This window comes from Rhodopirellula bahusiensis, from assembly GCF_002727185.1.
Taxonomy (GTDB): domain Bacteria; phylum Planctomycetota; class Planctomycetia; order Pirellulales; family Pirellulaceae; genus Rhodopirellula; species Rhodopirellula bahusiensis.
Genome location: NZ_NIZW01000016.1, coordinates 1 through 115,343, shown reverse-complemented (window position 1 = coordinate 115,343; position 115,343 = coordinate 1). Strand labels below are relative to the sequence as shown.

Annotated in this window: 85 protein-coding genes (1 of these 85 running past the window's edge); 32 read left to right on the top strand and 53 right to left on the bottom strand. The window is 57.0% G+C overall.

The annotated features are described in order from the left end of the window. A protein-coding gene (locus tag CEE69_RS20100; protein ID WP_233215448.1) for an alpha/beta hydrolase crosses the window boundary here: on the top strand, positions 1 to 182 show its final stretch. It extends 949 nt beyond the left edge of the window; 182 of the gene's 1,131 nt are visible here — the last part of the coding sequence; its start codon lies beyond the left edge, outside the window; its stop codon occupies positions 180 to 182. Between the two features lie 11 nt (positions 183 to 193). Here the strand turns inward: CEE69_RS20100 and CEE69_RS20095 are convergent, their stop codons facing one another. From CEE69_RS20095 to CEE69_RS20040, 13 genes are all read right to left on the bottom strand, one after another. After that, complete coding sequence (locus tag CEE69_RS20095; RefSeq protein ID WP_099262401.1) at positions 194 to 1,387, bottom strand: DUF2786 domain-containing protein; 1,194 nt, start codon at positions 1,385 to 1,387, stop codon at positions 194 to 196. A gap of 85 nt (positions 1,388 to 1,472) precedes the next feature. After that, positions 1,473 to 2,339: an ABC transporter permease gene (locus tag CEE69_RS20090; RefSeq protein WP_099262458.1), complete on the bottom strand. Its 867-nt coding sequence runs from the start codon at positions 2,337 to 2,339 to the stop codon at positions 1,473 to 1,475. Between the two features lie 11 nt (positions 2,340 to 2,350). Then, positions 2,351 to 3,325 carry an ABC transporter ATP-binding protein gene (locus CEE69_RS20085; protein ID WP_099262400.1) on the bottom strand — a complete coding sequence of 325 codons (975 nt, stop codon included), beginning with the start codon at positions 3,323 to 3,325 and terminating at the stop codon, positions 2,351 to 2,353. A gap of 10 nt (positions 3,326 to 3,335) precedes the next feature. Beyond that, on the bottom strand, positions 3,336 to 4,544 hold the full coding sequence (locus CEE69_RS20080) for a protoheme IX farnesyltransferase (RefSeq protein ID WP_099262399.1): 1,209 nt from the start codon (positions 4,542 to 4,544) through the stop codon (positions 3,336 to 3,338). Between the two features lie 13 nt (positions 4,545 to 4,557). Further along, complete coding sequence (locus CEE69_RS20075; protein ID WP_099262398.1) at positions 4,558 to 5,565, bottom strand: COX15/CtaA family protein; 1,008 nt, start codon at positions 5,563 to 5,565, stop codon at positions 4,558 to 4,560. Beyond that, complete coding sequence (locus CEE69_RS32890) at positions 5,562 to 5,738, bottom strand: hypothetical protein (RefSeq protein WP_199169912.1); 177 nt, start codon at positions 5,736 to 5,738, stop codon at positions 5,562 to 5,564. Before CEE69_RS32890 ends, CEE69_RS20075 begins: the two co-directional genes overlap by 4 nt. After that, complete coding sequence (locus CEE69_RS20070; RefSeq protein WP_233215445.1) at positions 5,735 to 7,129, bottom strand: c-type cytochrome; 1,395 nt, start codon at positions 7,127 to 7,129, stop codon at positions 5,735 to 5,737. The genes CEE69_RS32890 and CEE69_RS20070 overlap by 4 nt, the downstream gene beginning before the upstream one ends. Positions 7,130 to 7,276: 147 nt before the next feature. Continuing rightward, positions 7,277 to 7,663, bottom strand: coding sequence for a type II toxin-antitoxin system VapC family toxin (locus tag CEE69_RS20065; RefSeq protein WP_099262397.1), 387 nt, complete (start codon positions 7,661 to 7,663; stop codon positions 7,277 to 7,279). Continuing rightward, entirely contained in the window at positions 7,660 to 7,890 is a 231-nt protein-coding gene (locus CEE69_RS20060; protein WP_099262396.1) for a type II toxin-antitoxin system Phd/YefM family antitoxin, read from the bottom strand. The genes CEE69_RS20065 and CEE69_RS20060 overlap by 4 nt, the downstream gene beginning before the upstream one ends. Before the next feature lie 111 nt (positions 7,891 to 8,001). Then, complete coding sequence (locus tag CEE69_RS20055) at positions 8,002 to 9,219, bottom strand: glycosyltransferase family 2 protein (protein ID WP_099262395.1); 1,218 nt, start codon at positions 9,217 to 9,219, stop codon at positions 8,002 to 8,004. Further along, positions 9,216 to 10,067, bottom strand: coding sequence for a lysophospholipid acyltransferase family protein (locus tag CEE69_RS20050; RefSeq protein ID WP_099262394.1), 852 nt, complete (start codon positions 10,065 to 10,067; stop codon positions 9,216 to 9,218). The genes CEE69_RS20055 and CEE69_RS20050 overlap by 4 nt, the downstream gene beginning before the upstream one ends. Continuing rightward, positions 10,064 to 11,668: a phytoene desaturase family protein gene (locus tag CEE69_RS20045; protein WP_099262393.1), complete on the bottom strand. Its 1,605-nt coding sequence runs from the start codon at positions 11,666 to 11,668 to the stop codon at positions 10,064 to 10,066. Before CEE69_RS20045 ends, CEE69_RS20050 begins: the two co-directional genes overlap by 4 nt. A gap of 56 nt (positions 11,669 to 11,724) precedes the next feature. After that, a complete protein-coding gene (locus CEE69_RS20040; protein WP_099262392.1) occupies positions 11,725 to 13,263 on the bottom strand; it encodes an aldehyde dehydrogenase family protein in 1,539 nt (512 codons plus the stop codon). Here CEE69_RS20040 and CEE69_RS20035 point away from each other — a divergent pair. Then, positions 13,253 to 13,858, top strand: coding sequence for a nitroreductase family protein (locus CEE69_RS20035; protein ID WP_099262391.1), 606 nt, complete (start codon positions 13,253 to 13,255; stop codon positions 13,856 to 13,858). The two genes, CEE69_RS20040 and CEE69_RS20035, sit on opposite strands and share 11 nt — an antisense overlap. A 55-nt stretch (positions 13,859 to 13,913) precedes the next feature. Beyond that, positions 13,914 to 15,011: a sigma-54 interaction domain-containing protein gene (locus CEE69_RS20030; RefSeq protein ID WP_233215464.1), complete on the top strand. Its 1,098-nt coding sequence runs from the start codon at positions 13,914 to 13,916 to the stop codon at positions 15,009 to 15,011. Between the two features lie 118 nt (positions 15,012 to 15,129). Here the strand turns inward: CEE69_RS20030 and CEE69_RS20025 are convergent, their stop codons facing one another. The 3 genes from CEE69_RS20025 to CEE69_RS20015 all read right to left on the bottom strand — a co-directional run bounded on the left by CEE69_RS20025 (position 15,130) and on the right by CEE69_RS20015 (position 21,083). Continuing rightward, entirely contained in the window at positions 15,130 to 17,277 is a 2,148-nt protein-coding gene (locus tag CEE69_RS20025; RefSeq protein ID WP_099262390.1) for an FAD-dependent oxidoreductase, read from the bottom strand. Between the two features lie 143 nt (positions 17,278 to 17,420). After that, positions 17,421 to 17,816, bottom strand: a complete 396-nt coding sequence (locus CEE69_RS20020) for a hypothetical protein (protein ID WP_099262389.1) — start codon at positions 17,814 to 17,816, stop codon at positions 17,421 to 17,423. Positions 17,817 to 17,891: 75 nt separating this feature from the next. Beyond that, positions 17,892 to 21,083 (bottom strand): serine/threonine-protein kinase, encoded by a 3,192-nt coding sequence (locus CEE69_RS20015; RefSeq protein WP_233215442.1) that lies wholly within the window; start codon positions 21,081 to 21,083, stop codon positions 17,892 to 17,894. A 13-nt stretch (positions 21,084 to 21,096) separates the two neighbouring features. Between CEE69_RS20015 and CEE69_RS33270 the strand changes: the two genes are divergently transcribed. Beyond that, on the top strand, positions 21,097 to 21,525 hold the full coding sequence (locus CEE69_RS33270; RefSeq protein WP_233215441.1) for a hypothetical protein: 429 nt from the start codon (positions 21,097 to 21,099) through the stop codon (positions 21,523 to 21,525). Between the two features lie 35 nt (positions 21,526 to 21,560). On the opposite strand, the gene CEE69_RS20010 is transcribed toward CEE69_RS33270, so the two are convergent. After that, positions 21,561 to 22,469, bottom strand: a complete 909-nt coding sequence (locus CEE69_RS20010; RefSeq protein WP_099262388.1) for a 1,4-dihydroxy-6-naphthoate synthase — start codon at positions 22,467 to 22,469, stop codon at positions 21,561 to 21,563. A 62-nt stretch (positions 22,470 to 22,531) separates the two neighbouring features. Beyond that, positions 22,532 to 23,374 (bottom strand): 4-hydroxy-tetrahydrodipicolinate reductase, encoded by an 843-nt coding sequence (gene dapB, locus CEE69_RS20005; protein ID WP_099262387.1) that lies wholly within the window; start codon positions 23,372 to 23,374, stop codon positions 22,532 to 22,534. A gap of 226 nt (positions 23,375 to 23,600) precedes the next feature. Here dapB and CEE69_RS20000 point away from each other — a divergent pair, with 226 nt between their 5' ends. The 4 genes from CEE69_RS20000 (at position 23,601) to CEE69_RS19985 (ending at position 26,019) form a co-directional block, all read left to right on the top strand. Continuing rightward, the gene (locus tag CEE69_RS20000) at positions 23,601 to 24,083 is read left to right on the top strand and encodes a ComEA family DNA-binding protein (protein ID WP_233215439.1); all 483 of its coding nucleotides are present in this window, start codon (positions 23,601 to 23,603) and stop codon (positions 24,081 to 24,083) included. A gap of 61 nt (positions 24,084 to 24,144) precedes the next feature. Beyond that, on the top strand, positions 24,145 to 24,465 hold the full coding sequence (locus CEE69_RS19995; RefSeq protein WP_099262454.1) for a metal-sulfur cluster assembly factor: 321 nt from the start codon (positions 24,145 to 24,147) through the stop codon (positions 24,463 to 24,465). Positions 24,466 to 24,470: 5 nt separating this feature from the next. After that, positions 24,471 to 24,863: an acyl-CoA thioesterase gene (locus tag CEE69_RS19990; protein WP_099262385.1), complete on the top strand. Its 393-nt coding sequence runs from the start codon at positions 24,471 to 24,473 to the stop codon at positions 24,861 to 24,863. A 13-nt stretch (positions 24,864 to 24,876) separates the two neighbouring features. Further along, positions 24,877 to 26,019 carry an ATP-grasp domain-containing protein gene (locus tag CEE69_RS19985; protein ID WP_099262384.1) on the top strand — a complete coding sequence of 381 codons (1,143 nt, stop codon included), beginning with the start codon at positions 24,877 to 24,879 and terminating at the stop codon, positions 26,017 to 26,019. A gap of 4 nt (positions 26,020 to 26,023) precedes the next feature. Here the strand turns inward: CEE69_RS19985 and CEE69_RS19980 are convergent, their stop codons facing one another. Further along, positions 26,024 to 26,845, bottom strand: coding sequence for a hypothetical protein (locus tag CEE69_RS19980; RefSeq protein WP_099262383.1), 822 nt, complete (start codon positions 26,843 to 26,845; stop codon positions 26,024 to 26,026). Positions 26,846 to 27,102: 257 nt separating this feature from the next. Between CEE69_RS19980 and CEE69_RS19975 the strand changes: the two genes are divergently transcribed. Beyond that, the gene (locus CEE69_RS19975) at positions 27,103 to 34,527 is read left to right on the top strand and encodes a type I polyketide synthase (protein ID WP_099262382.1); all 7,425 of its coding nucleotides are present in this window, start codon (positions 27,103 to 27,105) and stop codon (positions 34,525 to 34,527) included. A 30-nt stretch (positions 34,528 to 34,557) separates the two neighbouring features. Here the strand turns inward: CEE69_RS19975 and CEE69_RS19970 are convergent, their stop codons facing one another. Next, the gene (locus CEE69_RS19970; protein ID WP_233215438.1) at positions 34,558 to 35,238 is read right to left on the bottom strand and encodes a response regulator transcription factor; all 681 of its coding nucleotides are present in this window, start codon (positions 35,236 to 35,238) and stop codon (positions 34,558 to 34,560) included. A 199-nt stretch (positions 35,239 to 35,437) separates the two neighbouring features. Between CEE69_RS19970 and CEE69_RS19965 the strand changes: the two genes are divergently transcribed. After that, positions 35,438 to 35,821, top strand: coding sequence for an ATP-binding protein (locus tag CEE69_RS19965; RefSeq protein ID WP_099262381.1), 384 nt, complete (start codon positions 35,438 to 35,440; stop codon positions 35,819 to 35,821). A gap of 77 nt (positions 35,822 to 35,898) precedes the next feature. On the opposite strand, the gene CEE69_RS19960 is transcribed toward CEE69_RS19965, so the two are convergent. After that, on the bottom strand, positions 35,899 to 38,550 hold the full coding sequence (locus CEE69_RS19960; RefSeq protein WP_233215437.1) for an alpha/beta hydrolase-fold protein: 2,652 nt from the start codon (positions 38,548 to 38,550) through the stop codon (positions 35,899 to 35,901). A 361-nt stretch (positions 38,551 to 38,911) separates the two neighbouring features. Between CEE69_RS19960 and CEE69_RS19955 the strand changes: the two genes are divergently transcribed. Continuing rightward, entirely contained in the window at positions 38,912 to 39,685 is a 774-nt protein-coding gene (locus tag CEE69_RS19955; RefSeq protein ID WP_233215436.1) for a cobalamin-binding protein, read from the top strand. 52 nt (positions 39,686 to 39,737) lie between these two features. On the opposite strand, the gene hisI is transcribed toward CEE69_RS19955, so the two are convergent. From hisI to CEE69_RS19925, 6 genes are all read right to left on the bottom strand, one after another. Continuing rightward, positions 39,738 to 40,118 carry a phosphoribosyl-AMP cyclohydrolase gene (hisI, locus tag CEE69_RS19950; RefSeq protein ID WP_099262380.1) on the bottom strand — a complete coding sequence of 127 codons (381 nt, stop codon included), beginning with the start codon at positions 40,116 to 40,118 and terminating at the stop codon, positions 39,738 to 39,740. Positions 40,119 to 40,126: 8 nt separating this feature from the next. Beyond that, on the bottom strand, positions 40,127 to 41,125 hold the full coding sequence (locus CEE69_RS19945) for an NADPH:quinone reductase (protein WP_099262379.1): 999 nt from the start codon (positions 41,123 to 41,125) through the stop codon (positions 40,127 to 40,129). Between the two features lie 85 nt (positions 41,126 to 41,210). After that, on the bottom strand, positions 41,211 to 44,651 hold the full coding sequence (locus CEE69_RS19940) for a hybrid sensor histidine kinase/response regulator (protein ID WP_099262378.1): 3,441 nt from the start codon (positions 44,649 to 44,651) through the stop codon (positions 41,211 to 41,213). Positions 44,652 to 44,655: 4 nt separating this feature from the next. Beyond that, positions 44,656 to 47,310 (bottom strand): serine/threonine-protein kinase, encoded by a 2,655-nt coding sequence (locus CEE69_RS19935; protein WP_099262377.1) that lies wholly within the window; start codon positions 47,308 to 47,310, stop codon positions 44,656 to 44,658. Continuing rightward, positions 47,307 to 47,924 (bottom strand): ECF-type sigma factor, encoded by a 618-nt coding sequence (locus CEE69_RS19930; RefSeq protein ID WP_099262376.1) that lies wholly within the window; start codon positions 47,922 to 47,924, stop codon positions 47,307 to 47,309. The genes CEE69_RS19935 and CEE69_RS19930 overlap by 4 nt, the downstream gene beginning before the upstream one ends. A 9-nt stretch (positions 47,925 to 47,933) precedes the next feature. Further along, positions 47,934 to 48,791 (bottom strand): histone deacetylase family protein, encoded by an 858-nt coding sequence (locus CEE69_RS19925; protein WP_233215434.1) that lies wholly within the window; start codon positions 48,789 to 48,791, stop codon positions 47,934 to 47,936. A gap of 148 nt (positions 48,792 to 48,939) precedes the next feature. On the opposite strand from CEE69_RS19925, the gene CEE69_RS19920 reads away from it, so the two are divergent. Both CEE69_RS19920 and CEE69_RS19915 read left to right on the top strand, forming a co-directional pair. Next, entirely contained in the window at positions 48,940 to 49,533 is a 594-nt protein-coding gene (locus CEE69_RS19920; RefSeq protein ID WP_099262374.1) for a hypothetical protein, read from the top strand. Between the two features lie 71 nt (positions 49,534 to 49,604). Next, positions 49,605 to 51,821 carry an acetylxylan esterase gene (locus CEE69_RS19915; RefSeq protein ID WP_233215433.1) on the top strand — a complete coding sequence of 739 codons (2,217 nt, stop codon included), beginning with the start codon at positions 49,605 to 49,607 and terminating at the stop codon, positions 51,819 to 51,821. A 91-nt stretch (positions 51,822 to 51,912) separates the two neighbouring features. Here CEE69_RS19915 and CEE69_RS19910 read toward each other — a convergent pair whose 3' ends face one another. The 3 genes from CEE69_RS19910 to CEE69_RS19900 all read right to left on the bottom strand — a co-directional run bounded on the left by CEE69_RS19910 (position 51,913) and on the right by CEE69_RS19900 (position 54,471). Further along, positions 51,913 to 53,151, bottom strand: coding sequence for a formylglycine-generating enzyme family protein (locus CEE69_RS19910; protein WP_099262373.1), 1,239 nt, complete (start codon positions 53,149 to 53,151; stop codon positions 51,913 to 51,915). Between the two features lie 111 nt (positions 53,152 to 53,262). Next, positions 53,263 to 54,069, bottom strand: a complete 807-nt coding sequence (locus tag CEE69_RS19905) for a 2-phosphosulfolactate phosphatase (protein ID WP_099262372.1) — start codon at positions 54,067 to 54,069, stop codon at positions 53,263 to 53,265. Positions 54,070 to 54,120: 51 nt separating this feature from the next. Then, a complete protein-coding gene (locus tag CEE69_RS19900) occupies positions 54,121 to 54,471 on the bottom strand; it encodes a CPXCG motif-containing cysteine-rich protein (RefSeq protein ID WP_099262450.1) in 351 nt (116 codons plus the stop codon). Positions 54,472 to 54,521: 50 nt separating this feature from the next. Between CEE69_RS19900 and CEE69_RS19895 the strand changes: the two genes are divergently transcribed. Further along, a complete protein-coding gene (locus CEE69_RS19895; RefSeq protein ID WP_099262371.1) occupies positions 54,522 to 55,547 on the top strand; it encodes a leucine-rich repeat domain-containing protein in 1,026 nt (341 codons plus the stop codon). Here the strand turns inward: CEE69_RS19895 and CEE69_RS19890 are convergent. Together CEE69_RS19890 and CEE69_RS19885 are read right to left on the bottom strand one after the other, a co-directional pair. Next, positions 55,435 to 56,292 (bottom strand): deoxyribodipyrimidine photo-lyase, encoded by an 858-nt coding sequence (locus CEE69_RS19890; RefSeq protein WP_099262449.1) that lies wholly within the window; start codon positions 56,290 to 56,292, stop codon positions 55,435 to 55,437. The genes CEE69_RS19895 and CEE69_RS19890 overlap by 113 nt on opposite strands. Before the next feature lie 17 nt (positions 56,293 to 56,309). Then, entirely contained in the window at positions 56,310 to 57,845 is a 1,536-nt protein-coding gene (locus CEE69_RS19885) for an ABC transporter substrate-binding protein (protein WP_099262370.1), read from the bottom strand. Positions 57,846 to 57,987: 142 nt separating this feature from the next. Between CEE69_RS19885 and xylB the strand changes: the two genes are divergently transcribed. Continuing rightward, positions 57,988 to 59,517 (top strand): xylulokinase, encoded by a 1,530-nt coding sequence (gene xylB / locus CEE69_RS19880; RefSeq protein WP_099262448.1) that lies wholly within the window; start codon positions 57,988 to 57,990, stop codon positions 59,515 to 59,517. After that, positions 59,514 to 60,683, top strand: a complete 1,170-nt coding sequence (gene proB, locus CEE69_RS19875) for a glutamate 5-kinase (RefSeq protein ID WP_099262369.1) — start codon at positions 59,514 to 59,516, stop codon at positions 60,681 to 60,683. The genes xylB and proB overlap by 4 nt, the downstream gene beginning before the upstream one ends. Before the next feature lie 96 nt (positions 60,684 to 60,779). Here the strand turns inward: proB and CEE69_RS19870 are convergent, their stop codons facing one another. After that, the gene (locus CEE69_RS19870; protein WP_099262368.1) at positions 60,780 to 61,730 is read right to left on the bottom strand and encodes a glycosyltransferase family A protein; all 951 of its coding nucleotides are present in this window, start codon (positions 61,728 to 61,730) and stop codon (positions 60,780 to 60,782) included. A 226-nt stretch (positions 61,731 to 61,956) separates the two neighbouring features. Between CEE69_RS19870 and CEE69_RS19860 the strand changes: the two genes are divergently transcribed. Then, positions 61,957 to 62,955 (top strand): aldo/keto reductase, encoded by a 999-nt coding sequence (locus CEE69_RS19860; RefSeq protein WP_099262366.1) that lies wholly within the window; start codon positions 61,957 to 61,959, stop codon positions 62,953 to 62,955. A gap of 1 nt (position 62,956) precedes the next feature. Here the strand turns inward: CEE69_RS19860 and CEE69_RS19855 are convergent, their stop codons facing one another. Then, positions 62,957 to 64,279 (bottom strand): DUF1552 domain-containing protein, encoded by a 1,323-nt coding sequence (locus tag CEE69_RS19855; RefSeq protein ID WP_099262365.1) that lies wholly within the window; start codon positions 64,277 to 64,279, stop codon positions 62,957 to 62,959. Then, entirely contained in the window at positions 64,276 to 67,374 is a 3,099-nt protein-coding gene (locus CEE69_RS19850; protein WP_099262447.1) for a DUF1592 domain-containing protein, read from the bottom strand. The genes CEE69_RS19855 and CEE69_RS19850 overlap by 4 nt, the downstream gene beginning before the upstream one ends. Before the next feature lie 240 nt (positions 67,375 to 67,614). Between CEE69_RS19850 and CEE69_RS19845 the strand changes: the two genes are divergently transcribed. The 13 genes from CEE69_RS19845 (at position 67,615) to CEE69_RS19785 (ending at position 84,977) form a co-directional block, all read left to right on the top strand. Next, on the top strand, positions 67,615 to 68,319 hold the full coding sequence (locus CEE69_RS19845; RefSeq protein WP_099262364.1) for a tetratricopeptide repeat protein: 705 nt from the start codon (positions 67,615 to 67,617) through the stop codon (positions 68,317 to 68,319). Further along, positions 68,316 to 68,585 (top strand): WXG100 family type VII secretion target, encoded by a 270-nt coding sequence (locus tag CEE69_RS19840; RefSeq protein WP_099262363.1) that lies wholly within the window; start codon positions 68,316 to 68,318, stop codon positions 68,583 to 68,585. The genes CEE69_RS19845 and CEE69_RS19840 overlap by 4 nt, the downstream gene beginning before the upstream one ends. Before the next feature lie 365 nt (positions 68,586 to 68,950). Continuing rightward, positions 68,951 to 70,006, top strand: coding sequence for a sugar phosphate isomerase/epimerase family protein (locus tag CEE69_RS19835; RefSeq protein WP_099262362.1), 1,056 nt, complete (start codon positions 68,951 to 68,953; stop codon positions 70,004 to 70,006). A gap of 182 nt (positions 70,007 to 70,188) precedes the next feature. Further along, positions 70,189 to 71,322 carry a Gfo/Idh/MocA family protein gene (locus CEE69_RS19830; protein WP_099262361.1) on the top strand — a complete coding sequence of 378 codons (1,134 nt, stop codon included), beginning with the start codon at positions 70,189 to 70,191 and terminating at the stop codon, positions 71,320 to 71,322. Continuing rightward, a complete protein-coding gene (locus tag CEE69_RS19825) occupies positions 71,319 to 72,764 on the top strand; it encodes an FAD-binding oxidoreductase (protein WP_099262360.1) in 1,446 nt (481 codons plus the stop codon). Before CEE69_RS19830 ends, CEE69_RS19825 begins: the two co-directional genes overlap by 4 nt. Further along, positions 72,757 to 73,977, top strand: a complete 1,221-nt coding sequence (locus tag CEE69_RS19820; RefSeq protein ID WP_099262359.1) for an FAD-binding oxidoreductase — start codon at positions 72,757 to 72,759, stop codon at positions 73,975 to 73,977. Before CEE69_RS19825 ends, CEE69_RS19820 begins: the two co-directional genes overlap by 8 nt. A gap of 5 nt (positions 73,978 to 73,982) precedes the next feature. Next, a complete protein-coding gene (locus CEE69_RS19815; protein ID WP_233215430.1) occupies positions 73,983 to 75,323 on the top strand; it encodes a heterodisulfide reductase-related iron-sulfur binding cluster in 1,341 nt (446 codons plus the stop codon). Next, on the top strand, positions 75,320 to 75,721 hold the full coding sequence (locus tag CEE69_RS19810; protein WP_099262358.1) for a hypothetical protein: 402 nt from the start codon (positions 75,320 to 75,322) through the stop codon (positions 75,719 to 75,721). Before CEE69_RS19815 ends, CEE69_RS19810 begins: the two co-directional genes overlap by 4 nt. Positions 75,722 to 76,351: 630 nt before the next feature. Continuing rightward, positions 76,352 to 77,572 (top strand): DUF1559 domain-containing protein, encoded by a 1,221-nt coding sequence (locus CEE69_RS19805; RefSeq protein ID WP_099262445.1) that lies wholly within the window; start codon positions 76,352 to 76,354, stop codon positions 77,570 to 77,572. Positions 77,573 to 77,735: 163 nt separating this feature from the next. Next, positions 77,736 to 77,867: a hypothetical protein gene (locus tag CEE69_RS33530; protein ID WP_261341358.1), complete on the top strand. Its 132-nt coding sequence runs from the start codon at positions 77,736 to 77,738 to the stop codon at positions 77,865 to 77,867. Between the two features lie 120 nt (positions 77,868 to 77,987). Then, complete coding sequence (locus CEE69_RS19800) at positions 77,988 to 81,209, top strand: FG-GAP-like repeat-containing protein (RefSeq protein ID WP_099262357.1); 3,222 nt, start codon at positions 77,988 to 77,990, stop codon at positions 81,207 to 81,209. 5 nt (positions 81,210 to 81,214) lie between these two features. Continuing rightward, positions 81,215 to 83,122 (top strand): multiheme c-type cytochrome, encoded by a 1,908-nt coding sequence (locus CEE69_RS19795; protein ID WP_099262356.1) that lies wholly within the window; start codon positions 81,215 to 81,217, stop codon positions 83,120 to 83,122. Between the two features lie 382 nt (positions 83,123 to 83,504). After that, positions 83,505 to 84,977, top strand: coding sequence for a DEAD/DEAH box helicase (locus tag CEE69_RS19785; protein WP_099262354.1), 1,473 nt, complete (start codon positions 83,505 to 83,507; stop codon positions 84,975 to 84,977). 3 nt (positions 84,978 to 84,980) lie between these two features. Here the strand turns inward: CEE69_RS19785 and CEE69_RS19780 are convergent, their stop codons facing one another. The 8 genes from CEE69_RS19780 to CEE69_RS19740 form a co-directional block, all read right to left on the bottom strand. Further along, positions 84,981 to 87,668 carry a prenyltransferase/squalene oxidase repeat-containing protein gene (locus tag CEE69_RS19780; protein ID WP_233215463.1) on the bottom strand — a complete coding sequence of 896 codons (2,688 nt, stop codon included), beginning with the start codon at positions 87,666 to 87,668 and terminating at the stop codon, positions 84,981 to 84,983. A gap of 58 nt (positions 87,669 to 87,726) precedes the next feature. Next, on the bottom strand, positions 87,727 to 88,149 hold the full coding sequence (locus CEE69_RS19775; protein WP_099262352.1) for an ExbD/TolR family protein: 423 nt from the start codon (positions 88,147 to 88,149) through the stop codon (positions 87,727 to 87,729). Positions 88,150 to 88,155: 6 nt separating this feature from the next. Next, on the bottom strand, positions 88,156 to 89,073 hold the full coding sequence (locus tag CEE69_RS19770) for a MotA/TolQ/ExbB proton channel family protein (RefSeq protein ID WP_099262444.1): 918 nt from the start codon (positions 89,071 to 89,073) through the stop codon (positions 88,156 to 88,158). A 38-nt stretch (positions 89,074 to 89,111) separates the two neighbouring features. Further along, positions 89,112 to 92,453, bottom strand: a complete 3,342-nt coding sequence (locus CEE69_RS19765; RefSeq protein ID WP_099262351.1) for a tetratricopeptide repeat protein — start codon at positions 92,451 to 92,453, stop codon at positions 89,112 to 89,114. Between the two features lie 51 nt (positions 92,454 to 92,504). Next, complete coding sequence (locus CEE69_RS19760; RefSeq protein ID WP_099262350.1) at positions 92,505 to 92,936, bottom strand: DUF1844 domain-containing protein; 432 nt, start codon at positions 92,934 to 92,936, stop codon at positions 92,505 to 92,507. 37 nt (positions 92,937 to 92,973) lie between these two features. Then, the gene (locus CEE69_RS19755; RefSeq protein WP_099262349.1) at positions 92,974 to 94,629 is read right to left on the bottom strand and encodes a CTP synthase; all 1,656 of its coding nucleotides are present in this window, start codon (positions 94,627 to 94,629) and stop codon (positions 92,974 to 92,976) included. Between the two features lie 207 nt (positions 94,630 to 94,836). Further along, complete coding sequence (locus CEE69_RS19750) at positions 94,837 to 95,442, bottom strand: hypothetical protein (RefSeq protein WP_099262348.1); 606 nt, start codon at positions 95,440 to 95,442, stop codon at positions 94,837 to 94,839. A 671-nt stretch (positions 95,443 to 96,113) separates the two neighbouring features. Continuing rightward, positions 96,114 to 97,520, bottom strand: a complete 1,407-nt coding sequence (locus CEE69_RS19740) for an outer membrane protein assembly factor BamB family protein (protein WP_099262443.1) — start codon at positions 97,518 to 97,520, stop codon at positions 96,114 to 96,116. A 245-nt stretch (positions 97,521 to 97,765) separates the two neighbouring features. On the opposite strand from CEE69_RS19740, the gene CEE69_RS19735 reads away from it, so the two are divergent. Further along, positions 97,766 to 98,347, top strand: a complete 582-nt coding sequence (locus CEE69_RS19735; RefSeq protein WP_099262346.1) for a hypothetical protein — start codon at positions 97,766 to 97,768, stop codon at positions 98,345 to 98,347. Between the two features lie 451 nt (positions 98,348 to 98,798). Here CEE69_RS19735 and CEE69_RS19725 read toward each other — a convergent pair whose 3' ends face one another. The 10 genes from CEE69_RS19725 to CEE69_RS19680 form a co-directional block, all read right to left on the bottom strand. Then, positions 98,799 to 99,716 (bottom strand): hydroxypyruvate isomerase family protein, encoded by a 918-nt coding sequence (locus tag CEE69_RS19725; RefSeq protein ID WP_390179985.1) that lies wholly within the window; start codon positions 99,714 to 99,716, stop codon positions 98,799 to 98,801. Between the two features lie 116 nt (positions 99,717 to 99,832). Beyond that, positions 99,833 to 101,248 carry a DUF1501 domain-containing protein gene (locus tag CEE69_RS19720; protein ID WP_099262345.1) on the bottom strand — a complete coding sequence of 472 codons (1,416 nt, stop codon included), beginning with the start codon at positions 101,246 to 101,248 and terminating at the stop codon, positions 99,833 to 99,835. 37 nt (positions 101,249 to 101,285) lie between these two features. Next, entirely contained in the window at positions 101,286 to 103,835 is a 2,550-nt protein-coding gene (locus tag CEE69_RS19715; RefSeq protein ID WP_099262344.1) for a PSD1 and planctomycete cytochrome C domain-containing protein, read from the bottom strand. 78 nt (positions 103,836 to 103,913) lie between these two features. Next, positions 103,914 to 104,561 carry a response regulator transcription factor gene (locus CEE69_RS19710; protein ID WP_099262343.1) on the bottom strand — a complete coding sequence of 216 codons (648 nt, stop codon included), beginning with the start codon at positions 104,559 to 104,561 and terminating at the stop codon, positions 103,914 to 103,916. Between the two features lie 89 nt (positions 104,562 to 104,650). Then, the gene (locus CEE69_RS19705; RefSeq protein ID WP_099262342.1) at positions 104,651 to 106,660 is read right to left on the bottom strand and encodes a discoidin domain-containing protein; all 2,010 of its coding nucleotides are present in this window, start codon (positions 106,658 to 106,660) and stop codon (positions 104,651 to 104,653) included. A gap of 200 nt (positions 106,661 to 106,860) precedes the next feature. Beyond that, positions 106,861 to 108,162 carry a TIGR03000 domain-containing protein gene (locus CEE69_RS19700; protein ID WP_099262341.1) on the bottom strand — a complete coding sequence of 434 codons (1,302 nt, stop codon included), beginning with the start codon at positions 108,160 to 108,162 and terminating at the stop codon, positions 106,861 to 106,863. A 278-nt stretch (positions 108,163 to 108,440) separates the two neighbouring features. Continuing rightward, positions 108,441 to 109,859, bottom strand: coding sequence for a protein-L-isoaspartate(D-aspartate) O-methyltransferase (locus CEE69_RS19695; RefSeq protein WP_099262340.1), 1,419 nt, complete (start codon positions 109,857 to 109,859; stop codon positions 108,441 to 108,443). Further along, positions 109,859 to 111,505, bottom strand: coding sequence for a Ppx/GppA phosphatase family protein (locus CEE69_RS19690; protein WP_099262339.1), 1,647 nt, complete (start codon positions 111,503 to 111,505; stop codon positions 109,859 to 109,861). Before CEE69_RS19690 ends, CEE69_RS19695 begins: the two co-directional genes overlap by 1 nt. Positions 111,506 to 111,523: 18 nt before the next feature. After that, a complete protein-coding gene (locus CEE69_RS19685; RefSeq protein ID WP_099262338.1) occupies positions 111,524 to 112,222 on the bottom strand; it encodes an HAD family hydrolase in 699 nt (232 codons plus the stop codon). After that, positions 112,222 to 113,172 (bottom strand): 3-keto-disaccharide hydrolase, encoded by a 951-nt coding sequence (locus CEE69_RS19680; RefSeq protein WP_099262337.1) that lies wholly within the window; start codon positions 113,170 to 113,172, stop codon positions 112,222 to 112,224. The genes CEE69_RS19685 and CEE69_RS19680 overlap by 1 nt, the downstream gene beginning before the upstream one ends. A gap of 65 nt (positions 113,173 to 113,237) precedes the next feature. Here CEE69_RS19680 and ilvD point away from each other — a divergent pair, with 65 nt between their 5' ends. Next, positions 113,238 to 114,941 (top strand): dihydroxy-acid dehydratase, encoded by a 1,704-nt coding sequence (ilvD, locus tag CEE69_RS19675; protein ID WP_099262336.1) that lies wholly within the window; start codon positions 113,238 to 113,240, stop codon positions 114,939 to 114,941. The last annotated feature ends 402 nt before the right edge of the window (positions 114,942 to 115,343 follow it).

Sequence of the window (115,343 nt, the reverse complement as noted above, 5' to 3'; positions counted from 1 at the left end):
ATGGCGACCTCGACGCTCGAGTTCCAATGATGCAAAGCATCTATCTGAATTCGATGCTGAAAGCTCACGGCGTTGAAAGCCGATTGGTCGAAGTCGAAGGCGCCCGCCACGGCGACGAGAAGTTTGACGACGCGACTTACAACAACGACGCCATCGAGTTCATTCGATCGCTCATCCACTGAGATTTGATGGGCTAGTTCGAGTGGCCGATTCGTTTGCGTCCATTGACGGTGGACAGGTCGTGCTTGGAGCCGTGACGCTTTCCGCGATTGGCGGCGTCGGGATCGTGTTGGTCTCGGCCGTTGCCCCGCGACATCACCAGCGAAACGCCGCACTCGAGTTTCAACCAATCCACCGCGGCTTGTTGGACGGCTAGCGTTCGAGCGTGAATCAATGCGGATTGGCTGAAGGCTTGGTTCTCGGGCGTGTTGTCCGGAGTTTGCGTGGCCTGTTTGGGCATTCCGCGAACATAGCCCTCGGCGTACGATGCTCCGCTGCCGCGCGAATGTCCGCCGTATTGCAGGTGGGCCGCTGTCGCGATGGTCAGCAACAATTCACGAAAAAGCAGGATGCAGTTTCGCACGTCGTCGACAGGTCCGTAGAACCAAAACAACGTTCGGTTTTGTTTGCGACCGTAGTACCACTGCACCATCGGAAAGATCTCTTCCGTGACATAAGCGGCAAGCGATTTTTCCCATGCGCAGGCTCGGCGTCCGTTCACCGGACAAGCCATCCGGGTGTAGGAAACGCTTTCGATGTTGTCGTCTTCGGTGATGTCTTCGCGAGACAAATTGTGACGCAACATCAGGCTCTGCATCATTCGCAACGCGTTGCGCTTCTCGCCTTCCGTGCTGGCATGGTTGCTCGCCGTCGTGTCGAGAGCCCGCAGGCGACGAAGGATCTTCTCGAACGCGTTCTGCGTGAGGACTTGCTCGTTGTTCTGTGGGCGTTGTGGACCAACTGCGGGCAATGTTGAATCCGATTGTGCACCCGCGTGCGTCCAGTAGTTCACGACGACGTAGTCGCCATCGTCCATCGGGTTCCATGTGTCATGGATTTCGTGATCGATCAAGCAACTGAAGTGACCACCTCGTCCCGAATTGCGTTTCTCGAGGTGCGTGATCACGACGCCGCGAGGCAGATGCTCTGCGCAGAAGACTTGTTCGTCGCCCGAGTGTCGCTGCCACTGGTTCTTGTGAAGGTAGTCGTCGGCGACCGAGCTGCTGACTCCGTTGCGAACCGTCTTGTTGGCCGACTTGCCCAATGATTGATAAACGTCGCGATAGCTAGTTCCCGTTGCGATTGCGATGGAACGCGTGACGCAGTCTCCAGCAAGGCCAACGAATCCTGCTGAAGATCGTCCGCCGTCGTTCCAGATGAATTCCATGGCTTAGTCGAGGTGGCTTGAAAGGAGTGGCTGGCAAGCGGGAACAAACGACGAATGAGAGTCGTCGTTTAACGACGCCGATCGTTCAAACCATTGTATCGGCCTTGCGGCTTCCTCGCATCAACCGCCATGCGATGACGACGACCACGATTGTTGCGACCACGGTCACTGTCCAACAAGTCATCGATGAAGGAGCAAAGCCAGCCGAGGAAAGGTCGAGCGTGGGATTCAGTAGTCGACGTAGTTCCAACATCGAATAGCTGAGTGGATTGAGCTGCATGATTCCCGCGAGCAACCAGCCTCCCCAATCACCCATCGTTGCTGCACCGGTTTCGACCACCGGTCCCGAGACACTCCAGGCAGGGATTGGAAAGAACGTTCCGGCCAACAGCCACATCGGCATCAAACCCAGCATCATGATCGCGTGGAAACCTTGTGTGCTTTCCATCGGCCAAGCCACGATCATTCCGAGAGCACACATGGCGATCGCGATGATCGCCAGCAGCAACAGCAGCCAGGGGAAAGTCCAGGCGATCGAAGCTGCGCCGACCAAGTAAACCAGCAACAGGAAAATCAAAGCCTGTGCCCACGCGATCGCCGCACCGCCAAGCACTTTGCCCACCAAGACAGGAAAACGTCCCGCGGGCGAGACCAGCACCGATTGCATGAAGCCTTCGCGACGGTCTTCGATCACCGAAATCGTTGCGAAGATGGCCGTGAACAGAACGATCAGGCCGATGGTGCCAGGCAGAAAGAATTGCGAAAAGCTCTCGCCGCCGGCGGACTCAAACGAGCCTCGTAGGCCGGTTCCAAACAGCAGCCAGAACAACAGCGGTTGCACGATTGCAGCCGTCACGCGGTTGCGTTGGCGAAAGAACCGTGTCCATTCGCGGCGAGCCAGCATCCACGCGGCGCCCATGCGAGCGGAAGTGGTCATGCCAGTGTCGGTCATCACAGGAGAACTCATTGGAATTGTTTCCCCGTTCGAGCGACAAAAACATCTTCTAAGTTGGGGCGTCCGATGCTGATGGATTGCACAGCATCACCCAGCACGGTGGAAACCTTGGCGACGATCTCCGGTGTATCGCATGGCATGCGAAGGGTCTCGCCCACGATTTGTGTCTCCAGATTCAGCTCCTGCTTCAAGATCGCTTGAGCGGATGCCAGGTCGTCTGGCACGATCGTTAGCACGCCGCCGCCCAAGTCCGCTCGCAAGCGTGATGGGGCGTCATCGGCGATCTTTTTTCCTTGATCCAGCAAGACAACTCGGTTGGCCTTGGCGGCCTCTTCCATCAAGTGAGTCGTCAGCAGCACGGCCACGCCGTCGTTGGCCAATTGCTGCAGTGCATCCCAAAGCGACAGCCGAGCTCCCGGGTCGAGGCCCGTGCTAGGTTCGTCCAACAGCATGACTCGCGGTCGATGCAGCAAGCCTTTGGCCAGTTCAACACGACGCTTCAGACCGCCGGAAAGTGTTTGACACAGATCGCGACGCCGGTCCGTCAGCGAGAACTGTTCCAATAAAGCGTCGCAGCGATTGCTGAGTTCGCGTCCTGATAGTCCGTACAACGCACCTTGGCAGCGAAGGTTTTCGTCGACCGTCAGTTTGATGTCCAAACTGGGCGACTGAAAAATGATTCCGATCCGGCTGCGAACCGCATCGACTTGTTCGGCAATGTTCAGCCCATCAACCGTCACGCTGCCACGTTGGATTGGCAGCAGGGTGCTGAGGACTCGAAACAAAGTCGTCTTGCCGCTGCCGTTTTTTCCCAGCACCGCAACGATCTCGCCGGCACGGACTGAGAGATCGATTCCGTCGACGGCAACGTTCTCGCCGTAACGATGATGTAGGTCACAAACGTCGCAGAGGACGTCACCCAGCGATGACGCGGACTGATCGAGTGCGTCGGTGGGGCTGGAGTCAGCCGAGGTCGTAGTCATGAATGATTTTCTACAGTGAAGCTCGAAGAGTCATCACCAGAAGCACGGCGGGCAGAACAACCAGCGACCAACGCAGCATCTTGCGAGCAGTGGTGTCGTTGGGGTTCGCACGGAAGTTTAGAGAGGCTCGCAGTAAAGGCCACGACGCAGCCAGGATCAGGACCGTGGCCAGAACGCTTGCGGCCGATGCGACCCATTGGCCATCGGGGAACCAAGCCAGAACCACGCCGCAGGTCGCCAACGCGAGGCTGCCGAGAATGCTTTGCCAAGCCGCGTGTCGTCCCGTCGGTTCAACCGTTGTTGTCATGCAGAAACCGGCCTTTGCGTACTGGGTTCGGTACAACCAAGCGATGGCCATGAAGTGCGGGTACTGCCAACACGCCAGCACACCAAACAGCATCCAACCGGGAAGTTCCGTCAGCGTTCCTCCCGCAGCGGTGTAACCGATGAACACGGGAAGAGCACCCGCGATTGCACCAACCGTGGTGTTCCAAGCGGTTCGGGTTTTCATCGGCGTGTAGATCAAAACGTAAATCAGCCAAGTCGCGATACCGACGCACGCGGGGATCATTCCATTGCCCAGCCACAGGATGGCTCCCCCCGCGATTCCGCTGGCTGCGGTCAACGCGGCTGCAACGGCGTAGCTCATTCGGCCACCGGGGACCGGACGATTCGCCGTCCGCGGCATGTTCCGATCGATCTTGCATTCCCAAACTTGGTTGGCTGCGCCCGCACTGCCTGCGATCAAAGCGGTTCCGATCATCAGCCACAACCAATCGACCAATGTCAGCGTCGCACTGCCGGCGATCAATGCGGAGGCAACGGTGGTGACCAGGATCATCGTGACGATGCGAGGTTTGGTCAGCTCGATGACGTCGGCGAAGACACCGCGATCGGAGTTCGAGGCCGCATCCGATTTTGCTTCGGCGGTTGCATCCGAAGTTTGCGAATTCGCATTGATTTCGGACGTGGTGGATTCTGGCACGGGAATTTCGTCATTCAACGTGCTGACTCGATCGGTCGAGGGACGCGGGCGGGAAGCGGTTTTCATCCGCGGCGATGGTTCCAGCACGGCGGTCGACCCGCTCGCAGGCGAACCGGAGCCTAAGAGCGAACCCGAGCTTTGGACGGGCCCAGTGTGATTGAGGGACCCAGCACCATCGAGGGACAAGCCATTCCCGGTGACAATCTCGAGCGTTTCGCGGCAATCAGATGCCATGATCGTTCCGGATTCAGGATGAGACAGAAAAGGATAAAACGCGGCGTCGGCGTAACAACCGGACCAGCAGCATTGACGAAACGGCCAATATCAGCGATCCCGTCGCAACGTGACCGGTGACGATCCACGCGTCCAAGACGTTCTTGCTGTGCAGGAGGTACGAGTCAGAAGCTGAAAGCGACGCCAGCATCTGTGGGTAGCCGTAGTTGACGATCCAAGTCGCGAACCCCAAGCCGATTTGAATGGCCACAAAGCATATCAAGGCTCCCGCCGGTCGCGACAGCGTCAAATCGCCGCACCGACGCATTCGCCAGTACGCCAGTGCCGTGGTCAGCCACAAAACGAACGCGATCGTGATGTGCGTCTTGACGATATGAGCGAATCCAACCGGGCTGAAACCTGGCAAAGCGTGCCGCATCATTGCTCCTAGGACCAACTGCATGTAGGCCATCACCAGCAACGCGATCGGCCAAAACGCCGTCGGTGTCCGCTCGGAAGTTCCTTCGGCAGATTGTCGCACCGACGCGGCCAGCCACTTTCGACCGGTCACGCAGGCAGCGATCACACACAACACAAAGAATGCGGGTCCGACGCAGCCGTGAATCATCGCCAGCGTCCGAGCACTCAGCGTCACTCGCAGGCCACCGAGAACGCCCTGCCCGATCACAGCGGCTAGGACCAGCACCGACAACCCGATCGCCCAGCGACGCGTTTCGGTCTTGAACGAGGCAATGACCAGCCCGATGGCGATGAAGCCAACCAGAGCGGCCAGCAATCGGTGCCCGTGTTCAATGAAGAGGTCGAACGGCCCGAGCAACCAAGTCGAAATTGGATAGAGAAGCAGGTTGTACCCGTACGTTCCCGGCCAATCCGGGACCGACATTCCCGCGTCGTAAGTCGTGACCAGCCCGCCGACCCAGATCAGCGGCCAAGTCAAACAAACCATCACGCGGGCCAAGCGGCCCGGCCATGGAGCAGCAATTTGCAAATCGGCTCGATCGGCGTCAGCAACGTCGCTCATCGCGGCCCTCGTCGATCGAAAATCTGTTCTCCTGCAATTCCGCCGATCACGCATCCGCCAGCACCAAACGCGGCCCCGGGGACGACACCGGACATGCCAAACAGGAACATGGCACCGATTCCCAGCCCTAAACCCACGATCGCACCGATGGTTCGATAGTTATCGCGACTCATGAGGAAACACCTGTTTCTGCGGCGGCGGAGAGATTTTCGTCGTCCACCACGCTCACGGACGGTTTGGGGGTGGGGTGGACCAAAGACTGAACGTAATGAACCAAGTCCCAAACGTCTCCAGGGGTTAGTCCCGTTCCGCCCGCTGCTGATTCGCTCAGTTCGATCCCAGGCATTGGAGTTCCCGCGATTCCATGCTGAATTCGGCGGAAAATCGTCTCGGGATCGTCGCCGCCTCTCAGCACCCCGCCCGCCAATCGGCGGGGCTGAATCGTCCGCGGAGGCAATGCCCCGGCTTTCCGAAACGGTTTGACCGCGTCCACATCCGTCGGCGTGATACCAATCCGAGTCGTGAATTCTTTGGTCCAATCATCCAGGTCGTTCAGAGGCATGCCGCCCTGCCCTGCCGGCCCATGGCACCCCGCACAATTCGCGATTTGGCCGCCGAACAGCTTGGACCCACGAGCGATCGATGCGTGAAGCTCATCGGCTTCTCCGCGAAAAAGGTCGGTTGGGACCGGGGAGGTTTGGGGCCGCATCCACTCGCCGACAACTTCTTGCAGGATCTCGGCAACCGCGAGTTCGCCTTCGGTCGGAACGGATGGCTGATCCTCGACCGGTGACTCATCCGCCGGTTCATCACGGCTGGACTGAGTCAGATCAGTGAAAATGAGCTCCCCATCTTCGTTTCTCCCCGGATCCTGTTCCTCGCTCACCGTCACACGTAGACGCAAGTCATCCGCAGGAGCAGTCTCCTCGTATCCGAGATCGTCGATTGCAAGGGCCAGCAGTTGACGTTCGACCTCGCCGCGAATCGAGAGGTAAATCAGGTAGTCGATCAATGTCTCGCGGTCGCTCGGTGACACGGTCGCAAACGATGGCATCGGGGAACCCGGGACGCCATTTTCCAGCAATCGCCGCAAATCATCGCGAGTCGGTTTGTCTGCCCGCTGCGTCGATTTCCACTTGAAGACGCCAGCCCGGAAATCGCGTGGGTAAGGCCATTGATACATCGATGCAGGACCGGTGCCACTGCCGGAGACACCGTGGCAGATCACGCAGTGTTCGGTGTACAGCCCGCGGTGCACGTTCGCTGCATCGCTCTCGACCGACCCGGAGGCTTGTTGCAGACGCTGCAGCGAAACCAATTCGGCTTGTTCGCCGGTGAGTCGATCCGCCGGCCACGCGGGTTCTTCGGGCGTTCCGAAAAGCTCTGCGAGGACCAATTCGACATCAGCGAGCGCCGTCTCGGTGGGCACGTCGCGAGATCGTTCCAGAGCCATCGCATGAACGCGATTGGATTCAAACTCCATTTCGCCGTCTTGGCAGCCGATCCCCACGGGAAGGCAGCACGCAACAGCCAGCAACCAAAGACGTGAATGAGGCCCAGTCAACGAAAAACCCTTGCACTTGAAAACGAGTCGAACACCCAAATCGGAGCACATTTGCCCCAACGAGCCAACCGGATAAAAAGACGCAGGGAAACGGGGTGCGTCAATCCGCCAGCTCGCCAAGGATCTGAAAAGACTCGATCCAATGGCTCACCAAATCCGCTCGATGCCATATGCATCAAAAGCGGCGTCACAACTGACCATCTCGAACGACTCAAGCATCACTTGTGAAATCAAAAGTCGATCGAACGGATCGCGATGATGATTCGGCATTCCGGAAACGAACGTCGCGTGCGCGAGCTGAATGGGTAGCAGAGAGAAGTGATTGGCGGAGATCTCGCGAGGCAGGAACTCCTCCACCGGATCACTCAAGGTCAATTTCCCCAGTCCGGTTTTGATCGAGATCTCCCAGCAGCTCGCGACACTCACCCACTTCTGATTCTTTGGTGATTCGATCGCAGTGCGAGCATCGAAACTCAAGCGAGCATCGTCGGCGACAAACCAAAGAAACGCATGCGTGTCCAAAAGCAAGTTCACTGCATGTACTCGGCAAAATCGTCGAGTGGCGAATCGAAGTCGTCAGCCATGTTGAGGATTTTGCCTTTCGCTGATCCGGCTTTGCAAGAGAAATCCTGAGTCGGCTCTTTGCGAAGCACTGCCACCCGCTTCCCCTCTTCAACCAGGACGACCTCTTCACCGGGTTTTAAGCCAGCAAGCAATCCGGCAAGTGAAGCGTTGCTCGAGTCGATTTGCAATTCATTCATACGAAAACCTATCGATTGGATCAATGCACACGGGTGGCGAACGCTTCCACGATTATAGCCGAAAGTGCACCTTTTGCCCCGGGAACTTGATCTCAAATGAAGTGAACCGTGTCAATTCGTGCGGCCACGCCAGGTGACTTGTCGGCCTCGGAGATGGTTTGCGAATGCCCACCACTGAATCAGTAGGAAGGCGAGGATGGCGAGCGGGTGCAGGACTGCTCCCGTGATGCTGTGACGCAAGCGGATCGCGGCGGTCAATCGAGGCACGTAGCTGACTAGGATCGCGATCGAGCTAGTTAGGATTCCAATCGCGACTGAGGTTGAGACTGGCAGACCTTCCGCGATCAAACTTGACCGCTTCGAAAAAGCAATCGCCAGCGTGATCCACGGCAACACATTGGCTCCGCCCAACAGAACCGTGAACGGAATCAACAACCGAGAATTCGCGATGCCTTCGTCTGCATTCTTGAGCAGCCCCTGCACCACCTCACCAGCCGACGTGTACATCCGGCACGCCGCCCACCGCGACCCGTCCACGCAATCGGTCAGCATCCCGTTTTCGCGAAAGGCCTTGGGCAGCTTCAGCCCATCGTGGCGACTCGATCGAATCGCAGCATGAGTCCCAGCGGCTTGGTAAGAAGCTTGCGTGGTGAAAAACAGTTGCCCACATCCTGACGCGTAGGCCGGGTGCGCGCTGCCTCGCATGCGAGAGAAAGGCAGGTACGAAAGCAAGATGAAGTGCATCATCGGGATCAACAATTTTTCGGCCAACGTGCCCGTTTCTTGTCGAGGGAAGGCACTGAGCAAACCTATTTTGCCACCATCCTGCTCCGCTGAAAAACGATGCCAAAGATCGATGATTGCAATCGGATTCAAACGCACGTCGGCATCCAGGAACAACAGGTGCTCGTGCTTGGAATGCTGAGCCAACCGGTAACATGCGTGCTGCTTGCCATTCCAACCGTCTGGAAGCTCGATGCCTTCGATCAACCTCACGCGTGAATCACGCTGAGCGATCTCGCGAACGATTGCACTTGTTTGATCCGTCGATCCATCGTCCAGCACGATAGCCTCCAGGTCGACCTGCACGGATTGCAAAACCGATTCCAAGCAAGCTGCGATCGAGCTCTCTTCGTTTCTCGCTGGGATCAACACCGACACTCGAGGAGAATCGGCGTTGTTCGATTCAGATGCGTCACAGCGACTGGCTGATTCGCCGTCCATGAACAGCGGCAAATTGGAAACGAACATGCCCGCCGCCAACGCGGCCAGAGCCAGCGAGACAAACGGAAGCACAGCGATGATGAACCATTCCATCCAAGCGATCATTGAAATTGATCTCCATGGCTGGCCTGAAACGATTGGCCGGTCATCCACGATTTCAAACGCCGAGCCGCGTCATACATTCCCGAGGCTCCGCGTTTGCCCCGCAGCAGATTTTCGAACGGTTCGCTGGATCGCTGGATACACAGTTCCGCCAATCTCAATTGGCTGGTTCGAAGTCGCCGCGTTAGTTCGGTCGACCAATGCGATTTGTCCCAGTCGTTCACTGTCGGGATCGAGATCACATCGCCGAAGCGGAACAGGACCAACGGCAAACGCTCGTCCCAAAAAACGTATTCCATCGCCAACGGCACAACCCAGCCCCGATCCAGTTTCGAGCACACGTGAGCCAGGCCGGGCATCAGTTCCGCTTCGTGATCGCGGACGTCGGCGAAGCGTCCTTCGGGGGTTACCCACAATGCACTGTGTTCTCGTTTGAAAAGTGCCGCCGTTGTCTTCAGGAACTGAGCCGCACCTTGGTTAGAATCCGATTGAACGCCGAAGAAGCCCAGCTTTTCAAAGACCTTGTATTGCTCGAGAGCTTCCGCATCGATTGGCGCATAGAACTGACGCGGTGCCAGCAATCGTGCGTTGATCTCGTGAGCCAACAGCGGATCCCACCAAGACGCGTGATTGCTGTAGACGATGAGCGGAAGGTCACCGTCCTGCAGTGGCGAGGCTTGGGCGTGCTGCGGGTTTGCTTCGGCCAAAGATTGAAACTGCTTCTGCAGTTCTGTTTCGCGAGCGAACGCGATCGCGTGAAAATTGCGTCGCAAGTAAGAATGCAGAAATCGATGAAACCCATTTTGAAACCAGTCCGCCGGTTTCGCGATGACGTCGGAGTCTGCCGTCACGCGAATTTTCCGTTGGTGACGTCTTGGTCAAGTGAATCCGCCGCGATCCAACCGCTCATTAAAACCATCGGCATTCCAGGTCCGGGGTGAGCCGCTCCGCCGGCCAAGTACAACCCGCGAAGATCCTTGCGTCGGTTACCTGGTTTGAATGCGCCGGTGAATTTTCCGTGGCTGGCCAAACCATATATCGCGCCATTGAGGACTCGGTAGCGGTTGTGGATGCCCTCGGGCGTCAGAGAATCTTCCGTCACGATCGCGTCGCGGATGCCCTCCATCCCGGCGGTTCGCTCCAGCTTGTCCAGGATCACGTCGCGGTAATCGGGCAGCATTGATTTCCAATCGTGACCGGGACGCAGATAAGGCGTGTGCACCAAGATGTAGAGCGACTCACAGCCGTCGGGTGCCACTTCAGGTTCGCTGATCGTGGGAGCACAGACGTAGGCGGTCGGATCGGGAGCGGGTTGGCCCTTTTTGTAGATGTAGTCGAACTCTTCTTCTGGATCCTTTGAGAACACAAAGTTGTGGTGCAGCAATTGTTCGTAGCGACGGTTCAGCCCCAAGTACAGCACCACGCCGCTGCAGGCGGCTTCGTAGCGATTGGACTTTTCAAATTTGGTCGACTCCGGTGTACCGCTGAGTAATTCGCGGTAGGTGCGAACCGCGTCGCAGTTGCTGACCACGGCGTCGCAGGCAATCGTTTCGCCACCCGCTGTGGTCACTCCACTAACGGATCCGCCTGCGGTCTCGATGCGGAGGATGTCGGTTCCGGTGCGGATGTCGACGCCGAGCTCACCAGCGAGTTTTGACAGTGCTTCGGGGACCGCTCGTGTGCCGCCGATCGGATACCAAATGCCTTCTTCGGTTTGCATGTGAGCGATGCTGCACAACACCGCGGGCGACGCATACGGCGATGAGCCAACGTATTGTGTGAAGTGATCCATCATCTGCGACACGCGATGTTCGGGAACGTGTGACCGGACGATGGATGCGACGCTGCGTCCCATTTTCAGTGACAAGACGTCTTTCAAAACGGCGGCCGAGAACGCACCACCGACTTCCATTGTGTCCGCCAAGCCGCCGATCGAGCGCCAAAAGAAGAAACGATCGGAGACACCGTGCAGTTGCTTACTGCGTTCAATGAAAGATTCATAACCTTGCCCGGTTGAGTCGCCTCCGGTGAAGTCATGCAGGTGTCGTTTCATTTGTTCGACGTCAGCGACCAAATCCAACACCGTGTTTTCCGAAGTGCCCGATTGCGGTGTGCCTTCGAAGAAACAACGCCACTGCGGATCCAAAGCGACGAGATCGAGGTAGTCCTCCATCTTTCGACCAGCTTCGGTGAAGACACGACGCAGAACACTCGGCAGTGTCAGGATCGTCGGCCCCATGTCGAATCGGTAGCCGTCGGTTTGATGCACGGCCGCTTTGCCGCCGACCCAATCGTTTTTGTCGCAAAGCGTGACCTTGTGACCGCGGGCGGCCAACACACACGCGGATGACAATCCGGCTAAACCACCACCGACGACAACCACGTTTTGTGGATTGGATGTTTTCTCGGCGGGGGCGTAGGGTTCATTTGCGGCGGCTTGGGGGGCGATCATCGAGGGCTTTCGATCCGTGGGGAAACGTTCCGGGCAAATGTGATTGCAAGCTCAGGTTACTTTTTTAATGCACGCCACTGAGAGGCGGCAGTGGTGACGCGGCGGAGGGCTGCAATTCGCCGCCCCCAATTGCCGCTGTTTGACCATTGCAACACGCCTGACAGCAACTCGGCGTCAGCATCGTTTCGAGGTGACAAGTGCATTGCCACGCGGCCACGCCGAGTCGCGATGACTCGCGGCGCCGTCATTGCCAGCAATCCTTCCGGGCCGCGGGTCACTCCAAAGCCACTCTTGCCTCGGCCGCCGAACGGCAATCGTGGATCAGCGGTGGGCGCGACCATGTCGTTGACGGTCACCACCCCGGCGTCCAGTTTCTCCGCGATCGCTTGAGCGTGAGACGTTGGGCCAAACACAGAGGCCGCCAATCGATACGGGCATTCGTTGACCAACTGGATGGCTTGATCGGGATGCTCAACCGGGATGATCGAGATAACGGGTGCGAACACGTCACTTTGCAGAATCGCGTGGTCGCTCGGGACATCTCGAAGCACGACGGGGTGCAATTTCCCAGTGGTTCGAAGACTGGTTGCGTCGAATTTGCCGAGGCAATCCTTGGCACCCTTTTGCAATGAATCTTCGATCAAGTCAGCGACGTTCGAACGAGCCGCCGGATGAACCGTGACTTGGCTGGCGTTTCGCAGGCCGTTGAGCAGTTGATCTGTCAGTGCGGAGGTCGATGAATGGTTCGGGACAATCAGCCGACGTGGGCCGATGCAGGTGGCTCCGCTGTTGAACAGCAACCCAAACTTCAGGGCATCGACGACGCGGTCGAGGTCGGAGTCCGGGAGAACGATGGCGGCATCGACACCGGAGAGTTCCATGATTGATGGAGTCAGCGTTTCAGCCGATTGATGCAGGACCAGTTTGCCGGTTTGAGCGGATCCGGTCAGGACGACGAGGTCGACGCCTTTGGCTTGCGCTTCGATCGCCGCTTCGGTGGATGAATCCAGCAGCCTGATGGCTTCGTCGGGGACGCCCGCCGCGATGAAGCAGGCGACCAATTCGGCCGAGACCGCTTCGGATCCGGCGGCGGGTTTGAGCCAAACGTGATTTCCGGCGGCCAGAGCCTGTGCCATCTGCACACCCGGCAGAAGCAGCGGGTAGTTCCAAGTTCCCAGGATGAGAACTTGCCCCAATGCCACTCGTTGAACGACGCTGCGAACACCCCACATCCATACGGGGCGGCCGGCAAGTCCGACTTTCCGGGGTGCGAGCGTTTTCCTCCCGTGCTTGCCGATCCACCGCAATGCGTCGCACAAGGGGATCAATTCCGACGCCACCGTTTCTGCGTCGTCCGTGCGTTGTTCGCTCCGGCTCAAACGTGTCAACTGATCAACTCGTGAAGCGATTTCGTGCCTTGCTCGATCAATAATCTGACATCGCTGGCGAATCGACCACGTAGCCCACTTTGAGCCGCCGTGATAATCTATCCGCTCCGCACCAGGGCGGTCTGACTTCGCGTTTTCTGACGTGGCGACCTGGGGTGCGTTGTTCAAAACAATCTTGCAAAGCGTTGGATGGAAGATGGCAGTCAACGAAACGGATCTGGAAGTATTGCCCGTCATCGCTGATCGATGGAGCCCGTATCGATTTGATGGGCGTGAGGTCGAAGATGACAAATTGCGTCAGTGCTTGGAAGCCGCTCGTTGGGCCGCCAGCAGTTTCAACGATCAACCGTGGTCGTGGATTGTCGCACGTCGCCAAGACGGTGAGGCGTTCGAGGCGATGTTGCAGTGCCTATTAGAAGCCAATCGTGATTGGGCCTCGCGTGCCGGCGTGTTGATTTGCACCGTCATTCGCACCAATTTTTCGTACAACCAAAAACCAAACCGAGTCGCCCTGCATGACCTCGGCGCCGCAGCGGCCCACATGTCTTTGCAAGCGACATCGCTGGGTTTGCAGGTGCACCAAATGGCCGGTGTCAATCTGAGCCAAGTTCGCGGCCAGTACCAGCTCCCGGAAGGTCACGAGCCGGCCACCGCGATCGCACTGGGCTACGCCGACGAACGCGAACCCAACACCGATGCCGAACAAGTCTTGGAAGATCGCCAAAGCGGTGTCCGAGAGCGAACCCCATTGAAGAATCAAGTCTTCATGGATGCATTCGGGCAAACCGCACCTTGGTTGTGATTTCGTGAGTTCTCGAGGACAGCTCCTGCCAGGCGTCATCGGCCATTCGCCCGCGATGCGTGAAGTCGATCGCGTGACGCGAAAGGTCGCGGTGAGCAATGCGTCGGTGCTGATTCTCGGAGAGACCGGAACGGGCAAAGAACTGATCGCATCGGCGGTGCACCGGTTGAGTCACCGCAGTGGCGGGCCGTTCGTCAAAGTCAACTGCGGCGCGCTGAGTGAAAGTTTGCTGGAAAGCGAGTTGTTCGGGCACGTTCGTGGAGCCTTCACCGGCGCCGTTGCCAACCGTGCCGGCCGCTTCGAAGCAGCCGACGGGGGCAGCATTTTTCTCGATGAGATCAACTCCACGACGTTGACGTTGCAAGTCAAGCTTTTGCGTGTTTTGCAGGAGAAAGAATTTGAGCGAGTCGGTGACACATCAAGCCATCGCACCGACGCGAGAATCATCGCCGCCAGCAACCGCGATCTCATGCGTCAGGTGCAGTTGGAGGAGTTTCGGGAAGACCTTTATTGGCGTTTGAATGTGGTGCCGATCGATTTGCCGGCACTGCGTCACCGTCGCGAAGACATTCCGGCGCTCGTCGCGTTCTTTCTGGATCACTACAACGAAGTCAATGACCGCTATGTGTCGCACCTCGGCAGCGGTGTGATGCGGGCATTGCAGGATTATCACTGGCCCGGAAACGTTCGCGAACTTCAAAACTATGTTGAGCGTGCGGTCGTGATGAGCGACACCGATGAGTTGGTGCTCGATGCTCTGCCGCTCTGTGTTCGCGACCCTCACCACAGCGCACCGGTTCGTGAAATGGCTGGTCCAGCGGGTGGATTGAAATCGGTGCCGGCGGGCAACGGTTTTGTTGAACCGCATCAAAGCGAAGCCGCCCCGGGTGCTCCCGTGGGTTCGGCGGCGCTCGATATCAATCGCATGGATCTGAAGACGCTCGCACGGATCGTTGTTCAGCGTGGATTGGACGAAGCCGACGACGCCGAAGATTTGCATTCGGTCGTCGTCGATCAAGTCGAACGAGAGTTGATCTCGCAATTACTGTTGCGATGCGGCGGCGTCCAAACCAAGACCGCTTCGCGTTTGGGGATGAATCGAAACACGTTGTCCAAGAAGATGAAGGACTACGGTCTGAACCTGGACGACTGATTTTAAGTCCGCTGGACTGGTGCATCCGGCCGACGTAGGCCAGGTTTCAACCTGGCACCCAAGCCAATGCTTTGGAACAAATCGAGGCGTCTCCCGCTTCCAACCAACTACGCGGAGATCACTCAGCCTCGAGCGGCAACCAATTGACCAAGTCGATCACGACATAGCCGTTGGCGTCCTCGTTCGAAATCACAACTTTCGCGGGTTGTGACTTGTCGAAAGCGAACCTGCCAAGGGCCAGCAGTTTGTCCGCCTTGGACTCAGATTTGATTTGTGTTTGATCGATTCGGTGAGTCGTCACGCCCGCACTGTGATGAATGTCGACGCGAGTTCGCTTGGATCGATTGGCGTTGGTTGGGTAACTTAATCGCACCTCGTACAAGCCTGTTTGGGGCAGGTCCGTTTGGTAGATCGCCTTTTTGGCACGGTCAGCATCCTTGCCGTCGTGGTGATAGCCCGAGCCGTAGAAGTCGCCCGACGCATGGCTTTGGATCCAGCCTCCGATGCGATCGGCTTGCGTGTCATCGACACTGACGCCTTCGACTGATTTCAGGTCCAGTGATTCCGGGTGGCTGGATTTAGCGACACCCGCCGGTGTTTCCAGGATTTGTTGGTCGTCGAGCAGGCGTTTGCGGAGGTCGGCGTAGGGAACCTCTTGAACGGCTCGTTCCGTTTGGTTGGCGAGCGCGGCAATGGTCGCTGCGGATTGACCAAGAATCATAAACACTGGTTCCATGCGAATCGAACCAAACGCAACGTGCGTGGCTGATACACAAACCGGCGAGAGAAGGTTTTCGCACTCGTCGCGTTTGGGCAGCAACGCGCCCATCGCGATTTTGTAGGGACCGCGAGTTGAAACGCCGAGGTCACCCTCGTTTTGCACGTAGCCTTCGGGTGTGATGTATCGCTGAGTGTTGTGCGAATCAATTCCATAGGAACCCATGCCGACGGAATCGGGCGTGGGCAAATCCTTGCGAAGGTGATTCTCGGTCATCACGAATTGACCCACCATCCGTCGAGCTTCGCGAACGTAGATTTGGTGCGGCCAGTGGTCGTTGTCGGTGAACTCATCCGCCGACAAACCCCACTCGTTGATCTTGTCTTGGACTTCCTTCGGCACCCGAGGATCGGTGGCAATGAAGTACAGCAACCCGCGTTGGTAGCGTTCGTGCTGTTTGATGATTTCTTGGCGACGCTCGTAGGTGGCTTCGGGGTAATCGTAGTTGGCACCAATGTTGTCGAAGCTGACTGGTCCATGGTTGTTCGTGTCCGTTTTGTAATTCGGCAACGGATCAAACTTGTTGAACACATTTCGCCAACCCGCTTCGAAGGTTCGAGCCATCAGTTCGTACGTTGACGGGTCGTAGCCTTCAGGACGCTTCCACACGACGCGGTTTTCCGGATGGTTGGTCATGCAGGTTCGGAAGCAATAGGCTTGGACACGATCATCTGCGGATCCAAATTCGCCGGGTGGATCGGGGCTGACCAGCGGGATCACGCCACTGCTTGGATCGCCCGGCACAACGTACGGATCGACTCGCTTGGGCAGCACATCAAAATGGTGCGAGTGATGAAGGACGCCGGTTTGAACGCCTGCGTGGGGTTCGTTGTAGTCGTCGATTCCTTCGCGACCGTGAGCCGTCGCGACACCTGCCGCGGCGATCAAGTCACCTTCGTAAGTGGCGTCGATGAACATCTTGCCCGGGTATGTTTTGCCATCCAGGGTTTGAATCGATTTGATGCGGCCCTGTGTCTTTGTCACACCCTTTTCGCGATCCAGCCATGCGTCGCGAATGACTGTGATGTCGTGTTCGGCCAGCATCTCATCGAGGATGTCTTCGGCGACATGCGGTTCGAAGACCCACATCGTCGCTTGGTCATCGTCGCTGGCTCGGTGCCCTTGTGCGCGGTTGCCATATTTTTCGCGAGTTTGAAACTTCCAGGATGCGTCGTTTTGGTAGTGCTTGTAGACGCGGTGGTAGAAGTCCTTCGCGAGGCCACCGATCACGCCTTTGTTGCCAGTGTCGGTCCATCCGAGTCCGCCGCTGGTCAGGCCGCCCAAATGCACATCGGGCGAGACCATGATGACCGATTGGCCCATGCGAGCGGATTGGATCGCCGCGGTGACGGCTGCCGCGGTCCCGCCATAGACGACGACGTCATGGGAGGTTTCGGCGCTGGATTGCGACGTTGGAAAGAACAGCAACGCGGTGAGAATCATCGAGCACATCGGCAGGCGATGGCGCGACCAAGGGGCGGGACGCATGGTGTGGGGATCCGGGTGGGAAGAATGGTGGGGCATCTCATAAAAAAAGCCCGATGAGTGAGACACTCATCGGGCTTCGTAGTTTAGTCGAATTCAGGACCCGTCATGAGTTCCGTTGGAACGTCACTCAGTGGTCGAAGCGATCAAAGACCAGCGTCGGTCGCTGGCAATTCGTTGTTCTTGATCTTTTCGCCGAAGGCATTGCCGTCTTTGCTTTTCACTTCAGCAACCTTTTTGAAGGCAGCCGAGATTTTCGCGGCGGCTTCTTCTGGGTTCTCTTTGAAGTATTCCTTGGGGAAGTCCTTCTTATCGAGATGTTTGCTCAATGCACGTCCGTACTCGTTGCGAGCTTCTTTCTTCTCTGGTGCGCCTTTGACGTGGCAGAGGTTGCAACCGGCTTTGCGAGATGCTTTCACGAAATCAGCGTCGGTGTCTTCAGTGATGTAGTCAGCTTTCCACTGTTTGCCGAATTCGCTGATCGCGAACGATGGGGTGGAAAAGCAGGCAGCGATGCCCAGAACAAGAGCCAAGCGTTTCATCAAGCAGGTTCCTCAAGTAAAGATCAGGTAGGTTTTCAGGCGGGAGTCGACGAGACCGCCGACGCACCATTAAAGTCACGGTGTGGGGGGAAAGTCAAATGTACGTTCCATCGGCATTCTAGGCAGGGACCTTTCTTGGAATCCACCCACAACCGATCCATCTTGCCTAAAGTCACGTGGAGACCACCGGCTGGAGGGGGTCGATTCGGGCAATTGTTCGGTCCAGCGGACTGTCCAGCGAGGCGGGCGTTCATTCATCCAAGGCGGCGGATCTTCCAGGATATCGCTCATCGTCGTGAGTCGCGTTTGGCCCAATTCATCGCGAATCAGCAACATCGGGTCGTCCAGGGTGGTGTCGGTGTCGTAGGCGTTTCCGGATCCACGAAGTCGCACCCAAATCTCATCCCGGTCGACACGTGGGATTCCCGTTAATTCGATGTGAGGAATTCCTGCGTCAACGACGAACACGCATTCCTCGGCTCGACGCTCAATTTCCACCGGATAGCGAGCACTGACGCCCATCCGCATCTGCAGCAAACCTTTCGGAGTGATCGCGGTCAGTTGCTCCAGCGACAATCGAACGGACCCAGACGACGGGTGAGGCGGTTGAAGTGCACCTCCCATTTCGATCATTCGACGAGAAACCGCCAGCAACCCGTTTTCCCAGAGCAGTTGCAGTTCGGCGGCCACATCCAATCGGACCATCGTGATTTGGCCGCGAACAATCACGTTGGACAGTTCAATGGAAACCAACGGCAATGCACCGCTGGTATCCGACACGCCGCCGTTGTCGACTCGGTCGTAAGGCAATCGTTCTGGATCGGTGACAATGCTGAAGGCTTGCACGTCGTCACGCCGCGATGCGTTGTCGATCGTCACCGTGCAGTCACGAAGTCGAACACGACGGTTGTCGTTGATTGCAAACAGAGCGCCGCCGTCCGTTTCGGTCGCCGGAACAGTCCAGAAGAAATGCAGTCCCGACATTTCGATGCGATGCGAGCCAATGGTCATCATCTCGCTGCGTTGCATGTCCACATTCTCAGTCGACCGGAATGTGATCTCGGTTCCGCCCGGCAGGCTCGATGAAAGGATCAAATCGCTGCGAGGGATGGTGACCGGTGCAGAGACCAATTGCGGCGTCGCGATGTCGATGCGATCGATTTCCAGTTCATCAGCCAGTTCCAACGCATCGGCCAATGTCGTGGCCAGTTGCACGCCAGCCCGCGCGGCTTCTTCGCGAAGCTGTGGGACTCGCAGTGCTTCCGTCGAAACGATTTGCACTCGAACGGGTTCCGGCGGTGTCGTGGCGACCGGGCGACTGGTTTCTTGCTCCATCGCGGTGACGGAATCACCCGTCGCGTCGCCGGTTGAACGAGGTCTTGTAGTGCCGGTCGCATTCGGGCTCAGCATGCTCCCGGCGATCGAGTCTGGAGCGATTGGCGAGCCAGCGAGATCGCCAGTCAGCGGGCGGGCGTTGACGGGGCCGATCATTGGACCACCGGTCATGGGAGTGGCCGTGTAGATCGGGTTCGTACCTCTTTCGCCATCGCGATTGACAACGCTGGGAACGGTCGGCGCCAAAGGCAACGTTTGGTAGTTCTCGTTCGCCATCCCTGGCGGCAAAGGCAATCCGCTGATGCGCGGCGGATCAGGAGCGAGCGAAGGAAACGCGCCGTCGGGTCCGGTGATGCCAACACCAACGGCCGAAGTCGCTGAATCGTTGACCGTCATTCCACCGGCGAGTGGCGTCGTGCCTGAGACGACGGAATCGGGATCGATCGAGGGCGGCATCGATGGGTCTCGCGGAGTCGTGCTGAGTCCCGTCGCCGAGTCTTCACCGATTTGCTCGATCGCCGTCATGGATTCGGCGCCGGTGGAACTCGCTTGGTCGGCAGCCGTGCCCATCGAGGCCAGGGAAGCTCCGCTGGGCAAACGATCCCCGACCGATGTTTCGGGAAGTTGTCCCGGCGGCAACAACGCACCCTGCCCCGCCCCAAGCACGCTTCGCGAATCTGGTGTTTCGTCGGCACCGGTCGCGGGTGAATTGATCGAAGACCTGTTCGCGGGACCTTGCGCAAATGGCTGCGGCGAGTCTGTTTCGGCCGCGCCGATGGCGTCTTCGATGTTTGCACTCGATCGCGGCGCAATAGACTCAGTGGCCTCCGGTGAGACCGAATTGTCGATCGCGAGACTGATGTCCCTGCGCGATGGGAGCGATAGCAACTCCACGGCGAGCGCACTGAAGAGCAAGATGCCGGCGGCGATCATCCAGGGCAAATGGCGACGCAATCGCCGCATGGATTCGCGGTGATCATCGTCTTCCACGGTCGGAACGGTGACGCCACGACTGCGTGGCAAGTTCTCTCGCGTTGCAAGTTCTCGCAGGTCGGCGATCAGCGTTTCGCTGCGTTGATAGCGTTCCTCCGGAAGCTTCGCGAGCATCTTGTTCAGAATCGCCGTCATCTCCGGCGGAACGTCTTCGCGGTGTTCGCGGATGTCCGGGATCGCTGCGTTGCCGTGGCTGAGCAGTTTCTGCAGCATCGTCCCACCGGGGAACGGTGGCGAACCGGTCAGCATGTAAAACAGCGTGCAACCGAGCGAGTACAAGTCGCTTCGTATATCAGCGAGTCGTGGGTCGCGAGCTTGTTCAGGTGAGATGTAATCAAACGTTCCCAGCGTGACGCCGCTGGCCGTCATGTCTTCGCTGGTGTCGAAGTTATCCGACCGAGCCAACCCCATGTCGACGAGTTTGACCTCGCCTTCGGTCGTCACGATCACGTTGGACGGTTTGATGTCTCGGTGAACGATGCCACGACGCGAAGCGTGGCCGATTGCTTCGGCGACTTGCGTGGTGAAGAACAACGCATCGTCCAGCGACAATGGACCGTCGTTGGCAACCATGTCGCGAACGTTGGCACCGTCGATGTATTCAAAGACGATGTAGTGCCACGGGCCGTCGTTGCCAACATCGAACACGCGAGCGATCAGTGGATGATCCAGCTTCGCTGCACTTTGGGCTTCGTTGCGGAACCGTCGTTGCAAGTCGGGGTCGTCGGCCGCGAACGGAATGACCTTCACCGCCACCGTTCGACCAAGTTGTTCGTCGCGAGCACGGAAGACGGCGCCCATTCCGCCGCCACCGATTTGATCGAGCAGCAAGAAGTGATTGAGCCGCTGACCGCCCAGGTCTCGCGTGATGGACGCTGGCGTGTTGTGTCGGTGCGATGCGTGGGACGAGTCTCGAAGGCGGAACGAGTCGCCGGCCATTCGATGGGATCGTGTGGCGGAAATATGCGAGCGGCTCGAACCGGCCCGGATCACAGTCTCGGCACCCTCGATCACATCGTCCGGGGGACGAGGCGGCTGGGAATCAGATCTTCGTGACCCGCCGGAGCTTCTTTGGTCGTCGTCGGATGATTCATCCGATGGCTCAACAATCGGTTCCACCAACGACGGGTCCGATGAATCTTGCGGCGAGTCGCCCTTCTCTGCTGAGCCCGGTGCTGGTTTTGAGCCCGGTGCTGGTTTTGAGCCCGGTGCTGGTTTTGAGCCCGGTGCTGGTTTCGGTCGGTGCACCGTCGATCCCTCCGGCAAAACCGCTGAACGGTCCGGATACGAGGAATCGGAAGATGAGAGCGACCGGGAATCCATGCGACGCAGCGGCGGAAAAGACAAGAGAAAAGAGGCAATCCGTTCCCTTTCAGGATAGTTCTTTCCCCCGGTTCGGGCAAACAATCTCGGCGCTCAGATACCGGTTTCACCGCAGAAAAAACGTAGCTTCGCCGCTCCGAGGCCGACTTGCTGGGCCATTTCCGAGAGTGTCGTCAACGCGTCTTGCCCGACCGATCCGAGGTCCTCGGTCCAGTCGTTGACGTACAGCTCGACGTGCTGCATCAGCACCGAATCGTCCATTTCTTGAGCGTATCGACGCATCGCGGGCAGGGCCGAGTTGGGCGTTTGGCGAGCTGATTTCAGCGATCTGCCAATCACATCACAAGCCGCTGCCATGGTGGCGGGAGCGTGCCGATCACGCATCACCAACCCGCCCAAGGGCAAAGGCCGTTTCGTCGCGTTTTCCCACAAATTTCCAAGATCCGCGGCCAAATGGAGGTCCGATTCGGCGTAGGTGAACCGCCCTTCGTGAATGCAAACGCCAAAATCGGCTTCACCCCGCTGCAGCGCCGGCATGATCTCCGAAAACACAACCTGACGCACCGAAGTCGAGTCTGGGTAAAACAGTCGAAACAGCAAGTGAGCGGTCGTGTGCTCGCCCGGGCAGAGCGTGATTTGGTCGGGATTCTGTGGTTTTTCGCCTTCTCGAGCCGCCAAAAGCAACGGGCCAACGCCGAACCCAAGCGCCGACCCAACGGGCAGCACCCGCGTCTGATCGGCCATCAACAGCGCCGCGTGGAAGCTCGTCTTCGCCAGGTCAAATTCGCCAGCCAGCAGCCGTTGATTCAGCTCGTCGATGTCCAGCAACTCGATCCGCCATGTGAATCCGCCGGTATCCAGCGTCGATTCGCCGGGCTGCATCGCCGCGTCCAGCAACCGCGAAAATGCGAAGGTGTCATTGGGGCACGTGGAGATTCCCAGATGCAGTTCGGGACCTTCGCCGATCCGAAGTTCGTGGGGGACAGACTCGATTGGATTCACAGACTTATTGGATTCGCTGATTGGAATTCACCGGTTCGACACTGACTCGGAACTGGGCTGGCTCAGCCCTGCGACATGCCCAGTACATCGAACATGCTGTACAGGCCGGGACCCTTGTCTTGTTGGATCAACCACTTGGCTGCTGCCAGGGCACCGGACGCGTAGCAGTCGCGGTTACTGGCGGCGACGTTGAGTTCGATTTTCTCGCCCAACATGCCAAACACGATCGTGTGCTCACCCGGATTGTCGCCCACGCGAATCGCGTGGTAGCCAATTTCTTCGCGAGTTCGAGCGCCCGTGTGTCCTTCTCGACCGTGAACATGCGAGGTGGATTCACCCAACTGTCCAGCAATCAGTTCACCAAACTTCAACGCGGTGCCGCTGGGAGCGTCTGCCTTGAACCGGTGATGTCGTTCCAAAATCTCAACGTCCAAACCGCCGGATACGTCTTTGAGTGCCGCGGTGATCTGCTCCGCGATTTTCATCGACAAGTTGACCGCCAACGACATGCTCGGAGCCCAAACAACTGGGATCGACTTCGCAGCTTCGGACAAACCTTGCTTCTGTTCTTCCGTCAAACCAGTTGTCGCAACGACCAGTGGCGAGCCGGCTTCGACGCAGTGTTGCACGCATCCGTCGATGGCTTCGGGAAGCGAGAAATCAATGACGGCTCGCTTGATGGATTTTTCGTCCAGTGCTGGCCAATGCGAAGAAATTTCAACGCCAGAGGGGGCTTCACCGGCCACGGCACCCGAGTCTTTTCCGAGTTCGGGGGACTCGGCGTGATCGATGGCACCGACCAATTGGAAGCTGGGATCCGCCAAACCGAGAGCCACGACGCGGCGTCCCATGCGACCGGCTGCACCATGAACTGTGAGGGAAATCGGGCCTGTTGAATCTGCCACCGAATTGAACCGTCTGCGAGAGGAAATGAACTGCGATCACGCCGCCAATGCCTCAATCTAACGCTCGCACAAACGAACCAACAGGTCGGACGATCGCACGCCAGCGACCTCGCTTTTCGTGGCGACATTCATCTTTGAATGGAGCCTTGCGACTCTTGCACATTGCCACGCCCTGCCCCGGACCCAACATGAGTTATCCGGATAGGAAGCTCGATTGGGAATGTTGATGTCCGCCACCGAAGGCCAAGCCGAGACCGCTGCAGGAGGCCACTCCGCCAATCGGACAACGTGCGTTCTAACTCACTCCGGGTTGCAGCTGGCAGTGAGCCTGTTGGTTCTGCTGGCGGCGGTCTCATGGATGCAAACGACATCAACGCGATCCCAGTCTGAAGCGAGTGGGCGATCGCCGGATGCTTTTCCGCAATTGAGCATCGCGTTGAACTCGTCCGACGCTCGTGAATTGTCATTGTTGCCTGGAATCGGTCCCAAACTGGCCGATCGGGTTGTCCGGCACCGCGATTCTCACGGTCCGTTTGGATCCGTCGAGGATTTGTTGGCGGTTCACGGCGTCGGCCCGAAACTATTGCAGTCCCTGCGGCCTTGGGTGCACGTCAACCGGCGGCGGGTAACGGATCGGTTTGACGATTTCGGGGGCGGTGGCCATGATGAACGTCTCGCGAGAGTCGTCTCCGGCCGACTTTCTGACTGACCGCGTCCGTACGTCGACGTCGGCAAACGATTTCCAACCACGAGATTCAACGAGCATTCCAATGGCTCTGGCTGAAGACAAAGTCCGCGAAGCCCTCAAAGAGGTCATCGATCCCGAGTTGTACGTCAATATCGTCGACCTGGGATTGGTGTACGTCGTTCAAGTCGGCGAGGAAAAAGAAGACGGCCGCTACGACGTCAACGTCGAAATGACGATGACCAGCCCCATGTGCCCAGCCGGTCCACAGCTGGTCGCTGGAACCAAAAACGCTGCGGAATCGCTCGAAGAAGTTGACACTTGCGACGTGAAGGTCGTCATGGAACCGGCTTGGACTCCGGATTGTATGACCGACGAAGCTCGCGATCACCTCGGCATCTTTTAGTCGCGGTGACGGATTCGAAGACATCGCATAAGTATGGATTCCGCGTGGCCTACCAGGAAACTGACGGCCAGCGTCGAGTCCATCATGCCAACTACCTGAACTACTTCGAGCGTGGTCGGGTCGAGATGCTGCGCGATCTCGGTTTCAACTACAAAACAATCGAAGACGAAGGGCGGATGCTGGTCGTCGCCGAGATGAACGTGAAGTATTTCGCTCCTGCCGAATTCGATGACTGGCTGGAGCTGACGACCACGGTCGTGGAAATACGCAAGGTTCGAATGCGACACCTCTATCAAATTCACCGCGACGATCAATTGATCGTCGAAGCGGACTCGGTGATCGCCTGTGTCGATCGAACTGGCAAATTGGCTCGGTTGCCAAACCTGGAAGCTCGCTGACGGAGGTTTCCGTATGCGAGTCTTTGTTGGCGAATTTCTGTGTGGCGGCGGCATGCTGTCCACACCCCAAAACCAGATCCCGTCTTCGCTTTTGAGTGAAGGCCGAGCGATGTGGCAAGCCTTGGTCACCGATTTCGCGGACTGGGCGGAGGTGGTCACGCCGATCGATCCTCGGTTCGGTTTGCCAGGCATCGATTTGGTGGCCGACGTGCCGGATGCCGTTCGATGCGTCGCTCTCGAACTAGCGGAAACCGTTTGTGAACAATGGTTGAGGCTCGCAAAAAAATGCGACGTCGCAATTCTGGTTGCACCCGAAACGGATGGTGAACTTGCGAGACTCGTTGCCGCCTTCCGCGACGCAGATATCGATGTGTTGGCGGTTGATGAGCCGACGATGCAGATGGCCAGCGACAAATGGTTGACTGCGAAATGGTTGACGGAACACGCCATCCCCACACCGCTGACTTGGTCAAACAAGGATTCAAGCACGGACGAGCTCAAGCGTCAGTCGAGCAGGCTCGGTTCCGTTGGATTGACGGCGAATCGTTGGGTTCGAAAGCCGAGAGACGGATGTGGTTCCGAAGCCATTCGTGTTTTTGATGATTGGGAGCTTGCATGTTCCGCACTCCAAGACAACGAAGTTGCGCAAGCATGGATCGAAGGCCGGCCCGCATCAATCTTGGTTGTCGGCGAAGCGAAGAACGCGATCGCGGAACCAGTCATCTGTCCGGCGGTGTGGCAGCATTGTCAGCGGCGCAACGACGACACGGCGGCTGATAATCAATCCGCTGGTCGGTCGACTCACTACACTGGCGGTAGCGGACCGATCGATATCGAATTGCAATCGCGAGGATTCAAGCTCGCCAAGCAAGTCTTGCAAGCTTTGCCCGCGTCACCACGTGGGTTCTTGGGGATCGACTTCGTCTTAGGTGATCGTCCGGAGGATGACTGCGTGATCGAGATCAATCCGCGGCTGACCACGTCGTACATCGGTGTTCGACATCTGACAGATCAGAACCTGACCTCCATCTGGAACCCGTCGCTGATCACCGAACAGCCGGAAGCCAGCTTTTCGTTTCGAACTGGTTCGAATCAAGTTCGCTGGGCCACGAGTGGGGAAGTCCAAACGGACCGGAAGTCAAGCAGCGATTGCTGATGGATCACATGCGAGAGGCGGCGGCAAAGAAACCGCCGGCGCAACCGCCGCAGATGATGGCGGTCATCGCCGCTTTCCAGTTGTCTCGGAAGTGTCGGATGACAAAGATCGGAACGTACAGAATTGTCAGCGACAGCAACCCTTCGTTGCGGCTGACTTTGAAAGCACGAGCGATCAGGGTCAGCACCGATCCGATGGCGACCATCGCAAACGCGGCGCCACCGAGGTTGCAGAACATTTGCAGCGGTTTGAACTGCAATTGTTCGACTCGGCGGGAAGCGTTCACTGCCAAAACCGCGATCGTGACGGCGCTGCCGAGGATGAAGAGGATCAACGCCAGCATCCACGGCGGCATGCCGGCGCCTTTTTGCATTTTTTCTTGCAACGCCACATCGCGAACCATGTCTTGTTCGGCCTTCATCAGGGCCAGTGTGCCCATGTCGATGTCGACGCCGGCAACTTTGTGGCTTTCGACGCTGGTGCCGGTCTCTTTGTTGTAGCCGCATTTGGTGCAAAGCACCGCGCCGGCTGCCATCTCGGATTTGCAGGCCGGGCAGACCGCGAAAACCTGGCGATCGAAGCCTTCTTCCGCGAATAAATCGTCCAGAGAGTCCGATTGAGACGCCGCGGGTGCGGGGCGAGCTGCGGCCGGACGAGCGGCTGCTGCTTTTGGCTTGGCGGCTCGTGCCGCAGCCGGCTTACCCCCCCCTCCTGCTGCCGGCACGCGAATTGCCTTGCTGCAGCTGGGGCATTTCACCGCTTTTCCGGCAAATTCGTCGCGGACGCTGAGTTGTTTGCCACAGGAGCATTGCAAGCGAATCGGCATCAAGAAATCGTTGGCAAAAGGGAAGGAAGACGTCTGGCGAAACTTGGCGGACCGCTCCGACGGGACGCGGGCCGATTGGTCAGGCGGTTTGGGCGTTAGTATAGATGCAAATGATCCAAACGACGACTCACAATCAAGGCTTTGAGAAGTCGCCTCCGTGCTGGTAATTCTTCGTCGCTTAAGCAAACTTGTGAAGTAATCTTGGCTTCGCGAATTCGTTCGCCTTCCGCCTGAACATCTAACCTGAACACTGCATCGTGAATTCACCCGAACGTGACCTTTCCGAACGTCTCGCGAAGCTCTCTCCAGACCAGAGAGCAGCACTGCGAAAACGCTTGGCCCGTTCGTCGTCGTCGACGCCCTCTCCCGCCGTCAAACCCGCTGTTTCCGGCCAATTGAAATCGTCCGCCGAGGCGATTGCGATCGTGGGAGTGTCGTGTCGGTTTCCGGGGGCGCCGGATTTGGATGCGTATTGGAAGGTGATTTCGGAAGGGATCGATGCAACCGCCGAGATCCCGCCAGAACGCTGGGACGTGGATGAACTCTACGATCCAACCGGTCAAAAAGCCGGACGCATGTCGGTCCGTCGAGCGGGGATGGTCGACAACATCGATCAGTTCGACCCCAAGTTCTTTGGGATCTCGCCTCGCGAAGCGGCGCGGATGGATCCCCAGCAACGATTGCTGTTGGAAGTCAGCTGGGAAGCGTTTGAGGTCGCCGGCATCCCGGTGTCCAGTTTGGCGGGCACTCCCGTTGGTGCTTATGTCGGAATTGGTGGCACCGACTATTCCAAAGTCCCGTCGACCTACGACGGCTACTACCAGTACATCGATGCGCACGTCGGGACAGGCAACGCGCTGTCGATCGCGGCCAATCGGCTGTCCTACATCATGGACCTTCGCGGTCCCAGCATGGCAATCGACACTGCGTGTTCATCATCGACGATGGCCATTCATCTGGCCGTGCAAAGTTTGCGTGCGGGTGAGTGCGATGCGGCGCTCGCCGGTGGCGTGAACGCGATCTTGACCCCTGAAACAACGATCGCGTTTTCCAAAGCACGAATGTTGTCACCGGATGGTCAATGCCGTCCTTTCGATGCTGATGCCAACGGCTACGTTCGCGGCGAAGGCTGCGGCATGCTGTTGTTGAAGCGATTGAGTGATGCGGAACGCGATGGCGATCACATTTGGGGAACCATCCTGGCTAGCGCGACCAACCAAGACGGTCGAACAAGCGGCATCACCGCTCCCAATGGTGTGTCGCAACAAGCCGTCATTCGCACCGCCCTTCGCGAAGCGGGCTTGCCTGCGTCTCGAGTCAACTACATCGAAGCGCATGGAACCGGAACGCCGTTGGGCGACCCGATCGAAGTCGACGCACTGACGCAAGTCTTCTCCGGAAAACCTGGCGTCGACCCGCCGTGCTATGTGACCAGTGTCAAAGCCAACGTGGGCCACATGGAAACGGTCTCGGGCGTGGCTGGCATCATCAAACTGTTGCTGATGATGCGTCACCAAACCATTCCCGGCCAGCTTCATTTGAAAAAGCTCAACCCGCGAATGTCGTTGAAGCGTTCGCGCATCGTGATCCCTGCTCAGTCACCACCTTGGCCGGTCGATGATGAACCGCTTGTTGCCGGAGTCAGTTCGTTCGGGTTCGGTGGTGCGAACACGCACTTGGTGATGCAGCAGTATGTGGCGACGGATACGGTTGAGCCCGCCGGTTCAGCTGATTCAAAATTAAAGGATCGCACCCGGCATGTGTTGAACCTGAGTGGCAAAAGCGAAGCCGCCATCGCCGACGTTGCATCGCGTTTGAAACAGCATCTCGACCGCACGGATGACAACGTCGTGGATGTCGCCCACACGATGAACGTCGGACGTGTTCATCACACCCATCGAACTGCCGTTGTATTCGAGGACGCGGCTCAACTCGGTGAGCAGTTGACTCAGTTGAGCAAAGGCAAGAAAGGTCCCGGCATCCGCAACGGGCAAACCGTGACGAGCCGAGCGACTCGCACCGCGTTTTTGTTCACCGGCCAAGGTGCGCAATCGCCGGGCATGGGAAAAGGTTTGTTCGAAACTCAGCCCGTTTTTCGCGAGGCGATGACGCGGTGCGACGAACTCCTTTCGAAGGTCCTGCCCAAACGCTTGCTAGATGTGCTGTACGGTGACGGACCCGATTCGGAACTGGTCCATCAAACCCGATACACCCAACCCGCACTGTTCGCGATTGAGTATTCACTTGCTCAGCTTTGGTTGTCGTGGGGCTTGAAACCAAACGTTGTTTTGGGACACAGCGTCGGAGAATTTGCCGCGGCTTGCATTGCCGGGGTCGTTTCGTTGGAAGATGCGTTGAACTTGATCGCTCATCGCGGTCGTTTGATGGGCGAGTTGCCCGCCGGCGGTGGCATGACAGCCATGTTTGAATCGACGGATGTCATCGCGAAGCATCTTCGAGAATTTGAAACATCAGGTGGTGGGTCGCTTTCGATCGCCGCGGAGAATGGGCCGCAGAACACCGTCGTTTCCGGCCCGCAATCGGAACTCGATGCTTTCGCAAAGCACTGCGAGGAAGCCGGTGTCGCTTCGAAAGCGTTGCAAGTATCGCACGCGTTTCATTCGCAATTGATGGAGCCGATGCTGGATGAATTCCGTGAGCTTGCAGAGCAATGCGAATTCAAATCACCTCGCATTCCATTGATCAGCAATTTGACTGGTGAGCAGTGGAACAAGGCGTGGGACGCGAATTATTTGTGCGATCACATTCGCAACGCGGTCCGTTTTGAACCCAGCATGCGAACGCTGGCGGAGATGGACATCGATGTCATGTTGGAAGTTGGGCCGTCGCCCATTTTGACTGGCATGGGGAAGCGTTGTTTGCCGGATTCTTCTGCAACCTGGACGACGTCGCTACGGTCGGGCAAGGATGACGAATCAATTTTGTACGAAGCGGTGGGCGACGTTCACGCTCGCGGCGGCAAGATTGATTGGAGGGCGTTTGATCGACCTTGGAAACGACAGCGATTGGTTTTGCCGACCTACCCATTTGATCGCCAACGTTACTGGTTGGATCCAACGGATGAAATCGTCGAGGATCCATCTCGGCGTCGTTCCGGATCCGGCGAATTGTTGCATCCAATGCTGGGGAGGTTGCTGCCCTCGGCACTGCAGAGCCGTTTGTATGAAAACGCGTTGTCGGCCCGTTCGCCAGAGTTCTTGGCCGATCACGCGGTGCAAGGATCGGTCAACTTGCCCGGTGCTGCGTTCATGGAGGTCGCTTTTGCCGCTGCCCGAGATCGCTTCGGTGCTGGCTCGCATGCGGTCACGGATGCGAATATCGAACAGGCTATGTTTGTCAGCGAAGACCGTTGGAAAACTTTCCAGACCATCGTTGATGAGAGCTTGTCTCTCGAAGTGTTCTCGCGTGATCGTTCCGATACAACGGAACCATGGCAGCGGCACATGTCCGCATCGCTGGTGCCCGCGGAACAAGCTGATGAAACATCGAAGGTGGATGCTGTCGGTTCACCAACAAGCATGGCAACGGTTGCTGACCGATTTGTTGGTGGCAAGGATCACGATGAGTTCTATGACTTGATGTCGCATCGGCGACTGGAGTACGGACCGCGATTCCGAATGTTGCACCGCGTCGACTACTCGATTGACGAGGCGTTGGGGCAAGTCCAATGTGACGAAGCCACGCGAGCTGAGTTTGGTGATTACATTTTGCATCCCGTTCTTGGCGATGCGCTGATGCAAACATTCTCGGCTTTGGTTCCGCGACCTGATCACGACACGTTCAGCGAAGCAACCTACATGCCCACGAAAGTTTCGCGAGCAGTGGTGCATCAACAACCCAGCGGAACACTTCGCACCTACGGCAAAAGAACTTCTCCGGGAGATGTCCTCGACCCCGAGTTTGTTGAAGGCGACGTTTGGCTGGTCAATGAACAGAACGAGGTCGTCGCCGAGTGGACTGGCGTTCGCGTGACTCGTGTCGGACGCGTCGGTGGTGCAGCGGAGTCGCTGGATGATTCGCTCTACCAGATTGAATGGCAGGCCACTGAATCGCTCGACGGTGAAGGTGACTTGAGCGGGCAGCAAGTTTGGTTGTTGGGCGAAGGTGGGTCGCTGCAAGAGTCCCTTTCCAAGCAGTTGGCTGGTCTCGGGGCCGAGGTTGTCACCGGCGATCTGACGGGAGACTTCAAGTCGCTCGCCGAACGATCGGAATCGACGTCCGCACTCGCCGCGATCATCACACTCTGGGATTCCATCGGCGATCCAAGTGACCCGGCGGGCGACGCGGAAGTCGCTTGCCAGTCGGCGCTGAAGCAAATTCGATCCGCCATTCAGCACGTCACGGTCGGGAAGCATTTTCGCGGTTGGTGGCATTGCACGAAGGCAGCCCAAACGGTTTCCGAATCGGAGACGAAGATCGATTTGGCTCATGCTCCATTGTGGGGAATGATTCGTGTCGCGATGATGGAGCTCGCGGATCTGAAACCATCGTTGTTGGATTTGGATCCGTCCGCTTCGGAAGAGGGCAATGCGTCGGCGACCATCGCTGAAATTGTCGCGGCCGATGAAGAAGATCACATCGCCTACCGGAACGACACGCGTCACGTGGGACGATTGGTGAAGCGAAACGCTCCCGCGAATTCGGACGGCGAGACGTCGGTTGCGATTCCATCGCAGCCTCACCGTTTGCGATTCCGCCAAACCGGTAGTTTCGATTCGTTGTACTTCGAGCCAATGGAACTTGATGCTCCTCAAGGAAGCGAAGTTCAACTGCGGGTGAATGCGGCGGGTTTGAACTTCAGCGATGTGCTGAAAGTGATGGGGTTGTACCCCGGGATCACCGACAAGGTCGTGCCATTGGGCATCGAGTGCTCGGGCGTCGTCACCGCGATCGGCAAGGACGCAAAGCACTTCCAAGTTGGCGACCACGTGATGGGAGTCGCTCCGTTCAGCTTTGGATCACATGCCAAAACGCCGGAGTACACGCTGATCAAACGCCCGGCCAATATTGACGACGTTGAGGCCGCAACAATCCCGATCGCGTTTCTAACCGCGTGGTATGGGCTTGTGCATTTGGCCGATGTTCAACCCGGCGAACGCGTGTTGATTCACGCCGGGGCCGGTGGAGTTGGTTTGGCCGCCACGCAGATCGCGAAGTATTTGGGTGCCGAAATCATCGCGACGGCGGGCAGCGACGAGAAACGCGAATTTCTGCGCAACAGTGGCGTGAAGCATGTCTTCAACTCTCGGACCACCGAATTCGCGGACGATATCCGACGCGTTTTTGCTGGCGACGGAGTGGACGTGGTGTTGAATTCCTTGCCGGGCGAAGCGATACCGAAAAGCCTGAGTGTGCTCAATGCCTACGGTCGCTTCCTGGAGATCGGCAAGACCGACATTTACCAAGATCGCAAAGTGGGGTTGTTGCCGTTCCAGGACAATCTGTCCTACCACGCGATCGATTTGGATCGCGTGTTGAGACAACGTCCCGCGAAGATCGAAAAATTGTGGGCCGAGTTAGCTGAACGATTCGAAGCGGGCGACCTGCAACCGATCGCTTGCACCGAGTTTGATCAAACCGAAATGGTCGAGACGTTCCGCTACATGGCACAGCGAAAGAACATCGGCAAAGTCATCACGCGAATGTCGACGCAGGTGGATCTTGATTCTGCTGATGCGGACGGGGCGAAAGAAGAACCGGTTGATTCGACTGTCTTGATCACTGGCGGTACCGGTGCGATTGGGTTGAAGCTAGCCAAACAATTGATCGACGACGGCGCGACCAGCATCGCATTGCTTTCTCGTCGTCAGCCGGTCGGAGAAATCGCCGCAAAGATCGAAGCTCTGACAAAGGATTCTGATTCCGCGAAAGTGACCGTGCTGCAAGGTGACGTGGGTGACCTCGACTCGCTGCGATCGGCGCTTGAGCAATTGCCCAGAGGTCTGCCTCCGATTGGTCACGTTTATCACGCCGCCGGTGTTTTGCAGGATGGGTTGTTGATGGACATGACATCGGATCAGTTGCTCGTTCCGATGAGTCCCAAGGTCCGAGGCGGCTGGAACTTGCACGTCGCAACGAAAGACTTGCCGATCGAATCGTTCGTGTTGTTCTCGTCCATCGCCGCTTGCCTGGGGTCGCCTGGCCAAGCCAACTATGCCGCGGCCAATAGCTTTTTGGATTCTTTGGCCGAGTACCGTCGTGGTCAAGGTTTGCCAGCGACCAGCATCGCCTGGGGCCCGTGGGCCGAGTCTGGTATGGCCGCCACGGAAGACCGATCGTCGCAGTTGGAATCTCGCGGAATGAGACTGCTTCCCGCCGATGCGTGTCTGCAAACCATGCAGCAACTCATTGAAGCTGGGGATCGATACGTTGCCGTGATGGATGTGGATTGGCCGGCGATGACAAAAAGTATGCGTCGCAGCCGACCTTTCTTCGCCGAGTTTGCGGATCACTCGCAAGGTGATTCCAAAACGAAGGCGGATCAGGTTGACCACGAGTTCCGATCGCAATTGTCGGGGATTCCTGAAGCCGAACGAACGGAACGGTTGCGTCAGTACTTCGCTTCCGAGCTCGCCCGATTGATGGGGTGGGAGGCGGAGCAAATTGACGTCAAGCAGAAACTCAGCGAATTGGGCATGGATTCCTTGATCGCTATGGAATTGAAGAACAATCTCGAGCAACGCTTGGCGATCACGATTCCGATGTCAGCACTCGTCGAGTCGCCATCCATCAACAGCTTGGTTGGACATGTCGTGTCGCAGTTTGCCGACGAAGACGGCGAGATGAAAAAGGCACCGGAGAAGTCGGCGCAATCCGGAAGCGACAAGACCGCGTTGATCGTGCCGCTGAAAGCCGAGGGCAGTCGATCGCCGTGGCTATGCATACACCCACTTGGCGGATCAACAGCATGCTACACGGAGTTTTCGAAGCAAGTGGACGAAGACCAACCGGTGCATGCTCTGGTCGGCGGTGGATCGGACGGAGTCAGCGAGCCACCGGCGTCGATGGACGCCATGATGGAAGAGTATGTTGCTCTCGTGCAAGAACGATTCGCGGATGACGAACTTCGATTGATTGGATGGTCTGCCGGCGGAATCTTTGCATTGGAGCTTGCCCATCGCTTGGAGAAGGAAGGTCGCGAAGACGTGTCGGTGACCTTGTTGGACACACCACTTCCATCGATTTATCGCAATGTTGATCCAAACGATGATGTCCAGTTCGTCGCCGATCTGATTCAGTTCTCCAACGCGTTCTCGGGGACTGACATGCATCTGCCTGCGGAAGAATTGGAAGAAGCCCGTGGTACCGACCGAATTTGGCAGCGTGTGTTGGAAGAGGCTCAACGTGCGGGCGTGCTCAGTCAATCGGCGTCACCCGAGATGGTTCGCAAGTTGATTGACACCAGTCGGCAACACGTCCAGTTCATCAAGTCGTATGAGATTGACCCGTCCGGCCCGAGTGTGCAATTGATCCTGCCGGTGAAGACGACGGCGTTGGAGGGTTCGTCGGGAGAACGCTGGACCGATCACTTGGATTGGGCGTCTCAGCTCGATAAAGAAGTCATCGTGGAACAGGCCGATGGCGATCACTTCACGATGCTGATGGGCGAGCAAGCTCGCGAATTATCAAAGCGAATGGAACAGCACGCCACGGCGAAGTGAAGAAGTCGCCAGTGATTTGATTGGCGTCGTTCACTTTGCCATCAGGTATCCAACCCCGCGAACCGATTTGATTCGCGTGGGGTGGTTTGGGTCGTCGCCGAGTTTGCGTCGGACCCGTGAGACTCTCAAGTCGATTGAACGGTCAAGGCCATCGTAGGGCAGGCCCAGCAGATCGACATAGATGTCTTTGCGAGCGACAACCGAACCAGCACGCGATGCAAGGTATTCGATCAAGTCGAATTCGGCAGTGGTCATATCGACCTGGTCGCCCGCGATCGTTACCTGACGTTTCGCGGGTGTGACGATCATATCGCCAACGACGATTCGGTCTTCTTCGGTGAGCTGTGAGTCCGACTTTCTCAAATGATTTTTCAACCGAGCGAGCAGCGCACGCGGGCGGACCGGTTTGCTCATGAAATCATCCGCGCCGACTTCCAACGCGACGACTTCGTCAATTTCTTCCCCGCGAGCGGTCAGAACGATGATCGGTCCAGAGAAGTGATTTCGGACGGCCCGGCAGACATCGATCCCGTTCATGCTAGGTAAACCGATGTCCAACACAATCGCGTCAAATCGACTGTGGACAATTCGTTTGGCGGCGAGTTCGCCATCGTTTTCGATCTCCACCGAGAAACCGTTTTCTTGGAGGAAGTCACTGACCATCGCTGCCAAATGGGTGTCATCTTCGACCAATAGCAGTCGATCTTGCATTGCATCTTTTCCTTCTCGGGCATGAACGTTCAGCGATTGGAACCCCAGTCCTGCCAAAAGGTTTCGGCACAATAGGAGCTCATCGGAGAAACCGATGTCGTACCAATTTTCGATTGGTTTGGCGGAACCTTGCACCGGTATCGGCATTGAAGCATTGCCGTGAGCGGAGACTCACAGGGTTCACCAACGGGAGAGAAAAATGGATCGAAAATCAATCACCTGCAGCAATGGGCACCATCTACGAGCCGCGGGGGCGCTGGCCGGTAAAACCCTTCCTTGCCCTCGATGTGGTGTCGCGGTCACCATTCCGTGGGAAGAAGCATTGACTGTCGCTGCCGAACCCCCTGCCCGCGATACGCTGTCGGACACGGGCGTGATGCGAATTCTGGGTGACGCAACCGTGGCCCCCGTTCAGCAACCGGAAACTGAATCCAGCGAGGCGAATTCGGATTCACACCGACCGTGCCCGCGGTGTGAGTACTTGGTGAGCGATCAGTCCACGGTGTGCCCAAAGTGTGCTTGCTACATGGGCATGATGCCTCAGTTCCTGCGAGCACTGTTGCCCAAGAATATGTCCGCCTGAACAAGCGGTGAGCCGCACCCGAATAGCCCTCAAGGAACCCAACGCGGATACCTTGAGGGCGTTCGGACTGGCAATGACTAATTCTCGACGGTCAGTTCGCGTCGATAAATCGTCGTTCCGTTGGTCACGTACAAGTGCGAGTGATCCGGTCCGGCCAGCACACAGCTTGTCAGTGGTTTTGTCGCATCGGGTTTCGGGAGCACTCCACACGGGCGACCCGTCGGATCAAAGATTTGCACGCCCAGGTCACTGGTGATGTAGTAGCGACCGAGCTTGTCGACGGCCGTTCCATCACCTTTGGATGCCTTCAGGTATTGGGGCGGTTCATTGAACTTGAACTCGCCTTTGGGATCGATTGGCAATCGCATTGGCAAGGTTGGCATCTTGGCATCGAGCACTCCGCCTTCGTTGACTCGGAAAGTCCAGCTTGATTCGCCGCCGTGATCCGAAACAACCAGCGTGCCGCCATCGTTGGACAATGCGATTCCGTTCGGGCGGGTGATGCCTTCGTCCACGGACGTCACTTCGCCGGATTGAATGTCGATGCGTGTGACTTGATGCGTTCGAGTCTCAGTGATGAACAAGTAACCTTCATCGGATACTGCGAGATCATTCGGAGCAACGTTCTCGGCAATCGTTTTCACTTCGCCGGATTTGGGATCAATCGAGATCACACGCTTTTGAGAACCTTGGCATGCGTAGAGCAAATCGTTTGGACCAAACATCAAACCGCTGACCGATTCTTTTGCAATGACAGACTTGCTTTGGTCATTCGCATCGACTCGGACAACGGCCGGAGCACGCATGTCGCAGTAGTAGAAGTTTCCATCTGCGTCGCTGCATGGTGCGTCCGAGAATCCGAGATCCTCGGCGACGACTTCCCAAGACTTGCCGGGAACCAGCAGGTTCAATAGCGTCAAATCGCCTCGCAGGTCATCGGAGGTGTCGACGGTAGGCGTGTGCGATTCGCTCCGCCACAACCATTTCATCGCCTCGGGGAATTGCATGCTGCCGAAGTCGGCGTTGTGCCCGTAGCCTTCGGCCCAATCCAATCGCACATCGTATCCCATGTAGTTCAGCGACGATTCCATGCGTTGATTGGCGATCGGCCAGTGACCGAAAGGATTGTCGTTGTCGCCGCTGGTGTCCGACATGTAAACGCGAATCGGTTTGGGCTCGGTCTTGCGGATCAAGGATGAATAAAGGTCTCCACCACGCAAGTTCACGAAGCTGCCGACGTTGGAGTAGACCTTGCGGAATTGATCGGGACGTTCCCAGGCGACCGTGAAAGCACAGATTGCACCGGAGCTGGACCCTCCAATCGCACGCATGTTTGGGTCGTCGGAAAGGTTGTATTTCTTCTCGACCTCGGGAAGGATTTCTTCCAACAGGAATCGGCTGTAGCGATCGCCAAGGCTGTCGTACTCAAAACCCCGGTTGGATGATTTGCGGCCTCTGCGAGGTTTCGATTTGTCGTGACCCGGATTGAGGAACACTGCGATCGTTGGTGGCATGTCGCCACTGGCAATCAAGTTGTCAAACACGGTCGGGATTCGCCAGCGGCCCTTGACGTCACGCATCCGCTCGCCATCTTGGAACACCATCAGAGCGGCGGGTTCGTTCTCGTTGTATTGAGCTGGAACATAAACGGCCCAATCGCGAATCGTGTTGTCGAAGATCTTTGAATTCCAAGGTGGCATCGATTCGACTTTGCCTTGCGGAACGTCTTCATTCACGACCGCGAGCGGATGTGGTTCCCATTTTGGCTTGGTTGAAGCCGGAGGGATGACCGTGGATTCAGCTTCGTCGTTCCACAGCCATTGCAACGCGTTAGGCAATTCTTCCCCGCCCCATTTGCCACTGTGCCCACCTTCCGTCATCACGAATTTGTACTGGTAGCCAGCGAACTGAAGTGCGGCGGCCATGTCACGGTTTGCGAGCGGCCAGTTGCCGTGCAAGTTGCTCAAGTCATCGCGGCCTTCTTGCAGGTAAACCTGAATTGGTTTGGGATCGGATTTGGTTTTGCGAATCAAAGCGGGATAGGCCCAGCCACCGCGAATGTTGGTGTAACTGCCGATGTGGCTGAGCACCTTGCCGAACTGGTCAGGGCGTTCCCAAGCCACAGTGAAGGCACAGATGCCTCCCGAGGAAATTCCAGCAACGGCGCGTCGTTTGGGATCAGAAGAAATGTTTCGATCTTTCAATGCAACCGGAAGGAATTCATCGATCAGAAATCCCGCGTAGCGATCGCCCAACGAGTCGTACTCGAACGAACGGTTGCTGCGATTTTTTGCACCTGGTTTGGTGGCGGGAACGGTGCCAGGATTGACGAAGACCGCGATCGTCGGTGGCAACGATCCGTTGGCGATCAAGTTGTCCAGCACGATCGGAACGCGGAACGAACCGTTTGGTTTGGCGTAGTTCATTCCATCCATGAACACCATTAAGTTCGCTGGTGTCTTCGGATCGTATTGCGATGGAACATAGACGGCGTAATCGCGTCGAGTTCCCGGGAACGTTTTGCTCTCATCGAACACGCCCTTGGTGACTTTGCCTTTCGGTACGCCTTCCTGAACCGTTCGGAGTGTGTCGTCGTCGGCTTGAGCGGGCGATGTCAGTGAAGAGACACAGGCGACTGCTAGCACCAGCAGATAAGTGCATGGCCGGATCCACGAAGCAAAACGCTTCCCAGATTGAAAGGTGGGCTGGGGACCGGTGGAGTGATGCATGGTGAATCGCTGGGTGGGATGGATTGGGGAGGGATCCTCGCTCGTAAGTTCGCGAGAGGGGGCTCTGATCATCGTTGCTGGAGAGACGCCAAGCAAGTCCGGCAGTCGGGTGATCGTGACGGGTGGGAAGATCGTGGGAGCGTGATAAGTTTCTGGCCCATTCACTCCGGCCCAAACGAACCAACCATGAACATCATTTCACTTCTGCCCAGCGCGACCGAGATTGTTTGCGAGTTGGGGCTGACAGACCAATTGGTGGGGGGTCACGCATGAGTGCGACTTTCCAATTGGCGTTGAGCAGCTTCCGAAGGTCACCCGAACTCTGATTCCGCATGATGCGACCAGCGGCGAGATCGACACGATGGTTCGGGAGCGGTTACAAACCGAGCGAGCGTTGTACTCGCTGGACATGCCAGTGGTGGAATCGTTGCGTCCCGACTTGATCGTGACGCAGGCCTTGTGCGACGTGTGCGCGGTGGCGGAGTCAGAGGTCAATGCGGCGGCGTGTTCCCTGCCCGGACAACCTCGTGTGGTGAACTTGGAACCAACCTCGCTGTCGGAAATGTTCGATTGCATCGCTTTGGTCGGCGAAGCAGCGAATTGTTCCGGCCGGGCATCGGCTCTGATTGAAAGTTTGCGGTTGCGAGTTCAACGGGTGCGGGAACGAACCACAGAGTTGCAATCACGGGCGGGAGTCCAAGTGCCGGATGTGATGTTGTTGGAATGGATTGATCCGCCGTTCAGCGCCGGGCACTGGAGCCCCGAGTTGGTTCGGATTGCGGGCGGCAAAGAATGTGTGGGCGAGGCAGGCGAACGTTCGGTGACGACATCATGGGATCGCATTCGAGAGGCGGATCCCGATGTGTTGTTCATCGCTTGCTGTGGTTTCAACGTGGCACGAACGTTGGAGGATCTGCCGATTTTGCGAAGCTATCCCGGTTGGTCGGAGATGAAGTGTGTTCGCGAAGGACGCGTCTATGTGGTCGACGGTTCCGCTTACTTCAGTCGTCCGGGGCCAAGGTTGGTCGATAGTTTGGAGATCCTGGCCAATGCGCTGCACCCGCAAGTTCATCCGCTGCCCAGTGACTTGCCAGCCGCGTTGCAATTGACATCGGAGCAACTTGTCGCCGATTGAAGGTTTGATTCAATCGATAAGTCGTCGCTCCACTTCGCAGCATCAATGTGCTTCAGGCGATGCGTTCTTCAGTGATGTGGGCCGTGCCGTCTGGATCGACGCGGCGGAAGAAGCAGCTTTCGTAGTTTTCGTGACAAGCGGCACCGGTTTGATCGACGGACAATAAAATCGTGTCCGCATCGCAGTCCACTCGGATTTCGCGAACGACTTGGGCGTGCCCGCTGGTGTCGCCCTTCCGCCAGAGTTTGCCTCGCGAACGACTGAAGTAGACGGCTCGGTTGCCCGAGATGGTTTCGTCCCATGCTTCGCGGTTCATCCATGCCAACATCAGCACTCGCCCTGTTGTCGCGTCTTGGGCGATCGCGGGGAGCAATGGTTGGCCGGTCTTGGGGCACGGGACGCCAGCATCAAAGTTTGGAATGGAGGATGACATGAAGGTGATTATGTATTGAGTTTGACGATGATTTTGCCGGCCAGGTGGCTGCTGTCTTCGAGCGTCGCGGATTCTTGCAGTGCGTGAGCTTGAGCCGCTTCGTCCAGAGGGAATCTGGCACTGATGTTGGCGGACAATTTGCCGGACGCCAACCAATTGGAAATGTCCTCCGCGGCGGTTTTCATTTCCATCGGTGTGGCTTTGAACATGACAAAGCCGTGCAGCGAGCATTCCTTGACGTAGAACGGACCAACTGGAAACGCCGGCTTGGCATCTCGTCCAGCCATCAAGACCATGCGGCCGCGGCCGGCCAACAGGTCGATGGCTTCGTCAAAGTTTGGTTCGCGACGCGTTTCCCAAAGCACGTTGACTCCATCGGGAGCAAACGCTTTGGTTCGATCCGAGATGGATTCGTCTTTGTAGAGGATGACTTCTTCCGCACCCAGGTCACGACAGACTTGTGCTTTGGCTTCGCTGCCCGCGGTCGTGATCACGCGAGCACCTTTGGCGGCGGCCATTTGCACGACCATCGATCCGACGCCACCACTTCCACCGATGACCAGGATGCTTTCGCCGGGCGACAGTTGGGCTTCGCGAAAAAGTCCGAGGTGAGCGGTGACGCCGACCAGGGCGCACGCGGCGGCGTCTTCGTAGGGAACCGGCTCCGGTATTTTGAACGCCCAATGCTCATCAACGGCTATCAGCTCGGACAAGGTTCCTTGGCGTCCGAGCAACCCTTGGTTGGTGCACCAAACGCGATCGCCGATCGACAGTCGTTTGACGCCGGGCCCAACACTTTCGACGACACCCGCAGCATCGCTTCCAGGTACAAACGGCAGCGGCAGTTCCATCGCAATGGTGCCGGAGCGGATGTACGTGTCGATTGGATTGATGGCCGAAGCGTAGACGCGAATCACGACTTGGCCGGTGCCCGGCGTGGGATCGGGAAGTTCTCCGATTTGGATGGAATCAGTGGGGCCTGGTTCGGTGATGTAGGCGGCTTTCATGGGGCAACTCGTTGGCAAAGACACTCATCGAACGGAATGATTCTGGATCTGGATAAGAGATCGAGAAATCGCTTGCCCATATATTTTAACGTTGCTTGGACGATTCGCGAATGCGAGTGACCCAATCCGTTGCAGTGATTCGAAGGTTCGCGATCGCCTGAAATTCAGGTGAGTCGGAAGCCGCGGAATCGGAATCGTTGGTGGCTTGTTTCAGACGCTCGACCCACTGGGAATCTTGGATCGCGGATTCGACTTCGGCAGCTTTCGCGACGTCTTCTTTGGGGGCGAAGTAACGCAGACATGACTTCAGCGTGTGAGACGCCGATCGCAATTTCTTTGTATCGCCTTGCTTGGCACCTTGTTTCAAGTTGGTCAGCAGCGTGGGGACCTCCATCAGGAACGCATCGCAAACAGAATCCATTGTGTCGGCGTCCCCGCCACAGTGCTTGGACAACTGCGATCGCCAATCCCAGTCCGTTTGGTCGGTTGTTTTTAAATCAGTCTGATTAGGGGGCGATTCCAAAGATGCGGAAGATTGATTCACCGTCGACGCCTCGGCCGAAACAGAGGGCTTTGGCAAATCACCGTCCTGAGGCAATTGTGGGGGCAACATTGCATCGAGCTCTGATGTTCGAGGAACCGCTGAAACACGTTCGAGTTCAGCGAGAAGCAACTCCAGGTCGACAGGTTTGGTGATGTAACCGTCCATGCCTGCTTCGCGACAAAGTTGACGATGTTGGTCCGTGACATGCGCGGTCAACGCGATGATTGGAGGCGGAGTTCGTCCCGCTTTGGAGAACTGTTCATGGATGATGCGAGTCGCTTCCGTGCCGTCCATGTTAGGCATTTGCAGATCCATCATGACGCAGTCGAATGTGTTGGTCGACAATCGCTCGACCGCAGCCTCGCCCGAATCAGCCGTTTGCACATGATGCCCGGAAGCCACCAATTGATCGTGAATGACCAAGCGGTTCGTGGCACTGTCATCGACAACCAACAGTCGATATCCGTTGGCGGGCTCGTGGGAGGCAGTGATCTGCGAGTCGTTGGATCGTTTCGGATCCGCCAACTGTTTGACGCCGGATGCGTATGATTCCGTCGCGGTGCGATCACCGTTCGATGATGTTGCTAGTCGGTTGCTGCGGCGTCGCTTTCGTTGGCCACGGCTGGATTGCAGCAGCGGTTTTCCTTGCAGCCACCGTCGAAGTTCATCCGGGTGCAACGGTTCAATCACAACCGCGTCTTCCCGTTTGGCTCGCCGAGGTGGGGACTCGCCCGCTCGCGTGATCCAAATCACTCGATCGCTGGACTTGCGGGCTCGGATTCGAAAGGCGGCATCCGCGGTTTGGTCGGTCAAAATCCAGTGCAAATGAACACAGCCAGGTTCCAGCATGGATGGTGTGCGGATTGGCCAGCGACAGTGCAGTAGCGTTTCTGCAATTGCATCTTGCATGGTCGTGTTGCCAACGGAGACCACCGCGGTGGCGCCCTGGGGAGCCGCTACGACCTTGCTCCCTTCGTCTTTCCCGGATTGTCCGTCCAGTGGCAATGCGAGTGCACACTGGAACTGGCTGCCCAGATTCACTTGACTGGTCACGGTGATGTCGCCACCCATTCGTTCAGCCAAACCACGGGCAATTGCCAGGCCCAAACCGGTTCCACCGAATTGCTTGTTCGTCCCGCGGTCGGCTTGCTCAAACGCATCAAAAATTCGCGATTGATTTTCGGGGGCGATGCCGATGCCGGTGTCCGAGACGGTTAGTTCAAACCAAGCCATCTGCGACGGATCGGCAGAGTCGTCCTGGGGTGTTGCAGCACTATCGTTCTTCGAGGTTGGGGCGTCGCCGATAGGGCTCAGTCGGAGGCTCACTTCGCCTTGGTTGGTGAACTTGATCGCGTTGCCTGCCAGGTTGATCACGATTTGACGGATTCGTTTTGGATCGGCGATGACTCGGCGAGGGGTGTCCGGATCAATGGACAGGCACAGCCGTACGGGCTTGTCGGCAACTCGAACGGCGAGGCATCCAAATGCATCTCCGATCACCTCGTGTAAATCCACAGGAACTGGATCGATCGCAACGCGTCCGGCTTCGATGGCGGCAAAGTCAAGAATGTCTTCAATGACGTCACGGAGTAATTCCGTGTTTTGAGCGATCAAGTTGACATAGCGTCGAGCCGAGTTGGGAAGCGTTTGTTGGGCCAACAGATCCGTCAGGCCTCGGATGCCTCCCAGTGGTGTTCTCAGTTCGTGTGAGATGCCGGCCATGAACTGCGTCTTGGTGCGGTTGGCCTGTTCGGCCGCCGCTTTCGCTTCCCGCATGGCTTCGAATGCGGCGCGTTGCAGCGTGACGTCGCGAATGATGACGGCTTGACCGGTCGCATCGCCCACCGGGATATGGTGAATGGACACTTCGCTTTCGAACGAACTGCCGTCGCCACGTCGGAGTCGCAATTGATGGCGTTCAGCCAACGGCAATCCGCCCCACTGATCGGACACCGGTGAAATTAAGTCGTTCAGTGGTCGTCCCACCAATCGACCGCCGCCTGCCTGCAACAATTCGCTGGCCGAAGGGTTGGCTTCCACAATCGAACGTTGAGCGTCGATCAACAGCACCGCGTCGCCGGCAGCATCGAACAACGCTCGCTTTCGCGCTTCGCTGTCACGAAGTGCGATTTCATTGCGGTGCTTTTCAGTGATGTCCCAAAAGATGATCTGAACGCCGACGCATTTTCCATTTTGGTCGTACTCGGGCGCCTTGAAGACTTGTGCAAAGCCAATTCGTCCATCGGATCCGGGATGCACTTCGACCTTGTCGACGGCGTGTCCGGTCGACATGACCAACAAGTCGTCGTTGCGATATTTCTCTCCGATGGATTCGCCAAACAACTCTGCGTCCGTGCTGCCGACGACGTCGACTGCGGTCATTCCAATGTCGGCGCAGAATTGCTCGTTGGCATAGGTGAAGACACCCTCCGTGCTTTTGCGAGCGACTTGCAGATGCATGCGATCGATCAGCGATTGAAAGGTTGTCTCGCTTTGATCGAGTCGGTGTTGCGTTTCCTGGCGTCGCGTGACTTCATTGCGAAGGGCGCGATTGACGCGACGAATTTGCAGTGACCGCCGGTGCACACGGTGCTGCAGCATGCGTTGGTGTTTGAGACGCGTGCGCAATCGGCCTTGCAAGTAGATGTGGAAATAGCCAGTGGCCATCAACGCGAAAAAAGTCCACAGGCGAACAGGCTCGATCCAAGCAAACGGTTCCGCTCCGGCCGCACCGGTGATTCTCTGCGCAATCGGGCCAAAGACATGCATCAACCCAATCGCGGCAACCGCAACACTTTGGATCGCGGTCATCCAAGTAACGAAGCGTCGGTGAAGCACCCGCCAAGCGAGCGGTAGCAGAATCAAATGAGCGACCACGACCGCCCAGTCCGGCGGCGTCATTGCATCAGCGATGGCGACCAAAAGAACAAGGATCACCCAGGATCGTGGACGTCGCCAAAGTTGTGTCCACCATCGTCGCATGAGTTCAAAGCTTTTTAGCGAGTTCTTCATCGGCGTGACGTTGCCACCAATGGTGTGCGTCTTCTTGCGTCCAGGGATATCGCGGTGCAAATGAATCCAAACGCTGAATCAAATCCGCCACCGAGCCCACACGGTCGTGTTTGTCCTTGGCCATGCAGGCTTGCACCAACGTATCCAGTTCGGAATCGATCGCCTCACCGCGATGCGTTTCGATCTCGAGTGGTTGTTGCGTCAGGATCAAGGCGAACATGGACTCGGGATCGCATTCTGCGAAAGGCGGTCGACCTGTCAGTAAAAAGTATAAGACACAGCCGAGCGAATAAACATCGCTTCGCGGGTCCATCACCGACGGAGCACGAAATCGCTCGGGCGCCATGTACATGGGGGTTCCCGCCCACACGGTTTCGGCAGTTTGAAAAACACCTTGGTTGGGTTCGAGCGGCTTAGCCAATCCAAAGTCAAACACCACCGCCCAGTCGCCGACGATGGTGTCGAAGCTCAGCATGATGTTTTGCGGCTTGAGATCGCGATGCATCAGGCCTTTGGAATGAGCCTCCAAGACGGCTTGGCAAACCTGTCGCATGATCCAGATCGCGCGAGCAGGACTTTGGTGGCCGCTTCGTGCGACGATCTCCGATAACGTGAGACCGTCGAGCAACTTCATCACACAGAACGCTTCTCCGTGTTCATTGCGACCGTAGTCGTAAATGGTCACGCTATGAGGACTGCTCAAACTGGCTGCCAAACGTGCCTCGCGGTCAAAGCGTCGATGATCGTCGTCGTCTTGCCGATCGACCCGAAGTACTTTCAGTGCAATGTCGCGGCCAAGTTCCGTGTGGCTGGCTCTGTAAACAACCCCCATGCCGCCCGCACCAAGTTCCTCGTGAATGTGGTATCGCCCGAGTGGTTGTTTGAGTGCCGAGGGCGCAGGGCCTTTTGCTAGTCGTTTGGCTACCAAAATGGGGGCGACGGAGGCGAGCGAAAGCAGCAACGCCCAAGGCCAAGTTGACGAAAGAGGGTACGCATCCTGGTTGGAGTCGCGTTCGACGATCAGTCCCATGCCAAATTCAGGAAGCCACTGCCAAACGCCGATGCACCACTTGCCGGTGTAAGTGCGGTAGCGCTGGCCATGCAACTGAGCTTCTGGGCTGTGAGAGACCGAGGCTGCGGCGATGGTTAGCGGGTTGACCGTGTGACCAAGCGACGACCCGCCTTCGGTATTGAACGACTCTGATTCGGTCGATAGATCCTGTTGATCGACCATTTGATTCAAGCGTGCTTCCGCCTCCGATGAGGTGGCGATCTCCGTCACCCGAAACTTTGCTCTCAATGCTGGCGGAACGTCCTCGGGAAGATTCACGCTATGCGTCTGCATGAACCCATCACGGTCGACCATGAACGCATCGACCGAGTTGGAATGGCTGATCGAAGACAAAGCTTCATTCAGCCATCGGTTGGTGTTCGGTGAAATGACAATCGCTGCACCGAGTACATCTGAACGACGAGCGTTTGTTCCTTCAGATGGTTTTGCAGTGTGTGCGTGAACCGGGACGATCCATGCCAACGGATTGATCTCAGAGGCATTCAGTTCATCGGCGAGCGTTTCGCCCAGCAACGTTGCCAAGGGTTCGGAAGCATGCAGAACAGTTCGTCCGCTGAGTGCTCTGGCCAAGTCGGCCGCACCGTCGGGAGGAAGCCGAGTGGAAGCTTGATCGACCATCGAGCGGATGTTTCCGTTGGCAAAAACGATCGCTAGCGGTTGCAGGTCCCGACTGAAGAAAATGACATCCGGGGTTTGGAAAGCTGGCAAGCCGTGAGAGCTCAACTCCGATGACTGCGACTTCAAGTTTCGCACTGCATCCGAGAACTGCTGGATGATTTCATCCGCTGAGCCGGAAAGTTCTGCTGTGGAGTCGAACCTTGTTAGCGATTGAATCGCTTCTTGAACGTCAGGTTGTCCCGCCAAGTCGATCGCGAATAGTTGATCGCGATGGAGAAGCTGTTTGATTTTGAGGGTGGAGTAGTCGAGTGCCAGCGACAGTGATTGCTGAGCGGATTTTTCTGCTTGCTGTTGAATCCGACGGTCGACCCAAGCCGCCACCAGCCAGATGCAAATGATGGTGGTTGCGGCGAGCAGCCAAACCAACCAGTTGTATTGCTTGGCTCGGTCGATGGGGCCAATCGAGGTCAACGTTTTGCGATGTTGTCCGCCTGGCCGCTGCGGGCGATCGGAATCGTGACGCGGCATCGCGTGGGTGCGTTGAGCGGCATGAACCGTATGCCCATCGCTGGCGTCTCGAGACGCGGAAATGGGGTCAGCGGTCGGCGATTGGTCGCCGTTGGAATCGGGCGTTGAACCCGAAGCTGTCTCCGCCATCGACCGGATCGCTCGAGCCACTTCGGAACCGGTGGTTTCTCGCGGTGTTGGAAGTCCCTGGCCAAATGGAGACGACGCGCTACCAGATTTTCGCCTGTTGGCTGCGCCTTCGACGCGAGCTGCGTTGGGGTCGTGTTCGGCCAACAAGGAAAGAACTTCCCGGATCAGTTCTTCATCGCCGGAGGCTTGGTCGCGAATGAATTTTTCTCTCGCGTCTTCCTCGATTTCCTCGGCTTCCCAGAACAGGTCGCGGACACGCTGGTAACGATCCGCATCCATCATGAGGTGGGCGATTCGTCGTCGGCGTTCGCTTGGTTGACACTGGCGTCCTGGGTTTCTTCCTCCGGATCACGCAGTTCGCGTCGCATCCAGGCTCGAGCCATTGCCCATTCCTTTTCGACGGTGCGAAGTCCCAGGTTGAGTTCTGCGGCAATCTCTTTCATGCCTAAGCCACCGAAGAACCGGAGTTCAACGACACGGGCTTGGCGTGGGCTCAAGCTGGCCAATTGCAGCAGCAGTTCGTCCAAAGCGACGACATCGTCATCTTGATCGAGAAGAAAGGTGACTTCGTCGTCGAGCTGACGTCGGATCCAGCCGCCGCCACGTTTCTGGGCTTGGGTTCGGCGAGCGTGGTCGACGAGGATTCGCCGCATGACCGTGGCACCAATGGCAAAGAAATGCGTCTTGCCCTGCCAGTCCACATGGTCTTGATCGACCATCCGCACATAGGCTTGGTGAACGAGTGAGGAACTGCTCAGCCGCTCGCGCCGCGGTTCAGATTGAAGGAACCGGCCCGCCATCCGACGCAAGTCATCGTACAGAAACGAAAACATCTGATCGGTTTTAGCCGCGTCACCGTTTTGACTACTTTGCAAGATTTGCGTGATCGATGACATCAACGAGGCTCAGTGGGACAGTGACCAAACTTTGGCGACAGATAAGGTTTGGGAGTGAATGTCAACGATCTCAGTGACTTCTACAGAGTAACCCCCTGCCATTGCGATTGCTACCGGCAAATCGTTCTGACGACACCACCTGAGGACCATCTCGTCTCGCTGACGCAATCCTTGCATGGTCAACGAAAGACGACCAAGCCGATCGTTTTGAAACGGATCGGCGCCCGCGAGGTAAACGATCAAGTCAAATTGACCTGATTGTGTTTGATGGCAATCGAGTTGCCCAAGGGTGGTTCGCAACGCTTCGCAGTAGTCCTCGTCCCCCGTTCCGTCCGGCAGGCTGACATCCAAATCGCTGGGCATCTTCCGCAGGGGAAAGTTTTTGACCCCGTGAACGGAACAGGTGAAAACGCTGGGGTCGTCCTTCAGGATCGAAGCGGTTCCGTTTCCTTGATGGACATCCAAGTCGATGATTGCGGCTCGCTCGATCAGTCCCTCCGCCTGCAGCGTTCGGATGGCGACCGCGGCATCGTTGAACACGCAGTATCCTTCTCCTTCGCCCGCGAAAGCGTGATGAGTGCCGCCGGCGAGGTTGGCGGAGACTCCTTCGGTGAGTGCCGCCCGCGCGGCCGATATCGTGGCCCCGGTGCTCCGGCGAGAACGCTCCACCATCTTTGGCGACCATGGAAATCCGATTCGTCGGATTTCTTGCTTGGTCAACGCTCCTGCCTGAACTCGTTGGACATAGTCCGATGTGTGGCAGGTCAGCAATTGTTCGTCCGTCGCGGCTTGCGGAACGATCAGAGCGTCGTCGCGGTGATATTCCGATTCGACCACCCTCTGCCGCAACAGCCGATACTTGGACATCGGAAACCGGTGCCCGTCAGGCAGAGGCAGATCGAAATGATCGGTGTAGTACAGACGCAATGCAGGCGAGTTGGCTGAGGGTTAAACTTGGTGCTGTGACCTCGACAGCACGTTCCATTGCAACACCTTATCGCACCCGACAAGACGAATGAATCCAGACCCATCCTCCACTCCAAACGTGCATCATCCAGATTCGGCGACTTCGATGGATCCGCAAGCGATCGATTCCGGTGGCACAACGTTGTCCGGTTGGGCATTTCAAGGAATGGTGGTCACGTTTGGATTGACCATGGGTTGTGTGTTCATGGGCGCGATCCTTTGGATGATCGGCGGAGACGAACCTCCCCAGGGCAATCAGACGATCTTTGTGCTGATTGGTGTTGTGGCGTTGGTGGCAAACACGGTGGTTGCATTCCTCGTGCCTGCGATGCAGCGATCCGCTGCGGCGACCAAATTGAGAGCCGCTGAGGGTGCCGTTGCTTCCGCTCGTAGTTGGTCGCAATGGCCCGAACGTGAACCGATGCCGATGCCACTGAGTCAGTTTTGCCAGACGGATCAAACAGCTCGTTTGATCGGGCAGTCGGTCATGGAAGGCACCGCGATCATCAATTTCGTCATGATGTTTTTGACACGTTCGCCAGTCAACTTGTTGTGTGCCCTGGTGGCTTTGTTGGGTGTTGTTGCGATGTTTCCGACGATCAGTCGGATGCGAATCCGCATCGCTTCTGCCTTGGAAGCCTAGGTCCACAAAGTCGAACTTTCGAGCACTTCCTCCCTCCGCTGTTTCAGCATCCCTCCTGCCAACGAATCCTTATGAAGAAACTACGAACGAAAAACAACATCGCCGACTCGATGCTTTGGAGCGGTGTTGTTGTCCTGCTGGTCAGTTGGGTGTTGCAACCGGTCGCTTCCGTCCACTCAGAAGACACATTGCCGGAACAAACTTCGGTGGAGAACGCCGATGCTTCCGACACCCTGCCGGAGCTGAAAACTTTGGATGGGCACTTTCCGTTTGATGTTCCTGAAACGCTGCAGCAATGGGAGTCACGAGCGGAGAAGCTTCGAACACGAGTTGCGATGGCGACGGGGTTGCATCCGATGCTGCCTCGGCCACCGATCGAGGCGACCATCCATTCCGTTGTGGAACGAGATGGTTTCCAAATCGAAAAGGTTTACTTTGAGAGTTTGCCCGGGCATTTCGTCACCGGGTTGTTGTTCCGTCCCGCCGGCGAGAATGCTGAACGTGGGTTGAATGCGGCTGGCAAGCGTCCCGCTGTGTTGTGCCCGCACGGGCATGGTGGCCGGATGATGCGGAACGATGCCGAAACGATGGAAAGGTTGATCGCCAATGGCGATGAAATGCATTTGGAATCAGGCAGTCATCCAAAACTGGCTCGTTGTGCGACACTGGCTCGCATGGGATGCGTGACGTTTATCTTTGACATGGTTGGCTACGCGGATTCGGTACAGCTCAGCTATGAGTTTGCTCACCGTCGGCACGCCACCCGAGAAGAAGAGAGTGTGCCCGCTGGATCGGATCCCGAGCTGTTCTTTAGCACTCCGGCCGATGCGCGTTTGCAATCGATTCTGGGGCTTCAGACCTACAATGCTTTGCGATCATTTGATTTCTTGGCGTCGTTGGATGAAGTCGATCCGGAACGTTTGGCGGTGACGGGTGGCAGTGGTGGCGGGACCCAAACCATTCTGTTGGATGCGTTGGAGCCACGAATCGCGGCCAGCTTTCCCAATGGGATGGTTTCGACATCGATGCAAGGCGGATGTGCGTGCGAGAATGCTTGCTTGCTTCGGATCGGAACGGGGAATGTCGAGCTGGCCGCTTTGATGGCTCCCAAGCCAATGGGAATGACGGCGGCGGACGACTGGACGATCGAGATGATGTCGGACGGGTACCCGGAGCTGAAGCAATTGTATTCGATGATGAATCAACCTGAGAACGTGTTGTGTGAATCGTTGGTCCAGTTCAAACACAATTACAACTACGTGACTCGCCGGATCATGTATGGATGGATGAACGAGCACCTCGATCTTGGTTTGGAGACACCGATCGTCGAAATTGATTTTCCTGCCATCACGGATGAAGAGGGCGCGGTGTGGGACGAAGGACACCCTGCACCAACTGAGCGTGGACCCAAGCACGAGCAATCGGTGTTGAGTTGGTGGAACGGAGAGAGTGGACAACTGCTCGAAGATTGCCTCGGCCAGTCCGCCACCGCGAAAGGATTTGACCAAAAGATTCGCCCTGCCTTGGCGACTTTGTTCGATCTGCCGATGCCCGAAACTTCGGGTGTGTCGGTGAAGTACTCGGCGCCAGTCGAGCACGACTCGGGGGCAATGGTGGTTTCTGGCGTCGTGATCGATGAGGCTCGTCGTCGTGAGATCCCGATTCGGAAATGGGTTGCAAAGTCAGACAGCGAGACGTCGTCAGCGGGCACTGCGATCTGGATTCATTCCGCTGCCGGCGAATCAACAGACACACCGGAATGGTCGGACGCTTTTGCGGCTCAGTTGGATCGATTCAACACCATTGTTGTGATCGACATCGCGGAGATGCCAACTGATGCCGACGAAGGAAAGCAGCGAACGAATCCGCAGCCTCGACGAGCGTCGGCTGCGTTCACTTATGGTTACAACCGGCCGTTGGCTTCCACGCGATGCGCGGATGTTCTCGCGGTGGTTTCCGCATTTCAAAACCCGCCCGGTGGCGTGAGCTTAGTCGCACCGGAAGGTTCCGCTGCTTATGCCTTGGCGGCTGCAGCGATCGCGGGGCCGTTCTTGGAGGACGCGGTGATCGATGTGAGTGGTTTCCGATTCGCGAATCTTCTTCACCAAGACGATGAGGACTTTGTTCCCGGCATGGTGAAGTACGGTGACGTCGATGCCCTGGCCGCTTGGCGTGCGCCGTATGCCCTGACGATCCGTGATTCAGGTGGAAAAAATTGGGCGACAACGAAAGCGATCTACCAGGCTCGTGATGCCTCGGATCAAGTTCGTTGCCAAGCGAGTCAATGATTCGCCGGCGCATAAAAAAGGCCCGAGCGAACTCGGGCCTGATGTCGCTGGCATGGGATTCATGCCAGCTTGATTTCATTAGAGTGATGGATCATTCCGCGGCGGCTTCGGGCAGGTCTTTGTCGACCCATCCCCATCCTCCACGGCCGCCATCGACGCGGCTTTGAACATCGTCCATGGTTTCAAGTGCGGTGGGCTCCCAGAAGTTTTTCAGTGCTTCGCGATCGAGTGGTTCCAATGAACGGAACAAACGGAAGCCGACTCCGCGAGATGGATCGTCGGTGAACCACCAAGGGCTTTTGGGGAAGTTCGGATCTTCGTTCTTCCATTCATCATCGTCCGATGCCAGTCGAGCGGCACTGCGAAGTTCCGGTGGATCGCTTTCCCAGCTGCCACCACGAGAGACGCACGGCCAAGGATTTTCTGGCCAACGAACCGCGTCAATCGCGTTGTCGACGGGCGATTCCTTCAGCCACTGGTAGCCTTCTTCCGAGTACTCGTTGACGGTCCATTCGGCCGCGTTGCCGTGCATGTCATGCAGGCCAAACGGGTTGGGCTTTTTGGTTCCCACGTGAGCCGGGCCGTCGTATGAATTGTCGAAGTACCAAGCGTAGTCTTCGATGTCGTCGGCACTGTCGCCCCAACTGTAAGCGGTCGTGGTTCCACCGCGTGCGGCGTATTCCCACTCGGCCTCGGTTGGCAAGCGGTACTGGTGATCCGTGATCAGGCTCAACCACTTCGTGAATTGCTGTGCCGCGTACTGCGTCATCGTCACGGCAGGTTGCTCGGGTTCCTCGCCGTACTCGTAGGTGAAGGATGGGTCGTACAACTCCGTCGGCGCGGTGATCGAGTCGGCCAAGTTGGAATCGTCGACGGTACGAATGCCTTCGGCTTCAAATGATTTGAAGACGGCATACATTCGCATGTATTCCTTGTACATCGCCCAGGTCGTTTCCGTTTTGGCGACCCACATCGGCGAGACATTGATCTCAACCGTTGGCCCTTCGTCGTCGGCACGTGGGTCCGCGTCTTCGGGGCTGCCCATTGTGAACTTGCCACCGGGAATAGGAATCATCTCGAACGTGATGTCGGTTCCGGGAATCTTTTGCGTGTAGGGGACCATGAATCGACCGTCGCCCAAATCGACGGAGGGGCCTTCGGCTGGCTTTTCGCTGGCGATCCCAACCGTGGCGGCTTGACTGGATTCAGCAGCGGCTTCTTGGCCGTGAGCCGAGTTCAGGGCACCGGATGGAAGGATCGATCCCGCTGCCATCGAGCAGACGGCAGCGATACCGAGTGGGCGGAGAGAGCGTTTCAAATCAAACGTCATGGTGTGACAAATTGAGCAAGTGAGTGGATCGGAGGTCTTTTTGACAACCATCCAGTTTAGTCGAAAAAGCCAGTCACCTGAATGCGTTTTTGGTGTGAAACTCGGCTCGGATCAGCCCGCCACGAACCGAGCGGGGGATCGTTGATCCCTGGTTGGGACCAGCTCGAAGACATCGATGCTGCCGCAATCCACCAAATCGCCGGGGTAGTTGGCTGCGATCAGGTTTTTGCCGCCCTGGGTCAATTTCAATCGCTCGGCGAGCGTCTCAGAGCTGTTGACACCATCGTGGGTGATGCAGTGCTGCCACGCCGACAAAGCGATCGCTCCCGAATCATTGAGCAGCTCAATCGGGCCGTCATAAAATCGCGGCGAATCGGCCAGTCGTTGATGGCACATGGCGATGATGGCCCCCGCGAGAAGCACGTCTTCGGCGGTCACGCACCCGTTGGTGCCCGCGCACACAATTCTCGCAAAAGCATTTTCGTCTTGGTTGGCCGAATGCCACTTCACCAACCGATCGATGACCGCGGACAAGTTGGCAAAACAAGCCAGCCACATTTTTTCGCATTGTTCAGCCGCCCGGATCGCGGCGGTTCCGTTGGTGGTCGTCAGCACCAAATCGCGTTCACCAACCCCGGCGGGCGAATACTCCCCGGGGGAGTTGCCATAGTCGAACCCTACGATCGGTTGGCAGCCTCGTTCGCCGCACAGCAGCGGCACATTGTCGGGCTCCGCGGAAGATTTTATTGCAAATGCTTCTTCGATTTCACCGCAAGTCGTGATCGATTTAGCTCCCGCGGACAGTGCCGTCGTGGCGACCGTGGTTGCTCGCAAAACGTCGATCACCACCGCGACGGAAGCTGGGGCTCGTTCAGATTCGCCGGCGGAATTGGGCGTCAGCCAAGTTTCAATTTTCATGATGGTCGGAATCAGGAGATAAGTCAGGGACGCGTCAGGATGCGAGGACGCTCAGTAGCGATCTTGTTCGGCTTCCGCCCACACATCGGCGTGGTCGGAATTGTCAAAATGGACATGAATCACGCTGGGGCTACAACACACCGGACAATCTTCGACATACTGTTGGTCGCGTCCAGCGGCGATGTCCAGCGGGATCACGATTTCTTCGCCACAGTTGTCGCAGACATAGGTGCCGTCCAGTGCCGCATCAGTGGATGCTGATTCGGATGAGTTCCAATCGTCCTGGTGAGGCACCGGGTCATCGTTCAGCAATTGCTGCCACTCCGGCACGAGATCGCCATCCGAATCCTCGTGAGTTGATCGGTTTGGATCGTCGAGATCGTCCGAGTCGTGGTTGCTCATGTTTTCAACGTCATCATTTTCGTTTCTCAAGTTCAATCAGCGGAATTCCAATGAATCTCACACAAGTTCGGCTCGCACAAAGCTTGTTGGTCGGCAGCCTGTTCATGGGAACGCTGGGTTGCGGCGTTAGCAGTACCAAAACAATGCCGCTTCCGACTTCGAAACAATCCGACAGCGTCGAATCAGCCGAAGGTGGTTTGGCGTCGGCATGGGATGATATCGCGGGTGCCAAGACCAAGCTGCGAGGCGATGATGTCGTGGTCGTGGACTTACGGGAAGTGGCCGAGTCCGATTTGGAAAACGCGGTGAAGTTGCTGTCCAACACCAGCACGGTCAGCGAGTTGTTCTTGCCCGATGCGGCTTGGACCGAGGGGATGGTTCTGCGATTGGCGGCTCTTCCCAATCTGAAACGTCTGCGAGTTTATGGCAAGGCGTTTGATGACGCGAAAGCGAAAACGATATCGGGTTTGCCGGCGTTGATCGCGGTCACTTTCCAAGACACTTCGGTTACTGACGATGGTGCGAGTGTGTTGGCGGAGCTGAATGAGCTGCAAGAAATCTCGCTGATGAATTCGCCGGTGACGGACAAGGTTCTTGAGTCGATTTCGACGTTGCCCAAGCTGACGAAGCTTAAGTTGCGAGGTACCAAAATCACGGGGCAAGCGTTCGATCCAATTTCCAATTTGCCGTTGAAGGATCTGGAATTGGCGGAAACCGATTTTGGTCCCGAAGGCATGCCCGCTCTCGCGAATATTGTGGGTTTGGAAAAGATCAATCTCTGGCTGACCAAAATTGACAACGAGTCATTGAAGGCATTCGAGGGCAAGACATCGTTGACGGTCTTGAACATCGACAACTGCCCCGCGATCACCGAAGAAGCGATTCCGGTGATCGTCTCGCTTCCTCATTTGAAATTGCTGCACTTGGGCAAGACGAGCGTTGCACCGGACGCGCTTCCGCAACTCAAGCCGCTGCAAGAACTCGAGACTTTGTTCGTGACCAACCTCGGTTTGGAAGACGCTCCCGCGAAAGAACTCGAGGCGATGTTTCCGAACCTGAAGCGTTTCGAATATTGATTTGAGCCGACGTCGTTTCAGTCGGTCTGTTTGATGATTGGTTCTCAGCGGCTGGTTGCACGAGCCCGATCGTAGATCGCTTCGTTTTCTTTTGCCGATTCGAAGAGGTCCACGATTGGATGCGAGTAATCCACCGAAAGTAGTCTCTCCAGAGAAGTTCGAAGATCATCCAGTAGGTCGATTTGTTTTCGACGCGTTCGTCCTCGTAGCGTCGCACGTGATCGGCGATCGTCCGTGCGGAGATGCACCCGTGAGCCAACCACGGTGAGAACTTCGATGAGTCGTTCGGTGCCAGTATCCCATTGGGAGTTTGCTTGTAGACCCGCAAGCGATCCTCGTCCCAAATGTATTCCTGCAATCGCTGGTTTCCCGCGGTTTGTCCTCCGGGAAATCGATTCAAACATCGATCGTCTTTCGATTGACTCAATCGTCCGAGCGAATTCAAGGTCGGGATTTCGCCGGCTTCCAATCCTTCGGGGAGTTCACAGTTGATCTGACTTGGTTCGCCGAGTGGAGGTCGAGCCTCGCAGTGTTTTTCGATTTGCTTTCGAAAGTCAGTGAATAGTTCCGGTGTATCGGCTATTTCAAATGGCCCGGTTCGGTGAAACCCCAGGGCGGTTGTTTCGAATTGTCGCGGATCGATGCATTGGACTGCGAAACACTGATCGGCAGCGGCGGCGCGGAGAAGAGGTTCGTGGTCGATCGTCCGAAGGTCGTTTCGAAACCAAATCAGTGCGTTCGCCATGGCGTGCCAGTCGGTCGTCAAAGAAGTCCGAGAGCCTGCTGCCACGAACGTTTCTGTTTCTTCACGCCAAACTCGTTGTGCAGGTCGGACCAGGATTTAGAAATCGCGGCGCAAGCGTCTTCGGGAGTTTTGTCGCCTGTCAAGCATTGACGAACTTCCGAGTCCAGAACCGCGAGGTATCGGTCGCCGCCGACCAAGTTCAGTGGCGGCATCACGTTGGGGTTTTGCCAAGCGGTTCGCAACCAGGGTTGGTAGTTTCCGCCGGTCGCATCGTCGATCGATGAGCTGGCCGTTGGGTGCTGGAGACCTGGGATCGAACGGTACAACGGTTCGCTGCCCTGCCCTCCCGCTAGCCACTTCAAAAACTGGTTGGCAGCGGCCGTTTGTCGGCACGATGCGGCCAGCGATCCGACGAGGGTTTGCGGTGCGAGCACGACTCGGCCGGTTCGTGCCAGCGCCACGCCGTCAGCATCGACCGCTCCAGATTCCGCGATCGGGAACGCCGCCACTTGCACGTTGCTGGTCAGAGTCGCTTCGTCTTCCGCATCGGTTTGGTCGGTTGTGACCTGTGGGAACCCAAGCCCGGCGACCAGTTTGCCGGAACTGACGTCGCGGAAGATTTCACCGGGAGTCATTGATGATTCGGGACCGTGCTTTGCCGTCGCAGCCATTTGCCGAAGGACGTCGACATATTCGGGCTGGGTCAAAAGCGGTTCCAGTGTGTTGCGATCGAACAACCAGGTGGCACTCAGCACGGAAGCCAGACGCCACAGGTACGACACGCCGGCCCAACCTTCCGCGGTGGGCTCAGCGACTTGTCCAGGGAACTCAGCCGCGAGTTGTTCAAGGTCGCCCCATGTGATGGCAGCTGATGTCGAAACCTTCGTCGCTGCCTTTTCGCCGACCATCAGAGCGGGCAAGGATCCGCCCAAACATTTGGCTCGTGGTTCTTGCGCGAACGTCATCGCCACTCGGACCGCGGGCGGATCCGACTTGGTTGTGCTCGCACCCGAATCTTCGCTCGATTCTGATTGCAACGAAGGCATGATCAATTCGCGTGAAACCATCTCGCCCAGTTGGCTGAGCGGATAGGCGATCACCTCCGCCTTCGCCGCGGCGTCCCAGATCGCAGGTTGGTCTTCCGCAGTTTCAGAAGAGGTGTTCGGCGGTGTGATGACGGTGATCTTCAGCGGTTGTTCGCTGATCGATTGCCAGGTTCGGCGAAGTGTTTCCGCGTCGGCATCGGTTCCCGTCCAAACCACTCGCAGCGGAACATCGGTGCGGACCGTCGTATTTGATTCCGACTCATCGCTTTTGGAAGCCTCGCGGCAACCGGTCAAAACGGCTGCTCCGGCGACCGAAGTCCACGCCAACCATTGCCGTCTTTGCCAGACGGATCGACGCCCGAGATCGGTTTCGCTCAGCCCACCGGAAGGCGAGATTTCACAGGCTTGGTTTGGTTGGCGGTTGCCGAGTGAGGCGGAGTGAGACGCGTCCCGATCGGCAGATTCAATCTTCGCGGAATGCTTCGCGAGGCGAGTTTTCGCAGGCATCGTGGGGCTCGTGAGACGACAGTTTGGATGTTGGTTGCGTGGTTGAAAACGCAAGTACGCGTTATACTGCCCGCCAGTTCGCTTGATCCGAGCGGCTCTCGTCCTCCTTGTCTTCGATTTCACTGCACTGAAGCAACGCAACATGGCTCACTATCTCGGCATTGACATTGGCACCAGCGGCACGAAGACCCTGCTGATCGACGAAACCGGCCAGGTGGTTGCCGAGGCGAATGCAGAATATCCCATGGAGCAACCCAAACCGGGTTGGACTCAACAGGATCCCGAGCACTGGTGGGCGGCGACGAAAAAGACCGTCAAAGCGGTGATGAAAAAGTCAGGTGTCGACAAGGCCGACGTGAAAGCGATCGGTTTGTCGGGACAAATGCACGGTTCCGTTTTTCTGGACCGTGATGACAATGTGATTCGTCCGGCATTGTTGTGGAACGATCAACGCACGGCCGATCAGTGCGACCAAATCACCTCGGCTGCTGGCTCGCGTGAAAAGCTGATCGGCATGGTCGCCAATCCGGCATTGACCGGGTTTCAGGCTCCCAAGGTGCTTTGGTTGCGAGACAATGAGAAACGTAACTTTGACAAACTCGCGAAAGTTTTGCTGCCCAAGGATGACATCCGTCGGCGGCTGACGGGTGACTATGTCACCGAAGTCAGCGACGCCAGCGGCACGTTGTTCTTAGACGTGAAGAAGCGAGATTGGTCGAAGACTCTACTGGGCAAACTGGATTTGTCCGCTGACTTGCTGCCTCGCGTGGTCGAGTCCGAAGACGTCACCGGCACGCTGACCAAAGAAGCCGCGAAAGCTCTCGGGCTGACGACGGAGTGCAAGGTGGTCGGGGGTGCGGGTGACTGTGCCGCCGGTGCGATCGGCAACGGCATCGTCAAATCGGGTTTGCTCAGCACTTCGATCGGGACCAGCGGTGTGATGTTTGTTCACAGCGATGAACCCAACGTCGATGCGTCCGGCCGGCTCCATACATTCTGTCACGCCGTTCGCGGGAAGTGGCACATGATGGGAGTCAACTTGACCAGCGGCGGTTCACTGCAATGGTGGGTGGATCAAGTCGTGCAGGGCTTGGCCGGCGTTCCTGCCTCGAAACGTTTCGAAGCTGCCACGGCGGAAGCGGAGAAGGCGATCGCTGGCAGTGGTGGGTTACTATTTTTGCCCTACTTGAACGGTGAACGAACACCGCACGCGGATCCAAACGCACGCGGAGCCTTTGTGGGCATGAATCTCACCCATGACCGGGCTGCAATGACACGTGCGGTGATGGAAGGCATCACATTTGCACTGCGTGATAGCCTGGAAATCATCGAGTCATTGGGCGTTCCTGTCCGCCAGATTCGCGCGAGCGGTGGCGGCAGCAAGAACGTTTTTTGGCGTCAAATGCAAGCCGATGTGTTCGGCAAAAAGATCACGACCTTGAAGGTCGAACAGGGCCCGGCCTTCGGTGTCGCTTTGCTCGCCGCGGTCGGCGACGGAGCCTACAAGCACATCGCGCAGGCATGCCAGGCGACCATCGAGGTGGCCGCCGAAACCAAAGCGGATCGTTCCGCGAAACTCACTTACAACAAGCTCTTTCCTGTCTACCGATCTCTGTACGGCAGTTTGAAAGACGACATGCACCAACTGGCTGAATTGCAATCAACAAATTGAACGAATCCTCAGAAGCAAACGATCTCGCCATTCGGCGTCAGATCATCGACGAAACCCAATGCGTGGTGGTCAAGGTCGGCACGCGAGTTCTCACTACATCGGACGGCAAACTCGATCTCGAACGCGTGGATCGACTGGCGGAACAACTTTGCCGCATCGCCGACACCGGACGTCAAACCATCATGGTCAGTAGCGGTGCTGTCGGCGCCGGCGTCGCCAAACTGGGTTTGCCGCAGCGTCCAACCGACCTGAAGTCGTTGCAGGCGATCGCCGCGATCGGACAAGCTGACTTGATCGGTGCCTACGAAAAGTCGTTGCAGAAACGAGGCCGGCACGCCGCTCAGGTTTTGCTAACCCGAAACGACCTTCGTCGTCGCAGCGGTTACTTGCACGTGCGCAATGCTCTCAACGGAATCGATGAGTTGGGCGCCATCGCGGTTGTTAACGAAAACGACTCGGTTGCTGTTTCGGAATTGAAGACAACCTTCGGTGACAACGACCGTTTGGCCGCTCAGGTCGCGGGACTTTTCAACGATGTGATGTTGATTTTGTTGACGGATGTTTCCGCACTCTACGATGGTCACCCCGACGAAAAAGACAGCCAGCCGATTCACATGGTCCATGATGTGGACGATGGTGTGATGGCATTGGTTGACGACCAAGTGTCTGCTGTCAGCAAAGGTGGAATGGGCGGCAAGTTGCGAGCGTCGAAGCTGGCCAACTCGCACGGTCATCCCACGATCATCGGATCGGGCACCGAGGATTTTGTGCTCGATCGAATTTTCGCGGGCGATGCAGTGGGGACATTGTTCGTGCCTCCAAAGCGTTCGCTCAAAGGGCGGCGACGTTGGATCGGCAGTTCCGCCAACGTTGCGGGGACGTTGTACCTCGACCAAGGCGCGGTGGATGCGATCCAGAAGCAAGGCCGTAGTCTCTTGGCGATCGGGATCCAACGCGTGGAAGGAAGCTTCGCGCACGGGAACGTGGTCCGTTTGGTTGGACCCAATGGCAAAGAGTTCGGACGCGGTCTATCGAACTACCGCAGCCACGAGGTCGCCCGCATCGCTGGCAAGCCCAGCGAACAAATCGAATGGATCCTCGGGCATCGTCCTTACGAGAACGTGATTCATCGCAACAACTTGGTGCTGCGGATCGTCCCCGAGTGAGCAGCGGGCTGGGCTTCCAAACCCGGCCAAATCCAACGACGGTCTTGGAAGACCATCGTACGAGCAGTTGGCTGAGCCGGAACGCAACCCGTCCGGCTAAGCCGCACGTCGAAGCGGTTCACGATGCAACGATGGCATCGGCAGCGTTTCGGGATTGTCGTCGACTGCCAGAACGCCGGCGGTTTGCACCGAACGCGAAATCGCGTTTCCGGCCAGAGGAGCGGTCATGCGTCGAAGGCCCGAGATGAAACTCGATGGGCGTAGTCCGCCGGCCAGTGTGGTCGTGAGTAGGCGTTGGATACCGCGACCCCAACCGGCCGACCCGCCGCCGCGGAAGTGATCCGAGATGGCTTGCAGGCGCCGATGGTTTCGGTGGATGCGAAGGTCGTAGTCGAGCACTTCGGTTTCGAAGTCGACGCTCATTGCGCTGTCATCGGCAACCACGCATCGCCAACCTGCTTGGGTGGTCAGGTGACCAAATGCAAGCGAAGCCTCGATCGTATCGGTGCCGCGATAGGTGCCGATCAAACTGCGAAGCAAATCTCGACGCCAGAACGACGCGGCGAGGAAAGCTCCTTCGATGCGAGCGGCGGCTTTGCGAGCCACTTGTTTGTCGCCAAATCCAATTGGGCCGCAAGCGGATGAAGCGGTGGTCCGCCATCCCGCATGCTCGATCCGCTGTGTTTCTGAATCGCGGACCACCGGCACAACCACGCCGGTTTCGTGGCCTTCGAATTGTGCGAGCGCCGCTTCGGTCCAGTTCTCGGTGGCAACGTGGCCGTCAGTGACAACGTGCACGAAACGACCCATCGCCGATTCAGCGGCTTCGGAAATTTGGCGCAGGACGCTCGTCGAACCAGTGTCGACGAACCGCACCTCCTCGCCCAAATCAAACGGGTCGTCATAGCTCCCGTCATGAGGCACAATCACCTCGCACCCATCTGGGCGATGCTGCAATACACTTGCGAGCGAGGATTCGAAAGCCGCGTCATCACCACCGTGAGGGACGACGATCGACAAACGCGGGATGTTAGACAAATTTCGCACCACTGCACCTGCCAAGGATTCTGCTTACCGGGCTGACCGAGACCCTCGGTTCGCCGCTGTGAAAGGATTTCGGACGGGAGCGTGATTCCAGTTGAGACGATCGGTCCGGTTCATCTCGAAAGCGGGCAACTTCCTTTTGAGTCAAACGGACCGACCCGATAATCGTCATCGCTTTCCAAACCCTTTCTTCTTCCATCCGCGAATCTCACGACGTGAAACGTTTGCTATGAAACAAGTCTCACTAGGCCACGATGGTTTCCCCGTCTCTCGACTTGGATTCGGGGGGTGGGCATTGGGTGGCCAATGGGGCGCTCAGGACGACGAAGCTTCCCTCGCTGCGCTCCAGCACGCCGTTGAACATGGGATCACCTTCATCGACACCGCTCCGGGATACGGGGACGGTCGCAGTGAGCAAGTGATCGGTCAGTTTTTGAAACAACTGCCGGCATCCATTCGCGAAAAAATTCATGTGGCGACGAAGACGCCGCCTTCGGAAGGTCCGTGGCCGCCAAGCCCCTATTGCCGTTGGCAAGATCGATACGGAGCCGCTTACATCCGTGCAAACGTCGAAGAACGTCTGCGGAATCTTGGTGTCGAATGCCTCGATTTGTTGCAGCTGCACTCTTGGACGTCGGCATGGAACGATGACCCGCAACCGTTGTTGGTTCTGCAGAAACTTCGCCAAGAAGGCAAAATCAATCGCATTGGGTTGTGCACTCCCGAGCAAGACCAGAACTGCGTGATCCAGTTGATGCGAGATGGATTGGTCGATGTCGTCCAGGTTGTGTTCAATATCTTTGAGCAAGAACCCGCCGCACAATTGTTTCCTGTTGCGGAAGAGACTGGCACCGGCGTGATTGTTCGCGTTTCACTGGACGAAGGTGCCCTGACCGGCAAATACTCCGCGGATCATGAGTTCCCCGAAGACGACTTTCGATCCGGGTTCTTCGCCGGCGACCGCATGCAGCGAACGACGAAGCGGGTCGATGCCATTCGCGATGACCTGAAAGAGTTCGGGCTGGACGAACACTATTCTTTGGCCGCCACCGCGATTCAGTTCGCGATGTCACCGGCGGCGGTTCAGACCGTGATCGTTGGAATGCGAAATGTCGACCAAGTCGCATTGAACGTCGCGACGGAAGCTCTGCCAGCGTTGCCCGAGGACTTCTTGCGTCGACTGCAATTGCACCAGTGGCGTCGCGGCGTTTGGTACAGCGGCAAGTGAATCACAAACCGGCGAGTCGATTTTCGGCGTCGCCGAATGCGTCGATCGGCACGCCCATGCGATCCATGATCGACAAATACATGCTGCAAAGTTTTCGGTCGTCGTCGGATTCTTCCAAGTAGTCCAAAACGCGGCCGGTTTCGAGTTTCCCAGAAAGGCCACCGGTCAGTAGCACGGGCAGCTTGCTGGAATCGTGTGCGTTGCCGGACCACATGCTGGACAGGAACAACAAGCACGAATGATCCAGCACCGTGCCGTCACCTTCTGCCATCGCATCGAGCTTGCCGGCCAAGTAGGCGTATTGGCTGCAGTAGTATCGCGAAATTCGTTCATAGGCATCTGAACGATCGCTGTGCGATGCGGAGTGGTGCGTCGATTTCACGTCGAGGAATGGATAGAACAATCCGGACAAGTCACGGTTGAGGAGCAGCGTTGCGACTCGAGATTTATCGGTTTGGAATCCTAACGCCACGATGTCGCACATCAGTCGCATGTGTTCGCGGATGTCTTCGGGCAAACCATCATCGGGACGCTTCATCGCGTGAATCGGTTTGCCCTGATCCTTGGCTCGGTCGCTTGCCTTCGAGTGAGCCGCTCGCATGGAAGCGGCGCGTCGTTCGACTTCGCGAACGCTACTCAGAAACTCTTCCAACTTGGCTCGGTCGGCCACACTGACTTGTCGTCGCAGCGACGCCGCGTCTTCGCCGACTCGGTCGAGAATGCTTTCGTTGCGGCGACTGCCTTGGTTGTCGAACAACGCGTCAAAAGCCAGCGATGGGTAGACCTCCATCGGCACCGGTGACGTTGCGTTCTGCCACGAAATGTGTGAGCTGTAGGCCATCGAAAAATTGGTTTCGTGGTAACCCGTTACCGGTTGCTCGCACCCGAGCACCAAACTGGGAACCGCCGTTTGATCCTGGAAGTGATTCGCGAGAACTTGGTCCATGCTGATGTCGCCGCGAAGTTCGGAGCCCTTTTTCAGCGACGCACCTGAGAGAATGTTGCCCGTTTGTCCGGGGTGAATCCCAACGCCGGTCGCGTTCTCGTTGAACAGTCCGGTGATGAAATTCATCTTGTGCTTGAGCGATTCCATGGGCGCCAGGCTCTTGCCCAACTCCATGTCTTCGCCAGCACCTTTGGCCCACCAGTGATCGGCGTTGATCCCGCAGCCCATGAACAACGCGGCAAAGCGTTGCGGGGTTTCCGCGGCGTCGTGGCCGATCATCGTTTCGCTGCCCCAGACCGGGATCGATTCCAACCACGGCAAAGCCATGGCCACACCGGCACCACGCAGCAACGTTCTTCGATTGACAGCAGGATTCATGGCGAAGGTTCCGTTTCGGGGGTGGGAGCGTTGTCGACGGAGGCGAGTTGAATACGTTTGTTGCGAAACGCGGGACTGGTCACAATCGTTTCCATCAGGGATAGGAAACGGTGGTCGTTGGCTTGCAGGTTGGACTTCATTTCTGCGATCAGCGATTCGTCTGAGAGCTGCAACGAGCGTCCAAGTGCGAATGCCAAAAGCTTGCGACACAAGTGCTCGACAAAGTCGTCTTCGCGGTCGCGCCGGATGTAATCGCGCAGGCCTTCGATCCCGTCGCCTTGGCCGCCATCGGGGAACACAACGCTGGCGTCGATCGCACGTCCGCCCAGGTCCGCGTCTCGCATTTCACCCACGGGACCGTAGCCTTCGAAGACCAACCCCATCGAGTCGATTCGTTCATGACATCCTGCGCAACTGGGATGCTCGCGGTGTCGAGCGAGCGCCTCGCGAATGGTCAGTTCGCCGAGTTTGGATTCGTCTTCGGGCAATTCCGGGACTTCGGCGGGAGGTGCCGGAACGTGCTCGCCGAGAACCCGCTGCACGACCCAGTTGCCTCGCTGCACGGGGCTGGTTCTCAAACCTGGTGAGTTGCGAGTCAAGAAGACTCCCATGGGCAACAATCCGCCACGGCCAAATTCGTTTGCACTGGAAAGCTCAATCCAGCCATCTTCGGAGTCGGATGCTTTCAACAACGAGTCAAATTGTTTCTCGTCAACGCCGTAGTGCATCGCCAACTCTCGATTGACGAAGGTGTGATCGGCGTAAAGGAGATCCAGCACTGAGCCGTCTCGTTCCACGACGTCGGTGAACAGTCGCAACGGTTCCTCCAACATCGCTTGACGCAATTCGTCGGTGAACGTCGGGAACTTTTCGCGGTCGACTCCATTGTGTTGATCGAAGCGGCGGAAGTTCAGCCAGTTGCCCATGAATTCGCGAACGAAGCCTTGGCTTCTGGCATCGTTCAGCATGCGGCGTGTTTGTTCCGCGAGAACGCTGGGATCTTGCAGTTGATCCTCAGCTGCCAGCTCCATCAGCGTCTCATCCGGCATGCTCGACCAGAGGAAGTAGCTCAGGCGATTGGCCAGCGAATGAGAATCGAGTGGTTGCACGCCCGAAGAAAGTTTGGAAATAACTGAACCGGGGTCAGCCTGGCCAGAGTTAGTCGGGTCAACGCGGTAGCAGAAATGGGGCGACATCAGGATCCGCACGACACAGTCGCGAACGGATTCTTCGTGGTTGAGTTCGCCTTCGGTCCGCAGGTATTGATAGAACGCGAGCAGCGAATCCTTGTCGGTTGGTTCGAGCGGACGACGGTAGGCTCGCTCGGCAAACTGCAGCATCGCTTCGAGCTGGACTGGTTCGGACTGTTCGCGAATTTGTTCCAGTGAGCGGAATGTTTTGGACATGTCGTCGAAGTAACGCCGAATCGCTGCGAGAGCTTTCTCGCTCGCTCCAACCCGCTTGGCTTTTTCGGTGTAGGCATCACAAAGTCCGCGGACCTTATCTTCGGAAATGCAGTCCTTGTCTTCGGCGCGGTACCGATCAAACACTCGGTCTCGCATGAATTTCGAATCCGTGCGGTCAAACCAAATGAAGCCCGAGTACTGCCGCATCGGGGCGGACGCGACGAAGTCCAGTTCCAACCAAAGGCGATCCAATGTCGCTCGCTGGGCATCGGTCAGCATCAGGTCGCAAAGCGGCGCGTCGTCACGGAAGTATCCCATTTGGCTGTGGAATCCGGCGCTCAAGAAGCGACCTTTCAGCTTCTTTTCCTTTTTTGGGTCCAGGTACACACGAGCTCGTTCGGAGATCAAAAATTGATCCGGAAACACATCGCAGAATCGATTCAGCTCTTCCGCGAAAGTTGCTTGGTCGTCTTCTGATTCGGGAACGAGCATGCATGCGATGACAGCCTCTTCAGCCGGAATTTTAAACCGGCTCGGATCGAAGGTTTTCATTAAATCCGGCAGCGGCGGAAGTTGGTCTTGTGCGAATCGTCGTCGGTTGGCGACGAATTGGCGGTTCTTCCAAAGCACCAGCGACTGCGAACCTGGGTTCATGTCCGGTGCGGTCAGATTGGGAACATCCGGAATCAGCGACTGACGAAGAGACTCGATGAATTTCGCGATGTCATTGCAGTGTTGTTTGGCTTCCGTCTCGGTCTCCGTTGTCTGCGTGACTTCGTTCCACATGGTCTTCAAGGCGACGATGGGACCAATCGTCGTGGGATCGGACTCTTTCGCTGAATCGGTGAGTAGGTCACTCAGTGTATGACAGTACTTTGCGCTGACACCATGTTGTATCGCGAGGTCGTCAAGCGAACCGCCGGCGGGCGACTGTTGGTGTTTCCATACCACGAACAAGTGGTCTGAAATCTCAGTGTTCTGCTCTCGATAGAAATCGATGATTCGATTGACGCAGAATTTGTCACGGTCGGTGGGGGTGATCACCGGGTGAGGCGAGAATGCGAGTCCCGACGGTGTGATCGCCATGTGTTCGGCGACGCGGCGGGCCGCTTGCAGGTACTTTTTCAGCAGTGCCGGCGACATGGTTAGCGATTCGCCCGAGTTGTCGAAACCGGCCTCGTTGGCGGGATCGATCGGGAAGTCCGCTGCGGGGCGAATGTCGACGCCGGTGAGATCGCGAATCGTGCGATCGTATTCGGAGCTGCTGAGTCGCCGGGCGAGCACCAAACCGGGGTCGCCGCTGGTGCGTTTTGCTTCCGCTTCCTTCAGGGACTCAATCCAAGCAATCACCGCATCGCATTGCTCGGTGGTTGGCTGAACGTCGGAGTCCTCCGGTGGCATGTCGCCGACTTCCAGGCGATCCAGAACCACGGACCAGTGACGAAAACGCTTCACGACATCCTCGATGTTCCGGTCCGCACTCAGGTCCAGGTCACCTTCGGCGGATTGGTCATCGTGGCACTGCAGACAATTTTGCTGCAGGAACGGTTGGACCGTTTCTTGGAAGACGGTTTCGAGAGAGTCCGATCCTTGAGACGTGGCACAGCAACAGCTGACGAGAAGGATCAAAACAAATCGCATGGAATGCATGGCCGCGTTGAGGTTAGGAGGGAACGCGAATCGGGGCATGGGGTGCGGGAGAACCGCGGCGGGATGATCGAGGTCGAGGCGATCGACGAACGATTGTGCCCATGATAGCCCATCGACGTCGTGAACAAACCGGCAAACCAAACTGGGGGTCGGCAATTTTGCAATCTACGCCCGAGTCATCCATACTGAATGGCCTCCTCTGGCACAGTCAGTCCCGGCTCAACATCGATCCGCTGACGCACGCCCTGCTTCATGATTCTCATCCCGTGAGCGTTTCCCATGACCGCTGTTCCCACCAACGAAGGAAGCGAGACGACAGCCGGACCGACGCGCCGACAACAACTTGAGCATCACCTGAAAACCTGTCCCACGGATCGCGACGGGTATCTGGAATTGGCGTCGATCTACCGAGAAGAAAATCGGCCATTGCAGGCCGCCAAGATTCTGAGCCAGGCTCACGAAACATTTCCTGATGATGCTGCGTTGGTGTGGGAACTGGAAGAAGCCCAATTGGCGAGATCCGTTCAACAGTTGGTCGAAGTCCGTGACCTGGCGGCTCGATTGGGCAATTCATCCGTGGATCATGAATTGGAGCGAGCGACCACAGATTGGGGGAACTGTCGCCTCAAGGTTTGCCGAGCCCGGCTGGGTCGCGATCCTTCGTTGACGTATCTGCACATGGTCCTTGGTGAAGCCTTGTACGACCTTGAACGGTACGACGAAGCAATCGACGAGTTGGAACCTTTGTTGGATTCGGAAACGCATTCGCCAGGAGCCTACTTGCTGACTGGGCGTTGCCAGTTGTTGCTCAGCAAAGACATGGCGGCGATGAAATCGTTGCGTCAGGCGTCGATTCGCCGAGCGGTCATCGGTCCCGCGAAAACTCGATCGGCGGCGCTGAAGTTGCTGATCGACTTGGCCGAACGGCATGGACTCAACGCGAGTTTGCAGTTTTATCAACAATCTCTTCAGGCGATTCCATGAATCAAGCTATTGGTGACCCCGATCAAATCCGCCAGTTCGCGTCGCAATTGGCTCGATTTGCTGAAGAGTTGCGACAACGCGGCACGGGGCTGTCCGCGCAGATGAACCAGTTGGAGCAGAGCTGGCGGGATGAACAGCAACGAAAATTCAATCAGGAATTTCAGGATCAACTGCGGCAGCTCCAGCGATTGGTGCAAGCCACGGACGAGCACGTGCCGTATCTGATGCGGAAGGCGGACCAGTTGGATGCCTACCTCGGGCGTTGATGATAACAACGGAAGCGATCCTTCTCGGTGAATTTTGCGCCACCCGAATTCGTCTGGATTCACGTCTGCCTTCGGCTCGAAACCGCTTTCAGCCATAGCGAGCGTTGACGGTCAATCGTCTTGGACGCTGTGGCGATTTGTGTCTCGGGGCGACTTGAACGACTGGCGAAGTCGATGGATCCGTGAAGGGTTCTTGCAACGAGCGGTCCCAATGTCCACCCTATTGACGCGGGAAAGAAGAAATCCCACGCCCCATTCACGCAAAAGCCGCTTCAGGCACCCAGGTGATTCGGCCGATACTTCCCGTCTAAACTTGCGATTCAACCTGACCTCGATACCACTCTGTTCAAAGGCACTTCCCGACGATGAGCCAGCACCCGAACTCGTATCCGAAACTGCACAACGCTGCTTGGCCCGGAGTGGTCGGCAAGGGCGATGACGATGCCAACCCCGTCATCCCTTTGGACGAAATGCTTGACCTGACCGCTGCGGCGGAAGTGGACGGTCGGAAATTTGATGGAGTCGATTTGTTCTTGTTCTCGCCTCATGTTTCCATCGACGCGGATGACGCGGAACTGGAAGCCTTGGCCGAGAAAGTCCGTAGCCGATCGTTGGACATCGGAACCGTGGTTGCTCCGGTTTGGGAACCCACCGGCGGCGGCAGCGCGGGCGGCAGTCCCGAAGAAGTCGAAGCGTTCTTGAAACAAGTTCGCAAGGGATGTGAGATCGGCAAGAAACTTCGCGAACTCGGCGTTCGACCTCACGGTTGCATTCGCTTGGACAGTGCGATGGGTGTGGCCGATTGGGTGAAAGATCCCGAGGCCAACCAGAGCAAGATTGCTGACACGTTCAAAGCTGCGTCGGACATCGCCGAAGAGTACGACGAACGTCTCGCTGCCGAAGGCGAAATCTGCTGGGGCGGCATGCAGTCTTGGAAGAAGATGGTCGACTTGCTCGAACGCGTCGGTCATCCCGAACGATTTGGTTTCCAAGCCGACATGGCTCACACGTTGTTGTACTTGCTGGGCTACAACGCTCCCGAAGATGCGATCCTTCCACAAGATTTCGACTGGGCGGACAAAGAGAAGAAGGCCGCGGCTCTGAAAGAACTGACGCATGCGTTGCGACCTTGGACGATCGATTTCCACGTCGCACAAAACGATGCGACCGTGCACGGAACCGGCAGCCACGACAAAACGGGACGCCACTGTTTGCCAAACGATCCCAATGGCAAATTGGACATCGCCACGGACGCGGGCCACTGGCTGCGTGACGAGCACGGCGACGTGTTGCAGACCTGCAAACACATTTGCTGGGACGGTTGCATGTTCCCCAACGACGTCATGCACAAACCTGAAACCTGGAACGATATCTTGGCTGCGATGCTGAGCGTTCAGGATGCTCACGGATGGAACGAGTGATTCGGCGACGTCAGTGAATCAACTGGCGGCACGTCGAAATTGGACGGCTCGCGTCGTACCGCTACGAGGCCCCTTCCGCTTAATCAAATGAATAGCCCTTCTGTAACGTCAGACATGGCGGCAGACGGGCACCTGCTTTCCAGCAACATTCAATCAATCTCCTCTTTTCCCCACATCGACGAATGAAACCTCTGAACATCGGTTTGATCGGCTACGGCTTCATGGGCCGAACGCACACCAACGGATACCGTCAGGCACCTCGCTTCTTTGACCTGGAATACCATCCCGTTCTGAAGGCCGTTTGCGCTCGCAACGAAGAGAAGGCCAAGCAGTTTGCGGAGCAACAAGGTTACGAGTCGGTCGAAACCGATTGGCGTAAGTTGCTCGAGCGTGATGACATCGACGCCGTCGACATTTGCGTCCCCAACAATCTGCACAAAGAAATCTCGATCGCTGCCGCGGAAGCTGGCAAGATGGTTCTGTGTGAGAAGCCGTTGGCGCTCAGCACCGCCGAAGGCATCGAAATGTGCGAAGCGGTTGAGAAGGCGGGCGTTCGCAACATGGTTTGGTACAACTACCGCCGAGTCCCCGCGGTCACCTTGGCCAAGCAAATGATCGACGAAGGTCGACTCGGAAAGATCTTCCACTACCGCGCCAACTTCCTGCAGGACTGGACGATCAACGCCGACGTTCCCCAAGGTGGTGCGGCGACGTGGCGTCTAGATGCGGAAGCGGCAGGCAGCGGCGTGACCGGTGACTTGCTGGCTCACTGCATCGACACCGCGTTGTGGCTCAACGGCAGCATTCAAGATGTCTCGGCCGTGACAGAAACGTTCGTCAAAGAACGTGTTCACGCCGAAACCGGTGAGAAGACTCCCGTCAAAATTGATGACGCGTGTGCTTTCCATTGCCACTTCGACAACGGTTCGCTCGGATTGTTCGAGTCGACTCGTTACGCTCGTGGTCACAAAGCGTTGTACACGCTGGAAATCAACGGCGAGCACGGTTCGCTTCGTTGGGATTTGCATGACCTGCATCGTTTGGAATTCTTTGACCACAACGACGACAGCATCGTCCGCGGCTGGCGCAGCATTCACGTCAGCGATGGCGATCAGCCATACATGGCCAACTGGTGGGTTCCCGGATTGCAGATCGGCTATGAGCACACCTTCGTGCACCAAGTCGCTGACTTCTTGAAGTCGTTGGAATCGGACCAGCCCGCTGCACCGACTTTCCGCGATGCTTTGGAAACCCAACGAGTCTGCGATGCTGTGCTCGACAGTGCCGCAACACGCAGCTGGAAAGACGTGAAGTGAGACCCAGCGACCTGACTGGTTTAGCAGAGCTGTTTCCCGCGGATCGGTTTCGTACCGATCCGGCAGCGCAGGCAGCTTTTGAATCAGACGGGTTGCTCGCTTACACCGCCCGGCCTCGCGGGGTGGTCTTTCCCGAGACCGCCGACGAGGTCGTGTCCGCGGTGCGTTGGTGCTACGAACACCACGTGCCGGTGGTCGCTCGAGGCAGCGGCACGGGGCTTTCCGGTGGTGCCATGCCGCACCGCGACGGAATCGTGATCGCGCTGAATCGGCTGAACCGGATCCTGCACGTTGATCCAGTGGAACGAACCGCGGCGGTTCAATGTGGCGTTGTGAACCTCGCTGTTTCTCAAGCCGCTCGGCCTCATGGGCTGTACTTCGCACCGGACCCTTCCAGCCAATCTGTGTGCACGATCGGTGGCAACATCGCGTTCAATTCCGGTGGAGCACACTGCCTAAAATACGGCATGACCGCCGGGCACACGCTGGCGATGGATGTGGTGCTCGGTGATGGAACTGTGACCAGCATCGGTGGATCGTCATTGGAGCATGCCGGTCCGGATTCCACCGGTTTCATTTGTGGCAACGAAGGTATGTTGGGGATCGCCCTGCAAGCGACCTTGCGATTGCTGCCACTGCCGGAAGTCTTTCATACCGTCTTGGTTGGATACGACGACATCCGCGCGGCGGGGAATGCGGTTGGTGCGATCATCGCCGCGAATTTGTTGCCTGGTGCGATGGAGATCATGGATGCGATGTCGATTCGTGCCGCCGAAGCCGCCGTGGCGTGTGGTTATCCCAAGAACGCAAACAGCGTGTTGATCGTCGAGCTGGAAGGTTCGGCGGAACGCGTTGCGATGGAAAAGGAAACCTTGGCGAAGGTGATCGCCGGTACTCAGCCGTCCGCGGTCGAGATCGCTGCGAACGATGCCGAACGACTGGCGATTTGGAAGGGACGCAAGTCGGTGTTCTCGGCGGCCGGTCGATTGAGCCCTGACTTCATCGTTCAGGATGGCGTCGTTCCGCGGCGTTGCTTGGGCGAAGCCCTCGAACGAATTGAGTCGATGAGTCGTGAATGTGGTGTTCCCGTCGCGAATGTTTTTCATGCCGGCGATGGCAACTTGCACCCGCTGATCATGTACGACGGAAAGATTCCCGGTGCCTTCGACAAAGCCAATGACTTTGCTCATTCGATTCTGCGGTTGTGCATCGAAATGGGCGGTTCAATCACGGGCGAACACGGAGTAGGGATCGAGAAACGCGGTGTCTTCGCCGAAATGTTTGATGAGCCCACGATCGACTTGATGCACCGTGTGCGAGCGGAAATGGACCCGCACGAAATCTGCAATCGCGGCAAGATGTTTCCGGATGCGGAGTCCCCTGCCCTGTCCACGTCAGGATTGCATCCACTGGAAAAAGCGGGGGTGATTTTCCGTGAGTGACTCCGAAAATACAGCGTCAATTCCCGGAGACATCGAAACTCCCGAATCAGTGCGGCACTGGGCGGATCTGATTCGAGATTGGAAGGCTTCGTCGACCGGAGATCATCTGATTCCGGTCGGTGGATGCAGCAAGCTTGGTTTGTCGTGCGTGAACAGCAGTGCGGATGCCGAAGCGAATTCTGCACGGCGTTTCTCAACACGGAACCTAGCTGGCATCCTTCAATACGATCCGTCTGAGTTCACCATCTCGGCCGCCTCGGGAACGTCCCTCCACGAAGTCATTGCCGCTCTGGCGGAGCACGGTCAAACCCTGCCGTTCGATCCGCCACGGGCGAAAATGGGTGCAACGATCGGCGGGTGCGTCGCGTCCGGTTGGAGTGGTCCCGGACGCTGGCGATATGGAGGCCTGCGGGATTTCATCCTCGCCGCTTCGTTCCTGGATGGTTTGGGGAACGAAGTTCACACCGGCGCACCGGTCGTCAAGAACGCGGCCGGATTTGATTTTCCCAAGCTGATGGTCGGAAGCCTTGGGCGATTGGGTGTGCTCACGCGATTGACCTTCAAAGTCTTTCCTCAATCGGTCGAGCCACAAACTTGGGTGGTGAAGTGCGGCGACGTTGCCACGGCGACCTTGCACATGCAAACGCTCTCTCGATTGCCGATCGAACTGGATGCGATTGAATTGTGCCAACCGGGAATGACTGACCCAGATGACTGGTGCATCGTGTTGCGAGTGCCCGGGCCTCAGTCGGTGGCCGAGTCCATCATGGATCGCGTCAAGAACATTGTCGGCGAGACCGAGACGCGTAAGTTGTCGGAAGAGCATGCTGAGAAGTCATGGTCCAAACTGCTGCACGTCGAAGGAGAAGTCTCCGTTCGCATTCCGATGACCCCGCGGCAAATCGAAACCATCGTCCAGTCGTTTCCGAAGCAGTTGTCTGAACTTGGATGGAGGTTCCACTTCGGCTTGGCTGGCAATGTGATGTTTGTCACCGGTTCAGGCGACTTGGTCCTGTTGGATTCTTGGTTGGTCGAGCATGGTTTGGCTGGCTTGGTGCTCGATGCCAATGACGCCACAGCGCGGGGAACGCAAATTGGGATGTGGCGGCACGATGAAGTGGTTGTTCGAGTGGCAAAGGCGATCGATCCTCAACGATGCTTTGCACCATTTCAGTTTGGCGAGCCAATGCACTTTGTACGCTCGGGAGCCTGAAGACCATGCAGCATAACATTCCCCTGGAGACGACCGGACCGAATGCCGATGCGATGGCGGAAGCCGTTAGCACGTGCATTCGTTGTGGCTTTTGCTTGTCGGCTTGCCCGACCTATGACGTTCTCCAACGCGAATCGGATTCGCCTCGGGGGCGCATCATTTTGATGAAGGAAGTGTTGGAAGGTTCGATGCCGGCAGACAAGGCTGCGCCTCACCTGGATGCTTGTTTAGGCTGTTTGGCTTGCGAGCCCGCATGTCCTTCCGGTGTGTCGTACCGGCACCTGCTCAGCCCCTATCGCTCGCTCGTTCGAGATCGTATTCCCGTTGCTTGGCCGCAGAGGCTGCAGCGATGGCTGACCGCTCAAACCCTGCCCTACCCCAAACGATTTCGCTTCGCGGCGCGAATGGGGCAGATTGGCAAAACGTTTTCCGCCCTGGTTCCATCGTTCTTGCGGCCAATGTTGGATCTGTTGCCGGAGACCTTGCCCGCTGCGACGAAGCTGCAGCCTCGCTACTCACCAATGGGTGACCAAGTTGGGCGTGTTGCGTTGCTTGCTGGTTGCGCTCAACAAGTCCTGGCACCTGAAATCAACGAAGCCACGATCGCGGTGCTTCGGCACATTGGCTTGGAAGTCTTGGTGCCACCAGAGCAGAGTTGTTGTGGCTCGCTGGCTTGGCACGTTGGCGATGGTGATCGAGCGGCTAAGTTCGCTCGCAACAACGTGCGTGTCTTTTCGAGCGATTCACAACCGATTGACGCGATCGTCACCAATGCGGCGGGATGTGGATCAGGCATGCAAGAGTACGGCATGATTTTACGAGGCACTGACATTGAATCGCAGGCGGCATCTTTGGCCGCGACGGTGAAGGACGTCTCCGTGGTTGTGTGCGAGCATGCGGATCGACTTCGGCTGAAGCGACCCGCGTTGGTGCATGAGGGCGAGTCGATCGTGCGGGTGGCCTACCACGACGCATGTCATTTGGCCAACGCTCAGGGAGTGCGACTGCAGCCTCGCGAATTGCTCTGCCGGGTTCCGGATGTGGAGTTGGTGGATGTTGCGGAAGCACACTTGTGTTGTGGTTCAGCGGGAACTTACAACTTGGATCAACCTGAAACCGCGGATGAGCTCGGCCGCCGAAAAGCGAAAGCGGTCTTGGCAACGGGTGCCCCGATCGTGGTCAGCGGCAACATTGGTTGTCTGACGCAGTTGCAATCGCATTTGAATTCCATGGCGACGGAATCGCACCCAGCACCTCGAGTGATGCACACGATGGAATTTCTGAGTGCGTGCTTGGAAGAATCGCCCTCCTTCGAAACCAACCCTGGACCGAAACGATCGCCATGAGTTTCAACGAATTGTCTTTGAGCGAGCTGGAAGCGTTGGCTCGGCAGGAGAACGTGCAAGGGAAGACGATCGACTGCTTGCTCGCGTTGCAATCGGACGACGAAGAGGTGCGGACTTGGGCGAGTGAAGTTCTGTCGGGATCGGTCGAGCCAACCGCTGACGAGGAAGAAGAGATGGCTGGATTGCTCGAGACGGTTTTGTACGAAGGCGAAGATGGTCAGAGCTGGGCCGCGACGGCGGTCGACCAACTCTACTGGACCGCAACGATGCTGGGCCGCCTGAACCAGGTCGATCCATCAACCTCAAAGGTCCTGCGAGAACTCGCCGAGTCCAAGTCACCCGCCCTAACCCCCGCCGCCAAACGAGCCCAGTCAGTCATCGAACGATTGGTGGGGTGACGATCGCCCCATTTCGCAGGCTTTGAAGAACATCTCACAATTAATCGTGCGAATTGGACGCAAGCCTAACCTAGGAGCGTTTGGTTTCTGAGGCGGTAAAGGTGCTTTGAACTCAAACCGCGAGCGTTCTATTGTGGTTCGCTGTGTTTGTCGGTGGGTTTGACGAGCACCAAAACCTCTCCTAAGCCGGAGCATTCGATCGGTGGGAAGTGTTTCAGTAGGTTGGCGGGAACGACTGGGTTTGACCTCGTGAGCCGCTCGGGTGTTCGCACCTGTTGTACGTGGGAGTCGTGGCCAACGCCAAACAGCTTACGTACCCGAAGACACCTGCGCACTTGCTTTGTGGCCCCGTGCTGACGCCCGATTTCACGCCGAAGAATTGTCCTTTTCGTCATCCGTTGGCATCTGCTCAACGGTAATTCGGCAATCTTGCTGTGCAGCAGGGGCGTCTGCCTTCCGAAGGAAAACGCCCCTCAACGATGCTTTGTTTTTCGCAGTCGCTTGTTAATGTTGAGTAGATTGACGCTCGGGTTTCGCGTCTCTATAGTCTTTGTTAGGGGGGGTGATGCCCGCGTTCCGGGCCCTGCCCTATGTCTTTTAAGCGTGATTCATGTTCCCAAGGACTCAATGATGAAGACGAAATGTCGAAGCTCAAGTGGTTTCACCTTGGTGGAGCTGCTGGTCGTGATTGCAATTATCGGCGTGTTGGTCGGGCTATTGCTTCCGGCTGTGCAGGCTGCTCGTGAAGCAGCACGGCGGATGAGTTGTAGCAACAACTTCAAGCAGATCGGCTTGGCGATGCACAACTATCACTCTGCTTATGATCAACTACCACGGCACTCGACCGGCACTTGGCGTGATGACGCTCCCAACGCGTGGGCGCCGTACAATACTCACAACTCGGGCTCCTTGAGTGCGATGGTTGGACTGCTTCCATTCATGGAGCAGCAAGGTTTGTGGGAGATGATCAGCAATCCATCTCAACAGCGGGTGGATGGTGGCGTTCAAACACCGCCATGGCCTGCCATGGGGCCTGCTCCGCGAATCAATGGAGGACGCAACCAATACATTCCTTGGATGACTGAAACGCCGGCGTTGCGATGTCCCAGCGATCCAGGAGTGGGGCTTCCTGCAGGTGGTCGTTCGAACTACGCATTTTGCCTCGGTGATGCATTTCAGGGAACGCCGTTTACTCGGCCGATTCGTTGGAATGGCACGGGAGGCAGTCCATTCGACGTGATCTCGGGCAGCAAGACCACTCAAGGTCGGTACGCCCGCGGCATGTTCACGCATCGGACCGATCGGAAATTTCGCGACGTCTTGGATGGCTTGTCGAACACCATCGCGATGGGGGAGATGATGACGGACCTGGGCGACAACGACAATCGAACCACCCTCAACCGCACCCTCGATAATGTTGAGCAAAACGTCTCGATTTGTGAACAGACTGGGCATATCGATCCGCAACGACCCTCGTTTTGGTGTGATGGAGTCGATTGTCCCGCACCGACAGGACCGGGTGCATTGCACAGTCCCAACGACATTTACAATCGGGGAATGATGTGGATGATCTCGTTGCCAACTTCAACAGGGCTGTTCACCAACCTTCCGCCCAATTCGGAACTGTGCGTGGACCGATGGACTGAAGGAGGAGGTTCGATCACCGCCAGTAGTCGACACCAAGGTGGAGTGCACGTCTTGATGGGCGACGGAGCGGTCAGGTTCATCACGGACTCGATCGAAGCTGGAAACAGCCAAGCGGGACCTGTCAACGCCGGCCAACGTAGTCCCTATGGATTGTGGGGCGGCCTGGGAACTCGTGGGAACAAAGAGTCTGTGTCGCTCGAGTAGTCCCCTTCTTGCTGCATTGAAGAATGTCCTTTCTCAGGGAGTCTGACTCCCTGTGTTGTTGCCATTTGGAACCGAGTTCCAAATGGCTTTTCACTTTCTGACGCTCCCTTTTCTATGAATGATTGAAATGAAATCTCTGAGTTTAAGTATTTTCGTTTTCTCGATGCTCTTGATCACTGTTGGTTGTGGCGAGTCCAGTACGGTTATTCAGCCTGCTGACGATGCACCAGTGACCGAGACGGACAAAGAAATGGAATCAGCCGACTACGAGAATGAGATGAAAAAGATGCAGTAGTTTTATATCCGGTGATGTCGCCTTGTATGTTTCTGTTGGACGCGGCTTCCTCATGTGTTCGCACTGGTTTTTCGAAGGCTGGTGTGCAGTTCCATTGTGCTCCATCTGGAAGGATGACGTGTGAGTTTGCAGGAAGCTCAGAAACTACAAGGCGGTCGTCACGCCCCGCAGGTGTGGCAAACGTGCTGGGGAACCGTCGCGATTTGTCTCGCGTGGATTTGTGCTGCAATCGGATGCCAGCCAAACGTCTCACCACCGGACGCCCCGATCCGGGTCAAGGACAAGGCAGCGACATCGGAGAGTTTGCAGCCCGAGGTTTCGTCTTTCAGGAAGACCGAACAACAGAACACCCAATCCGACCAGCTTGATCGCCAGGACGCTTTGGACGAATTGAATCGAATCTTAAGCGGTTCAGGGGGCCGCGACGCGGAACGGGATTCAGGCAAGGCTGTGGTTGAAATCGTCGAGATGTCGCTGGATCGGTTTCCAGACGATTCGGAGGTTTTGTATTTTTCCGCACTGGTTCAATCTCATCGGCTGGGGCTCGTTGACGAAGCGATCCAGACTCTGCGGCGAATCGATCTGGATGAATCGGAAGTGGGACCGGCGGCATTGGGAATGCAGTCAGATTGGCTCGCTCAAACAGGGCATTATGAGGAGGCGATTGCCGGTTATCGACGGCTGCTGGATCGCTTTCCTGAGGCGACCGAGGCACACCGTCAGTTGGCGGCCTTGTTGAACCGGTTGGGCCGGCGTCACGAAGCCGCCCGGTACCTTCGCAATCTGGTGCGTTTGGGGGACGTTCGACAGGCTGAGCTTGCTTCTTTGCTTTCCATTCAAGATCCATCGCTGACCTCCGCAGGGAACGGAAGCCAGCAGTCCAGTGAAGACCTTTCGGGGTGGGTTGGGGCTATCGCCCAGGCACATCGTCTGATGGCGTCACACGAGCCACACCTGGCGGTTGATTCGCTGGCGAGTTGGATCGATGAATCAGAAACACATTCTTCCAACGGGTCAGGATGGAATGCCGCCTTGGCACTGCTTGGACGCGCTGCCGTGGACGCGAACGACATGGAAAGTCTCCGCTTGTGGTGGGAGCACGTCAACCAAGATCAGCTTCTTTGGGCGGATCATTGGTTTGCATTGAGCAGACTCGTCAATGATCAATTGCGTGACACGGAATTGGCAGTTCCGTTGATGATTGAAGCGATTCATCGTGATCCAACCGATCGAGTCGCGCTCGGGTTGCTCGCGAACTGGATGAACCAAATGCAGAGGCATGATGTTGAGAGAGAGACCACGCAGCGAATGGAACGGCTGAAGAGAACCGTGATTCTGGGCAATCAAATTGGAAGTCTGGGGACGAGCTCCCCGCAGGATGGTTCTGAGCAAATGATGCAACTTGCTGAGCACTTAGATCAGCTCGGGCGAGGTCTGGAGGCGAATGCGTGGCGGATGATCGCGGTGATGCAGGGGCCCGCTGTTGATACGGCAAGTGTGAAAGCTCTTCAGGAGCGATTTCAAGTCTTGCGGAAAACGGACACTGGTTTTCCGTCGGTCAGTGAAACGACGTTTGGACTGCGAAGTGTTGATCCGCTTGCAACCCATCGACATGCGATGGAAAGACTTTCGGGCGTCATCGAAAAGGCTGGCCTCGCTGGGCCTAGCAAGCAGGTCGAGGGAGATCCTGCGGCCGATTCAAAAGCGAGCGTTCGGTTTGTTGATCGAGCACGCGATTGGAAGGTTGATTTCCGATACCGAAATGCTGACCCGCCCCGTCCGCAAGATTTGAGTATCTTTCAACAATTCGGCGGCGCTGTTTGTGCGATCGATTTTGATCGCGATGGATGGGTTGATTTGTTCATGGGACAGGGAGGCTGTCATCCAAGCGATGCAACCACGACCGAGGTGAATGAGGAATCGTCGAATCGTCTCTATCGGTCGCTGGCTGTTGCTTATCAAGACTGCTCTGAACTCGCGTCGGTCGAGGATCACCGGTTCACATTGGCGGTTGCAGAAGGCGATTTGAATCAGGATGGATGGCCGGATTTATTGATTAGCAATTTCGGAAACAATGCATGCTTGATCAACAACGCCGATGGGACTTTCTCACGCACAGACGTTCCTGCTTGGAACAGTGGTCCGGATTGGTCCTCTGGTTGTGCGGTTGCAGACCTAACCGGGAATGGAATCCCTGATGTTGTTGAAATTCGCTATTTGGATGACCCTCGCGTTTTTGAGACTGTGCCAACGAACGAGCATGGCCGCGCGATCGATTACCGTGGACCCGAGTCTTACCAGGACGCGGGAGACGTTCTGTATGTGCGGTCACCCATCGGGCAGTGGGACGCCCGAACACTGGGGCGTGAAGAAGGTGCTGCTCCCAGCTTGGGAGTGGTGGTCGGCGACTTTGACAATCAAACAGGCAATGAGATTTTTATTGCCAATGACACGCAGCCCAATCGATTTTGGAAACGCGGTTCTGGGATCGTCGGTGAGGGTGTCGCCGACCCCGAACCAGATCAGTGGAACGATTTCGCGAAGCTTCGTGGGTGTGCGTTCTCTTCGCTCGGTGGCAGCGGCGCTTCCATGGGAATCGCGACCGCAGACTTTGATCAAAACGGCCGGATTGACTTTCATGTCACCAACTTTCTCAATGAACCTGCTCACCTGTACTTGCAGAGAGCAGACGGCTTTTTCAGTGACCGTGTGACCGCAAGTGGGCTTGCGGCCGACAGCATTCCCGTGCTCGGCTTTGGGACGGTCGCAGCTGATTTTGACAATGATGGGGATGAGGACATCGCGGTGCTCAATGGGCACATCGAGAATCTAGAGTATCGGGGAATGCCTCATAAAATGCCTGCCCAATTGTTTGTTCAAGAATCCACCCAGTTTGAAAGGTTGGAGATTGACGAAGAATGGGCGAAGCCCACGATTGGGAGAGGGCTCATACGAACGGATCTGAATCGCGATGGGTTGGTCGACATGGTCGCGTCTTTTCAGGACCGTCCCGTTGCGCTCCTTGAGAATCAAACGATTGGTCATCCTCAACGTGACTGGTTGAGTGTGCAATTGGTCGGTGTCGAAAGCGAGCGATCTGCCGTCGGTGCGAGGCTCTCTGTCAAGTATGACGGGGGGCAACAATTTCGGTGGCTGACGAGCGGTGGTGGATACGCATGCCAAGACGAGCGAACCCTCTTTCTTGGCGGGATTCCCGAAGGAATGGCCGTTGAGTTGAACGTCGACTGGCCATCGGGACGGCAAGAGACGATCAGGAATGTGGAAACCAATCAGGTTGTGCTTGTCGTCGAAGGGCAAGCGAAGTTGACGAAGCTCCCGTGAATACGATGTCACCTGTAACACGGCACTGTTTAATGCACTGGCTTTGGTTGTCGATGGCTGTGGCTTTCATCGCCAGCAGCAGTGTCGGTTGCGGGCAGAGGCCTGCGGTGGAACGAGAAGGGGCATCGACGTCGAATTGGCAAGATTTGTTGTCGTCTCAAGCGACCACGCTCCACGATTCGGAAGCGTCCAATGAATGGGTGACGCGACCCACCGACACGATCGGCTCGGATGCTTGTATGGAATGTCACCCCAAGCAGGCGGATGCTTTCAAACAAACCACGCACGCTCAATCGATGCGGCGAATCCAGCGTGAGGAGCTTCCTTTGGGCGGAGACTTTGTCGACAGCGAATCTCGGCGGTTTTACGAAGCGGAAATGACCGACGATGGAATGCAGCACCGAGAGTCGATTTTTGGGGCTGATGGAGAACTGATTGCTCGGAACTCAATCGATTTGGTGTATGAGATTGGGTCTGGTGCCCACGCACACACCTACCTTGGGAAACGAGACGGCTATTGGATTGAATCCCCACTGACTTGGTATGAACAAGCAAATCAGTGGGGGCTTTCACCTGGATTCGATGGGGAGGATTCAGCGATGTTTGATCGAGCGATCACGACCACCTGTGTGTTTTGTCATGCTGGAGAAGTGCAAGCTGATAAGGTTCAGTCAAGTCAATTTTCAATCACTCACGCCAGCATTGGATGCGAACGCTGCCACGGATCCGGTGCGCAGCATGTTGCCGATCAAAGAAGCGACCAAAACCTCTCGCTATCAGAGCTGAACATCGTTCATCCCGGAAAAATTGCTCGGGAAAATCGCGAGGCAATCTGCAGTCAATGTCATTTGCAAGGGATCGTTTCAAGCTCGTCAAGCGACTTTGATCGCTGGGATTTCCAACCCGGTGAATTGCTCTCAGAGCATGTCACTGAGTTTCAACTTGATGAGGGTGAAGAGAGTTTTCGAATCGTTGGCCATACCGAGCAGTTGCATCAAAGTGAATGCTACCTGCAAACGGAGGTGCTGTCCTGTGTGACATGCCACCATCCTCACCCGGTCTCCGACCAAGCCGTCGTGTACCGGGATCTCTGTATCGGATGCCACGCGTCCTCTTCCTCGTGCGACGTGCCGCTTTCGGTTCGAATCGAAACACAGCAGGATCAGTGTCAAACATGCCACATGCCCAAACGACCAACCGACGTCACGCATGCCGCGCTGCACGACCATCGAATCGCGGTTCACGATGAATCCTACCTGCTCGCAGAGCTTTCGATTCCAGAGTCAGACTCCGTACCGAAATCCAAAAAGCCCCGCTTGGTGGCGATTTCGGCAACCGACCACCTGACGAAAACCGAGCGTGACCGCCGTCGGCTATTGGCCTTTCACTCGCTCGCGAGTAGCGGCGGGTTGCCAGGGTCGATGAAGGATGATTTCAAAATTGCGCAGCGGGAGTTGGTCGAACTGTTCAAGTCGGGTGTCAACGATGCAAGTGTTCGGACGACACTCGCAAATTCCTATTTTGCCGCGGGGAGCTGGGCGACTGCGGAAAGGTTGGCTCGATCCGTGGTTGAAACGGAGGTGGCTGGGTCGCACGCTTCTATCGGTGCGATGGATGTGCTGGCACGGGTTGCACTGAAGCGACAGGACAACGAAGCGGCGAGGTCCTCATACCAAGAGCTGACTGAGATGCGTCGAGTTTCTGGTGACCACTTCATGCTTGGGGTTTGTGAACTCAACGCCAATCGGATCGAACCAGCGATTGTTGCGTTTGAGCAGGCACTTCGAATTGACTCGACGCTCATTGTCGCTCATGAGTACCTCGCTCAGATATTCCAGGCGGAGAACCGGATGGATCGCAGTCGGTTGCACCAGCAAGCTGCTCGACGGCTGCGCGGCCTTTCGCAGAATTAAATGCCCTCATCAGCTTGAGTCCCCATCTAGCACGCTTACCCCGGCGAACACGCGCCCAGTCGGTCATCGAACGCGCCGAAGGTTGAGTTGGCCATCAACTTATCGCTGGGGGTCAGAAAGTCGCATTCCATTGTGGGGGAGGCGATTTGCAATGGACTTTTGGGGCCGGAGAGCTAGTCTTTTGCAACAAACCGCCCGCGACGATTTTTTTCGCGAATTTGGCGGCCAACGCATCCGGGTTCATTGGGTCCCTGTATCGCTCACATGGTTGTGAACGAGGGAACACCATCTTGGTCCTGGGGCGAGTTCTTGAGCGACCTGGAAGTGGTTCATTGGGCTCGCTGATTGCACGGTTCACGCTTCGCGTGATTCGATTCCCACCTTGGACCCTGTTTTGAACAAATTTGAAGATTTAGGGCTGACTGGCCCTTTGCTGCACGGCCTCGAGCAAGCCGGCTACGAAACCCCGACCCCCATTCAAGCTCAATCGATCCCTGAAATTCTCGATGGCAACGACGTTCTCGGTGCCGCACAAACCGGCACGGGAAAGACCGCCGCGTTTGCATTGCCGATCCTGCAGATCATGTGGGAAGACGATCAGGACCGTCCTCACCCGTCGAAACGTCGTGGCGGACGCCCGGGTCGCCGGCCCATCCGCACGCTGGTGCTTTCGCCGACCCGTGAACTGTCGGCGCAGATCGAAGCGAATTTCCGGATCTATGGCAAGAAAACTCGCCTGCGAAGCACCGTCATTTTCGGAGGTGTCAACCAAAACCCGCAGGTTCGCGAATTGCAATCTGGAGTCGACACTCTGGTTGCCACGCCCGGCCGACTGCTGGACTTGTGCAACCAAGGTTTCGTCGATTTAGGTGACGTGGAGATCCTGGTTCTCGACGAAGCCGATCACATGCTCGACATGGGGTTTTTGCCCGACGTCAAACGCATCCTGAAACTGCTGCCTTACGATCGACAAAACCTGTTGTTTTCGGCGACGATGCCGGGACCCATTCGCAAATTGGCTGACGAGATTCTGAACGATCCGGTCACGATCCAAATTGCACCGCAGAAGCCAACCGTCGAACGAATCGACCAGTCGGTCTGTTTTGTCGCTCAAGCTGACAAACCGAAGTTGCTCAATCACTTCGTCGAAAGCAAGGCCATCGGTTCGACGTTGGTTTTCACTCGTACCAAGCACGGTGCTGACGCGGTCGCACGACGATTGGTCAAAGCCGGTGTAAAGGCGGCTGCGATTCACGGCAACAAAACGCAAGCCAACCGTGTTCGGACTTTGAACAAGTTCAAAAACGATGAACTGGATGTGTTGGTGGCAACTGATGTGGCCGCTCGCGGCATCGACATCGATGGCATCCAAACGGTGATCAACTACGACACGCCCAATACCCCCGAAGCCTACGTGCACCGCATCGGTCGAACGGGCCGGGCGGGCCGCGAAGGCGAGACCGTGATGTTCTGTGGCGGTCACGAGACCAAGTTCTTCATCGCGATTGAACGCGAAATCAAATTGCAGATTCCCGTTGCTTCGGGACTGCCTGGATGTCAGCCGCGACCGCTTCAGGACCCTGGCTCGAGCGATAAGTCGAAGTCTCGTTCCGGTGGTCGATCCGGCGGCGGAGGACGAAGCGGCGGTGGTCGTTCCCGTTCCGCTTCCGCTCAAGGTGGCTCGGGTGGCGGAGGAGGATCCAAGCCAGGTGGTCGTCGCCGTCGTGGACGCGCCGAAGGCAGCGTCAGCGGCCGTGGCAGCACCGTCGGACGCAAGTCGGCCGGCAGCGAAGCGGGTAAGTCCGGCGGTTCGAAGAACAGCCGTGGACGCGGTGGACGACCTTCGTCGCGCTGAGTCTCACGGCGTTGGTTGAGCGCCGGTCTCTTCGTAGATCGGCAGATGCCGGTAGTAGACTTCAAGATTGAGCAGGTTCATGGCGGTGACGTACAAACGCCCGCCATGGGCACTCCATCGATCCGGCACGGGCAATTCGGGGTCCCAGCTGCCTGCTTCCGGTCCACGCTTGATCTGGCTGTCGATCAGGACTGGATTGAGATACTGGTTCCAGTTGTCCCAATGATCGCCGCCCATGTGGAACATGACTTGAGTGGCGTAGTACCAGTAGTAGGTGTCTCGCTGTGGCGCTCGGCTGGTCCCAATGCTGGGTGGGAACTTGGCGATGTAGTCAGCCGCCGACTGCATGTCCTCATTTTCACGGCTCCATCCCGAATACATTCGCATCAAGATGCCGACGGCTGTCATCGTGGGTGACGGGCGTCGTCCGTGAGCTTGAGCGGGAGTGTCGGGTGCGAATGGGTTGTACCGATATCGGTCGCGTTCCGTGGGGCTGGCTTTGGCAAGTTCTAACCAGCGATCGATGCCGGCATAGGTGTCCGGGGACACGTCCAGTCCGGACAGTTCGCCACTTTTCAGTGCCATCATCATCCATCCGGTGACGCTGGTATCGCTGCTGACCTGCGGTGTGTACCTCCATCCACCACGCTGCTTGTGTTGGGTCGCTTCGATGTAGTTGAGGCACATCTGCGCTGGTTCACGAAGTTCGCTGTCTTGCGTCATGCCATAGGCTTCGCACATCGCGAGTGAAGCAATGCCGTGAGAATAGAATGCAACGTTCTGATCGCTCAGCGGGTTTTCTCGGCGGTAGAGATCGCCGTTGGTGCGTTGATTGTCTGTCAGGAACTTCAACCCTTTGGCAACAACTGGTGCGTATTGGTGTTGGCGGTGTGTGTAGCCCGCGCCTTGAAACGCCAGCAAGCACATGCCGGTCGCGGCGGTGTCGGATTGCAAGATCACGTCTTCGCTATGTCCCTGCAGAGACCAACTGCCATCTTCGTTTTGCGAGGCGGCAAGAAACGCGAGTCCGAGTTCGATTGCCTCTTCGGTGGCGGGGCCCACCATTCCGGCGGGAGCCGGTGCGGCGCCTCCGTTGGTGCGTTGGACGCGTCTGCTGAATTGCTCCACGGCAGCGATCGACAATCCAGCGGGCGTGATCGGTCCGCCAACATCACGTCGTTGACGTTGGCCTCGCGTGAGGTCCAATGCCGCGATTTCGACGGGTTCATCAGACGGGACAATGCCAGCTTTGTCGGCTCTTTCAACGGACAATCCGGCGGGGCCTTCCGGCGCATTCAAGTCGAAGACCGGATCTGCGGTCATTGCCAATTCGTCCAAGGAGGAATCGGTGGAGTTGGCCGAGCTGCGTGAGGGGCTGTCATCACTGAGGTCGCGATCGGTTGCGGCGTCAGATGCCTCGCCTTCCGTCGCATCGTCGGAGGCATCTGCCAGCATCGCCGCAATGGCTCCTGAATCGGGGCCTGGTCCGGTTGATCCGCTTCGCTGTCCGACGCTTCGGCGTTTGGCCGACCGAGGTCGACTGAGTGCTTGATTGGTGGCCTCTGGAACTCCGGCCATCGTGGCCAATCTCGCGGCCTGTGGAAGATCGCCCTGCCCTGTCGTGGGTGCGTCGTTGAGAGCCGCCATCGCCGACTCACCCGGCGAGAGCGTCACGTTGGCACCGACCGCTTGGCTGGTTCGCTGAACCGGTGAAAGCTCCGGCGTCAGCATGCGTTCGGCGTCGACTTCGATTTTCGCGATCGAGACCGTTGGCGGTGTGGGGGCAGCCCCGGCAGCGGATTGTCGCGTGGGGCGTTGCCTTTGGCTTCGCTCGCGAGCCAAGCCGGCGGAGCCAACCGTCGGCATGGATTCCGCCATCGCTCGCATCGTTGGCACCGGCGTCGGTGCGGGGTCTTGGCTGGGCATTTGCGACATGTCGGCAGACATCGCAACGGTCGCGCCGCTGCGCTGACGTTTGGCTGCTGCGGATGTCGACTTCTCGGCCGGCGATTGGTCCGCCGCCGGCGTCACCGCGGTGTCAATTTCGGGTGCTTGTGGCGCCGATTGTGATTGAGGAACGGGTTCGGTTGGTTGTCGCCGGCGAGCCAAACGCGATGGAGAGTCTGATGGCTGAGGCTTGGCCATTTCCGGCTGCAAACGTTCCATCAAGAACTTTTCCGGCTCGCGAGGTTGCTCTTCATTCGGGCGAGGGACTTCCAAGCGAGGAGCCGATCGTTTCACCGGTGGCATCTGTCGCTGTTCAAGCGGAATGACCTGCGATGTGGTTTCCGCGTCAACGGGTTGTGACCAATCCGGTGTCACCGCATTGGATTCATCTGGCTTTTGAAACAGGTACTCGGGAACCGTTTTTCGGATCGGCGATCGATCGGGTTTGACCCCCGCAAAGGCTTCGGGAAAGTAGTGCGGGAAGATCACCCAGCGAACCGCCAGCACAACCAGCAGCAAGTGAACGAAGATGCTGAACAAGAACCCAAGTTGAAACGACTTCTGAACGTACTTCGATGCGATTTGGTGCAGCGTGAATGCCGATCCCATGCCAACCAACGGCACCGCGATCACATAGGTCCATGCGTTGTACAACGGTCGTGGGTCATCAAACGAGAGATAACCCAAGATCATGTAAAGGATCAAACCGGTCAACGAAATCAGCGCGACGTCGAGCGGCCACATGCGCTCGTCATCGGGATCTGGAATCTCGTCAAAGAAGGTAGGATCTTTGCTCAACGAATCAGCCTGCCGGCCCGTCTTTGGTGGAAACCGAGTAATCGCTCACTCCGGTGCGGTTGCACACATCCATGACATTCACGACCGGTTGAAAGCTAGCGTTCTGGTCAGCGCGAATCACCACGGTTTGATTGGTTGGATTGCTCGCGACAGCTTTCTGAAGCAGTAGTTCGAGTTCTTTCAGCGGGGTTGCTTTCCCGCGAAGGAAGACCGTTCCGTCCGCATTGATATCGACCACGACCTCGCGAGGTTTGCTGGTCATCGGAACGGCGCTAGTTGCCGATGGCAGCACAATGTCGAGTCGACGTTCCTCGTCTTCAAACTCGCTGGTCACCAAAAAGAAAATCAGCAGCAGAAAAACCACGTCAATCAGTGGGGTCAGACTGAGTGTTCCAGCAACGTTGGATCGTTTGAGTTGAACAGCCATGATCGATCACGAAGAGGTGACGGGAGGCGGCGAATGAATGGCCATCGGAGGCGGTGCTCCATTGTCGAGCGGACGCAGTTGCCCTTCCGCATCCATCCGCGATCGACCGATAAACCGCACCAATCCGGGAGCGATCGTGAATGCCATCTCCTCGATCCGATGAAATAGTTTCGCGATGCGGTTCTCGAGGTATTGCGCCAGGATGGCGGCAGGAATCGCAACCGCCAACCCGGCCAACGTCGTTACAAGTGCCGTGTAAATTCCTTCTGACAATTGTTCGCTGCGACTGCGATCCGCCGTCAGTGTGCTGGATTCGTGGAAGGCAACGATCATGCCCCACACCGTTCCCAGCAGACCCATCAATGGGGTAGCGGCGGCGGCGAGTGTGAGCCAACGAACAGGGCCCGCGTAACGATCCGCTTCACGTTGCAGTGTTTCACTGGCGGTTCGTTCGATGTCGCCGAGCGGCTGACCCGTTCGCATCAGCATTGCTGAAATCACACGAGCGGCGGGTGATGGATTTTCGATGCAGATTTCTTGGGCTGTGCTCGGTGGAAACGTTTCGTGAGTCGCGGCAAGATCGCTGATCTGATTGACAAGCGATCTCGGCAAGATCTTTTCCGTGCGAAGTGACAGCGTCCGTTCAACCGACAACGTCACGACCAACATGCTCATCAATCCGATCGGGATCATGAAGCGACCGCCGCGGGCGATCAGCGACAGAAGATCAATTCCTGATGGTTGGTCGCTACCCAGTTCTTGAGTTGGTTCGTCGTTCATCACCGACTGAATGTCGGCCGCATCGACCATGCCTTGAGTGGCACCCGCGGGTTCGGTTTCGTCCTGAGCCGATGCGGATTGCGACAGAAACTGCCCGGGGACAGCAGTGATCAACAAGGCTGCCCAAAGAACAGCGATGACCAATGTCGTGCGCCGACGTCGGCGTTCGTTGGAAAGAAATCTCACGGTGCTTTCAGTGCCTCCGCCCGCTGCTTGGCCTTGTTGGCCAACTCATGCCCGGGGTGTTGATCGATCACGTACTGGTAAAAATCCTGGGCGAACTTGGCTGCTTTTGCTTTGGCAGCATCCGTTTGCGCCGACTGCAGCAGCAGTTCCGCACACCGACCCGCTTCAAACCCGCTCTTCGCTTGCCAATTCTTGATGACCGGGGCCGCCTTGTCCGCCCCAAATCCGAACATCACTCGCTGGAATTCTGGGATCGCTTTGTCGAACGTTTTGTTCGCAAAGTAAATTTCGCCCATCATGAAGCGAGCCCGAGCGGCAATTTCACTTCGGAAATTGTCCGCGACCTCGGAATAGAATTTCAATGCCTTTTCGTCATCGCCAGCGTTTTGGGCGGCGAATCCGATCTCATAGAACACTTGGGGGAGATAGGTAGTCGCGGGGAATCGCTCGCGAAGAGCGTCGTACCAACCGATGGCGTCTTCAAATTGACCCAATTGAGCTGCGCTCTGGCCGCCGTGCAGCAGGATCAATTCGCGGACCTGCCGTTCGGCTTTGTCGCGGACTGTCTTCGCGGAATCATCGTCGGCTTCGATTTTTTCACGTGCCTTGGTGTAAGCCCGCAGAGCCGTTTCGTACTGTTCTTGCTTGAAACGCGACTCGCCAATCATCATCATCGAATCCAGCAGCAAACCGCCCTGCTGAACTTCGACGTATTGACGTTTGAAGGCGGCTTCCGCTTCGGCGTACTTTTGCTGTTTGTAGAAAGACCACCCCAAGCGATACAGCGACTTTTCTTTCAGATCCAGATCATTGGTTTTGTCAGCCGCGATTCGAAACGCTTCCGCTGCTTCGGACCACTGCGAATTGCGATAGTGATCTTGCCCGACGAAGTATGCCGCATCGGCAACCAAGGCGTTGTCTGGATACTTCGAAATCAGTTGCTCAAACTTTGCGAGCGCCTGATCGTCTTCACCGTTTTCTCGAAGCGACCAACCGAGCTCGTAGAGCACTTTGTCCATGTCGGGATAATCGGGAACGTCGTCCACGATCCGTTGCAGAGACTCAGCTGCCTTTCCGGTTTGCGAAGCGTTCTGATCAAGAAGCGCCAATTCATACAAAGCGTGTCCAAGGTTGTTGCCGCTAGGATTTATGTTCAAGAACGCGGTCAGATCGGCGCGTGACTTGGCGTCTTGATCGAGGTGCCGATAGGCGATGCCTCGCGACAGCAACGCGTCGTCGTTCAATGCATGTTCTGGGTTGGATGAGAGCAATTCGGAAAGCGTCGCCACGGCATCTTCGTGCTGTTGCGACTGCAGTTCCGCCATGCCCTTCGCATAGCGAGCGAATGGCAGCAGACCGGTGTCGCGTTTGGATGTGAGGATGGGGGCGAAGTATTCGATCGCGGCGGCATACTGTTGGTCGCCGTTGGCCAATTGCCCGAGCTTGTAGCGGGCTTGGTCCGCCATGCGGCTTTCGCCGTTGCTGCGAATCAATTCCTTCCAAATTCCTTCCGCGGCTTCGCGATTTCCTGCGGTCAACTGGGATTGCCCGGCCATCAGGAAAGCTTCGTCCGATCGCGTCCACTGTGGGGCAGCCTCGCGACTTGCTTGAAATGTTTTCGCGGCTTCGGCTGCATCGCCACTCGATAGTTCCGCTTGGCCGGCCAACAGCAACGCCTCGGCCTTCTGTTCCGCCGTTTTCATCGCCGCCAAATTTTCGCGGACCAAAGCGGCCGTCTTTGTCGGTTCGCCAGCAGCCTTCCACGCCGTTGCCCCACGCAAAATCCATGTTGAACGCTGAGGGTGATCACGATGCTGGTTGTTGTTGATCAGCGATTGGTAACGTTCCGCCGCGGTCGATGCGTCGCCCGAAGCGAGCAAGGCCTCCGCACCCACAAACATCGCGTCAGGTGCCAGCGGATCGCTCGCGAATTTTGCTTCAAAGGAATCGGCTAATTTGACGGCCTGTTCGGTGTCGCCAAGCTGCAGTGCCATGAATGCGGCGTTGTAGAGAGCTCGAGGTGCGAGCGGATGATCCGAGTGCTCGTTGGCGATCGATTCGTATTGCTCGTAAGCTTCCTCTAATCGATCGGGCTGCAACGACAAAGCCTCAGCGGCATCCAGTTTGAGAGCGACGGCGAATTTGCCTTGCGGTCCCTTGGCGATCTGTTCCGATGCCACATCGTAGGCGGACTTGGCAGATTCCACAGTCTTGGACGGATCTCGATTGGCGGTGCCGAGTTCGATGCGAGCCAACCAGTGGGCGGATTCCGTTGCGGCGACGGGATCGGTTCCCGTCAGGACATCGCGAAAACGTTCCGCGGCACCGGGAAGGTCGCCGGCTTGGTAAAGAGTTTGAGCGGACGCCAGCGTCGCCGCGGCGGCGTAAGGCGATTGAGGAAACTGTGTCAGCAACTTTTCGTAAGACGCGGACGCTTGCTCGGGATCACCGTCTTGAGCGTATGCGTAACCCTGCCGGAAAAACGAATAGGCTTTGTCTTCGGCAGTCGCGTTGGTGTTGGTTGCGACGGATTCAAAACGCTTCACGGCTTGTTGCATTTCGCCCTGCAACAAATGCATGTCGCCCAAGCGGATCTCGACATCGAGAACAAGGTCGGTGTCGGCGCAAGCTTCAAGCAGCTGTTGATACGAAGACTGGGCTTGTTCGAAATTCTTTTGTTCTTCCAACGCGACGCCTCGAGCGTACAAGGCATCGCATCGCAAAGCAGAACTCGCGATGTCGTCAAGCTTCATCATCGCGTTGTAGGAATCGATCGCCTCGTTCAATTTCCCAAGCGTGTATTGGGCTTCGCCTCGGTAGAAGTAAGCTCGATCGAGCAACCGCGAATCAGGGATTTCCTTGATCAGCGTGTCGTAGGTTTTGATCGATTCACGAAGCAACTTCGGATCGGCTTCTTCGCCCGTCCCAGCGGCGGCGTAAAGGCACCAACCGCGGTTGGACAAGCTTTCTTCACGGAGGTCGTACTTGGTGTCTTCTAAGGCGACTTCGAAGGCTTCGGCGGCGGCCTTCAAATCAGGCGTGTCCTGCTGCATGTAGCAAACGCCCAAGTAGTGCGACGCTTTGGAAGCGAGCGGGCTGCTTGGATATTCCTTCAGGAATTTCTTCCAAGTGTCGACGGCCAAGCCGATCGCACCGTTGGTTTGAAAGTTGGCAGCGTCGGCGTAAAGGGCAACCGCAGCGGAATCCTTTGCGGGCTCATCTTGAGCAACCAAACGATGCGCCGGCCAGACTGAGGCCGTGGCCATCACCAGCAACAAACCAGCGACGCGGAGGAAGCACAATTGGCCGAACAACGGTGTTCGAACGGTGGATGGCATGGCAGCAGATAGCGTGTGCGAGAAGCGAATCCGAGAAACCAGCGTTTCACTCTAACCGCGTGTGCTGACGTAGGCCATCCTCAACGCGTGCGTGGCCTCGGTCAGCATCTTCGATTCGTCGTCGGACAAATTGCCCTTCGTTTTCTCTGCCAACACTTCCAACGTGTCGATCGAGTGTTTCGCCATCGGCTTGTCGATGCGGCCCGCTTCTTGCCCCGGCATCGGGATTTGGCCGAGCGAACTCATGCCCTGCGTGAACAGCATGGACACGAGGACTTCGAAACTGGCCGGAGGAAGCCCGCCGCCCGGAGCCGATTCGGGGGGTGGTTCTGTGGACTCGGACGCAGAGTCATCGCTGAGCTCGGCGTCGGGTTGGTTGGCCAGAGTTTCTCGCTCTTTCGCGACCTGTTCTTTCCAATCCGAGTCCACCACGATTTGAGGAGACTCGTCTGTTTCGTTTTCTTTTGGATCAGAGTTTGTCATGGCAAATCAGGTAAAGAGGGGAGGAGACGATATCGGATCAGGAAGCGGCTGGCTTCTCTGTCTCCGCGGCAATTTCTTCGGTGACGCGATGCTTGCGTCGGTTGATCGCTGCTTCAATGAAATCGGTGAACAACGGATGTGACTTCAATGGCTTGCTTTTGAATTCTGGGTGGAACTGAGCCGCCAAGAACCAAGGGTGCGAATCAATTTCGACGATCTCGACCAACCCACCATCGGGGCTCAGGCCGGTGAATCGCATGCCAGCGTCTTCGAAGGCTTTGCGATACTCGTTGTTGAATTCGTACCGGTGTCGGTGCCGTTCTTCGATTTCTTCGCGGCCGTAAGCTTGGGTGGCTTTGGAGTCCGCAATCAATTTCGATGGCTGGCTTCCCAGTCGCATTGTGCCGCCCAGGTCGATCACGTTTTGTTGTTCGTCCAACAAACAGATGACCGGATGCGGAGTGTCTTTGTCAAATTCGGTCGAGTGAGCTTTTTCGAGCCCGATCACATTGCGACCGTATTCGATCACCGCCGTTTGCATGCCCAAGCAAATGCCAAAGAAAGGCACGTTGCGTTCGCGAGCGAACTGGATCGCCTGGACCTTGCCTTCAACGCCGCGTTCGCCAAAACCACCGGGCACGAGGATGCCGTGGTATCCACTCAGCAGTCGTTCCGCACCTTCCCGTTCGATGTCGCTGCTTTGAATGCGTCCGATTCGGATCTGAGCGTCGTGATGCATGCCAGCGTGATCAAGCGATTCATAAATCGACTTGTACGCGTCTTTGTGTTCTGCGTATTTGCCGACCACAGCGATGGACAACTCGTGCCGCGGATTGCGCAATCGATGCAGCAAGTCGTTCCACGGGGTCATGTCCAAACTGCCGGCGGATGTCAGACCGAGCTTTTTGACGATCAATTCGTCCAGCTTGTTATCGACCAACGACAACGGGACTTCGTAGATCGAGAAGTCTTTGTCTTTTTCTTCGATGACCGCTTCCGGTTCAACGTTGCAGAACAAAGCGATCTTGTCCCGGTCGTCTCGGCTGATCGATTGCTCGCAGCGGCAGACCAAAACGTCGGGCTGGATCCCGATCTCACGCAACTGTCCGACGGAGTGCTGAGTCGGTTTGGTTTTCAGTTCGTCAGCGGCTTTCAAGTACGGCACCAATGTCAGGTGCATGTACAAGCAATTTTCGCGACCGGCGTCGAGCGAGAACTGGCGAATCGCTTCGAGGAACGGCAGGCTCTCGATGTCGCCCACCGTGCCGCCGATCTCCGTGATCACGACGTCAACATCGTCGCCACCCATGCGTTTGATGACGCGTTTGATTTCGTTGGTGACGTGTGGGATGACCTGAACGGTTTTGCCGAGGAACTGGCCACGCCGCTCCTTTTCGATCACCGACAAATAGATTTGCCCTGTGGTGTAGTTGCAGTCCCGATTCAGCTTGCCCGAAGTGAATCGTTCGTAGTGCCCAAGGTCGAGATCGGTTTCGGAACCATCGTCCAAAACGTAAACCTCACCGTGCTGGTAGGGGCTCATCGTTCCCGGATCGACGTTGATATACGGATCCAGTTTCTGCATTCGAACCCGCAGTCCGCGACGTTCGAGAACCATGCCTATGGATGCACTGGTCAGGCCTTTGCCGAGAGAACTGACAACGCCGCCGGTAACAAAAATGTGTTTAGTCATGTCCGAAAATCATACCGTGATGGAATGTTTTCGGAAGCGGCGTTGACGACCCGATTGTGCGATTGCCGGGGATTGTTGCGGGAAGGCCCGCTAGAGGGTGTTGGGACGCAATTCTGGATGCCGGTTTCGGCCCCGATATCCCGCAGTCGTAGCGACACGTTCGGTTCAGCCGAAGGATTCGGGATTACCCGCAAACGCCCTCAATCTTCACGATTCAATCACATCGTCGCCCGAGTTCTCCGATTCGTCGCCGTCCGCCGAAGGCAAATCGGAATCTTCGGTTGGCTCGGGGGTGTCCGATGTTTGACCTTCGACCGACAAGCAATCGTCGAGTCGAATTTGAATCTCGTCCATCAGATCCTCGAGACGATTTGCCGCGGGAGGGGGCGTGAACGGTGGCCGGACTCGTTTTGGTGCCGGTGTCTTGGTCGAGCCAGCGTTCTGCGTCGTCTGCCGGTCGTCGAGGCCGGTCGGCTCATTTGCTTCGGTTTCGATCAATTGCCGAAGCCGATCCGTCTGACGCAGAATTTTCCTGACAGTCGTCGGGTTTGGTGAGTTTCCCAAGGCAGCGATTTGCTGTATCGCAGTCTGGATGTCGCGAGAAGTTGACTCGATGGCGTCCAACTCTAAATCGGCCGCCTCCATTCGGATGGACTGAATCGCCGCGAGAGCCCTGCTCACAAAAGTGGCATCCAGCGGGTCGCTCATCGTTCGCAACTGGAGCACTTGGTACTCAAACGAACCAAGCATCGAAAGAGAACGTTCGGCGAATACGTCCTGACGTGACGGATCATCCATCAAACTGGAACGCATTTCTTCGAAGACGGCTTGGCAGGAACGGTTTCGTTTCCATGTCGTGATTCAAAGCTGGGGAGGTCTGGGGCACAGAGAAAATTCGATGCGAGAACGGGCCGTTTTCGCGATCGGTCTTCATTCCTAGCCCGTAGAACCTGTGTTCCATGCAATCGCTGCCTCATTTCGATGCGATCCGATCATCAGAGGGCGTCTCGCCTGTTTCTTCCCATTTGACCGCTACAACCCGAACATGATCCGCGCCGACGGGCTCTGGACAATTGGCCAATTAGACGCGTGATAGCGGGGACGATTCGGCCAAGGAGCCTGTGTTGGCCCGAACCAGAAACGTTTTTGTTTTTGTTCGGCATGCGACGTGCATCTTTCCACTACCGATGTCGACGCCGCCGAGAAAATACTCGCGGCACCTTTTCACTTCTTGCCTCAAAGCAAAACCAGATTTCGATCCCATGAATCCTGCATTCATCCAAACAGTTCACGGTTTCACACACCCTGTCATCGCGAGCACATTGCTCAACCGCAAAAAACAGAGCACCGAAGCCAGAGAGACTTCCACCCAACTTTACCGCGACGAAACGGCTCGTCGGCTGGAGGAGAACAATCGAAAGGCCAAAGCGACCTCGGTTACGAAACCTACCTGAGTAATCGCAAGAGCTGCCGGCCGAAGTTGGCTACCGATCGAATCGGTAGAGAGCTGAATCGGTCCGCAGGACCAAAGCGTCGCCGATGACAGCGGGCGAAGCCATGATCTGACCTTCGAGCTGGTTGGTCACTTCGATGTCACACTCTGTGCCGGGTTTGATCACAAAGACTTCGCCGTCGTGGTTGCAAAAGAACATCCGGCCGTCAGCCAAAATGGGGGACGCGGAAAATTTTCCGCCCAGCCGTTTGGACCAGACGTTCGAGCCATCTTCACTGTCGATGCATGACGCGACACCATTGTCGTCGACTAAGTAAATCAAGCCGCCGGTGATCACCGGTGATGGTTTGGCTGGAATGCTCTTCTTCACGGTCCACAGCACGTGCGAATCCGTCACGTCCCCGGACCCATCCACTTTCGCAGCCCATAATTGCGGTTTGCCAAAGCCGGTCGCGAAGTAGACCGCTTCGCCATCAAAAATGGGCCGAGGCACGACTGAGAATCCTTTGCCGTGATAAAGACGCCAAAACTCTTCACCCGTTTTCGCGTCGTAAGAAACCATCCACTGTGACCCCATGCAGAGCAGTTGCTCGCGACCGTTGGAGTCTGTGATCACGATGGGTGTGCAGTAGGCTTTCTTTTGATCGCCAGTGGGAGCATCCATTGGCGGACGATCGGTTTCCCATTCCGTCGAGCCTGTCTCCGCGTTCAGAGCGATCACGTATTGCCGCTCCATCCCATCCTGAATCAGGATGACTTTTCCGTCGTGAATGATCGGTGAGCTTCCGGGGCCCACGGCGTGTTTCAACGGCAGCGTTCGCTGCCAGACCAACTCCCCGCTCGCTCGATCAATGCAGAACGTCCCGAAGGTTCCAAAGTGACAGAGCAAACGTTCGCCATCGATCACTGGGGTTGGTGACGCGTAGCTGTTCAGTGAGTGAATCGCGTCGGGCTGTTCGATGGTCGCCAGTTCGATCGTTTGTTGCAGTTCTCCAGTTTCGAAGTCGACCGCGAAAACTTTGAGCTCGATCGCTTTCGCAATGGCGAGTTGCTTGAATTGTCGTTCGGTGTTTTCGGTTTGCTTGAGCAGCTCAATGCGTTCCTCTTCCGACGGAATGACCTCCACCGCCGAAGTCAACCAAATCGTTCCATCGGCGATGACGGGGGACGACCAAGCTTTGCCCTCCAATTCGGTTTTCCAAGTCAGGTTTTTCTCTTCGCCAAATTCGATTGGAGGAGTTCCATCGGCGACGATTCCATCCCCACGCGGACCTCGGAATTGTGGCCAACTGTCAGCCGAGATGACTGGCGAAATCGTCGTCAACGACGACGTGATCGCGATGGCGGAGAGGGCGAACGGCCGGGCAATCAATCGGAGCAACCCGAACGACGAAACCGGCGGGCAAGACGAACCGGCGGGACGGGCAAAGCGAATCATGGAGTGACTCAAGCGAGGGAGTAGGCGGGACGCTCGCATTCTAGCAAACGGGTTCGGCGAGGTGCCGCAAAGTTACCGTGGGCGGCGTAAACCGGACCGGAAATCGCTCTGTGACCTGTTGAAATGACCAAATAACTGCTTTTTGACCAAACGTGTCCGGGCACTCGCGAACAATGCAATGCAAGGCGCACTGAGAGGCCAATGTTGCTGAGCCAATGCTTCCTCGGTCCCGAAGGAGACAAACCATGTTTAAACCAGATACAGAAATCGAGCTGACCTATCCCGATTCCACGTTGGTCGAATCCAACACAACGTTCCGTCGGCGATACCTGCAAATTCGCGAGGTTCGCGATTTGATCGCGGATCCGATCACGCCTGAAGAATACCTGCGTCGTCCGCTGACTCAGCGTTCACGCTATTTACTGACCGCCTACGACAAAGAGTCGAAATCGTGGCGACAGTTTTATGTCGGGTCCAGCAAAGAGTTCCTGACCGACGGTCGACTGAGAATCGCGTTTTACGAGAAAGGTGGCACGTCCCCCAAGAAGATCGTTTCGCGATCTTTCGAAGCCACTCGGAGAGATCGAATCGCTCTCGCTCGAGCGGTGAAAGCGATGCAGGAAAAAGACTTGGCCGGATTGGAGTTGCGGATCATTCCCGATGAAAGTCGCGTGCTGAAGCAGCAAGCCAAAAAGCCAGCCGCTTCCAAGCCAGCACCGGTCAAGGAAACCTACTCCCGCAAAGACTCACCGGCTCGCCCGGTCAAAGCACCCGCGATGACACGAGGGATGACCGCTTCATCGCCGTTGGTCGCCCCGCCGTTTTGAAAAAGCAAAAGGCGACTTTTAAGTGTCAGTGATGCAACGGCCTTCTGGTGGATTGCGAATTCTTTGGTGTTGACGTTCCGATAGCGGATTCAGCTTTTTCTTCCCGGAAAGCACTGGCAAGACAACCAGTCCCCCCTCTCCACCACGAAGGCCGTGCGGTTTTCTGCATTTGAGAACCTCTCCCGAAACGAAGTTTGGGGAGAGGTCGAGCGACGCCGTTCAGGCGTACGCGAGGGTGAGGGCCGGGCATGGGAAGTGGCACGCACTGCCCTCCCCGGAATTCTCGCTGAACGCTCGCATTCCGACCCTCCCCAACTGCGTTCAGGAGGGTGATTTCAACCTTGCGAGCATTGCACTTGTAAGCTGCACGACCTCGAAGCTGTCCATCCCTATGGCCGCTAAGAGTTCGTTTGGAACTCTCAGCGAAAACTTGTCCTCTCGTTCGCATCAATCACACGATGCACTGAGCGACCGCATCGCGCAGGCCCGCGATTGGATCACGCACGGGCATGAACTCGTGAGCGAAGTAGCCTTCGTACCCGGTGTCTGCAATCGCCTTTGCAATCGGTGGGTACAGCAACTCTTGGTTGTCGTCGAGTTCATGACGGCCGGGGTTGCCGGCGGTGTGGTAGTGACCAAAGTATTGATGATTGTTTTGGATGGTGCGGATGATGTCACCTTCCATGATTTGCATGTGATAGATGTCGTACAACAACTTGAAGTTGTCGCTGCCGACTTGTTTGACCAGCTCGACACCCCAGGTGCTGTTGTCGCACATGTAGTCCGCGTGATCGACTTTGCTGTTCAGCAATTCCATCTGCAACGTCACGCCTGCTTTCTCAGCCACCGGAGTGATCTTCTTCAGTGCATCGACGCAATTCTTCATGCCGGTTTCGCGATCGATCCCGCGTGCGTTGCCGCTGAAGCAGATCACGTTCTTCCAACCTTCTGCCGCGGTGGCTTCGATCGCCGCGTTCATTTTTTCCAAGCACTCGTCATGGAACTTGGTGTCACACAATCCGTTGGGAAGCGAGTGTGACTGCACCATCGTGCAGACCAAACCATGTTTCTTCAGCGTCGGGAAATCCTTCGGATCCAGCAGGTCGATTCCGACCATGCCCATCGAGGCGGCTTCCTTCGCCATGTCTTCGAGCGAGATCTTTGGGAAGCACCATTTGCAAACCGATTGGTTCAAACGGCCTTGCTTGGCATCCACGGCTCCGGTGGCTTTGGCCGAACCGGTTGCGTCTTGGGCGTGCGAAGCGGTGGCGGCGACGGCGGTGGTTCCGGCTGCGAGAGCTGCGGCTCGGGTGAGCATGCCTCGCCGGTTCAACGAGGTGTTGATTTGTTTGTCTGACATGTTGGTCATTCGGGATGATGTGGAAGGGTAGGTTTGCAGACCCAGTTTAACTTCTGAGTCATACCTTGTCGCGAATCACCCCCTGTCGGTCACCTGGGTTCTGCTCGAATTAGGGTGTTTTTCGCCTAGCCAGCCAGGATTTCCTTCACCACGCGGGCGGGTTCGGTGCCGGTCAACTTGAAGTCCAATCCCTGGTGCCGATGCGTGAAGCGTTCGTGGTCGATTCCGCAAAGATGCAGGAGTGTTGCTTGCAAGTCGCGAATGTGGACGGGGTCTTCGGCGACATGGAACGCGAATTCGTCGCTGCTGCCGTGGATTTTTCCCGGTTGAACGCCACCACCCGCCATCCACATCGTGAAGGCTCGAGGATGATGGTCTCGACCATGAGCGTTGGGGTTGTTGATGTCGCCCTGCACAAACGGCGTGCGTCCAAATTCTCCACCCCAGATCACCAGCGTGTCGTCGAGCAACCCGCGGGCCTTCAGGTCTTTGACCAGCGCGGCACTCGGTTGATCAGTGTCCTTGCACTGAATCGGCAACTGATTGGGAAGGTTGCCGTGCTGGTCCCAACCGGCATGCATCAATTGGATGTAGCGAGTCCCGCGTTCGGCCAGTCGACGTGCCATCAAGCAGTTGTAAGCGTAGCTGCCTTTGCGATGCACATCCGGTCCATACATCTCCAGCACACTGGCTGGTTCATCGGAAAAGTCCGTTAGCTCAGGAACGCTGGATTGCATTTGAAATGCCATCTCGTACTGCGCGATCCGAGTTTCAATTTCTGGATCGGCATAACGCTGATGGGCGAACTGGTTCATCTCCGACAAACCGTCCAGCATCTCACGTCGAGCGTGCCGCGAAACGCCTTTGGGATTGCTGAGGTACAGCACCGGATCTCCCGAGCTTCGGAACGGAACGCCTTGGTGTTTGCCAGGTAGGAACCCTGCACCCCAGTAGTAGTCAAAGAAAAGTTGGCCGCACGAACCCTGGCGGTCTTGCGAGGTCATCACCACAAAGGATGGCAAGTCATCGACCATCGATCCCAGCCCATACGTCAGCCAAGCTCCGATGCTCGGGCGACCTGGCAAGTTATGGCCGGTCAACATGTGCGTCATCGCGGGCGCGTGATTGATTTGCTCGCCGTGAAGACTGCGGACAAAGCACAAGTCGTCGACGATTTCGGCGGTGTGCGGAAGCAAGTCGCTGACCCACATTCCTGACTCGCCTCGCCGATGTCCGTCCCAAGCGGAAGCCAAGCACGGTTTTGACTTTTGTCCCGCGGTCATCGTTGTTTGCCGGAGACCCTGCAGGATGCTGGCGGGCATTTCTTCACCCTGCATCTTTCGCAACGTTTCTTTGTCGTCGAACAAATCGACATGCGACGGTCCACCGGATTGCATCAGGTAGATGACCCGTTTGGCTTTCGCAGGAAAGTGTGGCAACGGTGGCGACTCGGCCGCCATCAACGTCTGCAAGGCAGGCATTCCGACCGAGAGCGAAAGACCACCCAGGAAAGTTCTTCGATTGAGTGAAAGTGGATTCATTTCAAATCGTGTTTTGGAAGAAAGGGAGGGCTTGCGACTACTTGCAAAGCGTTTCGTCGAGGTTCAACACCAACAAACACACGGTGGTCCAAGCCGCATGTTCTGCTGGATCGAGTTGTTCGTTTCGGGGGGCTTCCCCGGTTGTCAGAACTTCCGCAGCTTCGTCCCGATGCGACCGGAAATGGACGCGGGCTTTTTCAAGTGAACGGTGCAATGAATCCAACTCGTCTTCGCTGGCGTGTCGCCCGGTCGCGGCGAAAAATATGTCTGCCAGTCGAGTGCGATCGTCCTTCAAATTCGCGAAGGATTCTGCCCAGACTCGGGCGGCTTCCACGTACGTGATGTCATTGAGCGTTGTCAGGGCGTGCAGCGGTGTGCTCGTTCGATTCAGGGTGACGGAACAAGATTGGCGACTCGCCACATCGAAGAAATTCGCGGGGGCAACCACGCGCCGCCAAACCGTGTAGAGGCTCCTCCGGTAGAGGTCTTTTCCATCGTCACGCATGTAGTGATTCTTGTTCAGACTCATCGATTCCCAGATGCCGCCGGGTTGATAAGGGGCAACGGGAGGTCCACCCATCTCGTGCTGAAGCAACCCGGACAGCATCAAGGCTTGGTCTCGCAACAAGCGCGAATCCAACCGTTGCCGTGACCCACGGGCCAACCATTTGTTTTCAGGGTCTTGTTCGATCCGGTCTTCGTCGGTGATGGCTGATTGGCGATAGGTCCGCGAAAGCACCATGCCTTTGAGCAACGCTTTGACGTCCCATCCGTTTTCGCGAAAATCCACGGCCAACCAGTCCAGCAAATCAGGATGCGTTGGCAGAGCCCCCTGCAAACCAAAGTCGTCAGGGGTGGCCACCAACCCGCGACCGAACATCAATTGCCAATAGCGATTAACGGTGACACGAGCCGTCAGCGGATGCTCGTCCGAGACCAACCATTTTGCCAAGTCCAGACGATTCAGGCGATCGTCCGCTTCGTTCGGTGAAAGTGGTGGCAGGAAGTCAGGCGTCTTGGGAGTGACTTTTTCGCCGAGCGTTTGGTAGTTGCCCCGCAACATCACAAACGTTTCGCGAGGTTGATCGTCTCGCATCACCATCACCAATGGCATTTGTTCCTGAAGTAGGTTCGCTTTGGCTTCCGCCTTGGCGATTCGATCTTTCATCGACTTCCACGGTTCGTTTCGACTGAGGTAGGTGTCGATCAGTCGTTTGAATCCGTTGTCCTTGGGGTTGTCCAAGTCTGCACTGAGAACAAATCGAGCGACGTACTCGCCGGGTTTGATTCGCTTGGCACCTTCCTCAGGATCATCACGGATTTCTTGGACCCACTGGCGTGCCCCGGCAACGTATTCGTCGTAGTGCGATTCGAGGTCTTGCTTGGCTGCCTTCACTTCCTCTTGGGCATCTTTGAAACTTTGCTTGGTGGCGTCGTCTCCGACTTCGATGAAAGGTTTGTCGACCCAGTAGTTCACCGAGAACGGGCGATCGGGATGTTTGACCGACATCTTCTTGCTGGTCATTCCCGTTTCGCTGATCTGGTTGAAGAACGACATCAGCGAGAAGTAGTCGCTCTGTTTCAGCGGATCGAATTTGTGGTCGTGGCATTGGCAGCAGCCGACGGTCAGTCCCATCCAAGCCGTGCTGGTTGTTTCGACTCGGTCAAAGTTGTTCTTGGCTCGGTTTTCTTCCGCGATGGATCCGCCTTCGGCTTGGATCATGTGGTTGCGGTTGAAGGCCGTGGCGATCAATTGTTCCTGCGTGGGGTTCGGTAGTTGATCGCCTGCCAGTTGCTCGATGGTGAACTGATCGAAAGGCATGTTGGCGTTGAATGCATCGATCACCCAATCACGCCAAGGCCAATTCATGCGATAGGCATCGCTTTGGAATCCGTTGGTGTCGGCATATCGAGCGACGTCGAGCCACTCAAGCGTCATTCGTTCGCCATACAGGGGTGACGCCAGCAAACGATCGACGGCCTTTTCATAGGCCACTTCGCCCTGCTCTGCCGCGTCGAATTCAAAGGACCGCATTTCCTGCGCTGTCGGAGGAACGCCGGTCAAGTCCAACGAGACTCGTCGAAGCCATTTCGCGGGTTCGGTTTCGTCGGCGAATTGCAGGTTCTGCTCTTTGTGTCGTCGACCAACAAAGTCATCAATCGCATCGGATGTGTTCTTTGCCGCGGTCGTCGGCCGTGTTGGATTGACGAAGGACCAGTGCGGTTCGTACTTCGCACCTTCTTCAATCCAGCGGCGGATCAAGTCGGCTTCGGCTTTGCTGATCGGTTCTTTGTGTGCGTCCGGCGGAGGCATCACCATGTCGGGATCGTCGCTGGTGATCCTGAGCAGCAGTTCCGAGTCGTCCGGTGAGTCGACGTCCCAAACGTATTCGGCTTCTTCGCGAAGATCCAAACGCAAGTCGGCGGCGCGATGGTTTTCATCAAAACCATGACAGAAGTAGCACCGGTCCGAAAGAATCGGCCGGATGTCTCGGTTGAAGGAGACTTCCTCGGCGTGAGAGGTGCGAACGCATAGGATCGACACGCAAACGACCGCGAAAAGTGCGGTGGGGGATGGCTTGGTCATGCGGTCCAGCTTAGTGGATCGCGGTGCTGAAACAATTTACGAATGTTCGTAACTTGGGCGGCAAAACTCTCCTTTGGTTCAAGCTTCCGGGGGCTCGACCAAACGTTCGCGGATGGCGAGAGCCACGGCCGCGGTCGCTCCATTGACGTGCAATTTGCGGTAGATGCACCGCGTGACGTAATCAAGTGTATGGAGATTGAGGTCCAGCTCAGCGGCAATTTGCTTTCGGACCAGCCCTCGCGTCATCGCTTCCAACACCGATTGTTCGCGTTCGTTCAGCCCGTAGTCCGGTTGTTCAGGCGAAAGTTGAGCGAACATCTTCAGGACTCGACCCGCAATTCGCGGATGAATCGGGGCGGCACCCTGCAGGACTTGCTCCACCGCTTCCCGAATCTTCGCAATCGTGTCGGTTTTGAGACAGTAGCCGGACGCTCCTGCCTTCAACGCCCGGAAGATCTTTTCATCGTCTTCAAACACCGTCAGGATCAACGCGGTGGCGTCGGGCAACCGCTGCTTGATTTCGCTGATGCCTTCAATGCCATCCATTCCCGGCAAGTCGATGTCCATCAAGAAAACATCGGGCGATTGGCCATCATCGATTGCCGCGATCGCTTCTTCACAGCTTCCAAATTCGCGAGCGCTCGCGTCGTCCGCCAGCACGCTCAGCCCGCGAGCGGTGGCCCGGCGGAATTGAACGTTGTCTTCGATGATCCAAATTTCGAGCATCGGATAATTGCGAACAATGATTTCGAACAGGGGAAACGTCGGCGACGCCGGTTCACAGAGCCTACCGCTGATCGAGAGGCGGCGCCCAGCTAGGATGCGATCTCAATCGTCAGGCGACTGCCCTGCCCTGGTTTCGAATCGATGGTGAGGGACCCGCCAAGCTTCTTAATTCGTTTGGTCATTCCGTCCAATCCCATGCCACGCACTTCCATTCGGTTCGCCCATTGATCCGCATCAAAGCCATCGCCGTTGTCTTCGACCCGCAACCGCCAACCATTCACTTGAGGGCTGGCTGAAATTGCGACGATCGTCGCGTTGGCACTGCGAGCGATGTTGGCGAGCATCGCTTTGAAAGTCATGACCAGTTCACGCTGCGTCGCTTCGTTGGGGTGAAATTCACGAAACTGAGGATCAACCTCCCATTGCACATCCAGTCCCGGCAACATGCGATTCGCGATGGCGTGAAGTTGATCGGCCAAGCAGTCTTCGTTTCGGTTGGGACCGCCCAGCAACCACAACGTTTCGCGAATGGATTCGGTGCATTCGCCAGCCAATTCGCGAATGGAACGCCAGTCTTCCTGCGTCTCGGCGTTGTTGTCGATCGCCTCGCCCACTTCACCGATCCGAGCGATTGCGGCGAGGTTGCTTCCAATCTCATCGTGCAGGTCTTGAGCCAGTCGCATTCGAAAGTCTGCACGTTGGTGCGAACGACGTCTTCGCTGGATCCAGACGAACGAAAGCAGTCCGGCAGCAGCCAGCGTGCCCAGCACGATCGCCGTCCGCCCTGCCCTTTGTTTGGCCACAGCGGTCAATTGTTCGATGCTCTGCTCGGTGGACTGAATCCTTTGGCGCGATTCGCGAATGCGTTTCCAACGCTTGGACCATTCACTCAGTGGCAGGATTTTTCCATAGCTGGATTCGCCGTCGACGAGCAAGCTCAACGCCCGATCGCCGCGCCAATGTTTCGCGGTCAGTGGCTTGTTGGCGGCAAGGTTGACGCCACGACGCAGCACTTCCAATTCCGCGAGACCAACCTTGTTGCTGTTGCCCAACGAGCCGCGTTCGCTGACGAACCGGACATAACGAGCGCTGGCATCAGCCACCGGAATGGTGACAGGGTTGTTGCCAGGGTTCTCATAGTTGGACTCCGTTCGATAAAGCACGCGAGGGTTGTCGAAGGATTCGGAGTCGGATGCCTCGATGCGAAACCGCAGGGGGAATGCGTATCCCGGGTAGTCCGCGCCTTGTCGAGCATGAACAGGGAACAGACGCAGTTCATCGAACGTCAGCTTTTCCTCCAAGTCGATCTGAAACCAGACTTCGTCTCCCGCGTTGTCCGACTGAAAAAAGACACCGTCATAGGTCGGCAATTCATCCGCCGAATGAGGCGGCATGATCGGCGGGCCGAGTGGCGTCAGGCCGTCGACCAAATAGCTTTCGTACCAAACCGGAGCCAAGTGGGTGGAGTCAATCATTTGTGGAGACGCACCCAAAGCGATGTTGCGATCGCCTTGAAGCACAATGATTTCCGACAACGCGAACGTCCATCGTCTGGTCACATTTGCGAGCTGCGTGACGGTGACGCGAAGGTACCGAGCATTCGCTCCCGGGGTTTCAATCACGACCGGCAGCGGGCTGTTGGTGTCGAGATCGTGCTCCGCAGAGTGATAGAGAAGTTGAAACGTTTCGAAGTCTTCGGAATTCGATGCGTCGATTCGAAATTGCTGTGGGAACGCATACGGTTCCAATCCCTCGTTTGCCGATCCGATGATCGCGGGGACAAGAAGGATTTGATCAAAAGCCTGCTCGCTGCCAAGATCGATCTGAATCCATGGTGCTTGCGGTGGCGGCGTGGCTCGCATCTGAGATTGGCCACCGACATGTGGCGACGTTTGTCTCAAGACGACTGGGCCGAGCCGATTCAATTCAGCCTTGGCAGATTCGAGCTCCGATTCAGCTTGGCGAAGTTCGGACGAGAAGACACCCCACCCGTTCGCACATGCGTGATTGCTTGAAAGTAGCCCCGCCAACAACACCAACGCTCGCAACCAGATTGTCTGGGATTTGCGGATTTCGGTGGTGGGTTGTGAGAGCAACACTTGGTCGGCAGTGGGGTCGACGAGAATTGGGGATCGAACGAACGTGAAAGTTCGAACAAGACGTTCCACTATAGTGTCACTCAGGCGAATGGTTGGACGGTGTTGAATTCGGCACGGATGGTTGGGGCGGCGCATGAAAAAACCGCACCCGAGTGAATTCACTCAGATGCGGTTCATGGTTTCTTTCGATTCGAGACCGCTTATCGCATCGCGATGGCTTGGTCGTCGAAGTCAAAGTTCAGTTCAACGGTGTCGCCAGCGGCAACGTTGATGGTCCGCTCTTGGCTCAGTTGACGGCCATTGGCTTCCAACAACACGCGAACGGTGTAGTTTTCCCAGTTTTCGCCAGCGGCCAATTGAGTGGTGCGGAAGGTGCGAACCGTTCCGAAGCCATTGGTTTCGTTGCCAGCCAAAACGACAGTTGCTTCGGCGGGAACGTGAAGTTGAACAACCGTTTCGGGTTGAGCAGGCTCTACGACGCTGAACTGGTCTTCTTCTTCGTCGCCTTCTTCATCCGAGACAGCTTCGGTTTGGTTGAATACCAAACGTTCCATGTCGCCGGGACGAAGTTTGATGGTTCGCTTGTCGGTACGTTCTTCACCTTCGACGTCGTAGGTCACGACCACTTCGTAGGTGTAGAGGTAACCGTCTTTCAAGCCACGCGACATGAATTGACGAACCATGCCGTCGCTGGTTGTTTCGTGTCCGTTGACGGTCACGCGAGCCGATTCGACCGGGACTGCAACGGTCAACAACGCGGCGTCGTCATCCAGGGTTGGTTTGCGGGATTCGTAAGAAGCACCGCTGTCGATGACCGAGCCATCGATGATGGTCTCACCCATGGGAACTCCACCGTCGATGATGGTTTCGCCTTGGATCGGTGCCGAGTAAATCGGAGCCGATTCGATCATTGGAACACTGTGCGACACCGAAGGTGCTGCATAAGTCATCGGAGCTGCGTAGCTGACTCCGCCGGAGCTGCCACCGCTGCTTCCGCCCGAGTAAGCGGACGAATACGAAACCGAAGGAGCGTAGTAGCCACCGCTGCTGCCGCCGGACGAACGTCCGCCGCTGCTGTAGGAAGTGCCACCGCTGCTGTAGTTGGCTTTCACCACGTAACCGCCGCTGCTGCCATGACGGCGAGCTTTGATGCGAGCGATTTTTTGACGTAAGTGACCGGCCAAACCACCGCCGGAGGATCCACGCGAGTAACCGCCTGATGATCCACCGGAAGAACCTCCCGACGAACCACGCGAAGGTGCGTAGGCGACGGCGTATCCACCGGATGAACCGCCTGAGGAAGCTCCGACAGAGCCTCCTGACGAACCGGCATGGCGAGCGGCAATGCGCGAACGCAGACCGGCGAGCAAACCGCCGCCGCTGCTTCCACCACTGCTGCCGTAGGCCAAGCCACCGCTACTGCCGTAGCTCCCGTAGGAGCCACCCGCCTCGGCCGTGACGCTCATGCTGAGCGCCAACGTGAGGCATGCCAACAAACGCATGCACCTCATAAACGATTCTCCATCCTTTTGACGCGACTCTTGCTGATACCGATCGATCGTCACCACAAACGTGGGCGACTTAACGGCTTGAATTGCACTTTGAAGGTGCGAGCCATCCAATCCGGGGGCTCGTCACCGTCGCCAGGATAGCGGACCGGCGTTGCCGATCAAGAAGACTGGGTAAAATAATTGGGATGCGTTGTGGCAGTTGCGAGCGTGAAACAGCCCTCTTTTGACGCTCCGATGGCCGCGGAAAGATGCCTCATTTCGTTGGACATTCAGTCGATCTTCTCGATCGAGACGTGGTCAAATTCGGTGGTTCCAGTCGCGCCAAACAATCCGATCCGCACAATCCCTTCTCGAGCAGCCCGCGGGACCCGCACCAGCCGACTGTCCTCTCGCCACGGTCGAGTTCCCCGGTAAGGGCCCATCGAAAACGTTCCCAAATCACGCCGTAGCTCGTCGTAAAAACTGATCGCGACCATTGGCCACGAATCCGCGTCCGGACCTTTGACGACGCTTTCCGTTCGTAGCCGAGCTGACAACCGGATCAATGACACCTTCGATCCATCGATCGCGATGCCCTGCAGCAAGTGCGAACCCAGGCCGGGGGTCTCGTTTTCAAACCGGACCAATCCGGAATCTTCGGCACCGTCCGTGTCGCTGGCCGGCAGAGCGATCTGTTGGACTTGGCGACCGTAGTACCAGCCAGGCACAAATCCCTCGGGGTCATCAGTTCCCGGCGGATCTGAAAAATCCTGGTTGACGACCTCCGGGTTGGCGGGATCCGGAAGCGTCTGGCGAGCGTCCTCCGCCGTGCCCGTCATCGGAACGAACAAGGTCGGTCGCAGCGGTTCGCGGACCAGCTCGCCGTCACGTTTCGTCATCCGGTACAGCGTTTGTTGATAGCGTTCCCCCACGGGAATGATCATCGACCCGCCCTCGCGAAGCTGTTCAACCAGCGGAACCGGCACGGACTCGGGGCTGCACGTCACAATGATTTTGTCGAACGGTGCCGCCTCGGGCCATCCAAGGAACCCGTCGCCGATGCGAGTGTGGACGTTGTCGTAACCCAGTTTGCCGAGCACTCCCGCCGCGCGTGTGCCGAGCTCGTCGACGATTTCGATGGAATAGACCTGCGCGACCAAGGGGCTGAGCACTGCGGCTTGATAACCGCTGCCGGTGCCGATTTCCAGCACCGTGTCAGTCGGTTGCGGGTCAAGCGTTTCGGTCATCGACGCGACGATGAACGGGCTGCTGATCGTTTGAGCGGATCCGATCGGTAGAGCCATGTCGAAGTAGGCTTTGTCGCGGACGGCCGATGGAACGAACTCATGCCGAGGTGTGGTCTCGATCGATTTCAGAACGGCTTCGTTGGTCACTCCCGCGGTACGAACGCGAGTTTCCACCAACTTGCGTCTCGCGGCGGCATAGCGATCGTCCATGGGGGATCGTGACGGACCTGTTTGACCCAGAATCAAATGTGGAGGCTGAGCCAAGGAACTGTCGCTGGTCGATGGAGTTGGATTGAGTGAGGGTTGGCCGGACGCCGTTGTTTGCGCCCAAGCTGGAGTCACGCTGAATATCAAACAGCACACCAAGTTTGCTCGAAACGCGAATCCGTCGACTGAACTTGGGCTGGTCCAAGTGCATCGGGAACAGTTCGCTTCCTTGGATAGCAATCGTTGCTTCGGCATCACTTCACCTCAGGTCTCAGTAGAACGGGTTTGCCAAAGATGTCTTGGAACAACCCGGAGTGGCTTCGCATCGCGATTTGTTCCAGCGAGACATCGTCGACACCCGGTGCCGAGATGACCAATCGCTTGCCTTCTTGCGTCACATTGATTTCGCGAATTCGTCCGCTGCGGGTGTCGTCCAGTGCGATCGCCAATCGCAGAATCGCCGCCATTTTGGCCACCGCAACTCGATCATGACGATCCAGAGATCCGTAGCCTTCGTGGTTCGATTGCGGTGAAGCACGCCGGTGATAACGCGCGACCAACGCGACCAGCATCAACTCCTGTTGGGACAATCCAAACAGTTCGCTGTTGCGAATGATGTACGAAGCGTGTTTGTGGTTGCTGTGCAGGCTGATGTACAAACCGACTTCGTGTAGCAACGCCGAGACATACAGCAACACTTCGTAGCGAGCGTCCAACTGGTGCTCTTTGGCCAGACCCTCAAACAATCGCCGAGCCAGTTCCGCGACGGCCCGCGAATGGATCTCGTCGATTTGGTACTTGCGTCCAAGCGACACCGCCGAGCGGATGATCTGCTGACGAAATTCGCTGGTCCAGTTGCCGCCTTGCACGATGTCGGCCAGCAATCCGTCTCGCAGATTGATGTCGCTGACCAGGATGTGTTTCAGATCGAAGTGCCGCGCCAACATTGTGTACGCCAGCAACGCCGGGGCCAGCGTTTCCGCTTCGACAAAGGTCGCGCCAAACTTTTTGACAACCGCGTCCTCGCCCATTTCGAGGATTTGCTGGGTCAGTTCTTCGAGCTTGTCGACAGGAACGCGAGCTAGATTGGTTTCGTCCCAATCTTCGATCAATCGGTGAGCGGCAAATCGGATGTCGCCGCCGATCGCGACCAAGTGCAGCTGCGTGTCCGTGCGAACCTGATCGCCAATTCGGACCAGGATTCGGCGGATGTGTGTTTCGAGCAACTCTCGCCAACGCACGCCGCGTGCACCCGATGCATCGAGTGTTTGCAACAATCGCAGCGACCCCAAACGAAATGACTCACTGTGCAACACGTTGCCGCCGCGGATGACGAGCAACTCGGTGCTGCCACCGCCGACTTCCACCACCAACGATTTGCTCTCGGCCGTTTCCGCCAGCGCCATCAATTGCGGCGTGATGCCCATGTAGGTGATGCGGTTCACTTCGGCTTCGTCGATCGGTTCGACGTCCAAACCGGTCGCCACATAAACTCGGTCAATGAACGCCACGCGGTTGCTGGCTTCGCGAACGGCGCTGGTGGCAACAACGCGAATGTCGTTGGTCGAATCGATGCCGTATTCTCGCAAGACTCGGCGGAAGCGTCTCAGAACCGCCGCGGCTCTTTCGATGCCTTTGCGAGACAGTCGTCGGGTTTCAAATGCGTCGCGTCCCAAGTCGACGGGTTGCAGCAATGACTCCAAAGTCCGCACGCTGCCATCCGGAAGAATCTCAGCGATGGCCATCCGAATGCTGGTCGCACCGATGTCAATCGCGGCCACGGTTCGCGGCGAGTTGTCCGGCGACGTCGCAATGTGCGTGGTCGCCGTATTGAGATGCGGGTTCGCAGCATTGATGTGCGGCGCGGTGGCGGTGCTTCGGGGTGTGAGTGGATTGTCCATATTCTTCACGCTGAATTCCTAGGCGGTGGATTCGAGAGGGACATCGAATCCGTGTCGTCGCAAAACATCGATCGCTTGTTCGCCACCCAAACACACTTCCGCCGTCCATCCGTGAGAACGTGCCGCATCGACGTTTTCTTGGCGATCGTCGACGAAGAGAATTTCTTCTGGGCGCAACACCTCATTGTCGTCCTTGCCCCGCCCGATTGCCAAGCACTCGCCGGCTAATTTCATCGCCGTTTTATAAATCCCTTGGTCCGGTTTCATGCTGCGGGCTTCGTAGCTGACGACTTGGACGTCAAACGGGCCGCTCATCACGTCCCAGCCTCGGCCGTTGACCCAATTCCAATGAGCCGCACAGGTGTTGCTGAGAATTCCGATCGGGACACTCGCATCCCGCAATGATTGAAGCACGGCAACCATCGATTCAATCGGAGTGAACATGTCACTGATCGCTCGCATGATGTCGCCGGTTGCCACCAACCCATTGGGCTGCACCAATGTCGCGTAAGCATCGCGAACCGCTTGGGCGAACTCCTCTTCCGAGATCAATCCGGTTTCCAGCTGATTTTGCAATCCACCAACGTGCATGATTTCGTCGGATGCTTCGCGGGTGCCACCGAACAGATCAGCCACGCTGTCGTTGGCTCGGTCACGGTCGAAAGAGACCAAGATATTGCCGAGGTCGAAGTAAACGAAGCGAATGTCGGTTGCCATCAATCCAGTCCGAGAATGCGCAAGTTGCGGTACCAAGCTTCCGCGGGTTTGCCCGAATGGATTTGCAACGCGATCACGCCAACCTGGGGAGTGCCTTCTTCGGTTTCAATGTAGTCAACCGTCTGAGTGCCGTTCAGGCTGATTTGGATTCGTGGCCCTCGGCACACGATCCGCATCTTGATCCAGTCGGTTTGTTCCGGTGCGATGGATTCTGTGCCCTGCTCCGTCGGTGGTTTCTTCCACTCAACCTCGAATGGAGGTTCGGGCAATTGCAGCATTCGCCGACGTCGCGACTCGTCGTACAACGCACCCCAAATCGATCGTTCGGCGGAGTATCCCGCGTCGGCTTGAAATCCGATCATCTCGTGCGGCGGTACTTCGTCGCTCTTTTTGGGTCTTCGCGAGCGGAACTGAATGCCCGCGTTGCGACCCTCGCCCCGCATTCGAATCTCGGCGCGAAATTCAAAGTTGTCGAACTTCTCGGTCGTTGCCAGAAACTGGTTCTTGGGGATTGGCTGATCGAGCCTGCCAGCCACGATGCATTCGTCTTCGATTCGGAACCACGATGCGTCACCTTCGAAGCCCGCCAGGATCTGTCCATCGAACAATGACCGGCTGCGTGTCTGGAATTCTTCGTCACTGACGCCGATGTCTTCGTTCGCATTCGCAGTCTCCGAAGCCGGGCCCGCATCCGATGCGGTCGACTGTGCTGGTCGCTCCTTGGCCTGGATCTCTCGCGTCATCATGATTCCAGCGAGCAGCAAGAACGCCGCCACGATCAAGCGTGTCGACGGGGCCTTTGCCGAAGACGAAACAGGTGAGCTCATGGCGAAAATCGTCATTTTTGAATTGAAACCGGTCTCAATTGCGAACGGTGGTTTGGGGAGCCTTGTCTGGTTTGGGCGTGCGGTGAACTGCCCCATCTTTGTAGTTTTCATGTCACCGATCATACTCTTTGACCCTTTCAAGGTGTTGCCACCCATCTCCGGCCGCTTTCCCCTGCCAAAACGATCTCATGACCGCGTCTCAGCCTGAATCCGATTCCAATGCACTGAACAAGTACAGCAGCAAGATCACCCAGCCAAAAAGCCAGGGTGCGTCGCAGGCGATGCTCTACGCAACGGGCATGTCCTCCGAGGACATGAACAAGCCTCAAGTCGGCATCGGCAGCATGTGGTACGAGGGCAACAGCTGCAACATGCACTTGTTGGATCTTGCCGCGGACGTCAAAGCGGGTGTCACCGACGCCGGCATGGTCGGCATGCGTTTCAACACCATTGGTGTCTCGGACGGGATCTCGATGGGCACCGACGGGATGAGTTTCTCGTTGCAGAGCCGCGATCTGATTGCCGACTCGATCGAGACAATCATGGGGGCGCAGTGGTACGACGCTCTGATCGCCCTGCCCGGCTGCGACAAGAACATGCCTGGTTGTTTGATGGCGATGGGACGCCTGAATCGTCCCGCCATCATGGTCTACGGAGGAACCATCAAACCCGGCAGTTTCAAGGATGAAAAACTGGACATCGTCAGCGCGTTCCAGTGCTACGGGCAATACATCGCCGGACAGATCAGCGAAGAAGAACGCAGTGAAATCGTTCGCCGAAGTTGTCCCGGTGCGGGAGCCTGCGGCGGCATGTACACCGCCAACACCATGGCTACCGCGATTGAAGCTTTGGGCATGGCCCTGCCCTACTCCGCCAGCATCCCTGCTGAGCACCCTGAAAAGAAAGAGGAATGCAAACGAGCTGGTCTGGCCATCCTGGAATTGCTGAAGAAAGACATCAAGCCTCGCGACATCATGACTCGCGGTGCATTCGAAGATGCGATGGTGACGTTGATGGCTCTCGGTGGCAGCACCAACGCGGTGCTTCACTTGATTGCGATGGCTCGCAGTGTCGATGTGCCATTGACGATCGAAGATTTCCAGTCGGTCAGCGATCGCACACCGTTCTTGGCCGACTTGAAACCCAGCGGCAAGTTTGTGCAAGAAGATCTTCACAGCGTCGGTGGCACGCCCGCTGTGATGAAGTACTTGCTCGAAAAGGGCATGATCAAAGGCGAGCACATGACCGTCACCGGCAAGACTCTGGCCGAGAACTTGGCCGATTTGCCTGGTTTGAAAACCGGTCAAAAAATCGTGTCGATGGTCGAAGAGCCGATCAAGAAATCAGGTCACATTCGCATCCTGAAGGGCTCGCTCGCAACCGAAGGCGCAGTCGCGAAAATCACCGGCAAAGAAGGCCTGCAGTTCAGCGGACCGGCTCGTGTGTATGACAACGAGGAGCTGATGCTCGCAGCCTTGGAGCAAAAGCAAATTCAAAAGGGCGACGTCGTCGTGATCCGCTACGAAGGCCCCAAGGGTGGACCTGGCATGCCCGAGATGTTGACCCCGACCAGTGCCATCATGGGTGCCGGTTTGGGCAGCGACGTTGCGATGCTGACGGACGGCCGTTTCAGCGGCGGCAGCCACGGCTTCATCGTCGGCCACATCACGCCCGAAGCCCAAGTCGGTGGTCCGATCGCGTTGATCGAAGATGGCGACACGATCACGATTGATGCCGAAACGAACTCGTTGGATTTGGAAGTCGACGCGGCGGAATTGGAAGCTCGTCGATCCAAGTGGACCGCACCGCCATTGAAAGCCACTCGCGGAACGCTCTACAAGTACATCAAGTGCGTGAAGAGCGCCAGCGAAGGCTGCGTCACCGACGAGTGAGCCGGTAGTTGGTGAGTGCAACGGGCTTGGAAGCCTTTTTATACCCCACATCTCGAAACACCAAAGATTAGTGTCCGATCAGAGTGGATTAGTGTTCCACCAGAGCGGTCAAGGGAACACTAATCGCCGCTAATCAAACACTAATGATTCCTCGGCAAGGGATGTTTAGCCTTAAACCGCTTGTATTCCCAACGCAAGCGGCTCCCAAAAGATGTGGGGTACAAAAGGCTTGGAAGCCCATTGTACGAGCGAGAGTACGCTGGGCTTCCAAGCCTTTTTATACCCCACAACTCATTTGCTTGAATGCCGCAAATGCTTCGACGATGGTGGCGAAACGGCTCATCCCTCGCCACAGCGTTTTCGAGCCGGGCGGGCCCTGCGATTTCTTGTTGATGTATCCAC

What these genes read in the sequence shown, in the direction of transcription:
- CEE69_RS20095 (WP_099262401.1), bottom strand. Translation starts at nt 1,387, where the DNA reads ATGGAATTCATCTGGAACGACGGCGGACGATCTTCAGCAGGATTCGTT.
- CEE69_RS20090 (WP_099262458.1), bottom strand. Translation starts at nt 2,339, where the DNA reads ATGACCGACACTGGCATGACCACTTCCGCTCGCATGGGCGCCGCGTGG.
- CEE69_RS20085 (WP_099262400.1), bottom strand. Translation starts at nt 3,325, where the DNA reads ATGACTACGACCTCGGCTGACTCCAGCCCCACCGACGCACTCGATCAG.
- CEE69_RS20080 (WP_099262399.1), bottom strand. Translation starts at nt 4,544, where the DNA reads ATGGCATCTGATTGCCGCGAAACGCTCGAGATTGTCACCGGGAATGGC.
- CEE69_RS20075 (WP_099262398.1), bottom strand. Translation starts at nt 5,565, where the DNA reads ATGAGCGACGTTGCTGACGCCGATCGAGCCGATTTGCAAATTGCTGCT.
- CEE69_RS32890 (WP_199169912.1), bottom strand. Translation starts at nt 5,738, where the DNA reads ATGAGTCGCGATAACTATCGAACCATCGGTGCGATCGTGGGTTTAGGG.
- CEE69_RS20060 (WP_099262396.1), bottom strand. Translation starts at nt 7,890, where the DNA reads ATGAATGAATTGCAAATCGACTCGAGCAACGCTTCACTTGCCGGATTG.
- CEE69_RS20055 (WP_099262395.1), bottom strand. Translation starts at nt 9,219, where the DNA reads ATGATCGCTTGGATGGAATGGTTCATCATCGCTGTGCTTCCGTTTGTC.
- CEE69_RS20045 (WP_099262393.1), bottom strand. Translation starts at nt 11,668, where the DNA reads ATGATCGCCCCCCAAGCCGCCGCAAATGAACCCTACGCCCCCGCCGAG.
- CEE69_RS20035 (WP_099262391.1), top strand. Translation starts at nt 13,253, where the DNA reads ATGGCAGTCAACGAAACGGATCTGGAAGTATTGCCCGTCATCGCTGAT.
- CEE69_RS20030 (WP_233215464.1), top strand. Translation starts at nt 13,914, where the DNA reads ATGCGTGAAGTCGATCGCGTGACGCGAAAGGTCGCGGTGAGCAATGCG.
- CEE69_RS20025 (WP_099262390.1), bottom strand. Translation starts at nt 17,277, where the DNA reads ATGCGTCCCGCCCCTTGGTCGCGCCATCGCCTGCCGATGTGCTCGATG.
- CEE69_RS20020 (WP_099262389.1), bottom strand. Translation starts at nt 17,816, where the DNA reads ATGAAACGCTTGGCTCTTGTTCTGGGCATCGCTGCCTGCTTTTCCACC.
- CEE69_RS20015 (WP_233215442.1), bottom strand. Translation starts at nt 21,083, where the DNA reads ATGGCCGGCGACTCGTTCCGCCTTCGAGACTCGTCCCACGCATCGCAC.
- CEE69_RS20000 (WP_233215439.1), top strand. Translation starts at nt 23,601, where the DNA reads ATGTCCGCCACCGAAGGCCAAGCCGAGACCGCTGCAGGAGGCCACTCC.
- CEE69_RS19995 (WP_099262454.1), top strand. Translation starts at nt 24,145, where the DNA reads ATGGCTCTGGCTGAAGACAAAGTCCGCGAAGCCCTCAAAGAGGTCATC.
- CEE69_RS19985 (WP_099262384.1), top strand. Translation starts at nt 24,877, where the DNA reads ATGCGAGTCTTTGTTGGCGAATTTCTGTGTGGCGGCGGCATGCTGTCC.
- CEE69_RS19980 (WP_099262383.1), bottom strand. Translation starts at nt 26,845, where the DNA reads ATGCCGATTCGCTTGCAATGCTCCTGTGGCAAACAACTCAGCGTCCGC.
- CEE69_RS19970 (WP_233215438.1), bottom strand. Translation starts at nt 35,238, where the DNA reads ATGCAAGATCGACTGCTATTGGTCGAAGATGACACCCATTTGGCAGCG.
- CEE69_RS19965 (WP_099262381.1), top strand. Translation starts at nt 35,438, where the DNA reads ATGGATCGAAAATCAATCACCTGCAGCAATGGGCACCATCTACGAGCC.
- CEE69_RS19960 (WP_233215437.1), bottom strand. Translation starts at nt 38,550, where the DNA reads ATGCATCACTCCACCGGTCCCCAGCCCACCTTTCAATCTGGGAAGCGT.
- CEE69_RS19955 (WP_233215436.1), top strand. Translation starts at nt 38,912, where the DNA reads ATGGTTCGGGAGCGGTTACAAACCGAGCGAGCGTTGTACTCGCTGGAC.
- hisI (WP_099262380.1), bottom strand. Translation starts at nt 40,118, where the DNA reads ATGTCATCCTCCATTCCAAACTTTGATGCTGGCGTCCCGTGCCCCAAG.
- CEE69_RS19945 (WP_099262379.1), bottom strand. Translation starts at nt 41,125, where the DNA reads ATGAAAGCCGCCTACATCACCGAACCAGGCCCCACTGATTCCATCCAA.
- CEE69_RS19940 (WP_099262378.1), bottom strand. Translation starts at nt 44,651, where the DNA reads ATGCGACGATGGTGGACACAACTTTGGCGACGTCCACGATCCTGGGTG.
- CEE69_RS19935 (WP_099262377.1), bottom strand. Translation starts at nt 47,310, where the DNA reads ATGATGGATGCGGATCGTTACCAGCGTGTCCGCGACCTGTTCTGGGAA.
- CEE69_RS19930 (WP_099262376.1), bottom strand. Translation starts at nt 47,924, where the DNA reads ATGTCATCGATCACGCAAATCTTGCAAAGTAGTCAAAACGGTGACGCG.
- CEE69_RS19925 (WP_233215434.1), bottom strand. Translation starts at nt 48,791, where the DNA reads ATGTCCAAGTATCGGCTGTTGCGGCAGAGGGTGGTCGAATCGGAATAT.
- CEE69_RS19920 (WP_099262374.1), top strand. Translation starts at nt 48,940, where the DNA reads ATGAATCCAGACCCATCCTCCACTCCAAACGTGCATCATCCAGATTCG.
- CEE69_RS19915 (WP_233215433.1), top strand. Translation starts at nt 49,605, where the DNA reads ATGAAGAAACTACGAACGAAAAACAACATCGCCGACTCGATGCTTTGG.
- CEE69_RS19910 (WP_099262373.1), bottom strand. Translation starts at nt 53,151, where the DNA reads ATGACGTTTGATTTGAAACGCTCTCTCCGCCCACTCGGTATCGCTGCC.
- CEE69_RS19905 (WP_099262372.1), bottom strand. Translation starts at nt 54,069, where the DNA reads ATGAAAATTGAAACTTGGCTGACGCCCAATTCCGCCGGCGAATCTGAA.
- CEE69_RS19900 (WP_099262450.1), bottom strand. Translation starts at nt 54,471, where the DNA reads ATGAGCAACCACGACTCGGACGATCTCGACGATCCAAACCGATCAACT.
- CEE69_RS19895 (WP_099262371.1), top strand. Translation starts at nt 54,522, where the DNA reads ATGAATCTCACACAAGTTCGGCTCGCACAAAGCTTGTTGGTCGGCAGC.
- CEE69_RS19890 (WP_099262449.1), bottom strand. Translation starts at nt 56,292, where the DNA reads ATGGCGAACGCACTGATTTGGTTTCGAAACGACCTTCGGACGATCGAC.
- CEE69_RS19885 (WP_099262370.1), bottom strand. Translation starts at nt 57,845, where the DNA reads ATGCCTGCGAAAACTCGCCTCGCGAAGCATTCCGCGAAGATTGAATCT.
- xylB (WP_099262448.1), top strand. Translation starts at nt 57,988, where the DNA reads ATGGCTCACTATCTCGGCATTGACATTGGCACCAGCGGCACGAAGACC.
- CEE69_RS19860 (WP_099262366.1), top strand. Translation starts at nt 61,957, where the DNA reads ATGAAACAAGTCTCACTAGGCCACGATGGTTTCCCCGTCTCTCGACTT.
- CEE69_RS19855 (WP_099262365.1), bottom strand. Translation starts at nt 64,279, where the DNA reads ATGAATCCTGCTGTCAATCGAAGAACGTTGCTGCGTGGTGCCGGTGTG.
- CEE69_RS19850 (WP_099262447.1), bottom strand. Translation starts at nt 67,374, where the DNA reads ATGCCCCGATTCGCGTTCCCTCCTAACCTCAACGCGGCCATGCATTCC.
- CEE69_RS19845 (WP_099262364.1), top strand. Translation starts at nt 67,615, where the DNA reads ATGACCGCTGTTCCCACCAACGAAGGAAGCGAGACGACAGCCGGACCG.
- CEE69_RS19840 (WP_099262363.1), top strand. Translation starts at nt 68,316, where the DNA reads ATGAATCAAGCTATTGGTGACCCCGATCAAATCCGCCAGTTCGCGTCG.
- CEE69_RS19835 (WP_099262362.1), top strand. Translation starts at nt 68,951, where the DNA reads ATGAGCCAGCACCCGAACTCGTATCCGAAACTGCACAACGCTGCTTGG.
- CEE69_RS19830 (WP_099262361.1), top strand. Translation starts at nt 70,189, where the DNA reads ATGAAACCTCTGAACATCGGTTTGATCGGCTACGGCTTCATGGGCCGA.
- CEE69_RS19815 (WP_233215430.1), top strand. Translation starts at nt 73,983, where the DNA reads ATGCAGCATAACATTCCCCTGGAGACGACCGGACCGAATGCCGATGCG.
- CEE69_RS19810 (WP_099262358.1), top strand. Translation starts at nt 75,320, where the DNA reads ATGAGTTTCAACGAATTGTCTTTGAGCGAGCTGGAAGCGTTGGCTCGG.
- CEE69_RS19805 (WP_099262445.1), top strand. Translation starts at nt 76,352, where the DNA reads ATGAAGACGAAATGTCGAAGCTCAAGTGGTTTCACCTTGGTGGAGCTG.
- CEE69_RS33530 (WP_261341358.1), top strand. Translation starts at nt 77,736, where the DNA reads ATGCTCTTGATCACTGTTGGTTGTGGCGAGTCCAGTACGGTTATTCAG.
- CEE69_RS19795 (WP_099262356.1), top strand. Translation starts at nt 81,215, where the DNA reads ATGTCACCTGTAACACGGCACTGTTTAATGCACTGGCTTTGGTTGTCG.
- CEE69_RS19780 (WP_233215463.1), bottom strand. Translation starts at nt 87,668, where the DNA reads ATGTGGCCGCTCGACGTCGCGCTGATTTCGTTGACCGGTTTGATCCTT.
- CEE69_RS19775 (WP_099262352.1), bottom strand. Translation starts at nt 88,149, where the DNA reads ATGGCTGTTCAACTCAAACGATCCAACGTTGCTGGAACACTCAGTCTG.
- CEE69_RS19765 (WP_099262351.1), bottom strand. Translation starts at nt 92,453, where the DNA reads ATGCCATCCACCGTTCGAACACCGTTGTTCGGCCAATTGTGCTTCCTC.
- CEE69_RS19760 (WP_099262350.1), bottom strand. Translation starts at nt 92,936, where the DNA reads ATGACAAACTCTGATCCAAAAGAAAACGAAACAGACGAGTCTCCTCAA.
- CEE69_RS19755 (WP_099262349.1), bottom strand. Translation starts at nt 94,629, where the DNA reads ATGACTAAACACATTTTTGTTACCGGCGGCGTTGTCAGTTCTCTCGGC.
- CEE69_RS19750 (WP_099262348.1), bottom strand. Translation starts at nt 95,442, where the DNA reads ATGCGTTCCAGTTTGATGGATGATCCGTCACGTCAGGACGTATTCGCC.
- CEE69_RS19740 (WP_099262443.1), bottom strand. Translation starts at nt 97,520, where the DNA reads ATGATTCGCTTTGCCCGTCCCGCCGGTTCGTCTTGCCCGCCGGTTTCG.
- CEE69_RS19735 (WP_099262346.1), top strand. Translation starts at nt 97,766, where the DNA reads ATGTTTAAACCAGATACAGAAATCGAGCTGACCTATCCCGATTCCACG.
- CEE69_RS19725 (WP_390179985.1), bottom strand. Translation starts at nt 99,716, where the DNA reads ATGACCAACATGTCAGACAAACAAATCAACACCTCGTTGAACCGGCGA.
- CEE69_RS19720 (WP_099262345.1), bottom strand. Translation starts at nt 101,248, where the DNA reads ATGAATCCACTTTCACTCAATCGAAGAACTTTCCTGGGTGGTCTTTCG.
- CEE69_RS19715 (WP_099262344.1), bottom strand. Translation starts at nt 103,835, where the DNA reads ATGACCAAGCCATCCCCCACCGCACTTTTCGCGGTCGTTTGCGTGTCG.
- CEE69_RS19710 (WP_099262343.1), bottom strand. Translation starts at nt 104,561, where the DNA reads ATGCTCGAAATTTGGATCATCGAAGACAACGTTCAATTCCGCCGGGCC.
- CEE69_RS19700 (WP_099262341.1), bottom strand. Translation starts at nt 108,162, where the DNA reads ATGCGTTTGTTGGCATGCCTCACGTTGGCGCTCAGCATGAGCGTCACG.
- CEE69_RS19695 (WP_099262340.1), bottom strand. Translation starts at nt 109,859, where the DNA reads ATGCCGAAGCAACGATTGCTATCCAAGGAAGCGAACTGTTCCCGATGC.
- CEE69_RS19690 (WP_099262339.1), bottom strand. Translation starts at nt 111,505, where the DNA reads ATGGACAATCCACTCACACCCCGAAGCACCGCCACCGCGCCGCACATC.
- CEE69_RS19685 (WP_099262338.1), bottom strand. Translation starts at nt 112,222, where the DNA reads ATGGCAACCGACATTCGCTTCGTTTACTTCGACCTCGGCAATATCTTG.
- CEE69_RS19680 (WP_099262337.1), bottom strand. Translation starts at nt 113,172, where the DNA reads ATGATCGGTGACATGAAAACTACAAAGATGGGGCAGTTCACCGCACGC.
- ilvD (WP_099262336.1), top strand. Translation starts at nt 113,238, where the DNA reads ATGACCGCGTCTCAGCCTGAATCCGATTCCAATGCACTGAACAAGTAC.